Source organism: Kocuria sp. TGY1127_2 (assembly GCF_013394385.1).
Lineage (GTDB): Bacteria > Actinomycetota > Actinomycetes > Actinomycetales > Micrococcaceae > Rothia.
This window is the reverse complement of record NZ_AP022834.1, coordinates 2,537,546-2,652,888: the sequence shown is the minus strand read 5'-3', so window position 1 is coordinate 2,652,888 and position 115,343 is coordinate 2,537,546. Positions and strand designations below refer to the sequence as shown.

At 61.3% G+C, this 115,343-nt stretch carries 103 protein-coding genes, 1 pseudogene and 1 riboswitch (2 of these 105 running past the window's edge); of the genes and pseudogenes, 69 read left to right on the top strand and 35 right to left on the bottom strand.

The features are described from left to right. The 4 genes from sake_RS11830 to sake_RS11815 form a co-directional block, all read left to right on the top strand. Positions 1 to 365, top strand: the 3' portion of a protein-coding gene (locus sake_RS11830) for a GNAT family N-acetyltransferase (RefSeq protein WP_243155689.1). 136 nt of this gene lie to the left of the window's left edge; only the last 365 of its 501 coding nucleotides appear in the window; its start codon lies beyond the left edge, outside the window; it ends in the stop codon at positions 363 to 365. 90 nt (positions 366 to 455) lie between these two features. Next, positions 456 to 968 carry a hypothetical protein gene (locus sake_RS11825; RefSeq protein WP_178946118.1) on the top strand — a complete coding sequence of 171 codons (513 nt, stop codon included), beginning with the start codon at positions 456 to 458 and terminating at the stop codon, positions 966 to 968. 122 nt (positions 969 to 1,090) lie between these two features. Beyond that, positions 1,091 to 1,660 carry a helix-turn-helix domain-containing protein gene (locus sake_RS11820; protein WP_178946117.1) on the top strand — a complete coding sequence of 190 codons (570 nt, stop codon included), beginning with the start codon at positions 1,091 to 1,093 and terminating at the stop codon, positions 1,658 to 1,660. 65 nt (positions 1,661 to 1,725) lie between these two features. Beyond that, the gene (locus tag sake_RS11815) at positions 1,726 to 2,901 is read left to right on the top strand and encodes an MFS transporter (protein WP_207718908.1); all 1,176 of its coding nucleotides are present in this window, start codon (positions 1,726 to 1,728) and stop codon (positions 2,899 to 2,901) included. 38 nt (positions 2,902 to 2,939) lie between these two features. Here the strand turns inward: sake_RS11815 and sake_RS11810 are convergent, their stop codons facing one another. The 3 genes and pseudogenes from sake_RS11810 to sake_RS11800 all read right to left on the bottom strand — a co-directional run bounded on the left by sake_RS11810 (position 2,940) and on the right by sake_RS11800 (position 5,095). Further along, positions 2,940 to 3,506, bottom strand: a complete 567-nt coding sequence (locus sake_RS11810; RefSeq protein ID WP_178946115.1) for a GNAT family N-acetyltransferase — start codon at positions 3,504 to 3,506, stop codon at positions 2,940 to 2,942. 248 nt (positions 3,507 to 3,754) lie between these two features. Next, positions 3,755 to 4,063: pseudogene (locus tag sake_RS11805) on the bottom strand (GNAT family acetyltransferase); the annotation flags it as partial. A 45-nt stretch (positions 4,064 to 4,108) separates the two neighbouring features. Further along, entirely contained in the window at positions 4,109 to 5,095 is a 987-nt protein-coding gene (locus sake_RS11800) for a zinc-binding dehydrogenase (protein ID WP_178946114.1), read from the bottom strand. A gap of 164 nt (positions 5,096 to 5,259) precedes the next feature. Here sake_RS11800 and sake_RS11795 point away from each other — a divergent pair, with 164 nt between their 5' ends. The 3 genes from sake_RS11795 to sake_RS11785 all read left to right on the top strand — a co-directional run bounded on the left by sake_RS11795 (position 5,260) and on the right by sake_RS11785 (position 7,526). Further along, on the top strand, positions 5,260 to 6,141 hold the full coding sequence (locus sake_RS11795) for a helix-turn-helix domain-containing protein (RefSeq protein WP_178946113.1): 882 nt from the start codon (positions 5,260 to 5,262) through the stop codon (positions 6,139 to 6,141). Between the two features lie 95 nt (positions 6,142 to 6,236). After that, positions 6,237 to 6,665, top strand: a complete 429-nt coding sequence (locus sake_RS11790; RefSeq protein ID WP_178946112.1) for a cupin domain-containing protein — start codon at positions 6,237 to 6,239, stop codon at positions 6,663 to 6,665. Positions 6,666 to 6,668: 3 nt separating this feature from the next. Beyond that, positions 6,669 to 7,526 carry an aldo/keto reductase gene (locus sake_RS11785; RefSeq protein WP_178946111.1) on the top strand — a complete coding sequence of 286 codons (858 nt, stop codon included), beginning with the start codon at positions 6,669 to 6,671 and terminating at the stop codon, positions 7,524 to 7,526. A gap of 56 nt (positions 7,527 to 7,582) precedes the next feature. On the opposite strand, the gene sake_RS11780 is transcribed toward sake_RS11785, so the two are convergent. Next, positions 7,583 to 8,407: a class I SAM-dependent methyltransferase gene (locus sake_RS11780; RefSeq protein ID WP_129360339.1), complete on the bottom strand. Its 825-nt coding sequence runs from the start codon at positions 8,405 to 8,407 to the stop codon at positions 7,583 to 7,585. A gap of 336 nt (positions 8,408 to 8,743) precedes the next feature. Here sake_RS11780 and sake_RS11775 point away from each other — a divergent pair, with 336 nt between their 5' ends. After that, a complete protein-coding gene (locus sake_RS11775) occupies positions 8,744 to 9,394 on the top strand; it encodes a hypothetical protein (RefSeq protein ID WP_178946110.1) in 651 nt (216 codons plus the stop codon). A gap of 114 nt (positions 9,395 to 9,508) precedes the next feature. Here sake_RS11775 and sake_RS11770 read toward each other — a convergent pair whose 3' ends face one another. Further along, the gene (locus tag sake_RS11770; protein WP_129360341.1) at positions 9,509 to 10,315 is read right to left on the bottom strand and encodes an exodeoxyribonuclease III; all 807 of its coding nucleotides are present in this window, start codon (positions 10,313 to 10,315) and stop codon (positions 9,509 to 9,511) included. Positions 10,316 to 10,698: 383 nt separating this feature from the next. Here sake_RS11770 and sake_RS11765 point away from each other — a divergent pair, with 383 nt between their 5' ends. From sake_RS11765 to sake_RS11745, 5 genes are all read left to right on the top strand, one after another. Further along, entirely contained in the window at positions 10,699 to 11,712 is a 1,014-nt protein-coding gene (locus sake_RS11765) for an SDR family oxidoreductase (RefSeq protein ID WP_197964434.1), read from the top strand. Positions 11,713 to 11,834: 122 nt separating this feature from the next. Beyond that, positions 11,835 to 13,346, top strand: coding sequence for a CoA-acylating methylmalonate-semialdehyde dehydrogenase (locus sake_RS11760; RefSeq protein ID WP_129360342.1), 1,512 nt, complete (start codon positions 11,835 to 11,837; stop codon positions 13,344 to 13,346). Positions 13,347 to 13,391: 45 nt separating this feature from the next. Then, on the top strand, positions 13,392 to 14,474 hold the full coding sequence (locus tag sake_RS11755; RefSeq protein WP_178946109.1) for an enoyl-CoA hydratase/isomerase family protein: 1,083 nt from the start codon (positions 13,392 to 13,394) through the stop codon (positions 14,472 to 14,474). Between the two features lie 11 nt (positions 14,475 to 14,485). After that, complete coding sequence (gene mmsB, locus sake_RS11750; protein WP_129360344.1) at positions 14,486 to 15,382, top strand: 3-hydroxyisobutyrate dehydrogenase; 897 nt, start codon at positions 14,486 to 14,488, stop codon at positions 15,380 to 15,382. Further along, positions 15,379 to 16,194 (top strand): enoyl-CoA hydratase, encoded by an 816-nt coding sequence (locus tag sake_RS11745; RefSeq protein WP_178946108.1) that lies wholly within the window; start codon positions 15,379 to 15,381, stop codon positions 16,192 to 16,194. Before mmsB ends, sake_RS11745 begins: the two co-directional genes overlap by 4 nt. A 141-nt stretch (positions 16,195 to 16,335) precedes the next feature. On the opposite strand, the gene sake_RS11740 is transcribed toward sake_RS11745, so the two are convergent. The 5 genes from sake_RS11740 to nadE all read right to left on the bottom strand — a co-directional run bounded on the left by sake_RS11740 (position 16,336) and on the right by nadE (position 22,668). Further along, positions 16,336 to 17,370 carry a Gfo/Idh/MocA family protein gene (locus tag sake_RS11740; protein WP_178946107.1) on the bottom strand — a complete coding sequence of 345 codons (1,035 nt, stop codon included), beginning with the start codon at positions 17,368 to 17,370 and terminating at the stop codon, positions 16,336 to 16,338. Between the two features lie 95 nt (positions 17,371 to 17,465). Beyond that, positions 17,466 to 18,947, bottom strand: a complete 1,482-nt coding sequence (locus tag sake_RS11735; protein WP_178946106.1) for a PepSY domain-containing protein — start codon at positions 18,945 to 18,947, stop codon at positions 17,466 to 17,468. A 74-nt stretch (positions 18,948 to 19,021) separates the two neighbouring features. Further along, positions 19,022 to 19,723 carry a hypothetical protein gene (locus tag sake_RS11730; RefSeq protein ID WP_178946105.1) on the bottom strand — a complete coding sequence of 234 codons (702 nt, stop codon included), beginning with the start codon at positions 19,721 to 19,723 and terminating at the stop codon, positions 19,022 to 19,024. Between the two features lie 101 nt (positions 19,724 to 19,824). Continuing rightward, positions 19,825 to 21,600 (bottom strand): AMP-binding protein, encoded by a 1,776-nt coding sequence (locus sake_RS11725; RefSeq protein WP_178946104.1) that lies wholly within the window; start codon positions 21,598 to 21,600, stop codon positions 19,825 to 19,827. Positions 21,601 to 21,846: 246 nt separating this feature from the next. Further along, a complete protein-coding gene (nadE, locus tag sake_RS11720) occupies positions 21,847 to 22,668 on the bottom strand; it encodes an ammonia-dependent NAD(+) synthetase (protein ID WP_178946103.1) in 822 nt (273 codons plus the stop codon). 151 nt (positions 22,669 to 22,819) lie between these two features. On the opposite strand from nadE, the gene sake_RS11715 reads away from it, so the two are divergent. From sake_RS11715 to sake_RS11695, 5 genes are all read left to right on the top strand, one after another. After that, a complete protein-coding gene (locus sake_RS11715; protein ID WP_178946102.1) occupies positions 22,820 to 24,025 on the top strand; it encodes an acyl-CoA dehydrogenase family protein in 1,206 nt (401 codons plus the stop codon). 60 nt (positions 24,026 to 24,085) lie between these two features. Next, on the top strand, positions 24,086 to 24,850 hold the full coding sequence (locus sake_RS11710) for an SDR family NAD(P)-dependent oxidoreductase (RefSeq protein WP_178946101.1): 765 nt from the start codon (positions 24,086 to 24,088) through the stop codon (positions 24,848 to 24,850). Positions 24,851 to 24,892: 42 nt separating this feature from the next. Beyond that, on the top strand, positions 24,893 to 26,047 hold the full coding sequence (locus sake_RS11705) for an acetyl-CoA C-acetyltransferase (protein WP_129360353.1): 1,155 nt from the start codon (positions 24,893 to 24,895) through the stop codon (positions 26,045 to 26,047). A 10-nt stretch (positions 26,048 to 26,057) separates the two neighbouring features. Continuing rightward, complete coding sequence (locus sake_RS11700) at positions 26,058 to 27,632, top strand: fatty acyl-CoA synthetase (RefSeq protein WP_178946100.1); 1,575 nt, start codon at positions 26,058 to 26,060, stop codon at positions 27,630 to 27,632. A 155-nt stretch (positions 27,633 to 27,787) separates the two neighbouring features. Continuing rightward, positions 27,788 to 28,987: an acyl-CoA dehydrogenase family protein gene (locus sake_RS11695; protein ID WP_238147685.1), complete on the top strand. Its 1,200-nt coding sequence runs from the start codon at positions 27,788 to 27,790 to the stop codon at positions 28,985 to 28,987. A gap of 72 nt (positions 28,988 to 29,059) precedes the next feature. Here the strand turns inward: sake_RS11695 and sake_RS11690 are convergent, their stop codons facing one another. After that, positions 29,060 to 30,622 carry an FMN-binding glutamate synthase family protein gene (locus sake_RS11690; protein ID WP_178946099.1) on the bottom strand — a complete coding sequence of 521 codons (1,563 nt, stop codon included), beginning with the start codon at positions 30,620 to 30,622 and terminating at the stop codon, positions 29,060 to 29,062. 80 nt (positions 30,623 to 30,702) lie between these two features. Here sake_RS11690 and sake_RS11685 point away from each other — a divergent pair, with 80 nt between their 5' ends. The 13 genes from sake_RS11685 to purU all read left to right on the top strand — a co-directional run bounded on the left by sake_RS11685 (position 30,703) and on the right by purU (position 44,514). Next, positions 30,703 to 32,250 (top strand): anthranilate synthase component I family protein, encoded by a 1,548-nt coding sequence (locus sake_RS11685; protein ID WP_178946098.1) that lies wholly within the window; start codon positions 30,703 to 30,705, stop codon positions 32,248 to 32,250. Positions 32,251 to 32,295: 45 nt separating this feature from the next. After that, positions 32,296 to 32,880, top strand: a complete 585-nt coding sequence (gene pyrE, locus sake_RS11680; RefSeq protein WP_129360357.1) for an orotate phosphoribosyltransferase — start codon at positions 32,296 to 32,298, stop codon at positions 32,878 to 32,880. A gap of 83 nt (positions 32,881 to 32,963) precedes the next feature. Beyond that, positions 32,964 to 33,599 (top strand): TrmH family RNA methyltransferase, encoded by a 636-nt coding sequence (locus sake_RS11675; RefSeq protein ID WP_129360540.1) that lies wholly within the window; start codon positions 32,964 to 32,966, stop codon positions 33,597 to 33,599. Between the two features lie 241 nt (positions 33,600 to 33,840). After that, positions 33,841 to 34,818 (top strand): hypothetical protein, encoded by a 978-nt coding sequence (locus tag sake_RS11670; RefSeq protein WP_178946097.1) that lies wholly within the window; start codon positions 33,841 to 33,843, stop codon positions 34,816 to 34,818. A 92-nt stretch (positions 34,819 to 34,910) separates the two neighbouring features. After that, on the top strand, positions 34,911 to 35,936 hold the full coding sequence (locus tag sake_RS11665; protein ID WP_178946096.1) for a hypothetical protein: 1,026 nt from the start codon (positions 34,911 to 34,913) through the stop codon (positions 35,934 to 35,936). Positions 35,937 to 36,199: 263 nt separating this feature from the next. Next, positions 36,200 to 37,225 (top strand): class II fructose-bisphosphate aldolase, encoded by a 1,026-nt coding sequence (gene fbaA, locus sake_RS11660; RefSeq protein ID WP_129360360.1) that lies wholly within the window; start codon positions 36,200 to 36,202, stop codon positions 37,223 to 37,225. 182 nt (positions 37,226 to 37,407) lie between these two features. Continuing rightward, the gene (locus tag sake_RS11655; protein ID WP_178946337.1) at positions 37,408 to 37,824 is read left to right on the top strand and encodes a DUF3151 domain-containing protein; all 417 of its coding nucleotides are present in this window, start codon (positions 37,408 to 37,410) and stop codon (positions 37,822 to 37,824) included. A 126-nt stretch (positions 37,825 to 37,950) separates the two neighbouring features. After that, entirely contained in the window at positions 37,951 to 39,045 is a 1,095-nt protein-coding gene (gene ald, locus sake_RS11650; protein ID WP_129360361.1) for an alanine dehydrogenase, read from the top strand. A 90-nt stretch (positions 39,046 to 39,135) separates the two neighbouring features. Then, a complete protein-coding gene (locus sake_RS11645; RefSeq protein ID WP_178946095.1) occupies positions 39,136 to 39,693 on the top strand; it encodes a DUF4870 domain-containing protein in 558 nt (185 codons plus the stop codon). Between the two features lie 245 nt (positions 39,694 to 39,938). Continuing rightward, positions 39,939 to 41,228 carry an adenylosuccinate synthase gene (locus sake_RS11640; RefSeq protein ID WP_178946094.1) on the top strand — a complete coding sequence of 430 codons (1,290 nt, stop codon included), beginning with the start codon at positions 39,939 to 39,941 and terminating at the stop codon, positions 41,226 to 41,228. A gap of 45 nt (positions 41,229 to 41,273) precedes the next feature. After that, positions 41,274 to 42,254, top strand: coding sequence for a magnesium and cobalt transport protein CorA (locus sake_RS11635; RefSeq protein ID WP_129360364.1), 981 nt, complete (start codon positions 41,274 to 41,276; stop codon positions 42,252 to 42,254). 113 nt (positions 42,255 to 42,367) lie between these two features. Further along, the gene (locus sake_RS11630; protein WP_256394838.1) at positions 42,368 to 43,555 is read left to right on the top strand and encodes an acetyl-CoA C-acetyltransferase; all 1,188 of its coding nucleotides are present in this window, start codon (positions 42,368 to 42,370) and stop codon (positions 43,553 to 43,555) included. Between the two features lie 86 nt (positions 43,556 to 43,641). Next, the gene (gene purU / locus sake_RS11625) at positions 43,642 to 44,514 is read left to right on the top strand and encodes a formyltetrahydrofolate deformylase (protein WP_178946092.1); all 873 of its coding nucleotides are present in this window, start codon (positions 43,642 to 43,644) and stop codon (positions 44,512 to 44,514) included. A 34-nt stretch (positions 44,515 to 44,548) separates the two neighbouring features. On the opposite strand, the gene sake_RS11620 is transcribed toward purU, so the two are convergent. Together sake_RS11620 and sake_RS11615 are read right to left on the bottom strand one after the other, a co-directional pair. Further along, a complete protein-coding gene (locus sake_RS11620) occupies positions 44,549 to 45,061 on the bottom strand; it encodes a PTS glucose transporter subunit IIA (protein ID WP_178946091.1) in 513 nt (170 codons plus the stop codon). A 44-nt stretch (positions 45,062 to 45,105) separates the two neighbouring features. After that, a complete protein-coding gene (locus sake_RS11615) occupies positions 45,106 to 46,299 on the bottom strand; it encodes a cobalamin-independent methionine synthase II family protein (protein ID WP_178946090.1) in 1,194 nt (397 codons plus the stop codon). A gap of 4 nt (positions 46,300 to 46,303) precedes the next feature. After that, a riboswitch (SAM riboswitch) is annotated at positions 46,304 to 46,399 on the bottom strand. 306 nt (positions 46,400 to 46,705) lie between these two features. Here sake_RS11615 and sake_RS11610 point away from each other — a divergent pair. The 8 genes from sake_RS11610 (at position 46,706) to sake_RS11575 (ending at position 57,982) form a co-directional block, all read left to right on the top strand. Then, the gene (locus sake_RS11610) at positions 46,706 to 48,283 is read left to right on the top strand and encodes an amino acid permease (RefSeq protein ID WP_178946089.1); all 1,578 of its coding nucleotides are present in this window, start codon (positions 46,706 to 46,708) and stop codon (positions 48,281 to 48,283) included. 138 nt (positions 48,284 to 48,421) lie between these two features. Beyond that, positions 48,422 to 49,438, top strand: coding sequence for a nucleoside hydrolase (locus sake_RS11605; RefSeq protein WP_178946088.1), 1,017 nt, complete (start codon positions 48,422 to 48,424; stop codon positions 49,436 to 49,438). A gap of 116 nt (positions 49,439 to 49,554) precedes the next feature. Beyond that, positions 49,555 to 50,349 (top strand): ECF transporter S component, encoded by a 795-nt coding sequence (locus sake_RS11600; protein ID WP_129360371.1) that lies wholly within the window; start codon positions 49,555 to 49,557, stop codon positions 50,347 to 50,349. Next, a complete protein-coding gene (locus sake_RS11595; protein WP_129360372.1) occupies positions 50,346 to 51,086 on the top strand; it encodes an energy-coupling factor transporter transmembrane protein EcfT in 741 nt (246 codons plus the stop codon). The genes sake_RS11600 and sake_RS11595 overlap by 4 nt, the downstream gene beginning before the upstream one ends. Further along, on the top strand, positions 51,074 to 52,447 hold the full coding sequence (locus sake_RS11590; RefSeq protein WP_178946087.1) for an ATP-binding cassette domain-containing protein: 1,374 nt from the start codon (positions 51,074 to 51,076) through the stop codon (positions 52,445 to 52,447). The genes sake_RS11595 and sake_RS11590 overlap by 13 nt, the downstream gene beginning before the upstream one ends. Positions 52,448 to 52,566: 119 nt before the next feature. Further along, complete coding sequence (ilvD, locus tag sake_RS11585; protein WP_129360374.1) at positions 52,567 to 54,408, top strand: dihydroxy-acid dehydratase; 1,842 nt, start codon at positions 52,567 to 52,569, stop codon at positions 54,406 to 54,408. Positions 54,409 to 54,602: 194 nt separating this feature from the next. Beyond that, positions 54,603 to 56,171 (top strand): amino acid permease, encoded by a 1,569-nt coding sequence (locus sake_RS11580; protein WP_178946086.1) that lies wholly within the window; start codon positions 54,603 to 54,605, stop codon positions 56,169 to 56,171. A 284-nt stretch (positions 56,172 to 56,455) separates the two neighbouring features. Further along, a complete protein-coding gene (locus sake_RS11575) occupies positions 56,456 to 57,982 on the top strand; it encodes an amino acid permease (RefSeq protein ID WP_238147698.1) in 1,527 nt (508 codons plus the stop codon). 161 nt (positions 57,983 to 58,143) lie between these two features. Here the strand turns inward: sake_RS11575 and sake_RS11570 are convergent, their stop codons facing one another. Continuing rightward, entirely contained in the window at positions 58,144 to 58,575 is a 432-nt protein-coding gene (locus tag sake_RS11570; protein ID WP_129360377.1) for an Lrp/AsnC family transcriptional regulator, read from the bottom strand. 133 nt (positions 58,576 to 58,708) lie between these two features. On the opposite strand from sake_RS11570, the gene sake_RS11565 reads away from it, so the two are divergent. From sake_RS11565 to sake_RS11540, 6 genes are all read left to right on the top strand, one after another. After that, positions 58,709 to 59,737, top strand: a complete 1,029-nt coding sequence (locus sake_RS11565; RefSeq protein WP_197964433.1) for an ornithine cyclodeaminase — start codon at positions 58,709 to 58,711, stop codon at positions 59,735 to 59,737. 160 nt (positions 59,738 to 59,897) lie between these two features. Beyond that, positions 59,898 to 61,418 carry an amino acid permease gene (locus sake_RS11560; RefSeq protein ID WP_129360379.1) on the top strand — a complete coding sequence of 507 codons (1,521 nt, stop codon included), beginning with the start codon at positions 59,898 to 59,900 and terminating at the stop codon, positions 61,416 to 61,418. 110 nt (positions 61,419 to 61,528) lie between these two features. Next, complete coding sequence (locus sake_RS11555; RefSeq protein WP_129360380.1) at positions 61,529 to 62,224, top strand: GNAT family N-acetyltransferase; 696 nt, start codon at positions 61,529 to 61,531, stop codon at positions 62,222 to 62,224. 261 nt (positions 62,225 to 62,485) lie between these two features. Continuing rightward, on the top strand, positions 62,486 to 63,526 hold the full coding sequence (locus sake_RS11550) for a CAP domain-containing protein (protein ID WP_165001006.1): 1,041 nt from the start codon (positions 62,486 to 62,488) through the stop codon (positions 63,524 to 63,526). Positions 63,527 to 63,553: 27 nt separating this feature from the next. Further along, a complete protein-coding gene (locus sake_RS11545; RefSeq protein WP_197964432.1) occupies positions 63,554 to 64,771 on the top strand; it encodes an MFS transporter in 1,218 nt (405 codons plus the stop codon). A 54-nt stretch (positions 64,772 to 64,825) separates the two neighbouring features. Continuing rightward, positions 64,826 to 65,530: a hypothetical protein gene (locus sake_RS11540; RefSeq protein WP_129360382.1), complete on the top strand. Its 705-nt coding sequence runs from the start codon at positions 64,826 to 64,828 to the stop codon at positions 65,528 to 65,530. 92 nt (positions 65,531 to 65,622) lie between these two features. On the opposite strand, the gene sake_RS11535 is transcribed toward sake_RS11540, so the two are convergent. Continuing rightward, positions 65,623 to 66,141, bottom strand: a complete 519-nt coding sequence (locus sake_RS11535) for a CoA-binding protein (RefSeq protein WP_178946084.1) — start codon at positions 66,139 to 66,141, stop codon at positions 65,623 to 65,625. 3 nt (positions 66,142 to 66,144) lie between these two features. Continuing rightward, on the bottom strand, positions 66,145 to 67,479 hold the full coding sequence (locus tag sake_RS11530; protein WP_178946083.1) for an O-acetylhomoserine aminocarboxypropyltransferase/cysteine synthase family protein: 1,335 nt from the start codon (positions 67,477 to 67,479) through the stop codon (positions 66,145 to 66,147). Between the two features lie 290 nt (positions 67,480 to 67,769). On the opposite strand from sake_RS11530, the gene sake_RS11525 reads away from it, so the two are divergent. The 4 genes from sake_RS11525 (at position 67,770) to sake_RS11510 (ending at position 71,611) form a co-directional block, all read left to right on the top strand. Next, positions 67,770 to 68,411, top strand: a complete 642-nt coding sequence (locus sake_RS11525) for an ABC transporter permease (protein ID WP_129360385.1) — start codon at positions 67,770 to 67,772, stop codon at positions 68,409 to 68,411. A gap of 73 nt (positions 68,412 to 68,484) precedes the next feature. Beyond that, on the top strand, positions 68,485 to 69,864 hold the full coding sequence (locus tag sake_RS11520) for an ABC transporter ATP-binding protein (RefSeq protein WP_178946335.1): 1,380 nt from the start codon (positions 68,485 to 68,487) through the stop codon (positions 69,862 to 69,864). After that, positions 69,861 to 70,622, top strand: a complete 762-nt coding sequence (locus tag sake_RS11515; protein WP_129360386.1) for an ABC transporter permease — start codon at positions 69,861 to 69,863, stop codon at positions 70,620 to 70,622. Before sake_RS11520 ends, sake_RS11515 begins: the two co-directional genes overlap by 4 nt. A gap of 2 nt (positions 70,623 to 70,624) precedes the next feature. After that, on the top strand, positions 70,625 to 71,611 hold the full coding sequence (locus sake_RS11510; RefSeq protein ID WP_129360387.1) for a glycine betaine ABC transporter substrate-binding protein: 987 nt from the start codon (positions 70,625 to 70,627) through the stop codon (positions 71,609 to 71,611). 92 nt (positions 71,612 to 71,703) lie between these two features. On the opposite strand, the gene sake_RS11505 is transcribed toward sake_RS11510, so the two are convergent. The 3 genes from sake_RS11505 to sake_RS11495 form a co-directional block, all read right to left on the bottom strand. Then, on the bottom strand, positions 71,704 to 72,681 hold the full coding sequence (locus tag sake_RS11505) for a glycosyltransferase family 2 protein (protein WP_129360388.1): 978 nt from the start codon (positions 72,679 to 72,681) through the stop codon (positions 71,704 to 71,706). Positions 72,682 to 72,768: 87 nt separating this feature from the next. Then, complete coding sequence (locus tag sake_RS11500; RefSeq protein ID WP_178946082.1) at positions 72,769 to 73,371, bottom strand: recombinase RecJ; 603 nt, start codon at positions 73,369 to 73,371, stop codon at positions 72,769 to 72,771. A 25-nt stretch (positions 73,372 to 73,396) separates the two neighbouring features. Continuing rightward, the gene (locus tag sake_RS11495; RefSeq protein WP_129360390.1) at positions 73,397 to 74,122 is read right to left on the bottom strand and encodes a FadR/GntR family transcriptional regulator; all 726 of its coding nucleotides are present in this window, start codon (positions 74,120 to 74,122) and stop codon (positions 73,397 to 73,399) included. A gap of 170 nt (positions 74,123 to 74,292) precedes the next feature. Here sake_RS11495 and sake_RS11490 point away from each other — a divergent pair, with 170 nt between their 5' ends. From sake_RS11490 to sake_RS11460, 7 genes are all read left to right on the top strand, one after another. Then, on the top strand, positions 74,293 to 75,891 hold the full coding sequence (locus sake_RS11490; RefSeq protein ID WP_178946081.1) for an ABC transporter substrate-binding protein: 1,599 nt from the start codon (positions 74,293 to 74,295) through the stop codon (positions 75,889 to 75,891). Between the two features lie 42 nt (positions 75,892 to 75,933). Continuing rightward, positions 75,934 to 76,887, top strand: coding sequence for an ABC transporter permease (locus sake_RS11485; RefSeq protein WP_129360392.1), 954 nt, complete (start codon positions 75,934 to 75,936; stop codon positions 76,885 to 76,887). Between the two features lie 2 nt (positions 76,888 to 76,889). Next, complete coding sequence (locus sake_RS11480; RefSeq protein WP_129360393.1) at positions 76,890 to 78,953, top strand: dipeptide/oligopeptide/nickel ABC transporter permease/ATP-binding protein; 2,064 nt, start codon at positions 76,890 to 76,892, stop codon at positions 78,951 to 78,953. Then, the gene (locus tag sake_RS11475) at positions 78,950 to 79,771 is read left to right on the top strand and encodes an ATP-binding cassette domain-containing protein (protein ID WP_178946080.1); all 822 of its coding nucleotides are present in this window, start codon (positions 78,950 to 78,952) and stop codon (positions 79,769 to 79,771) included. Before sake_RS11480 ends, sake_RS11475 begins: the two co-directional genes overlap by 4 nt. Positions 79,772 to 79,839: 68 nt before the next feature. Then, positions 79,840 to 80,766 carry a dihydrodipicolinate synthase family protein gene (locus sake_RS11470; protein WP_178946079.1) on the top strand — a complete coding sequence of 309 codons (927 nt, stop codon included), beginning with the start codon at positions 79,840 to 79,842 and terminating at the stop codon, positions 80,764 to 80,766. Then, on the top strand, positions 80,763 to 81,752 hold the full coding sequence (locus sake_RS11465; protein ID WP_178946078.1) for an ROK family protein: 990 nt from the start codon (positions 80,763 to 80,765) through the stop codon (positions 81,750 to 81,752). Before sake_RS11470 ends, sake_RS11465 begins: the two co-directional genes overlap by 4 nt. Positions 81,753 to 81,783: 31 nt before the next feature. Next, on the top strand, positions 81,784 to 82,467 hold the full coding sequence (locus sake_RS11460) for an N-acetylmannosamine-6-phosphate 2-epimerase (protein ID WP_129360397.1): 684 nt from the start codon (positions 81,784 to 81,786) through the stop codon (positions 82,465 to 82,467). Here sake_RS11460 and nagB read toward each other — a convergent pair. Further along, the gene (gene nagB, locus sake_RS11455) at positions 82,436 to 83,272 is read right to left on the bottom strand and encodes a glucosamine-6-phosphate deaminase (protein WP_178946077.1); all 837 of its coding nucleotides are present in this window, start codon (positions 83,270 to 83,272) and stop codon (positions 82,436 to 82,438) included. The two genes, sake_RS11460 and nagB, sit on opposite strands and share 32 nt — an antisense overlap. Positions 83,273 to 83,383: 111 nt before the next feature. Between nagB and sake_RS11450 the strand changes: the two genes are divergently transcribed. Next, a complete protein-coding gene (locus tag sake_RS11450; RefSeq protein ID WP_129360399.1) occupies positions 83,384 to 84,112 on the top strand; it encodes a GntR family transcriptional regulator in 729 nt (242 codons plus the stop codon). A gap of 5 nt (positions 84,113 to 84,117) precedes the next feature. Next, positions 84,118 to 85,338: an N-acetylglucosamine-6-phosphate deacetylase gene (locus tag sake_RS11445; RefSeq protein WP_129360400.1), complete on the top strand. Its 1,221-nt coding sequence runs from the start codon at positions 84,118 to 84,120 to the stop codon at positions 85,336 to 85,338. On the opposite strand, the gene sake_RS11440 is transcribed toward sake_RS11445, so the two are convergent. The 4 genes from sake_RS11440 to sake_RS11425 form a co-directional block, all read right to left on the bottom strand. Continuing rightward, positions 85,301 to 86,032 (bottom strand): hypothetical protein, encoded by a 732-nt coding sequence (locus sake_RS11440; RefSeq protein ID WP_129360401.1) that lies wholly within the window; start codon positions 86,030 to 86,032, stop codon positions 85,301 to 85,303. The two genes, sake_RS11445 and sake_RS11440, sit on opposite strands and share 38 nt — an antisense overlap. Beyond that, the gene (locus sake_RS11435) at positions 86,025 to 89,816 is read right to left on the bottom strand and encodes a TM0106 family RecB-like putative nuclease (protein WP_178946076.1); all 3,792 of its coding nucleotides are present in this window, start codon (positions 89,814 to 89,816) and stop codon (positions 86,025 to 86,027) included. Before sake_RS11435 ends, sake_RS11440 begins: the two co-directional genes overlap by 8 nt. A gap of 71 nt (positions 89,817 to 89,887) precedes the next feature. Further along, the gene (locus tag sake_RS11430; protein WP_197964431.1) at positions 89,888 to 90,634 is read right to left on the bottom strand and encodes a GntR family transcriptional regulator; all 747 of its coding nucleotides are present in this window, start codon (positions 90,632 to 90,634) and stop codon (positions 89,888 to 89,890) included. A gap of 17 nt (positions 90,635 to 90,651) precedes the next feature. Continuing rightward, positions 90,652 to 90,882 carry a glucose PTS transporter subunit EIIB gene (locus sake_RS11425; protein ID WP_129360404.1) on the bottom strand — a complete coding sequence of 77 codons (231 nt, stop codon included), beginning with the start codon at positions 90,880 to 90,882 and terminating at the stop codon, positions 90,652 to 90,654. A 147-nt stretch (positions 90,883 to 91,029) separates the two neighbouring features. On the opposite strand from sake_RS11425, the gene sake_RS11420 reads away from it, so the two are divergent. Further along, entirely contained in the window at positions 91,030 to 92,361 is a 1,332-nt protein-coding gene (locus sake_RS11420) for a PTS transporter subunit EIIC (RefSeq protein ID WP_129360405.1), read from the top strand. Here sake_RS11420 and nrdF read toward each other — a convergent pair. Genes nrdF through nrdI form a run of 3 tightly spaced genes read right to left on the bottom strand, consistent with a single transcriptional unit; the run spans position 92,358 to position 96,063 of the window. After that, positions 92,358 to 93,383, bottom strand: a complete 1,026-nt coding sequence (gene nrdF / locus sake_RS11415) for a class 1b ribonucleoside-diphosphate reductase subunit beta (RefSeq protein WP_178946075.1) — start codon at positions 93,381 to 93,383, stop codon at positions 92,358 to 92,360. The genes sake_RS11420 and nrdF overlap by 4 nt on opposite strands. A 32-nt stretch (positions 93,384 to 93,415) precedes the next feature. Continuing rightward, a complete protein-coding gene (gene nrdE / locus sake_RS11410) occupies positions 93,416 to 95,575 on the bottom strand; it encodes a class 1b ribonucleoside-diphosphate reductase subunit alpha (RefSeq protein WP_178946074.1) in 2,160 nt (719 codons plus the stop codon). Then, positions 95,572 to 96,063, bottom strand: coding sequence for a class Ib ribonucleoside-diphosphate reductase assembly flavoprotein NrdI (nrdI, locus tag sake_RS11405; protein WP_129360407.1), 492 nt, complete (start codon positions 96,061 to 96,063; stop codon positions 95,572 to 95,574). Before nrdI ends, nrdE begins: the two co-directional genes overlap by 4 nt. A gap of 153 nt (positions 96,064 to 96,216) precedes the next feature. Between nrdI and sake_RS11400 the strand changes: the two genes are divergently transcribed. From sake_RS11400 to sake_RS11385, 4 genes are all read left to right on the top strand, one after another. Beyond that, positions 96,217 to 97,158 carry a MurR/RpiR family transcriptional regulator gene (locus tag sake_RS11400; RefSeq protein WP_178946073.1) on the top strand — a complete coding sequence of 314 codons (942 nt, stop codon included), beginning with the start codon at positions 96,217 to 96,219 and terminating at the stop codon, positions 97,156 to 97,158. Then, complete coding sequence (murQ, locus tag sake_RS11395; RefSeq protein ID WP_178946072.1) at positions 97,155 to 98,066, top strand: N-acetylmuramic acid 6-phosphate etherase; 912 nt, start codon at positions 97,155 to 97,157, stop codon at positions 98,064 to 98,066. The genes sake_RS11400 and murQ overlap by 4 nt, the downstream gene beginning before the upstream one ends. A 71-nt stretch (positions 98,067 to 98,137) precedes the next feature. After that, complete coding sequence (locus sake_RS11390; RefSeq protein WP_129360410.1) at positions 98,138 to 99,631, top strand: PTS transporter subunit EIIC; 1,494 nt, start codon at positions 98,138 to 98,140, stop codon at positions 99,629 to 99,631. A gap of 224 nt (positions 99,632 to 99,855) precedes the next feature. Further along, positions 99,856 to 101,328: an amidohydrolase gene (locus tag sake_RS11385; protein ID WP_178946071.1), complete on the top strand. Its 1,473-nt coding sequence runs from the start codon at positions 99,856 to 99,858 to the stop codon at positions 101,326 to 101,328. A gap of 15 nt (positions 101,329 to 101,343) precedes the next feature. Here the strand turns inward: sake_RS11385 and sake_RS11380 are convergent, their stop codons facing one another. Together sake_RS11380 and sake_RS11375 are read right to left on the bottom strand one after the other, a co-directional pair. Continuing rightward, positions 101,344 to 102,000, bottom strand: a complete 657-nt coding sequence (locus sake_RS11380) for a flavin reductase family protein (RefSeq protein WP_178946070.1) — start codon at positions 101,998 to 102,000, stop codon at positions 101,344 to 101,346. Continuing rightward, on the bottom strand, positions 101,997 to 103,424 hold the full coding sequence (locus sake_RS11375; RefSeq protein WP_129360413.1) for a cytosine permease: 1,428 nt from the start codon (positions 103,422 to 103,424) through the stop codon (positions 101,997 to 101,999). The genes sake_RS11380 and sake_RS11375 overlap by 4 nt, the downstream gene beginning before the upstream one ends. A 129-nt stretch (positions 103,425 to 103,553) precedes the next feature. Here sake_RS11375 and sake_RS11370 point away from each other — a divergent pair, with 129 nt between their 5' ends. The 4 genes from sake_RS11370 to sake_RS11355 all read left to right on the top strand — a co-directional run bounded on the left by sake_RS11370 (position 103,554) and on the right by sake_RS11355 (position 107,311). Further along, complete coding sequence (locus sake_RS11370) at positions 103,554 to 104,210, top strand: GntR family transcriptional regulator (protein WP_178946069.1); 657 nt, start codon at positions 103,554 to 103,556, stop codon at positions 104,208 to 104,210. A 165-nt stretch (positions 104,211 to 104,375) separates the two neighbouring features. Further along, positions 104,376 to 105,392, top strand: a complete 1,017-nt coding sequence (locus tag sake_RS11365) for a peptidoglycan bridge formation glycyltransferase FemA/FemB family protein (protein WP_178946068.1) — start codon at positions 104,376 to 104,378, stop codon at positions 105,390 to 105,392. 85 nt (positions 105,393 to 105,477) lie between these two features. Further along, positions 105,478 to 106,011, top strand: coding sequence for an O-acetyl-ADP-ribose deacetylase (locus sake_RS11360; RefSeq protein WP_178946067.1), 534 nt, complete (start codon positions 105,478 to 105,480; stop codon positions 106,009 to 106,011). 70 nt (positions 106,012 to 106,081) lie between these two features. Further along, positions 106,082 to 107,311: a M20 family metallopeptidase gene (locus sake_RS11355; RefSeq protein ID WP_129360416.1), complete on the top strand. Its 1,230-nt coding sequence runs from the start codon at positions 106,082 to 106,084 to the stop codon at positions 107,309 to 107,311. 81 nt (positions 107,312 to 107,392) lie between these two features. Here the strand turns inward: sake_RS11355 and sake_RS11350 are convergent, their stop codons facing one another. From sake_RS11350 to eat, 5 genes are read right to left on the bottom strand one after another with little or no spacing between them, the layout of a single operon-like run. Next, complete coding sequence (locus sake_RS11350) at positions 107,393 to 108,172, bottom strand: 3-oxoacyl-ACP reductase (protein WP_129360417.1); 780 nt, start codon at positions 108,170 to 108,172, stop codon at positions 107,393 to 107,395. Positions 108,173 to 108,201: 29 nt separating this feature from the next. Further along, positions 108,202 to 109,560: an aldehyde dehydrogenase gene (locus sake_RS11345; RefSeq protein WP_178946066.1), complete on the bottom strand. Its 1,359-nt coding sequence runs from the start codon at positions 109,558 to 109,560 to the stop codon at positions 108,202 to 108,204. Beyond that, entirely contained in the window at positions 109,557 to 110,327 is a 771-nt protein-coding gene (locus sake_RS11340) for a gamma-glutamyl-gamma-aminobutyrate hydrolase family protein (RefSeq protein ID WP_129360419.1), read from the bottom strand. The genes sake_RS11345 and sake_RS11340 overlap by 4 nt, the downstream gene beginning before the upstream one ends. Next, on the bottom strand, positions 110,314 to 111,687 hold the full coding sequence (locus sake_RS11335; protein WP_207718907.1) for a glutamine synthetase family protein: 1,374 nt from the start codon (positions 111,685 to 111,687) through the stop codon (positions 110,314 to 110,316). The genes sake_RS11340 and sake_RS11335 overlap by 14 nt, the downstream gene beginning before the upstream one ends. A 47-nt stretch (positions 111,688 to 111,734) precedes the next feature. Further along, entirely contained in the window at positions 111,735 to 113,156 is a 1,422-nt protein-coding gene (gene eat / locus sake_RS11330) for an ethanolamine permease (protein WP_178946065.1), read from the bottom strand. Positions 113,157 to 113,412: 256 nt separating this feature from the next. Here eat and sake_RS11325 point away from each other — a divergent pair, with 256 nt between their 5' ends. Next, positions 113,413 to 114,102 (top strand): FadR/GntR family transcriptional regulator, encoded by a 690-nt coding sequence (locus sake_RS11325; RefSeq protein ID WP_129360421.1) that lies wholly within the window; start codon positions 113,413 to 113,415, stop codon positions 114,100 to 114,102. A gap of 102 nt (positions 114,103 to 114,204) precedes the next feature. Here sake_RS11325 and ppa read toward each other — a convergent pair whose 3' ends face one another. After that, entirely contained in the window at positions 114,205 to 114,678 is a 474-nt protein-coding gene (gene ppa / locus sake_RS11320) for an inorganic diphosphatase (protein ID WP_129360422.1), read from the bottom strand. A gap of 212 nt (positions 114,679 to 114,890) precedes the next feature. On the opposite strand from ppa, the gene dacB reads away from it, so the two are divergent. Continuing rightward, positions 114,891 to 115,343 carry the start of a D-alanyl-D-alanine carboxypeptidase/D-alanyl-D-alanine-endopeptidase gene (gene dacB, locus sake_RS11315; RefSeq protein ID WP_178946063.1) on the top strand. The gene runs 993 nt beyond the window's last position, so 453 of the gene's 1,446 nt are visible here — the first part of the coding sequence; the start codon lies at positions 114,891 to 114,893; its stop codon lies beyond the right edge, outside the window.

Genomic DNA, 115,343 nt, shown 5'->3' with positions numbered 1-115,343 from the left:
CAGAGGAGGCTGTGCGCAAGAACCGTCAACGCATGAATCGCACCGGCCTGGATGGCGGGGAAGGTTCGCTCGGTCTCGTGCTCGAATACCAGGGGGAGCCTTTCGGGTCGATATCACTGTGGTTGACCGACCGCCGATACCGTGCCGCCGAGATCGGGTGGGTCATCGACCCGGACTACAGCGGAAAAGGACTGGCAACCGAAGCCGTCACAGAGATGCTGGATGCAGCTTTTGGGCACTACATACTCCATCGGCTCGAAGCGCGGGTCGATCCCAGAAATACAGCCTCAGTCAGACTGGCTCGGCGTGTAGGAATGGTCCACGAGGACCATCTGCGGGAAGACTTTTGGATCAAGGACGAATAGACCGACACTCTCGTCTTCGGCCTCCTTGCAACCGATTCTCGACCTTCAGCCGGAGGGGCGGGTTCGGCGGCCGTGTCGTAGGCGATGGCCGTGGGTCTGCCTCGCGAGGTGCCGGTACAGCGGCTTGATGAAGACCATAGAAGCACCCCCGCGATCGGGACACTCGGGTGGGGCGTTCTCGTCTGCGCAATGGGCACCGGTATGCTCGTCGCAGGAGCCGTGCTCTACCGGGCGAAGATTTCCCGACCGCTTGTTATCGGGCTCCTCGGGGCGGCCAGTAATGCAGCCACCCCTTTCGCTTTGATTCTGGATCTGTATTTGCTGGCCCTGACACCTTTGTTCGCCATAGGTGGGATCGGTGTTGGAGTCTTCACCCTCTGTTGGATGTCGGCGCTGCAAACGAAAATCCCACCTGAGCAACTGGGCAGGATTTCGACTTTCGACGCGCTCGGATCCTACGGCGCCATCCCGATCGGAACCGCAGCGGCAGGCCTGCTCGCAGGCCAGGACACAGTCCTTACTCTCAGCATGGCAGTGACCCTGGTGTTGGCCAGCGCCCTCACACCACTGCTCCTCAGTAACGTCCGGCAACTTTGCACATAAAACCGCAGTAGCCAACCGGTTGATAATAGAACACGATGCGACCCAGCTCGCGAAACAACCATGAGAACGGAATTGTGCACAATACTTGTTGCGCAATAACTCTTGTGGAGTATGCTTGTGCCATGTCGCAGTCGCCGAATCTTCAACGCACCAGTCAGATGCGCGTGCTGGCCCATCCCACCCGCCTTCGACTCTTGGCCCTATTGCGGGAGCTGGGACCGCAAACAGCGGCCCATCTTGCCAAACACGTCGACGAAGCCCCGGGCACGCTAAGTTATCACCTCGCCAAACTGGCCGAGGAAGGCTTCATCGAACCTGCACCCGAAGCAGGTACGGATGCCCGCCAAAGGTGGTGGAGAGCCTGCAACGAAAAGACGAGCTGGACCAACGCTGAATTCTCGAGCGACCCCGAAAAGCTCTCAGCGCAAAAGGACATGTATAGGTTTGTTTTCCAGTACTACAGCCAGCAATTCGATACATATCTCGATCAGACCGTCACCCTCACCGACGATTGGGTCAACTCCGGGTTCGCTACCGACCGTCATTTCCGGCTGACGTCGCAGCAACTCCACCAGCTCAATACAGAAATCCAGGCCTTGGAACAACGATGGCTTGAAATCAGTGCCCTGAACAAGGGAACGGACAACGCAGCAGCAGTCTTCTTCCTCGCGCAGGGCTATCGGCAGCCGTGAGACCCCAAGGTCCTCCACCGTTGACTCCGGATCAACCGAATGGCTCTGGGCCTTTCAATATCGCCATGTGGTTGACCGGGTTCGGTCTGGGGCTGGTTGGGGATCAAGTTTTCTACCTGGCTTTGGCCTGGACTGCGGCACAAATGGCCGCCCCGGCGATGGCTGGGTTGATCGTCGGAATTGGAGCAGCCCCTCGGGCAGCGTTCCTTCTATTCGGTGGAGCGGTATCTGATCGTTTCGGACCTCGACCAGTGGCACTGGTTTCAGATGCGGCTCGCTTGTTGACCATGCTCGCCTTCGGGACCCTCGCTATCACCTCAGCAGGATCCATACCGGCGCTGATCATCCTCGCACTAGTTTTCGGTCTTATCGATGCATTCTTTCTTCCCGCTGTCGGAGCGCTTCCGACCCGGATCGTGACCCAAGAACAGCTCGGAGACGTGCAAACCATCCGTTCGGCAGTTCAACGAATTTCCACCGTGGTAGGACCGCCCTTGGGTGGCTACCTCCTGAGCACCTTCGGCTTCGCCACCGCAATATTGGCCAACGTCATATTAGTCAGCGGGTCGTGCACAGCTTTATATTTCACCCGAGAACTTCCACAAGAGAAACTTGATGATAAAGATTCTGCTGAAGTCGGCCTCGTCCAAGAGGCTTGGCAAGGTATCCGATACGCCCTGCGCGACCCTGGCCTGAGGGCCATGCTTATCCTGATCACCATCGCGGAATCCGCCTATACCGGACCATTCACCACCGGACTGACGCTGTTAGCACGTGAATCTCACTGGCAAGCCAGCGAAGCCGGGATGGTCCTAGCGTTCTTCGGCGGCGGCGCCTGCATTTCAGCGCTTGGTCTGACCCTCTTTAAAGCAGGTTCAAACGCTGGGGCCTTAGCGTTGGCCGCAATCGTGGCCATGGGTCCAGCCGTCGCAGCAATAGCGCTTTCGACCAGCCATGCGCAGGCTGCCCTGTGTGCATCTATCGCTGGAATATTTGCCGGGATCAGTGCGACTCTGCTAGTCGCACTGTTCCTGACGCGGACCGACCCTTCCCACGCCGGACGAGTTATGGCTGCCTTGAACCTGGCCACCCTGGGCGCTGCTCCTGCTTCGTATTTCTTCTCCGGGCTGATCGCCAGCTCCTTCTCACCGGCAGCAGTGTTCATAGCAGCCGGGGCACTGCTCTGTTTCAGCGGTGTCCTTGGGCTGATCTCGCCAACTTTACGGAACCAGCGCTTCTAACCCCATGGCTCCATGGCCAGGCCCGCAAACTCATCCCCCTAATTCGGGGCGATCACGGCCATGTAATGGACATCGACCCACGCATCATCAAACCGAAGCGCATCCCGACCGGTCCCCTCATAAATAGACCCGGCCTTCCCGTAAACCCGACGTGCGCGCGGATTGAAGTCGTACACTTCCAGGCTGATGCGGTGTAGACCCAATGTCGTGAGACCGTGGCGAACCATCAAGCGTGTGGCTTCGGTGCCAAGCCCCCGTCCGCATCCAGAAGCACCGATCAATGTTCTGAAATTGCATGAGTGGTTCTGCTGGTCCCACTCATTGAGAACAATCTCCCCGACCATGGCTCCGGTCGAATGATCGACAACAGCCAGCACCAGCCGGTCATCGGCAACCGCCCAGGCCTGATAGATCTCACGCAAACGTTGAATCGGTATACCCGTAGGTGGTTCATGGCTTGAGTGCACCGACCCGGTCAGTTGTGCGCTCTCCTGATCCGAGTGGAGGATCACATCCATAGTTTCTGCGTCTTCACCTCGAATAGGACGCAGGGTCACCAAATCACCGTGCAGAGTGGGTTTGTCGGGGAAAGTGGACTTAGTCATGCACACAGTATGGACTGAGTGCGCGTATTCAGGTCCCTGGCCCGTGATCAGAAACCCAAAAACCGGGTCGCCCGCACGAGAACCTGGGCAGCGATCTCCGGGATACTCATCAACCCGAGACCGGGCAATTCCAGCAATTCATATTCATACCTGCCGGACCCACAGGCGGCGGCTAAAGCTCGTGCTTCGGACAGAAGAGCGTCAACCGAATCAATTGCAACCCGTGCACATTCCTACGCATCAGACGCTCAGTCGCTGATCAGTCGTTTGCCCAGGTCCACGGTGTCATCTACCCGGTACCCGAGGTGTTCGTAGAAACCGACGACTTCGGGGTTCGAAGCTCGTGTCTGCAAGTTCACCTTAGGGCAACCAAGCTCCAGCAGAGCCGCCTCGACATGTGCCATAAGTGCACGGCCTATGCCTCGCCCGCGAGCCTCGGGAGCGGAGGCAAGATAGTTCACCCAACCGCGATGGCCGTCGTAACCGGCCATGACGGTGCCGATCACTCGACTGTTGTCCCCGACAGCGACAACGAACAGTTCAGGCTGAACGGTGGCTTTCCGCGCAACCGGCCAGGGCGATCCCGCCCAGAACGTGGACTCTTAGGCAAAGGACAAGACGACCTTCCCGATCGCCTTGCCGGAGCGCAGCCGCTCGGTGGCCTGTTGGATGTCCGCGATGTCGAAGGCGGAGTCGATGACGGGGCGGATCTCGCCGCGTCCGACGGCCGGCAGCACCTTTGCGCGCAGACCCTCCAGAATCGGAACAGTTTCCCAGTCCCGGGAGAACCCGAAAGAGACGCCGCTGACGGTCAGGTGCCGGTAGGACAAGGAGTCGATATTAATCGTGGAGGCAGGACCGGCCAGCCGTCCGATGTTCACCACGTGACCGTCTATGGCCGTGGCGGGCAGGCATTGGGCGAACGTGTCGCCGGCCACGTGGTCGAGGACCACCTCAGCGCCCTTGTCACCGGTGGCGGTGAGCACAGCCTGGGTGAGGTCTTCCTCCCCGGTGACGATCACGGTGTCCGCGCCGAGGGCTGCGAGTAGCTCCCGTTTATCGGCACTGCGGGTGGTCGCGATGACCTGTGACGCACCGAGCGCCTTGGCGATCTGCACCCCGATCATGCCGATCCCGGTCGACGCCCCCGTGCTCAAGACGCTCTGTCCTGGCTCGAAGCCTGCGACGGTGAGCGCCCCATACTCGGTCAGTAGAGCAGTCGGAAGTGTGCACGCCACGTCCGGGTCGAGAGTTTCGGGCCGTGACAGCACGAACCGGTGGTCGGCCACGATGTATTCGGCAAACGCTGACGGGAAGGTGCCCATCACCGGGTCGCCGACCTGCCAACTGCCGCCGTCTTCCCCGACGGCGGCGATCTCTCCGGCATACTCGAATCCCGCAATGGACTCTTCTCCGCTGCCTCCATTGCAGGGATCGGCCTCGTCCAACATGGGCAGATCGGCACTGTTCGTTGCCGAAGCATAGTTGCGGATGAGGACCTGACCCCGTCGCGGCTGCGGGACGGGCACGTCGTCGACCGTCCACTGCGGACCGCGACCGCTGATCAGTGCTCGCATCATGTCAGTCATCCCTGCGTTTCTCCTTCGATGTCGGCATGGCCGTGAACCTGATCCCGAATCACGGCCGTTGCGCCCAGCATCCCGCCGATCACCCCGCTTCGACAACGGAAGAAATCATCCAGGGATGTTTTCCTCCCTCCCACCTCAGGCAGGGACGGTGGAAGGATGTGGGCATGGCTGGTGATACGAAGATGAACGAGCTCGGCACGTTCCTCAAGACGAGACGCGGTGAGCTCACGCCCCGCGACGCCGGGCTCCCGGAGGGCTCCGGTACTCGGCGTGTGGTCGGCCTACGTCGTGAGGAAGTGGCGCAGCTAGCTTCGATCAGCCCCGACTATTACACGCGCATCGAGCAGGGCCGCATCAAGGTCTCCGCTCCCGTGCTGAACACCCTCGCTGAGGTTCTGCAGATGGACGACGACCAGCGGCGGTACCTGGTCAGTCTCGCGGGGAAGCCCTCCAACCGGGCTCCGCGCAGGACCGTGCAGAAGGTCCAACCACAGCTACGGCGTCTGCTCGGTGATCTGATGGCGACGCCGGCGATCGTGATGGGTAGACGCATGGACATTCTCGCGTGGAACGACCTGGCGGCCGCGATGATGGTCGACTTCGGGAAGATCCCGCAGAAGCACCGCAACTACGTACGCATCTTGTTCACAGACCCGGTGATGCGTGCTCTCTACGCCGATTGGGAAAGCGTCGCCCAGACGGCGGTCGCGCAGCTGCGCATGGAGGCCGCGAAATACCCCGACGACCCGCGATTGAGCTCACTGGTCGGAGAGCTCTCCGTGCAGGATTCCCAGTTCAGTCAGTGGTGGGCCGGTCGCACGGTCAAGAGCCTCACCATCGGCACCAAGACGCTCAACCATGCGACGGTCGGCGAACTGGTGCTCGACTGGGACACCCTCGTCGAAGCGCACGACGCCGAGCAGCAGCTCGTCGTCTGGACGGCCCCGCCGGAGAGCGCCACTCACGAGGCCCTGCGCTTCTTGGCCTCCGGGGCCGCCGGCGAGACGACGGAGCAAGAGGAAGGCCGCACCACCGGATCGGGCTGAAGCTCACACGGTTTCGACCTGCGGTCCGACGAGGTCACGGAAGGCGACAGAATCTGGCCCCTCCGCATCATCAACCACGAAACGAAGGAATCAGCATGAACAACAACGAATTCGACCAGATCTTCCCGCTCGGTGAGAAGAACGATGCCCTCGCGCAGTACTTCATCGGGCAGAGTTACCTCGCCCCGCTGACCGGCGGGAGCGTTCCCGTCAACAACGTCTCTTTCGAGCCGGGCTGCCGTAATAACTGGCACATCCACCATGGCACCGCAGGCGGGGGTGACCAGATCCTGCTCTGCACCGCCGGCAGCGGCTGGTACCAGGCCGAGGGTGAGGATCCTGTCAGCTTGGAGCCGGGAAAGGCAATTCGTGTCCCGGCCGGTACGAAGCACTGGCACGGGGCGAAGGCCGACTCGTGGTTTTCCCACGTCGCTTTCATCACCCCGGGCGAGAATGTCAGTAATGAATGGCTCGAACCGGTCAACGACCAGATGTACGACGAACTGCCGAAGACAAGGAAGTAAAGCATGAGCATCCTGAATGAAACCTATACTCTGTCCAACGGCGTCGAGATCCCGAAGCTGGGTCTGGGCACATGGTTCATCAACGACGATCAGGCGGCACAGGCCGTGCGCGATGCCGTCGGGATCGGGTACCGCAACATCGACACCGCCCAGGCTTACGGCAATGAACAAGGGGTCGGCGACGGCGTACGCAACTGCGGAGTGAGCCGAGAGGACCTGTTTGTGTCCACAAAGCTGGCCGCGGAGATCAAGGATTACGACGAGGCGGTCGCCGCGATCGACGAGTCGCTGGGGAAGCTCGACATCGGGTACATCGATCTCATGCTGATCCACGCTCCGCAGCCGTGGGACGACTTCCGAGGTGGTGACTACGCAGAGGGCAACCGACAGGCATGGAGAGCCCTGGAGGAGGCACACCAGGCGGGCAAGATCCGCTCCATCGGGGTGTCAAACTTCCTGCAGGAAGACCTCGACAACATCCTCGACAACGGCACGGTTGCACCGCACGTGAACCAGATCCTCGTCCACACCGGTAACACCCCCTCCGAGCTCATCGCCTACTGCGAAAGCAAGGCCATCTTCGTTGAAGCGTACTCACCCATCGCGCACGGCGAGATTCTGAAGAACAAGGAAGTCGCCGCGATCGCGGAGAAATACGGGGTGTCGGTTCCTCAGCTGTGCATCCGCTACACGCTTCAGCTCGGCACCGTATCGTTGCCCAAGACCGCGAACCCCGACCATATGCGCTCCAACGCGCAGGTCGACTTCGCAATCAGCGAGGAGGACATGGACGCGTTGCGCACCTTGGACGAGAAGGACTACGGGGAGAACGCCGTGTTCCCCGTCTACAGCGGCAAGTGACAGAACAACGAACCATGGCCGAAAGAATTAACTAGGGTCCAAGTGGGCCCTGGAGATCACTCGACCGTGGCGAGAACTTCGCCGTGGACCATGCAGAACCAAGCATCCGGGTGGTTGCCCCAGCTCTCCCAATCCTGGGCAATACCTTCGATGTCCTGAGGGGTCAATCCTTTTTCGGCTGCATGGGCGGCAAACCGTGAGTTGCGAACACGGTCTGCTTGGCTGGTGCCCCACCATGCTGCGGATTCCGCAGTTCCGTACGTCCACGTCGACGAGGTCACCGCAACCGGCGCCAGCCCGGCAGCATTCGCCCACGCACGGAGATTCCGCCCAGCGTCCGGCTCCGCGCTGCGCGAGCGGGCATCCGCGGTGTAGACGGACAGCCAGCGGTCCATTCCCGGGAATCTGGGATGCCAGGTCATGGCGTGGTAGTCAGCGTCCCGGACTGCAATGAGCCCTCCTGGTTTGCAGTAACGAGCCATGCCGCGTAAAGCTTCCACCGGGTCTGAAAGATGCTGGAGCACTTGATGAGCGTGCACGATGTCGAAGCTCGCCGGCTCCACGTCGAGCGCGTAGAGATCTCCCTCCACGAAACGGACGTTTTCCTGACCAGCCGAATTCGCGTTGCTCTTTGCCAGCGCGATGGCGTCTGGAGAAAAGTCCACGCCGACCACTGCTCCTGAGGCTCCCGCGCGTTTAGCGAGTCCCAGCGTGATCGTACCGGGCCCGCACCCGATGTCCAGGATCTTGTCTCCCTCGGCTACTCGACCCAGAAAGTATGCACAGCTGTTTTCTGCCGTGCGCGTCGAATGGGAATTCATCACGCTTCGATGGTGTCCGTGGCTGTAGCGCGATATGGGGCTCTCCGAGGCTTCAGACATACCAGCACCCTACCGCCGAGAACCCAATAAACCAGGGTGTCCCGACTGATTCGAAAGGAGCGATGCGAGTCAAGGCAAGTTCGTAACCGTTGCCCCTCAGGGGTAACGCTAGTTCTTCCGGTGAGGGTGTGGGACCAAACTTGTGCGCTGAAACCTCAAGGGAAATTCTATTGACAGATAGCCCTTCTAACCATTATTGACCGCCTGAGATTGTAAAAACTGTCGAGTAAGCGCGAGGTCTTCATAATTCGCAAAATTCGATGAAAATATTGCGAGACAATTGTTCTTCTGTTTGTTTATACTCAAGTGTTAGCCAAGACACATAAGGAGAGTCCAATGAAAGCTCGTGTTCTGACGTTGACTGCAGCAGTCTTCGCTCTGGCTCTGGCCGGATGCGGCCAGGACGATAATGGTAGTTCCGATGCATCGGGTTCGGCCTCGGCTTCCTCGTCAAGTTCGGGAGGCAGCTCAAGTTCGGCCTCGTCGTCGGGCGGCTCGGGCGAGGCGTCATCTAGTGAAGGCGCTAACGGCGCCGCGGGTGCCAACGGCGGCGACAGTGCGAACGGGAACTCCGGCGCTAATGGCGATGGAGCCAACGGCAGTCAGGGTGCCAATGGCGCGGAAGGTGCCGATGGAACCAACGGCGGTCAGAATGGTGAGGGCGCCAACGGTGCCAGTGGTAGTGAAGGCACCGACGGAGCCAATGGCGGCCAGGGTGCCGCCGGTTCCACGGGAGAAGCCGGTGACGGCGCGGCTGCCGGTGGCGACCAGGCCGGAGCGAGCGGTGCAGGCGATGCCGCCGCGGCTGCTCAGCTGGAGGGCTACTGGAACACAGGCGGGCAGTGCACCATCGATTGGACATCTTCCGAACCTTACGACGTCTCGACCGACCAGCTGGTGAAGTCCTACTGTGCCTCCAACGGGCTCGGTGAACTCGCCGACGGTTACGACCCGATGGCCGGTATTCAGTACCCCGTTGGGCAGTAAGTTGGGGCGCTGAGGATAAGAAACTCGCGCAGGACCCCTTCGCCGCACGCGGTGAAGGGGTCCTTTGCGTTAACCGTGGAACGCGGCCAGCCCCCGGCCGGTCTCACGGTTGATTCACTTCACGTCCACGATCACGGGCAGGTGGTCGGAGGCGCCTTTGCCTTTGCGCTCCTCACGGTCGTAGCTTGCGCCCGTCACGCGGTTAGCCAGGGCGGGGGAGTAGAGCTGGAAGTCGATGCGCATGCCCTCGTTCTTCGGAAAACGCAACGAGGTGTAGTCCCAATAGGTGTAGTCTTTCTCCCCCTGCGTATAAGGGCGGGCGACGTCAACCAGCCCGGCGTCGTCCAGAAAAGAGTGGAATGCCGACCTTTCGGGCTCGGTCACGTGCGTCATCCCGTTCTTGCGGAAGAACTCGATATCCCAGACGTCGTCGTCCTGGGGTGCGACGTTCCAATCTCCCACCAGGGCCAGCTGAGCCTCCGGATCATCCGTGAGCCACTTCTGGGTGTCCTCGCGGAGGACCCTAAGCCAATCCAGCTTGTAAGCCATGTGCGGGTCGTCAATTCCGCGGCCGTTGGGGACGTAGAGGCTCCAGACGCGAACGCCACCACAGGTGGCCCCGATCGCTCGAGCCTCCTGGATCTCTTCCTTGCCAGGTTTGCCGAATACCGGTTGACCGGGGAAGGTGCGTTCGACGTCGTCGAGGCCCACGCGGGAGGCGATCGCGACACCGTTCCACTGGTTCAGGCCGAAGTGGGCGACGTCGTAACCCAGGCGCTCGAATACGCTGAAAGGAAAGTTCTCGTCCTTGGCCTTCGTCTCTTGAATTGCCAGGACATCGGCGTCGGAGCGGTCCAACCATGCCTCGACTCGGTCGGCGCGGGCACGGATGGAGTTCACATTCCAGGTCGCAATTCTCATGCTCACCAGGCTACCGGGTTGGCGTCGGAAGCTTGGAGAGCCCCGCGTTAGGCGGTGGTTACCCCCTGACGCGGGGAAACGCCTCTCAATCAGGTACCCCTCCCAGCCGCACCCGGCAAGGGGCGCGGCGTTGACGGTAATCCCTGCCCAACGGCGCTCCGAGTCCGCACGACGTCGACGGCACCCCGCGAGGTGGCGCACCTGCGCCCCGGAGGCCCCACTCTGCCCCAGGCGAGCGCAAATCCGCCACCTCGGCCCTCGGCCACGGAAGGGCGCCGGCATGAACCGAAAACATCCGAGGAAACTCGTCGTGAAAGCCTGACGAAAACCATAGAAGCACCCCGCGGCGGGGTTTGGGGCGCGGGCTGAGCCAAGCTAGCGTGATGACGAGCACAATTTTTGGCCGGAAGGATTCGATATCCGGCTCTTCGACCCTTGTGGAAGGCAATACGATGTCCGAACAGCCCAGTAGCACCAATCCCTCCCCTGGAGCGCCGCAATCTCCTTTTCGCCCAGACGTCCTGTCCGGACAGAGCATTCTCGTCACGGGCGGCGGAAGCGGTCTGGGCAAAGGCGTGGCCCGCCACTTCGCCGAACATGGCGCCACGGTCCACATCTGGGGTCGTCGGGAGAACGTCCTCCGCGAGACCGCGCACGAGATCGAGGAGTCCGCCCGGGCTGCGGGGGGTGCGGCGCATTACCAAGTCGTCGATGTGCGTGATTCGGAAGCCGTCGACGCCGCCGTCGGCTATATCTGGGAGCAGCACGGTCCGCTGACCGGTGCCATGAACAATGCCGCAGGCAACTTCATTGCGCAGACCAAGGACCTGAGCCCCCGCGGTTTTCAAGCCATCACCGACACGGTCATGAAGGGCTCATACAACGTGACTCACTCCGTCGGACGCCGGTGGATCGAGCAGGACCTTCCCGGCAATATCCTGTCCACTTTGGTCAGCTGGGTCTATACGGGGTCCGCATACGTGGTGCCCTCGGCCATGGCGAAGTCAGCCGTCCACGCGATGACCATGTCCCTGGCCGTCGAGTGGGCCAAGTACGGTATCCGACTCAACGCCATTGCGCCCGGCCCCATCCCAACAGAATTCACCTCGGTCGTTCTGAGCTCCAACAAGGACGGGCAAGGTGCGATGACCGATCTGGAGTCCGTGCCCGCCCGTCGAGCCGGCACGGTCGAAGAAATGGGTAACCTCGGCATCTTCCTGTTGTCAGGCGCATGCGACTACATCACCGGCCAAACCATCACGATGGACGGGGGTCAGATGCTCGCCGGACCGTCGACCTTCTCCGCGCTCACGGAGCTCGACGACTCCGATTGGGCCGAGATTGCCGAGAAGGGCAAGAAAGCTGCGGCCGAGTCGAAGAAGCATCGAAATGCTTAGCAACGCCGATGTTACGAGCTGCGCCGCAGACCCGTTGGCAATAGCTGAGCCGGGTCGATAGCCTGTGACTCAGAACACAAACCGAACGCGGGGTCAGTCCCTGCGGGAAGGAGCCCTCGGTAATGGCGCAGGAGCGGGTCAAGGAACTAACGCACTACATCGGCGGTCAAGACGTTTCGGGAAAGTCCGGACGGTTCGGGGACGTCTTCGACCCCAGCACGGGGCAAGTCACGGCCAAGGTTCCGCTGGCATCGACGGATGAGGTCGACGCCGCCGTCCGGAACGCCAAGGAAGCACAACGGGGCTGGGCGGCAACCAACCCGCAGCGTCGGGCTCGCGTCCTGGGGAAGTTCGTCAACCTCGCGAACGAACATGCCGACGAGATCGCTGAGGCGCTCTCGCGAGAGCACGGCAAGACCGTTCCGGATTCCCACGGAGACTTGCAGCGCGGACTCGACGTCGTCGAATTCGCGATGGGCGCGCCGCACTTGCTCAAGGGCGAATTCAGCGATTCGGTGGGAACCGGAATCGACGTGTACTCGATGCGGCAGCCGCTCGGCGTCGTCGCCGGGATCACCCCCTTCAACTTCCCCGCGATGATCCCCTTGTGGAAATGTGGCCCGGCGATCGCGGCCGGAAACGCTTTCATCCTCAAACCGTCCGAACGCGACCCATCCGTTCCCCTGATTCTCGCGCGGTTGTGGAAGGAAGCAGGCCTCCCGGACGGAATCTTCAACGTCGTCAACGGCGACAAGGAATCAGTGGACGCCTTGCTCGACCACCCGGATATCAAAGCGGTCGGGTTCGTGGGCTCGACTCCCATCGCTCAAAGCATCTATGAACACGCCGCCCGAGCAGGAAAGCGCGCCCAGTGCTTCGGAGGCGCCAAGAACCACATGATTATCATGCCGGACGCGGACCTGGACCAGGTCGCCGACGCCTTGATCGGTGCCGCTTTCGGTTCGGCCGGTGAGCGGTGCATGGCGGTTTCCGTTGCCGTCCCCGTGGGGGAGGAAACCGCAGATGCACTGATCGAGAAGCTCAAGGAACGTGCGGCCGACCTCAGGGTCGGCCCCTCCCTCGAGGAATCATCGGACTTCGGGCCCCTGGTCTCCGCTGCAGCGAAGGAGCGAGTCGAGAACGCGATCGCTGAGGGCGTCGAACAAGGCGCCAACTTGATCCTCGACGGACGCAATGCACACGTTCAAGGGCATGACGGCGGATTCTTCGTCGGCCCCACAATCTTCGACCGCGTAACTGCGGATATGAACATCTATCGGGAAGAGGTCTTCGGGCCGGTCCTTTCGGTTCTTCGGGCCGCGGATTTCGAGGAAGCCTTGGAGCTTCCGACCAAGCACGAATACGGCAACGGAGTAGCGATCTTCACTCGCGACGGCGATACGGCCCGCGAATTCTCCCGTCGGGTCGAGGTCGGGATGATCGGCGTCAATGTCCCGATTCCCGTTCCGATCGCGTACTACACCTTCGGTGGGTGGAAAGCCTCCGGTTTCGGTGATCTGAATCAGCACGGCCCCGATGCTTTCCGCTTCTACACCAAGACCAAGACGGTCACCCAGCGCTGGCCCTCCGGCATCAAGGAAGGCGCCAGCTTTGTCATGCCGACCGGCAACTGACCGACGTCGCACATCCCGTTGACACCCATAACAGGAGGAACATCCATGGCGGATAAGCAGCAGGAGCCCAGCGTTCTGACCGAGGTCCGGGGGCACCTCGGGGTCATCACCCTCAACCGCCCGCGCGCGGTCAATGCATTGAACGTTGAGATGATCCAGCTGATCAACAAAGCGTTGGACGACTTCGAATACGACGCCAACGTCAAGTCGGTCGCCGTCGTCGGGTCAGGTGAACGAGGCCTCTGCTCGGGCGGGGACGTCGTCGCTCTGTACAAGGCCGCCACGGGCGGAGACCGGAGCCAGGGAACCGACTTCTTCCGCCACGAGTACGACTTCGATTACCGTATTTCGCGTTATCCCAAGCCGTATGTCGCCATCATGAACGGTCTGGTTCTGGGAGGCGGCATCGGGCTGTCCGTGCCGGGCTCGCACCGGGTCGTCACCGAGTCCACGCGGACAGGTATGCCGGAGACTGGAATCGGTTTCTCCCCTGACGTCGGAGGTCTCAACTACCTCTCCAAGGCGCCAGGACAGGCTGGTCGACACATGGCATTGACCGGGTTGCATGTCGACGGAGGGGACGCCATCCACGCGGGACTCGCCGATTTCTACGTTCCGGATGCGGCGGTCGAAGACTTGCTCCGGAGCCTCGAGAGTGTAGAGAATCCTGGCGCCGTCGCCACCACGATCCAGGACTTCGTGGTCGAACCTCCCCGTTCCGAACTCGAGGAAGCCGCCTCGTGGATCGACGAGGACTACGCGGCGGACTGCGTCGAGGAAATCCTTCAGAACCTCGAGGCGCGTGTCGAGAAGGAACCGGACAACGAGCTGGCAAACAAGGCACTCAAGGCTCTGCGCCGCAACAGCCCTACGGGCATGAAAACCGCCCTCGAAGGATTGCACCGGGCGAAGGACCAGAGCCTTGCGGAAACCTTGGTTCAAGACTTCCGCACCAGCGGAAACGCGCTGTTGGCCCACGATATGGCCGAGGGCATCCGCGCGCAGGTGATCGACAAAGATCGCAACCCCCAGTGGCAACCGCAGACACTCGAAGAAGTGAGCCGGGAAATAGTTCTCGGATTCTTCGACCCGGTCCCCGGGTACGAAGATCTGCAATTGCCCGAGTAAGGAGAATTGGCATGAAGATTGCATTCCTGGGCCTAGGCAACATGGGCGGCCATATGGCGCGGAACCTCAAGGAGGCTGACCACGACGTCGTGGCCTTCGACCTCGCCGAGCCCGCACGCCAGGCCTCCGAGAAAGACGGACTCAACATCGCTTCTTCCGGCGAGGAGGCCGTGGCGGACGCAGAGGTCGTCATCACGATGTTTCCGGCCGGCAAGCACGTTATTGCCGCTTATCAAGGACAGAATAACGACGGTCTCCTGGCCGCGGCCCCACAGAACACCCTCTTCATCGACTGCTCGACCATCAGCGTGGACGAAGCACGCGAAGCGGCGGAATTGGTCCACCAAGCCGGACATCGAGCCGTGGATGCGCCCGTTTCCGGTGGAACCGCCGGAGCCGAGGCAGGCACCTTGACCTTCATGGTCGGCGGTCCGCAGGAAAATTTCGACGCCGCCCACCCGCTGTTCGACGCGATGGGACGGAAAGTCGTGCACTGTGGGAACAACGGGGCAGGCCAGGCCGCGAAGTGCTGCAATAATATGTTGCTCGCGATCACGACCATCGGCGCGTGCGAAGCCTTTACCCTGGGCGAGAAGTTGGGCCTGACAGACCAGGCGCTCTTCGACGTCATGTCCACCTCAGCCGCCCAGTGCTGGTCGGTCACGACCAACTGTCCGGTCCCCGGACCCGTCCCGGAGAACCCGGCCAGCAACGGCTACAAACCCGGATTCGCGACCGCTCTGATGGCCAAGGACCTCGGGCTCGCCCTCGCGGCCCTGGAATCCACGCAGACCGACGCATCCTTCGGCAGGGCAGCGCACAAAGCCTATTCTGAGTTCCTGGACAGCGGCCACGGAGATCTCGACTTTTCCGCGATCATCCAAACGATGAGGGAGAATCAAGCATGAGCGAAAAGACTACGACGGCAGACGAAAAGGGATCGTCGCAAGAGACGGCCGTCATCCGGACTGAGACCCGAGGCGGTGTCGGCATCATCCGGCTCAACCGTCCCAAGGCTCTCAACGCATTGAACTACGAGACCATGGTAGCCGTCGTCGACGCCGCACAGGCCTGGGAGCGCGACGAGGATATTTCCGTGATCGTTCTGACCGGATCGGAAAAGGCCTTTGCCGCGGGTGCTGACATCAAGGAAATGTCATCCAAAAGCTACATGGAGATGTACGCGAGCGACTGGTTTGCCCAGTGGCAACGGCTTACGCAGGTTCGATTGCCTATCGTTGCTGCGGTCAATGGATATGCGCTGGGCGGCGGCTGCGAGCTGGCGATGATGTGCGACATCATCATTGCCGGTGAGGGCGCCAAATTCGGCCAGCCGGAAATCAACCTCGGGGTGATTCCCGGAATGGGCGGTTCCCAACGATTGACCCACGCCGTCGGCAAGGCCAAAGCCATGGACATGATTCTGACGGCCCGGAACATGGGCGCGGAAGAGGCCGAACGCGCGGGATTGGTTTCCCGCGTCGTCGCGGACGACCACGTCGTGGACACGGCACTCCAGATCGCGGACACGATTGCGAAGAAGTCCCGACCCGTCGCGATGATCGCCAAGGAGTCGGTCGGAATGGCCTTCGAAACCCCCTTGGCCCAGGGGCTGACCTTCGAACGTCGAGTATTCCACTCGCTCTTCGCGACCGAGGACCAGAAGGAAGGCATGTCTGCTTTCTCGGAGCGCCGCGACGCCGAATTCGAGAACAGGTAGCCGCACAAAAACGGCGCGGGGCCGCTGGACTCAACCGTCGACTATTCGACCGAATGAGCCGCGCTCCCGCGCCGCTTCCGTGTGACCAGGCAACTGGCGGGCACGCAGACATGTGCCGTCCCCGCCCGGTGGGCTGGGTAGTCAGGCCTCGTCGTGGTCAGGGTAGACGACGCCGATTTGCCCGCGGATCTCGTCGATCATTTCCATCTGTGCGATGGTGTCCTCCCACGGCATGATGGGCGACTCGAGAGAGCCTTCCTGGATGCGCCGTGTGGCCTCGCGCATCTCGTAGCAATACCCTCTTCCGACGAGAGGCCAGGACTCCTCGCGGATTTGCCCCTGGGAATTCGTGACGGTGAAGGACCTCGCCTGATGCATGGGCGAACCGATGGTAATGAAGCCCTCGTGGCCTGAAATAATTGCTTGTCGAGGCCCCTGGGAGACCAAGGATATGGTCATCTGGGCCGCAGCCTTCTCGAATGTGCCCGTGATCTGGGTCAGGGCATCAACATTTCCGCGTTTGATGGTCTGTGCGGTGAATCCGGTTGGTTTTCCGAGGGCCAGCCACGGCCAGTGCAAAACATAACAGCCCATGTCGAGGAGTCCGCCTCCGCCGGCGTCCTCACGCCACAAGCGGTGCGTGATTTCGGTGGGGCCGCGAAAGCCCAGGTCGGCCTGCACCCATCTGGCCACGCCGATTTCGCCGGACTCGAGGATCTCTGCCACACGTGCCCTGAGCGGATGGAAACGGGTCCACAGCCCCTCCATGACGAATAAACCCTTCTCCCCGGCCAGGCCCAGGACCTCTCGGGCCTGGCGGGCATTCATGGTGAAGGACTTCTCGCACACGATGTTCTTGCCCGCTTCGAGCGCCGCCAGCATATTCTCGTAGTGCTGTCCGTGCGGCGTCCCAATGTAGAGAACCTCCACCTCGGGGTCGGCCAGCAATTTTTCGTATCCGGTGTGCTCGGCGTCGTCCCCGTAGGCCCTGTCGACACCGAATTCCTGGGCGAAGTCATCCGCGCTCGCCTGAGTTCGGGAAGAAACTCCGACGAGGCGGGCATCGGCGAGGGCCCCGATGTCGGGGGTGACTTTCCGGGCAATCGAGCCCGTTGCAACGATCCCCCATCCGAGGGTCCGGCCGGTCGATTCCAAGGGGTTCTGTGTCTCTGCCATGCATCTATACTAGGCAGGCGGCGATGACCGCCCGCGGATGACCCGAAGCAGACCCTCGCGAGTCAGCCTCGGGCCATCTTTCAGGGACGCCCTTGTCAGGCGGTGTCTCTGGTGCGCGAGCTTCTCCACGCCAAGGCGCCGTCAACGAGGACGAAGGCCACGAGCGGAAGCCCCAGAAGGGGAAGGAACCAGCCGATCACCAAGGCGGGGATGCCCACGGCGGGCCATGCCCACCAAGGGGCGCTCCGCAATCCCGATTTCGGAGCCTTCATTCGGGACAACGTCGGACGGCGTTTGAACCACATCCAATAACCGGTCACCACCATCGCGGCGATCCCGATTGCGACGACGAAGAGCACCAGCTGATTGAGCAATCCGAACCAGAGTCCCATGTGAATGTCGATTCCCCACCGGGCCAGCTTCGCCGGCAGCGAGTAGTCGTTCTTGAACGACACCGAATCCACCCGTTCGTACGTCATCGGGTCGATCGTCACGCTGTCCACGTGAGTGGGGTAGTGGCGGTCGACCTCCTGTACCGTCCACGCTTTGTCCATAGACGCTGCCGGTACGATCTCGACCTGGTCCGATCCGATGCCCAGACGCCGCGATGCGCGCATGATCGCATCGTAGCCGGAATCCAGGGGCATCGACATGGAGGACGAATCATCGGAGGCGGCCGCATGTTCTGCGTGACCAGCATGTTCGTCGGCAGGTGTTTCCGCCCCTGTCAATGACGTGCTCGCTTCGGGGGTGGACCAGTCAAGTGCGGCACGAAGTCGAGTGACGTTCTCGCCCCCATAAGTGGACCACGTGATTCCGGTGGCCGAGAGGAACAGCATCGCGACCAGAAGGCCCAAACCCGCCGAATAATGCCACCCCAGCAGACGCTTCCGCCCCTTGACTCCGGGCGTCGGCAACATGGCTTCTCGAATAGCTCGACGTCGGGAAAGCCCTGCACGCAACCGTCCGGTCAGCTGAGGCACCCACAGGATCAGGCCTCCGAGGGCAATAACCCACATCCATGATGCCGCGAACTCGGCGTACAGGCGTCCGGGTTCCCCCAGATGGAGGTTGCGGTGGAGCTGATCGATCCATGTGCGGAGCGGCAGCGAGCTGGAGGAACCGTAAACGGTCAGGTCCCCACGAATTTCCCCGTCGGCAGGGCTGACGAACACGGCCCTGTGGTCAGAAGGGGAAGAACCTTCCGGTGGCGCGAACATGACCCGGGTCGTCATCCCCGGTTGCGGTGCAGGCCGCACAGACGTCAGCGGAGGCGCCTCATGTTCTGTGCTCTCTCGATCAACATGTTCTATGGCCCGTTGCACCTGGTCATCGAGAGACAGGTTCTGGGCCTCGGTGCCCGAGTACAGCTCGTGGGAGTAGACGGCTTTCTCGAGTTGTGGAGCCATAGCGTACAACGCTCCGGAGAGCGCCGCGACCAGAATGAACGGTCCGACGATCAGGCCGGTGAAGAAGTGCAGCCTCAGAACCATGGCCCGGAACCAGCCGCTGCGGCCTCGAGGGGGAGGTGTGGTGTTAGGGCCCGTTTCAGGGCGCGATATATCGATGGTTGTCATTTTCTGTTCCTCGCATCGGTGCGCGCTTCAGTGCGCGCAGAATTGCGCCGGCCCAGGATGGACCGACGTCTGTTTCAGCTGAATGCGAGGTGGAGAGGCGGGCCTCGGACCGGATCCAAGGCTCGTGGTTTCCTCTGGGGAAGTGCCTCGGATGCGTCCGGGAAACCGGTAGGGGCAGGCTTGCGGCAAAGGGGAGCAACCCCCATCAGCCGAGCGACCCATGGCAGGATCAGGACCGCGAGGACCCACAGAGTGGCATCGACCGCACCCACGACGGCGGCTGCGAGCACTGTTCCGATCACGTGGGCCAGGAGCATCGGCATGGAACCGTTCCCCATGGTCATGGAGTCTGTGCCTCCGGAAAGCGCATGTCCCGAATGCATCATCCCGACGTGTGCTACCCCGGCCGCCTGGTGCATGTCCGTGCCACCGACGTGCGCCGAGCTGGTCCCGACGGGTGCTCCGCCGAGGATCGAAGTATGGTCTCCGGTGGAGATCGAGCCGATCATGAGAAGCCCGTGAACCGCGAGCTGGCCCAGCCCGAGGAGGGGCAAGCAGGCCACGAAACCCAGCGTGAAGCGTGTGAGGGCGAAAACCGCGCCGATCAAGGGGAGGGAGAGCGCGAGCGCGAGCCCCGAGCGGGGGATATGGCCACCGCCCAGCACGTGGGAGACCGAACCAAGCCAGAGACTGACCCCGACGATGAGCAGAGTGCGCGCGAGACGCCACCCAGTGGATCGACAATCCACGAGTCTCACGGTCTTTGTTGCGGTCACGTCACCAGGTTATACGTCCCCGACGCCCGCGAGGTGGCACTTGTGGGCGATGACAAGGCGACTTTCGATGCCACTGTGCCGCCTCGCGGTAGAGGGGAGGGTCAGGAGTTCTTCAGGCCAGGGAAGTCGCTCTCGCTGAATTCGTGGCCGTAACCCTGCGTCGTCGTGCGTTGACCGCGCGATGAATCGGTCAACTCGCCCTCCGGGCCGTGGAACGCGCGCTCGCGGGCACGGAGCTCGACGCGTCGAATCTTTCCGGAGACCGTCTTGGGGAGGTCGAAGAATTCCAAGCGTCGGATGCGCGCGTACGGAGCCAAATTGGCGCGACAATGCGCCAGGATCGATTCGGCCAATTCCGGGGTTGGTTCGTGTCCTGAATTCAGGACGACGTACGCCTTCGGCACGGCCAGACGCAAAGGATCGGGCGAAGGGACCACGGCGGCCTCGGCAACGGCACGATGTTCGATCACCACAGACTCCAACTCGAATGGCGAAAGCTTGTAGTCGCTTGCCTTGAAGACATCGTCGGCCCGCCCGACGTACGTGAAGTTGCCGCCCTCGTCCCTGCTCATGATGTCGCCCGTGTGGTACACGCCGTTCCGAAAGACCTCGTCGTTCTTGGCGGGATCGCCCTTGTACCGCACCATGAGTCCGACGGGGCGCGGCTCCGTGACGATGCAGACCTCGCCCTCACCGGTTCCTTCGACGACTTCATCCGAGACCGGGTCCACCAGAACGATGTCGAATCCCGGAAGGGGGCGTCCCACGGTACCGACCACGAGCTCCTGCCCCGGCGTGTTCGCGATCTGAACTGTCGTCTCGGTCTGACCGAATCCGTCTCGGATATCGACCCCCCACGCCTCGCGGACGCGGTTGATGACCTTGGGGTTGAGGGGCTCGCCGGCGGCCACGACCTTGCGCGGTGGCGTCTTCAAGGTCGAAAGGTCCGCCTGGATGAACATCCGCCAGACGGTTGGCGGAGCACAGAAACTCGTAATGCCCTCCGCATCCATGGTCTGCATGAGAGCTGCGGCATCGAAGCGCGAATAGTTGTAGATGAATACCGTGGCCTCGGCGATCCAGGGGGTGAAGATGTTGGACCAAGCGTGTTTGGCCCAGCCTGGGGATGCAACGTTGAGGTGGACGTCGCCGGGCTCGAGCCCAATCCAGTACATCGTGGACAAGTGCCCCACGGGATAGGACGCGTGGGTGTGCTCGACCAATTTGGCGCGCGACGTGGTTCCTGACGTGAAGTAGAGAAGCAGGGTCTCATCGGCTGGGGTCGGGGCGTCCGGTGTGAACTCGGTCGTCGCCTCGTGGCTCTCCTCATAGGCGTAATGGCCTCGCCCGGGTATCGCATTCTCGGTCTTGCCGCCTGTCTCGATCACCGAGAATTCCCCCGGAACCTCGGCGAATTTGGCCACGTTCCCTGAATTCGTGAGGATCCAGGACACGGATCCGCGAGCGACCCTTTCCTCGAGATCCTTGGGGCCGAGCATCGTCGTCGTCGGGAGGAGTACTACGCCCATTTTGATGCCCGCGAGCATGCTTTCCCACAGCTCGACCTGGTTGTCGAGCATGAGGATCATACGGTCGCCCCGTCGCACGCCGATCTCGCTCATCCAGTTGGCCACCTGGCTCGACCGGTCGGACATCTCCCGATACGTCAGTCGTTGGGACGAGCCATCCTGCTCGACGACGACGAGCGCGTTCTGGTCCGCGCGTTCCGGAGTCGCTGCAACCGCGTCGAACCAGTCCAGGGCAAAGTTGAAGTGCTCGAACCGAGGCCACTGGAATTCTTTTCGAGCTTCGCGATAATCCTCGCGCAATTCGACAAGGCGGTCTCTGGCCTGGCGGAACTGATCGGTGACGGTCATATGGCCTCCCTCTGATTCGGCTATTGCCTCACGCCACTGTGAGGCAACTCACGTTGTTACACAGTAGCCCAGGGGTGGGCTCGGCAAAAGCTCGAACAGCTTTAAGTCGCGCTGCCACTTTTTATTCGGATGTGCAGGACCTGCTGACCACCGACCACACCGTGAATGCAGCCCTCGCGGTCGGGCCGCAGCTGGAGACATTCCGTCCGGCAGGGTGGTGCCTCCTGTGACCGGATGTCCAGCGTCCTATTTCCACCAGGGGTCGAGGATCGTGACCGGCGTCGTGCGCTTGTGCCGCGTGCGGAGGAAACGGGATTCCAGGGCTTCGGCCTGATCGTCGTGGATCTCTTGTCCCTCCAGGAAGTCGTCGATGACGTCGTACGTGACTCCGAGTTCTTCCTCATCGTGGCGTCCGGGAGTCGAATCCAGAAGATCGGCCGTAGGCGCCTTGGCCCAGAGTCGCTCGTCGGCGCCGAGGTATTGCAGCATTTGGCGATTCTGGCGTTTGTTGAGGCCATAGAGCGGGAGGATGTCGGCGCCGCCATCGCCGAATTTGGTGAAGAATCCGGTGATCGACTCGGCCGCATGGTCGGTTCCGACGACGAGCAGATTCCGCTCGCCGGCCAGGGCGTATTGGGCGATCATGCGCATTCGTGCCTTGACGTTACCCTTGTTGAAATCGGAAATTTCACGGCCGGTGGTCCGGAGGAACTCTTCCTCGATTCCGCTCGTTCCCGGTTCGACGTCGAAGGCCCAGTTGGTTCGGGGTCGGATGAATTTCAGGGCGAGCTGGGCATCTTCTTCGTCGGCCTGGGTGCGGTACGGCAATCTGACCGCGACGAAGTCGGCCTCGATTCCTTCCTCGGACAGCTTGTCCACGGCAAGCTGACAGAGTCTGCCAGCCAACGACGAGTCGACGCCCCCGCTGATGCCCAGGACGAAGCCGTTCGTGTGGGATTCCTTGAGATAGTCGCACAGGAAATCGACGCGAAGTCTGACCTCCTCGGCGGGTTCGATCCGGGGCTTGACGCCCATTTCTTCGATGATCTGAGCCTGTAATTCGCGCATGCGCCCATGATAGACGCCCGACATTTCAGCAATATTGCGGATGGTTCCTCATTGGCTGGGACATTCAAGTCCAGGTCCGGTATGGTCACGAATAACTGTGATTCACGCCATATTTTGCGGGTCTCATGGTCTCCCACGAGGAAGGGCAAACATGTCAGATCTACCTGGAACCGCTTCCGCGGATGGGCGCTTTACCGAGCTCCCCCATCCCGACGGCGACCTTCTGGACGTGCGTACGTTGCTCAATGAAGAGGAACGTGCGTCATACGACAACATTCGAAAGTACTTGCAGGAAACGATCCGTCCCCAGAGCATCGACTACTGGAACCGCGAAGAATTCGCCTTCGATCTGCTCCCTGGGCTCGCCGAGCTGGGGCTCGGAGAGCTCGAGCTATCGGATACCACTTGGCTGTACAGGGGCCTCGTTTATGCCGAGATGGCCCGCGCCGATGTGTCGCTCTCGGCTCTCGTCGGTATTCACAATGAATTGATCGTCGGAATGATCAACCAATTGGGGTCCGACGAACAACGCGAGAAGTGGTTGCCGAAATTGCGTCGCTTCGAAGCCATCGGTGCATTCGCGCTGACCGAACCCGAACATGGCTCGGACATCGCTGGCGGAATACAGACTACGGCCACACGTGTCGGCGACGAATGGGTCATTCGCGGCAGCAAGCGCTGGATCGGGGCGGGAACGATCGCCGACTTCGCACTGGTCTGGGCTCGTGACACGGCCGACCATCAGTTCAAGGCTTTCTTGGTCGAGGCGGAACGGCCGGGATACACCGCCAAAAAAATCGCGAACAAGATCGGCCTGCGCATCATGCAGAACGCCGATATCGAGCTGGACGACGTCCACGTACCCGCCGAGAATCACCTGCCCCTTACCGTGGATTTCGCGAGCGTCAACGAGATGCTCAGGAACTCCCGGGTATGGGTCGGATGGCAAAGCTACGGATTGCAGATGGCTGCCTTCGATGTCGCCCGCTCCTACGCGCTGAACCGTGAGCAATTCGGGCGACCGCTCGCCAAATTCCAGCTCATTCAGCAGTCGCTCTCCGAGATTGCCGGCAACGCCCACGCGACTCTCGGGCTCATGATTCAAGTGGCTCGTGAACAACAGGCAGGCGCTCTGCAGATGATGCACGCAGCCTTGGGCAAATCCACGGGCACGCGTCTGACCCGAGAATCGGTGGCCAAAACCCGCGCGCTTCTGGGAGGCAACGGCGTAACCAGCGATTTCGAGGCCGGCAAGATCTTCTGCGACGCCGAAATTCTTTACACGTACGAAGGAACATACGAGATCAACTCGCTCATTGTGGGTCGCGCGATCACGGGCGTCTCCGCATTCGTGTAAGCGAGTCCCCAGGACCGGCGGCCGGGATCCGCGGCCGCATCCATCATTCAAGGAGGACAAATGGACGTCAATGGAATTTCTGCGATCGTCACGGGCGGTGCGTCCGGATTGGGCCACGAAACCGCGCGGGCCCTGGTCGACAAGGGCGCACATGTCTACGTTTTCGATCTGGGGCAATCCATAGAGAAAGCCGAAAGGCTCGATGGCCTTACCTACGTCGAGGTCGATGTGACGGACCCGGATTCGGTGAGAACCGGCGTCGAACAGGCCGTGAACGGTGGCACCGGGCCGCTTCGCGTTGCCGTCAACTGTGCAGGGATCGGAAATGCGGGTCGCGTACTCGGTAAGAACGGGGTTCACGACTTCAAGGCATACACGGCCGTGATCACGGTCAATCTTATCGGCACCTTCCAGGTCTTGGCGCTCGCGGCCGAGGCCATCGCGAAAACCGAGCCCGTGGACGAGGACGGCCAGCGCGGCGTCATCATCAACACCGCGTCGGTGGCCGCTTACGAGGGACAGATCGGCCAAGCGGCCTACGCCTCCTCCAAGGGCGGCGTCGTCGGACTGACTCTCCCCGCAGCAAGAGACCTGGCCAGCAAGGGTATCCGTGTGAACACGATTGCCCCCGGAATCGTCGATACGCCCATGATGGCCGGAATCGACCCGAATTTCCGGACATCCCTGGAGAAGTCGGTGCCGTTCCCACACCGCTTGGCGAAGCCAGTCGAGTACGCCGAACTGGCCTTGGACATCATCGGTCACGACTACCTCAACGGCCAGGTGACCCGCATGGACGGCGCAATCCGCATGGCACCCAAGTAAATCCCGGACCCCGATATCGAAACTCCATCACAAGGAGCACATATGCCTGAGGCTTACATCGTCGACGCCATCCGTACGCCCGTTGGGCGCCGAAAAGGCGGACTCGCCTCGACCCACCCAGTGGATCTCGCGGCCGTTCCCATCCGAGCGGCCTTGGAACGCACGGGGGTCGACTCGGAAGAGTTCGATGAAATCATTCTCGGCTGCATCGACCAGGTCGGCCCTCAGGCGTTCGACATCGCCCGCACTTCGTGGCTCGCTGCCGGTGGGTCTGAGGCCGTCCCGGGTACGACGATCGACCGTCAATGCGGTTCAGGCCAACAAGCCGTTCACTACGCCGCTCAGGCAGTGATGTCCGGTACGAGTGACCTGGTTCTTGCCGGCGGGATCCAATCGATGAGTTCGATCCCCCTCGGATGGGCGAATACCGCAACAAACCAACTCGGGTTTCCGAATCCTTTTGCGGGTTCCGAGGAGTGGGGCAAGCGTTACGGAGACCAGGAGATCTCCCAGTTCCGCGGCGTCGAGCTCATGGCCGAGAGGTGGGGGTTCACCCGGGACGATGTGGAAACCTTTGCCGCCGAATCCCACCGACGCGCCATTGCGGCATGGGAAGCCGGGGTCTTCGACGAGGAGATCGTCCCGGTAAGCGATGTCGTCCGCGACGAAGGTCCTCGCGAGCCGAATCGAGCCAAGATGTCCGAGCTTGACCCCATCGTTCCGGGAGGCATCCACACGGCAGCCTCCGCTTCGCAGGTCTCCGACGGGGCTGCCGCTGTGGTCATCGCTTCGGCCAATGCGGTCGAGAAATTCGGGCTGAACCCACGAGCGAGGATCCATCACCTGTCGGCCCGTGGCGATGATCCCGTACAAATGCTGACCGCGCCGATTCGCGCGACGAGACGCGCACTCGAACGGTCAGGGATGACCCTCGAGGACATGGACGCGATCGAGATCAACGAGGCTTTCGCCGGGGTGGTTCTGGCCTGGGCACGAGAGCTTGAACCGGATATGGCCAAGGTCAATCGGCGGGGAGGAGCCATTGCTTTGGGCCACCCCATTGGCGCCACGGGAGCCCGCCTCATGACGACGCTGCTTCACACGTTGGAGCAGACCGGCGGACGATTCGGTCTCCAGACCATGTGCGAAGGCGGAGGGCAGGCCAACGTGACCATCATCGAGCGATGGGGTGAATGAGATGAAGGCAATGCCGGAAGTCAGTACGTTTGAGCAGGTCCGTGCCGCGCGAGAAGAGAGCATCGACGCCGCTCTCGCCCGAAGCGCCGCCCGGTCGGACCTGCACATCGCCCTGAAATTCGAAGGCCGCGAATGGTCCTACCGGGACTTCGACGCCGCGGTCACGGCCGCCGCCCGGATACTGCGGTCCCAAGGATTCGACGAAGGGGCACGGATCGCGTTCTACGGCAAGAACTCCGACGCGTTCCTGATCGGCTTCTTCGCCACGTTGCGGGCAGGATACGTCCACGTGCCCGTGAACTTCGCCCTCACGGGCAACGAGCTCGCACATATCCTGAAGGACAGCGGAGCCTCCGCGGTATTCACGGATCCCGGGCTACGGGAGACAGCGGAGAGAGTTCTGGGCGACGTCCCAGCTGAGTCCGTCCAACCGCTCTTCGGGGAGCCCGGTGCGTTGCTGGAACGAGTCATGGAAGACTTCCCGGACGAATTCGGCACAAACGGCGCGCGGCCCGAACCTCTCGGCACGCCTGTCCAATCCGGTGGCGACGTCGCCCAATTGCTGTACACCTCCGGAACCACATCCAAACCCAAGGGTGCCGTTCACAGCCACAATAGTCTGAGGGCCCAATACGAGTCCTGCATCACGGTCCTTTCCCTCGGCCCCGAGGACGCGCCCCTCATCGCGATGCCTCTCTACCACTCTGCCGCGCTCCACGTTTTCGCGGTTCCGTACCTGCTGATGGGTGCGACCGTGCGCCTTCTGGAGAAACCGGATATTCCGGAGATCCTCGAGCGCGTCGAGAAAGAGAAAATCGGTTCACTCTTCTTGGCACCCACGGTGTGGGTCCCGCTCGCAAACCACCCTGATGTGGACCGGCGCGACTTGTCGAGCTTGCGCAAAGCGCAGTACGGAGCATCGATCATGCCGGTCGCGGTGTTGGAGAAATTGCGCTCGCGGTACCCGGGGATCGGGTTCTACAACTGTTTCGGACAATCCGAATTGGGGCCACTGACCTGCGTCCTCAAACCCGAAGAACACGACCAGCGCCCGGCGTCGTGTGGAAAGCCCGTCCACAACGTCAGGGTGCGGATCATGACCGCCGACGGTCTGCGTGCCCGAGTCGGCGAACCCGGCGAAATCCAGTATCGGGGGCCCCAGGTCTGCATGGGTTACTGGAACATGCCCGAGGCCACGGACGAAGCCTTCGAGGGCGGTTGGTTCCACTCGGGTGACCAAGTGGTCATGGACGACGCCGGGTACATCGAGGTCGTGGACCGAATCAAGGACGTCATTAATACCGGTGGGATATTGGTTGCGTCCCGAGAAATCGAGGACGTGATCTACCGGTATGAAGGCGTCGCCGAGGTGGCGGTTGTGGGAGTCCCCGACGAGCGTTGGATCGAAGCCGTCACTGCTTTCATCGTCCCGCGGGAAGGGGCGTCGTTGGACCAAGCCGAGGTGATCGCTCACGCCAAGGAGCATCTCGCGCCGTTCAAAGTACCCAAACGCATCGAAGTCGTCGCGGAACTGCCCCGTAACCAATCGGGAAAGATCCTCAAGAGAGACCTGCGTTCCGTCTAGTGGCGCAGGGGTTCGGAGTCCGGTGTGCCGCTGGCGAGCCGGTAGACTGTGAGCCGAGTTACTGACCTGACGCCCGTGGCCCTTCACCGACGAAGAGGACCGGTCGGCGTCGAGCCACACGGGACAGAGAATCCAACAACCCTGAAGGAGGGACCGTGAACGCGGTAAACCCTGAGATTTCCTACGATCTGACCGAGCCCGTCGACACGGATTATCTGGATGTGTTTTCCGATGCGACCGACGAAGACCGCAAAGCATGGAATGTGGCCCGGCAGTACGGGCGGGAAATTCTTCCGCTGGTCAATGGATACTGGGACCGTGCGGAATACCCTCTGGACCTGGTACGTCGAATCGGGGAGCTCGACCTCATGACCGATGGTCTGGATGTACCCGGCCACCGGAAGCTCTCACCGTTGGCGGCCGGTCTGGTGACGATGGAACTGTCCCGATGGGATGGTTCCATGGCCACGGCCGTTGCTGTCCAAGGCGGGTTGGCTCTGCGCTCCATTGCCTTGTTCGGCTCCGAGGACCAGAAGAAGAAATACCTTGACCCGCTGGCGGACGCGAGTTTGCTGGGATCTTTCGCCCTGACCGAACCAGACCACGGATCGGACTCCGTGTCCTTGGAAACCCGGGCAGTCAAGGACGGCGACGAATACGTCATCACCGGTGAGAAGAAATGGATCGGCAACGGTGCCTCGGGTGGCATCACAGTGGTTTGGGCGCGCGACGAGGAGAACAACGTACGCGGTTTCATCGTGGACCAGGAATCCGAGGGCTACGACGCCGAGGTGATCGAAGGCAAAGGCACCCTGCGAGCCATCTACCAGGCCCGCATCAGCCTCAACGACGTGAGAGTTCCGGCAGAGAATCTCCTTCCGGGGGTCAAGAACTTCAAGGACGTTTCCGTGGTCCTCGTGCAGACCCGTGTCGGGGTTGCCTGGTCCGCATTGGGCCACGCGATCAGCGCATACGAGACCGCCCTGCACTACAGCCAGCAGCGCATCCAGTTCGGAAAGCCGCTCGCGAAGTTCCAGATGATTCAGGAACGCTTGGTCGAAATGCTCTCCGAGATCACGGACATGCAGCTCATGGCGGCGCGGATCGCCAAGCTCCAGGAAGCAGGGACCCTGAGGGACCAACAAGCAAGCTTGTTCAAAGTCCACAACACCACGAAAGCGCGGAAGGTTCTCGCTACCGCACGCGACATGCTGGGCGGCAACGGCGTGCTCCTGGAAAACCACGTGATCCGCCACATGTTCGACATCGAGGGTGTTCACACATACGAGGGAACCGAGAACATCCAGCGACTCATTGTCGGTCGCGACATCACGGGGCAATCCGCCTTCGCATAAAGGACACCGCGAGAAGGGCCCGGTCCAGTCTGAAACCGGGCCCTTCTCGCCGACTCGGGGCAGTCGGGAGGGTCAGTTCGCTCGAGTGTGGTGGTGCCTCGCGACCATGAAGCTATCCGGGTCTGCGCGGTTCCATTTTTCCATCCAGTCTTCGGGGGCGGTTCCGTCGAGGAGAGAATTCGTCTCCAGCCAGGTGTACATCCGTTTGTAGGACGAGGAACTCGTGGAGTCGATGCGGTGCATGATGTGTTCAGGTCCGAGATCGCGGAATGTGTGAAGTCCCATCGAGGCGATGATTCGCATCGCTGAATTCATGGTGCCGATATGGAAATTCTTGACGCGTTCGCCTTTGTCGCCGACGTCGATTCCCCGCGCCAGCCGAGGATCCTGTGTCGCGACCCCGGAGGGGCACCTGTTGGTGTTGCACTTCTGCGCCTGAATGCACCCGGTGGCCATCATCATGCCTCGGGCGCTGTTGGTGAAGTCCGCGCCCAAGGCCATGCGCCGGACGATATCGGCACCACCGACGACCTTCCCGGAAGCTCCCAATGCGACCTTCTCTCGCAGCCCAACACCGACGAGGGCGTTGTTGACGCTGATCAGGCCTTCGGTCAGCGGCATTCCGACGGCGTCCTCGAACTCGACGGGGGCCGCACCCGTACCGCCTTCCGAACCGTCGACCGTGATCCAGTCGGGGGTTATCCGTGTTTCCAACATCGCCTTGCACAAAGCAAGGATCTCGATCCGTGATCCCGCGCAGAATTTAATGCCCACGGGCTTGCCGTTCGCCGCCTTGCGTACGCGAGCGACGAACTCCAAAAGTTCTCGGGGAGTATCGAATTCGGGGTGAGCGGCAGGGCTGACGCACGTTTGTCCCTCGGGCACTCCACGTGCGTCCGCGATCTCACGGGTGACCTTGTCGCCAGGAAGGACACCGCCCAGGCCGGGCTTCGCCCCCTGACTGAGTTTGATCAGGATCCCCTTAATCTCTGGCTTGGCGGCCTTGTGGGCGAAGACTTCGTCGTCGAACCGGCCGTCCTTGGTGCGGCAGCCGAAATATCCGGAACCGAATTCCCAAATGATGTCACCACCGTATTTGAGATGGTATTCGGTGAGCCCGCCTTCCCCTGTTTCTTGGGAAAACCCGCCGAGGGACGCCCCCTTGTTCATGGCCATGACCGCATTCGCGGACAATGCGCCGAAGCTCATGGAAGAAATATTGAACAGAGAAATATCGTAAGGCTGGGTGCAGTCCGGTCCACCGAGACGCTGGCGTGGTTCTTCCTTCATGGGATCGACTGGGGCCATGGTGTGGAGGATGAAATCGTGGCCCGGCCGCAGCACCTTGCGCTCGGTGCCGAAGGCTTGTTCGCCTCCCAACCCCTTGGAGCGCTCGTAGATCATGGTCCGGGTGTCACGGTCGAAGGGACGCCCGTCGTAGTTGTTCTCGATGAAATACTGCTGAATCTCCGGGCGGATGAATTCCATGAAATAGCGGGCGTGCCCCAGGACGGGGAAATTTCGCAGGATGGTGTGCTTTTTCTGGAGCACATCGTGCGCGGCGACTCCGAGCAACCCGGCGGCCCCTGAGAGCCCTACGGACGCGGCAATGCGTTTAGCTGAAAAGGCCATCATCACTCCCTTTGCAATGCAATGTGTGCGACCTCCAGCCTAGACCCGAAAAGGGGAGAAGTCGGCGTGGAAGAATGTAACTTATGCTCTCGCACAGGTTTCCTTGCGGTGTGGATGCCCACGGTCGGACCCTCTGGGCATCGCAGTCCGCGTTCACTGAGGTGGATGTCAGCCTCGCAGACCTCTTTCATCGGCTTCTTGACTGCCTTGACCATGAGAACGGTGCCGAAATGCGCTATGCGGCATGGCTCGATTCGGCCTCTGCACGGAAGCCTGGAGGGGCGCCATCCCGCTGGAGCGTCTTGGTATTCCCGAGCGAGGTTCTCCGATACGAGCAGGCGGGCTCGCCAGACCCCCGGGTGCACCATCTGGGCCCCGATGCCCATACCGAAGAGCCCGTGAGCGGGACGATTCTCGATGTCCTGGAAGAGCGGCTCAAATGCTCGACCCCGTCCGGTGCATCCGGATCGGCTCCGCCCCGGAACGCAGACTCGCGCATCCCGGCTTTTGCCCGATCCTTGGTCGGTGCGTGGTTCGGTTACTTCGGGTACGAGGTGAAAGCCGACCTCGATTCCCCGAACGAGTACTCGGCAGAGACCCCCGACGCAGTGTGGATGAAGGCCACCCGACTTGTCCTCGTTGATCATGACGCTGAAGAGGTTTGGGTCCTTGGCGACTCGGTGTGGCTGGACCTCGTTTCGAGGGCTGAGGAATCGCTGCCGTCGATAACGGCGACACAGGATTCGGCGATCCCGAAACCTGGGTTTGCCTGCCCGGAGCGCGAGGAATACATCTGCGCCGTCCGGGAAGCCCTGGGCGAGATCCGCGATGGGAATTCCTATGAAGTGTGTCTGACCGCGGAAGCCGGGGGAATCGTCGAAGCGCCGTTTGGGCTCGATGAAGCGCTTGCCTTGTACCGGCAGCAGCGTCAGGCGAACCCGGCCCCATATGCCGCATTTCTGTGGTGCGACGACATCGCGGTGCTGTCCTCGAGTCCTGAGCGGTTCCTGTCCGTCGCCAGCGACGGCTGGTGCGAAACCAAACCGATCAAAGGCACGACACCGCGTTGCGACGATGCCGAAAAGGACTCCCGCGCCGCGAGAGCTCTGGCAGTGGATCCGAAGACTCGCGCCGAGAACCTCATGATCGTGGATCTCCTGCGCAATGATTTCTCGCGCGTCTGTGATCCGGCGACGATCCAGGTTCCGGTTTTAATGGGTGTCGAAAGCTACGCGACCGTACACCAGCTCGTGTCGACGATTCGAGGGCGACTGTTACCTGGGCGTTCCGCGCTCGACCTGGTGCGTTCCTGCTTCCCAGGAGGCTCCATGACGGGCGCACCGAAGCCGCGCACCATGAAGATCATCGAGCGCTTGGAGGGGCGTGCCCGTGGGGTGTATTCCGGGGCCTTGGGATATCTTTCCCCAACCGGGGAAGCTGACCTGTCCATCGTGATCCGTACGCTCGTGCTCAGCGCGGAGACGCAATCGAGGACGCGAATCAGCGTGAGTGCCGGTGGGGCCATCGTTGCCGATTCCGATCCGGAAGCGGAGTACGAGGAGATGCTGGCCAAACTCAGAGCTCCGTTTCGGGAGGCGAGCTCGCTCCCAAAGAGCGTATCCACAGCGTGATGCTCGATCGCCTCGAATCGCCGGCCCACCACGTAGAATGACGTCATGACTTCCGATCTTTCCACCGCTCTGTCCATCGAGGCCGCCCGCGAGAGGCTCCGTGATCTCATCATCGAGCTCGCCGTGGTGCGCGGCAAGGTAACGTTGGCTTCCGGCCTTGAGGCCGATTACTACGTCGACTTGCGTCGAGTGACCCTGCACCATGAGGCGTCGCGCTTGGTGGGGCAGGTCATGTTGGATCTTCTGGATCGAAATAACATCGATTTCGACGCAGCGGGCGGTCTGACCATGGGTGCGGATCCCGTGGGACACGCGATTATGCGAACCGCGGGGGACCAGGACCGGGCCATCGATACCTTCGTGGTTCGCAAGGCCCAGAAGTCCTACGGTATGGGCCGTCAGGTCGAGGGCCCTGAGGTCAAGGGGAAGAACGTCGTCGTCCTCGAAGACACTTCGACCACGGGTGGCTCGGCACTGACCGCCGTCGAGGCATTGCGGGAAGCCGGGGCCAACGTCGTGGCAGTGGCCATCATCGTGGACCGCGCGACCGGCGCCAAAGAACGCATCGAGGAGAGCGCATCCGTCCCGTGCCTCTACGCCTTCTCCAAGTCGGAACTCGGCCTGGACTAGGGGTGGGATCGGAACACGACGCCGCTTCGCGGCCCGAAGAATGTGTAGCCTCGGAAGCAGCGGGCACCGAGGTCCCCACGCCGGTGACGGACGGTGCGGCGGCCGAGCATGTTGTCGGAGTCGGCCCGTGGCAAGGGGAATTGCCGGAGGGGGATCACTGGGATCCCGAACTTCTCCGCGAGGGCGACCGCCGGAACGTCACCGACGAATACCGTTATTGGACCATGGACGCGATTATCGCGGACCTGGACTCCAAACGGCATTCTTTCCACGTGGCCATCGAAAATTGGCAACACGATCTCAATATCGGTTCCGTGGTTCGAACAGCAAACGCTTTTCTTGCCCGGGAAGTCCACATCATCGGACGAAAACGGTGGAATCGACGCGGCGCAATGGTCACGGATCGATATCAGCATGTTCGGCACCATGTCACCGTGGAATCGTTCATTGAATGGGCCCAATCCGAGGGGCTGACCGTCATCGGTATCGACAATTTCCCGGATTCTCGGAAGTTAGAAACCTATGACCTTCCGCGAGATTGCGTCCTGGTTTTCGGGCAGGAAGGCCCGGGGATCAGCCAGGAGATGAAAGACGCAGCGGTGGATACTTTGTCGATCGAGCAGTTCGGTTCGACGAGATCCATCAATGCGTCGGCGGCCGCGGCCGTTGCAATGCATTCGTGGATTCGCCGTCACGTATTTGACCAACGCGTGATCTGATAACCAAGAAATCTGTCATTCCAATTCTTCTGAACTGTTTTCGGCCGATTCCCAAGGGTTATTGAAATGTTATGTAGTTTCTTGTGGATTGAGATCAAACGGTAACCCAAATCTCTTTTTCTCTTCATATGCTCAATGTGTGAGCAACGGATTCCCCGAAATCTTCTCAAAGATTCGACGGAACAGGGGCTCAGGTCAGGAATCTTTCCTGGCACGGTTGACCTGAAGGAGCGGAAGAGTCATGAATTTCTCGCACCAGAAGCAAATGTCTCCTCTCATCGCGGCTGCGGCAGCGGCTGCCCTGGGTTTCGGAACTCTCGTCGGGGCTTCCTCGCCCGCTCAAGCGGCCTGGCCGCCGGACGAAACGCCGTGCGATTCGGGTCCCACAACGGGTGATCCGTCGCTGTCCGAGGACAGCCCATGGAAACAGGCCCATGGAACGGCCCCGATACCCTTTAGTGGACTTCCGGCTGCAGGAGGACCTACCGGGGCGGTAACCCAGACGGAGCCGGGCGGTGTCCGGCTCGAACTCGAGGCTTCGCTACCCGCTGCCGTGGGTCTGGGTCCTGCGCCCGATGGCGCCTACAAGGTGACGATCGGCAATGGGGTCTGCGGAACGGAACTCACCGCCCAATCGAGCGGCGGCATCCTGGACATCAGCCAAGGTGAGCAGCTGATCGAATCGGCTCACGGTCAGCTCATGGTCCAGGTCAAGGGGCCCCTCAATCCCGACCCGGGGACCAACGAGCAGCATCGTTTTCTGGACTCCCATGATCAACCGGCCGATCAACCGCATTTGGCCGAGGGCGGCGTTGTCTATGACTCGAACCACCTCGTGGTTCCGGCGGATACCGCAGGAGACAGCGTGCGCAATAAATCCACCGGGTTGCCGGTCCACGACGCCGGAACGGATGACATTCCGGTGACCGCAGAAACACCCATTCCCCATCCGAACATGGCCAACATTCGGGTCAACGCTACGTACCGGGATGCCGAAACGGGTGAGGCCGTCGTGGTCCCGGACGTCGCATATCTGGGCAGGAACATCCATGGTGAGTTGAGCATCCAACAAGGTCAGCTCAAGGATCTCCCCTCAGGGCGTTACCGCTTTTCCTTCACCGACGAAGCCGGCAACTATCACCAGGTCTACGTGATGCTTGCTGACGCGAATCACCAGGAACGCCCTGGCGAATCACCGCTCTACGACGATCCCTCCTGAGGTCGCGTTGTTGAATTCTGGGGCCTGACCTCATCACGTCAGGTCACAGGACGAACGGGCAGTAATCCCGACACATCGAAGGATGAGAAAACATGCAGAATCACATGAATCCTCTGACCGACTTGGTCCAGATGACCTCCTCGACCGCGGCAGTCATGGCCTTGGGTGCCGGCACCGCTCTGGGCGTGGGTGCGGCGGTTCCGGCACTCGCTGAGTCTCCCGACGCCTCTCAGCAGGCGCCGTCGGCCGGGCCGGCGTCCGGATCTGCTGCGGGAACCGAATCTGCAGGCACGGCAGAGCAACCACCCACAGACAACGACGGCCCGTGGAAAGACGAACACGGTACGGCCCCGACCGGGTACACCTTGCGGGCGGGCACCGGCTCGACCATGACACTCGCCCAGCAGCAAGGTCTGGGGTCGACAGACTTCAAACTTTTCAAATACCCCAGGGAAGGCCAAAAACCCGAATCGGCACCTGACGGTCTGTATCGGGCCAAGATCGGCGACGGTGTGCACGGTGAAGAATTGGTGGTCGACTCGAAGGGAGGCATGGTCGACTTGAGTGGGAGCACGATGCTCGACAACACCAAGGGTCAGCAAATGATTCAGTTCGAAGGCCCCCTCAACCCGGACGGTCTGGAAGGTGGTCAGCCACCCTTCCTGGGAGATCACGGTCAACCGAACGATATACCGCAGCTGGCCTACGGAGACGTGTACGGCGCTGAGGCCACCCTTGCGATCCTTCGAGACCAGCAGTCCCTGGCCAATGCCGGTCCTGCTCATCTGCATACACAACCCATCGGGCTGGACTCCGTGACGTTCCTGCCCGAGAGCACCTACGCCCTTCCGGATGGTGACCAGCCTAAGGTTGACGTGACCTATCGTGACGGAGCAACCGGAAAGCCGGTCACCGTGCCTACCGAAGCCCATTTCCAGAAGGATGACAAAGGGCAGGTTCAGTTGAAGGGCGGAATTCTCGCGGACCTCCCTTCGGGGCGATACACGTTCTCCTTCACAGATCGCGACGGAACTCCCATCCAGTTCTTTGCGATGTTCGGCGATCCGGATCGTCCGGTCAACGGCGCGGACGAAGCGCTCTATGCCGATCCGTTCTGACACCGTGTCCCGCGACGTGCCCCGTGACCCGGTGGTTGCGGGGCACCGCCATGAGCATGCCCCCTCTCCCGGACGGACGAGGGCCGCAGTAAGGGTGGGTTTCTGTGGCTTAACTTGGGAAATTGTGGGGAATTCTCCCTTCTGCTTCAGATGTGTCTTGTTAGACTAAAAGCAGGTTTGTGGAGGGCCTGGGTGACCGGGTTCCTTCAGCTATCAGGGGTCGACACGGCGTCGGCCCGATCTTCCGTTACAAAGGAGTCAGCATGCCCATCGCAACCCCGGACGCTTATGCGGAAATGCTTGATAAGGCCAAGGCCAAAGGCTTTGCCTACCCCGCCATCAACGTGACCTCTTCTCAGACGCTCAACGCCGCGATCCGCGGCTTCGCAGAGGCCGGGTCGGACGGAATCATCCAGGTTTCCACCGGTGGCGCTGCGTACTGGTCAGGCTCCAGCAAGAAGGACATGGTGGCCGGTTCGCTCGCATTCGCTGCGTTTGCTCGCGAGGTTGCCAAGCAGTACGACGTCAACATCGCGCTGCACACCGATCACTGCCCCAAGGACAAGCTGGACGGCTTCGTTCTGCCATTGCTCAAGGAATCCGAGGACGCGGTCGCACGTGGCGAGGACCCGATCTTCAACTCGCACATGTGGGACGGCTCGGCCATCGAGCTCGAGGAGAACCTGCGCATCGGCGCGGACCTCATCAAGCGTACCGGCAAGGCGCACATCGTACTCGAGGTCGAGATCGGTGCCGTTGGTGGCGAAGAAGACGGTGTGGTCGGTGAAATAAACGACACCCTGTACACCAGTACGGAAGACGCCCTCAAGACCATCGAAGCGCTCGGGGAAAACGGGGAAAAGGGCCGTTACATCACGGCTCTGACCTTCGGCAACGTTCACGGCGTGTACAAGCCGGGCAATGTGAAACTGCGTCCCGAGCTGCTCCAGCAGATCCAGCAGGAAGTAGGCGAGAAGCTCGGTAAGGAGCGCCCCTTCGACCTGGTCTTCCACGGTGGTTCCGGCTCGAGCGAACAGGAAATCGCCGACGCGGTTTCCTACGGTGTCATCAAGATGAACGTGGACACCGACACCCAGTACGCGTTCACCCGACCCGTTGCTGGACACATGCTGTCCAACTACGAGGGCGTTCTGAAGATCGACGGCGAAGTCGGCAACAAGAAGCTCTACGATCCCCGCACCTGGGGAGCCAAGGCCGAAGACGGCATGTCCGCCCGCGTGGTGGAAGCATGCGAGCACCTCGGCTCGGCGGGCACCGCGATCAAGTAGACGCCCCAGCGGCCGCAGGTCGCTGCCGCGTCGACAAGCCAAAAGCGCATCGGTTTCACAGCGATTCCGGTGCGCTTTCGGCTTTCTGTCTCGCGCACGACGTCCGCACTGTGCGGTCGGCTTCCCGCATGCTGATCCCGGTACAGTGGGAGGAGCTGCGAATGACCACGAAAGGATCCGCTATGTCCCTAGCCGGCAAGAATCTTTTGGACGGGCCCGAGCCCACCTACCTCGACGACGAACCCGAGCTGCGTGCGCGCATCGATGCCGGTGACGAGGGAGAAGACCTCGCCCGTGCATTCCCCAAGTCATCATTGGCATGGGCAGTCCTCGCGCAGGATGCTCTCGACTCCGGATACGTGGTTGAGGGTTATGCCTATGCCCGAGTCGGGTACCACCGGGGCTTGGATGCATTGCGCGGCCACGGGTGGAAAGGACACGGTCCGATCCCGTTCTCGCACGAGCCGAATCGTGGGTTCCTGAAGTCCCTATATCTGTTGGGCCGTGCAGCGTCGGCAATCGGGGAGGACGACGAGGCCGAGCGCATCGCCCAATTCCTCGACGACTCCGACCCGGAAGCCGCAGCCCAGCTCGCCTAGCGGGGACGGATCCCCGGAACTCTGGGCCACACATGGGTGATAGTCGCGGTGGGAAGCGTCATAATTGATCGAGGGCGATGACAAAGAGGTCATCGATCCCTGTGATCGAAAGGAACGACGAAAAAAATGCGTATTGGCGTGCCTACTGAGATTAAGCCGAGCGAGCGCCGAATCGGGATGACCCCCGATGGCGTACATGCTGTCGTCGACGCCGGACACGAGGTATTCGTCCAAGACGGTGCCGGAACCGGTGCTGGCTTCGGCAACGCGGAATACCTCGCGGCGGGAGCGCAGCTCGGCACTCAGGAAGAGGTCTGGGAAAAGGCCGAACTCTTGGTCAAGGTCAAAGAGCCCATCGAATCGGAGTACAGCTTTCTTCGCGAGGACTTGACCGTTTTCACCTACCTCCACCTCGCCGCAGACCGAGCACTGACCGAGTCACTCCTCAAGAACAGGACCCGTGCCATCGCGTACGAGACCGTGCGCGAGGGCCGATCTCTTCCTCTGCTGACCCCGATGTCCGAGATCGCCGGTCGACTAGCTGCTCAAGCGGCTGCCCAGTATTCCCTGCACACCGAGGGAGGGGCCGGTATTCTCCTGGGAGGAACCCCGGGCGTGACCCCGGCTCGCGTCGTGATCCTGGGCGGCGGCATGGTCGGAACCCAAGCCGCGTTGTTGGCCGTCGGTCTGAGGGCCGAGGTCACCATCCTCGATGCCTATCTGCCGCGCGTCCGCGAGCTCACGGACTACTTCGGCAATTCTGCCCGCGTGATTGCGAGCAACCCGCGCAACATCGAACGCGAACTGGAACAGGCCGACGTCGTCATCGGCTCGGTTCTTGTCCCGGGTGCTGCTGCCCCGAAGCTGGTCCGCCGGGAGCATCTCAAACTTCTCAAGCCGGGATCATTGCTCATCGACGTGGCGATCGACCAGGGCGGTTGCTTCGAGACGTCGCATCCGACCACCTACGATGATCCGGTTTTCGAGGTTGATGGTATTCGGCACTATTGCGTCGCCAACATGCCGGGCGCCGTTCCGCGGACGGCCACCGCCTCGTTGACCAACGCGACCCTGCCGTTCATTCTGCAGTTGGCTCAAGGGATCGACGACGCCCTCGAGCGGTCCGCGGCTTTGGCCGCCGGTCTCAATACGGACGCGGGAGAGATCGTCTTCCGGGGCGTGGCCGATGCCTTCCCGGATCTGCCGGCCCGCCGGGGGTAGGCCTCGGCCGCAATAATGGCGTCGACGTCACGAAAAATGGCCCATACAGTAGGTGTGTAGTTACATCGCCCGAAAAGCAACGGAGACACCATGACGAATCAGCCTCCCCACGCGCCTGAGCCACCGGACGGGGGCTCGTGGAACGGGTCGGCCTCATCGGCCGGACAGCCGGGACAGCCAGGCCCGACCGGAAACCCCGGGCAGCCAGGCTTTCAGGGCAGTCCGGGTGGCCCCGGTCCTGGGCCGCAGGACCGATCCTTCGATGCCTACGGGAATCGCATTCCATCCGACGCTCGGACGATGGCAGTGCTCTCGCACTTGTCCACACTCGTCATCCTCCTGATTTCCGCCGGTTGGTTGAGCATTCTCGGACCGTTGGTCTTCTGGTTCATCTACAAGGACAAGCCCGGCTACCAATTTGTGCGCGTCTCGTCTGCAGAAGCGTTCAATTTCAATGCCTTGGTGTGGATCGTCAACATTGCCGCGTGGATCCTCGTCATCGTGACCTTCGGGGTCGGCATTGTCATCGCCCTTCCCGTATGGGTCGTCGTCAACGTCGTCGCGTTCGTCTGCCACATCATTGGGGCGGTCAAAGCGAATAAGGGCGAGATCTATCGCTATCCCATGAAGATCTCGATCCTCAGCTAAGAGGGGTCCGTTCGTCACGGATCCAACTTGGCCATGTCGGCGCCGCCTGGTATTCCGCAGTTCTCGGTCGCGGGCCGAGAAGGTACCGGGCGGCGCCTTCATCTCGAAAAATACTGTCCGAGCGAGTATGCGACCGACTGCAGCAGGTATCCTGGACTGTGGCTTTGCGAGGCGCTCATGTCCCGCGTGCCTTTCGCCGCCGTGAAACCCGGTTGGTGACCTGTCAACAGGAGTGGATTTTCCAAATGCCAGCAATCGTAATCGTCGGCGCCCAGTGGGGCGATGAGGGCAAAGGCAAAGCTACCGACCTCCTCGGCGGCCGCGTCGACTACGTCGTCAAGCCGAATGGCGGAAACAACGCTGGCCACACCGTCGTCGTCGGCGGGGAGAAGTTCGAACTCAAATTGCTGCCCGCTGGAATCCTGAGTCCTAACGCGACGCCGGTGATCGGAAATGGCGTGGTCGTCAATCCCGAGGCTCTCTTCGAGGAAATCGACGGCCTTCAAGCTCGCGGGGCGGATACGTCCAAATTGCGGATTTCCGCGAATGCTCACCTCGTGGCGCCGTTCCATCAGACCATGGACAAGGTGACCGAACGTTTCTTGGGCAAGCGCGCGATCGGAACGACGGGACGCGGCATCGGCCCCGCCTACATGGACAAGATCGGTCGCTTGGGCATCCGCGTTCAAGACATCATGGATGAGTCGATCCTTCGGCAGAAGGTCGAGGGGTCCCTCCGCCAGAAGAATGAGCTTCTGGTCAAGGTCTACAACCGGCACCATGTGGAAGTCGATGAGATCGTCGATTACTTCATGTCATTCGCTCAGCGGCTCGAACCGATGATCGTGGATTCCACGCTGGTTCTGAACAACGCGCTCGACGAGGGCAAAACCTTACTCATGGAGGGCGGCCAGGCTACCTTCCTGGATGTCGACCACGGGACATACCCCTTCGTGACCTCGTCGAATCCCACAGCCGGCGGTGCATCGGTGGGCTCCGGTGTGGGCCCGACCCGAATCTCACGAGTGATCGGCATTCAGAAGGCCTATACGACCCGTGTGGGTGCCGGGCCATTCCCGACCGAGCTCTTTGACGAGTGGGGCGAATTCCTTCAAAAGACCGGTGGCGAGTTCGGTGTGAATACCGGCCGTCCTCGCCGGTGCGGCTGGTACGACGCGGTTCTGGCCCGGCAAGCGGTCCGTATCAACGGGCTCACCGACCTCTTCCTCACCAAGATGGACGTTCTGACCGGACTCGAGCAAATTCCCGTCTGCGTGGCCTACGACGTCGATGGGGTGCGGCACGACGAGATTCCGATGACGCAAACCGAATTCCACCATGCCAAACCGATCTACGAGTACTTCGACGGATGGACCGAGGACATCTCTCAAGCACAGTCTCTGGACGACCTTCCGGAGAACGCACGGAAGTACGTCGAAAAACTCGAAGAACTCTCGGGATGCCGTATCTCTGCGATCGGCGTCGGGCCGGGGCGTGAGAACACGATCGTCGTTCGTGATCTCATCGATGAGTGAAGCACCGTCAAGAACGAGCAGTGACCACGGATAGACGGGCTCAGCATGGCGTATCTTCTTCACACTCTCATTGATTCGAGCGAACAAACTCATCCGCAGGATTCGGCGGAGGACGCCATCGCAGCGTTGTCCACCTCTCCTGGCTCGAGCGCATGTTTGGTGGTCGAGGATCCTTCGGACGAGGAGCTGAAACGTCTGGCGGAGTCCCTCGATCTTCACCCCCTCGCGGTCGAGGATGCCTCGCACGGACATCAACGGCCGAAACTGGAGCGATACGGTGAGGCGCTCTTCCTGGCGGTTCATCCGATCTCGTATACGGACAGGACCGAGAAGCTGTCGATCGGTGAAATTCACGCTTTCATCGGGCCCAATTACTTTCTGGTGACCATACCGGAAGGTGGGGCCTCCCAGCTGGTCCTGAACCAGATGCGTCGAGCGTTCAAACGCCAGCACCTGGAGCCGCACAATCCGCAGACTTTGCTGTATTTCCTGCTCGACGGCGTTGTCGACGAGTACGAACCGATCCTGATGGACCTCGAAGAAGACCTGGACGAGATCGAGGAGGATCTTTTCACGGGAAGCAATTCCTCCCAGCGCATTTACGAACTTTTCAAAGAAGTCGTGAAATTCCAGCGGGGCACGCGCCCGCTGAGTTACTTGCTGGATCTGTTGATGCGCGGTGCCGAGAAGTATGAGACCCCGAAGCAGCTCCATCCGCATTTCCGCGACGTCAAGGACCACGTGCTGCGAGCACTGGAACACCTGGACAGCCTCCGCTCCGCCTTGCAGAACGCGCTCACCGTGGACTCCACGCTGGTGGGCCAACGGCAGAACGACGCCATGAAGAGGCTCTCGAGCTGGGCCGCGATTCTGGCGGTCCCCACCGTCATCGCGGGGATTTACGGCATGAACTTTGAGGTCATGCCGGAACTGAAATGGACCGTGGGCTACCCCTTGGTCCTGGGACTGATGGCCCTGATTTGCGGGACCCTATATCTGGTCTTCAAGAAGAAGAACTGGATGTAGCCGGACTTCGAGACAGTGTCTCGGACTTGTGCTTCATGAATATCCGCCGGGCTCGCGCCCTGTCGTACCATGAGGTGGTGCAACGCGCCCGTGCCGATCGAAGGAGTTCTTCCGTGTCCCATCTCAATGACGTCGTGATTGTGGGCGGCGCTCGCACTCCGCAGGGAAAAATTATGGGACAACTCGCGGGGCTCACGGCCGTGGACCTTGGGGCTCACGCGATCGCCGCGTCCCTCGAACGTTCCGGGGTGTCCGCGGAGCAGGTGGACCAGGTTTTCATGGGGCACGTGGTCCAGGCCGGTTGCGGACAGAACCCGGCGAAATCCTCGGCGCTGGAAGCGGGAATTTCACGGAATGTTCCAGCCATGACCCTCAACAAGGTCTGCCTTTCGGGTCTCGCTGCCGTGACCGAGGCCGCTCGGCTGATTCGTTTGGGGGAGGCCGACGTCGTGGTGGCCGGAGGCCAAGAATCCATGTCCTCAGCGCCGCACGTGGCCCCCGGGGTACGGGCAGGGAAATCGTACGGGGACCTTCGGCTTGTCGACGCCGTGGCGCGTGACGGGCTCACGGACGCACAGGACGGTCGCTCGATGGGTGCGATGACCGAAGAGGACAACGTGCCTCGCGGCATCGGACGTGAGGAGCAGGATGAGATCGCGGCCGCTTCGCATCGCCGAGCGGGTGAGGCCGCGGCATCGGGGATTCTGGGCGAAGAGATCGCACCGCTGAGAATTCCCCAGCGCAAGGGCGAACCCGTGACGGTGGATTCGGACCAGGGCATCCGCCCCGACTCCACGACCGAAACTTTGGGCAAGCTGCGCCCTGCTTTTGCCCACAACGGCACGATTACTGCCGGAAACTCCTCGCCGCTGTCCGACGGTGCCGCGGCGCTGATCGTGACATCCAAGACGTTCGCAGAGGATCACGGACTCGAATGGCTTGCCGAGGTCGGGGCAGCCGGCCAAACGGCGGGCCCTGATGGCGCCCTGCATTCTCAACCGTCCCAGGCGACCCAGGCCGCCTTGGACAAGGGCGGTTGGACGGCTCAGGATCTCGATTTCTGGGAGATCAACGAGGCCTTTGCCGCGGTCGCTCTGCAGTCCGGTCGCGACCTGAACATCGACCAGGAGAAGATCAATATTCACGGGGGCGCGATTGCGCTGGGTCACCCGATCGGTGCTTCCGGCGCGCGGCTGGCCTTGCACGCGGCCTACGAGCTGAAGCGCCGGAATGGCGGCAAGGCCGCCGTCTCGCTGTGCGGCGGCGGTGGGCAGGGCGAGGCCCTGTTGCTGTTCCGGTAGAAACCACGTGAATGCGCCCGGACCAGCACTCGGTGCCGGTCCGGGCCATGTGCGTTTCCTCGATCCTTAAGAAGCACGGAGATTTTATGACACATCGTATTGACCGTCTGGCGGACCAGGGCTGCCTCGTCGTCAAGGGACCCGACCGTCCGGGGATCGTCGGAGCCGTGGCTACCGCGATAGCACGCAACGGCGGGAACATTCTGCAGAGCGACCAGTTCACGAGTATTGACCAGGCTCCGATCTTCTACCAGCGGACGGTCTTTCACAAAGAGAACTTTTCCGAGTCGATCCCGGAGATAGAGTCCGACCTGCAGGAAACTCTGCTTTCCGTGGGGCTCGAATGGCAACTGATTGACCGCTCCAAGCCCAAACGGATGATCGTTCTAGCACCGAAATCGGACCATTGCCTGCTCGACCTCCTGTGGCGTCAGCAGCGCGGTGAACTTCCGGTCGAGATCCCCATGGTCATATCGAATCATCCAGACCTGCGCGAGGAGGTCGAATACTTCGGCATTCCGTTCCATCACGTTCCCTCCCAGGGCTCGGACAAGTCGGTCGCCGAGGCACAGATCATGGAGCTCGTGAGTGGGAAAGCCGACTTCATGGTCCTGGCCAGGTACATGCAGATTCTGTCCGAGGACTTCCTGCGGCGGATCGATGTGCCGATTATCAACATCCATCACTCGTTCCTGCCCGCTTTCGTCGGCACCGGTCCTTACCGCATGGCCTGGGAACGCGGGGTCAAACTCATCGGGGCCACGGCACACTACGTCACTCCGGAGCTCGACGCTGGGCCCATCATCGAACAGGACGTCACGCGGGTGGACCACACGTTTTCGCCTGCGGATCTGCAGAAACACGGAGCGTACGTGGAAAGAGCGACTTTGTCCCGAGCCGTCCAAGCCCATGCGGAAGACCGCGTCTTCTGGCACGGGAACCACGCGATCGTGTTCTAGGGAGGACCTCCCCAAGGAATCGGGGCGTTAGCAATCAGTCGCGGAGCACAGCGGACGCCGCCACATCGCCCAGCGCCGCCTGACCGCCCTGTACTGAAAGCGCTTCCAGCCGGTCGGCGGAATTGGTGATGACCACGATGCTCGTCGGGTCCTTGCCCGCGGCTCGGACCGCCTCAATGTCCATCGTGCCCAGTCGTTGGCCCGCCGCGACCCGGTCGTGCTTGGCCGAATGCAGCTCGAAGGGCGCGCCCTTGAGCTCGACGGTATCGATCCCCAAATGCAGCAGAACCTCGAGGCCGTCGTCGGTCCGGATGCCGAGCGCATGCTTGCTGCTCGTCGTCACGGTCACTTCTCCGGCGACGGGCGCGACGATTTCTCCCGATGTGGGGTTCTGAATGCCGAAGCCTTCACCCATCATCTTTCCGGCGAAAACAGGATCGTCGACGTGCTCGATCCGAATGATTTCTCCGGCGACGGGCGCGAGAATCTGCGAGGGATGCTCGCTTGTGGGGGCGGCATCTTGGGGTTGGGGCTGATCAGCGGACATGAGCTCATTCCTTAAGGGAGATTGCGAAGGTTCTTCAGTCCACCCTAAAACAGTCGCTCGCTCGCGATGCGCGCACCCTCCGCCAGGGACTTGAGCTTGGCTTCCGCGATTTGCGGATGAAGACGTCCACCGAGGCCGCAATCGGTGCCCGCAATGACGTTCTCCTTGCCGACGACCGAAGCGTATTGCTCGATGCGCTGGGCCACGAGTTCGGGATGTTCGACGACGTTGGTCGAGTGGGAAACCACCCCGGGGATGACCAATTTGCCCTCGGGCAAACTCACATCCTCCCAGGCTTTCCACTCGTGGGCGTGGCGGACGTTCGCGGCTTCGAAAACGTAGGCGCCGGCGTTAATAGTGAAGAGCGAGTCGATGAGGTGCTGGATCTCGATGTCGGTCGTGTGGGGCCCGTGCCACGAGCCCCAACACAGGTGGAATCGGATTTGTTCTTCAGGTATTCCCCGCAGGGCATAGTTCGCGGCCTCAATGGCGAGCTGATTGAACCGGAGATACTCCTCGATCGTCGGTTCCGGAACCAACTGGTCCCATGCTTCGGCGATCGAGGGATCGTCGAGCTGGACGATGAATCCCGCGTCCGTGATGGCCTTGTATTCCTCATGGAGAACATCCGCCCAGGCGTAGATGAACTCTTCGTCGGTCGCGTAGTGATGATTTCCGATGCGTGAGGCCGAGCCGGGGGAGAGCGAGGCGATGAACGCCTCGGATGCGCCCTGTTGAGTCACGGCATTTCGCAGGTTGTTGATGTCCGCGGCGACGGCGTCCTGGCCTTTGTAGGTCAGCGGCCCGGTCGCGATCGGGAACTCGGCATCAGGGTCGTTGCCCAGGTCCAATGACTCATAGAAGTCTGCGAACCGGTTCCAATCCCGGCGGACGGCAAAGCTGTTGTAGCGTCCGTTTCCCGGGGTCTTGAGGATTTCCCGGAACGAGGTGTCACCGACAGTTTCGAGGCCACCGGTCCGGGCGAAGGAGTAGTGCCACCACGCGCCGTAGTCCACGTCACTGGCCATCGCGTGACCGTATTCGCCGTCGTTGACGACGTCGATTCCCCACTCGACTTGTTTCCCCACGATCTCGTGGACCGAATCGGTCAGTACGCGCTGGAAATCGGGTTCGGAAATCTCACCCTTGCCGCGTTGTGCGTTGGCTTGGATGAGCTCGTCCGTGCGGGGCAGCGAACCCACGTGGGTCGTGCGGATGCGGTCGGAACTGTTCAGCATGTTTCCTCCATCGGTCTTGGCGTTAGCACCGACGAGGGTCGGGCCTCGTGGGTTGCTGCGGCGTCGTCGAGCCAAGTCTCTCGGCCGCTCGGGATGGTCCTATTCCTTGGCCCACTTTTCCCGGAATGAGCCCGGGATTCCAACGCAGACGAGCCAGTCACGGCTTGTGACACGGTATTTCGTGTGTGGTGCCTGTTACGTGATTGTGACACTTGGGGTTATCGTGTCGAATGCGTCTTTTGTCGATGCAGATCACTACAGCCTGTAGTCGTGACCACAACAGGGTGGTCGTGACTGGCGAGTGACCAGTTGATGCAACACCGACGCCGCGCGCTTTTCCTCTGGCTTGCCCGCCTCGCACAGGCGAACCGTCGGCCCCGCGGTGTCACGAAATCTAGAGGAACCTATGACTCAAACGCCTCAACAGCAGGCAACGAAATATCCGGAAGAAATGGCCTATGAGCAGGAACAGGCCGGACTTCAACAAGGCTTGGGGCCTCGACAGCTCCAAATGATCGCCATCGGAGGAGCGATCGGCACCGGTCTGTTCCTCGGTGCCGGAGGACGCTTGGCCAGCGCCGGCCCGTCCTTGTTCTTGGACTACGCGCTCTGTGGACTCATCGCGTACCTGATCCTGCGTCAGCTGGGCGAGTTGGTGGTTCACCGGCCTTCGTCAGGCTCTTTCGTTTCTTATACGCGCGAGTTCTACGGTGAGAAGGCCGCCTACGTCTCCGGGTGGATGTACTGGCTCAATTGGGCAACCACGGCCATCGTGGACTCCACGGCCATTGCGATTTACGTGCACTGGTTCGGTCAGTACAGCTCGTTCATCGACGCAATACCCCAGTGGTTCGTCGCGCTCTTTGTGATCGTGGTCGTGGTGATCATGAACCTGATCTCGGTCAAAGTCTTCGGCGAGATGGAATTCTGGTTCTCGTTGATCAAGGTCGTCGCCCTTGTCATCTTCCTGGTTTTGGCGATTGTTTTCGTCATTTTCGGCACACCGACAGGCAGTCCCCGTGGACTCGGGCTGATCTCGGAGAACGGCGGGCTCTTCCCCAATGGGTTCCTCCCGGCGATGGTCATCATGCAGGGCGTCGTTTTCGCATATGCATCGATCGAGTTGGTCGGCACCACCTCCGGAGAGACCCGCAACGCCGCCAAGGTGATCCCGAAAGCCATCAACACGGTGATTCTTCGTATCGCGATCTTCTACGTCGGTGCGATTTTCTTGTTGTGCCTGCTTTTGCCCTACACGGCGTTCAGCGAAGACGAATCCCCCTTTGTCACGTTCTTCTCATCGATCAACGTGGGGGCCGCGGGACCGATTATGGAGTTGGTGGTGATCACCGCGGCGCTGTCATCGCTCAACGCCGGGTTGTACTCCACGGGGCGCATTCTGCACTCGATGTCGATGGCCGGTTCGGCACCGCAATTCGCCCAGCGTCTGACAAAGTCGGGCGTTCCTTACGGCGGGATTCTGCTGACCGCGGCCGTGGCTCTGTTGGGCGTGATCCTGAACTACTTCGTTCCGGACGCGGCTTTCGAAATCGTGCTGAATATTGCGTCTCTCGGAATCATCGCCGGTTGGGTGGCGATCACGATGGCGCACATGAAGTTCGTCTCGCTCGTCAAGAAAGGACGTTACGAGAGGCCCAGTTACAGGGCGCCCTTTGCCCCGGTGACGAACTGGGTCACCCTGGTATTCCTCGGGTGCGTCGTGGTGCTGATCGGATTCGACTATCCCGTGGGTACTTACACGTTGAGTTCGATGATCATCATCGTTCCCGCGCTAATCGTCGGATGGTTCGCGGTTCGCAAGCGCGTCCGCGAGTTGGCGGCCGAACGGGAAGGCGTGACCGGTCTTTACCCGATCGTGGCGGATCGTCCGGCCGCACAGCGTACGCATACGCGTGGGCGTCACGGGCACGGAAACACCACGATCATCCATCAACCCGATGAGGAAGAAAAAGACGAGGACTGACGCCCTATGCGGAGCGGTCAGGACACTGGGGGAGACCCGACGCTGGTCTCAGCAGGAGTAACCTCCTACTGAGACCAGCGTCGGGTCCGTCCGCGTCTGCATCTGCCGATCGGCATGGCTCGGACCTATGCTGGGTCCATGCCCCGCATTCTTTTGGACAACGACACAGGCATCGACGATGCGATAGCCCTGGTGTACCTGGCCGCCCAGCCCGAAGTGAGTTTCGAGGCGATCTCCTGCACTCCCGGGAACGTTTCGGCCGACGACGTCGCGAGGAACAACTTGGGTCTCCTGCGGTTGTGCGGGCGTGAGGAGGTGCCCGTCTTTCTGGGGGCGACTCAGCCTCTCGAGGCGGAGCTGACGACCACTCCCGAAACGCACGGGCCGCAAGGGATCGGCCACGCGCAGGTTCATTCCTCCGGGAGCATTTCTGATGGTTACGCCCCCGAAGTTTGGGCAGAATTGGCGCGAGCGAATCCGGGGGAACTGGATGCGATATGCACCGCGCCCCTGACGAATTTCGCTCTCGCGCTGCGCATCGAGCCGCGGCTTCCCGAGTTGCTCCGTTCGCTCACGATCATGGGCGGGGCATTTTTCCATCCCGGGAATACGACCCCGTTGACCGAATGGAACATTCACTCGGATCCGCACGCCGCGCACGAGGTCTTCGCGGCCTATGAGGCGTACGGGGGTCTGCCCGAAGAAAAACTTCCGTTGGTGTGCGGGTTGGAGACGACCGAACGGTATGAACTGATGCCGGAGGAAGCCGCAACCTGGGCAATCGACGCAGGCAATCCCCAAGCCCTCGATCCTCATGGGCGAGGGACCGAACTCCTCAAAGTCCTGGACGACGCCCTTCGGTTCTACTTCGAGTTCCACGAAGAATACGGTTACGGCTACATGGCCCACGTTCATGACTTCTTCGCCTCCGCGGCCGCGATCGGGGACGCGACCTACGAGGCCGTGACGACCAACATCGACGTCGTGACGAGCGATGGCCCGGCCTACGGAGCGACGGTCGCCGACTTGCGAAATCTCTTGGGACGCAGGCCCTCAGCTCGGCTCGTGACATCGAACGATCCGGACCAAGGATTCTCGCGCCTGCGTTCGTCGATCGTGGATCTCGCTCGGCGAGTCGACAGGATCAGCTCCTAGCCCGCGGGTCCGTGTTTCGGCCTGAAGGTGACGGGAGGACCGACTCGGACTAATCTGGTAGCTCATTGGGGCCGAGGTGACATAGGCCGTTTCCATCTGACCTTCGGACGACACCTATGCCTTCATCACCTCGCATCACCGACTGCCCCTCCTTGATCAAAGCAGATTCTTCCGCGCGTTCCTCGTGGCAACGTTTCTGCATCATCGTGGGAGCGTTGCTCATCGCGGCGATCTACCTCGGAACAGTGCTGACTCAACCTGCCGATGCCGCGATCGGTACAACCAATGTGCCGGCCGCGGTTCTGTTCGTGGGATACCTCGTCGCTGCGCTCTTCCTGCTCGCCGGAACCCTCCCTGGGCTGTCCGTCGGAACCATCGTTCTGATTCCCGTCGGATTGGTGCTCAACATTCTCTTGGGTCAGTTCGTCGGAAGCTCGTTGGTTCCTCTGTACCTCGACTCGATGGGTACGATTCTCATCGCTTTCCTCGCGGGTCGCAGCGCGGGAGTCGCGACGGGAATTCTCGGAAACCTCGTGTGGTCCCTGTTCAACCCGACCCTCTTGCCTTTTGCCGCGGTCGCGGCGGTTGTCGGATTCTGCGCCGGGACGGCAGGGCGTTGGGGAGCCGTGCGAAGGATCTGGTCCGCCCCGATCTTCGGATTCGTCGCCGGCTTGATCAGCGCGACGATCTCGGCGCCCATAGCCGCATTCGTCTACGGGGGAACATCCGGCGCGGCCACCGGGGCCATCGTGACGGCCTTCCGAGCCTACGGAGACTCGATCCTTCAGGCGACGACCAAGCAAGCGCTCGTGACCGACCCTGGCGACAAGGCGATTTCCTTCTTGGTCGTGGCACTTTTGATCTGTGCGCTGCCCCAGCGCACCGTCCGGAGGATTTCTGAGACGCGTTGACACAGCTGCATCCCTTCACGGTTCTTACCGTAGGTCTGGCCGTCGTCCTGGTCTCGACGGGCATCGGTGGTCTCTGGCCCGCTGGGCTCGTGGCTTTCTTATGCCTTGCATTGGCTTTGTTCCATCACCGTGGCCGCGCGTGGCTCGGCGGCGCGGTGGGAATCATGGTCCCTCTGGCAGTATCGCAGCTCATGGTGCACGCATTGTTCGACACCACCGGACTCACCGTTCTCTGGAACTGGGGATGGGTGCGTCTAACCGCTGAAGGCATCCGGACCGCGGGCGACTATGCGTTGAGACTCGTTCCGATTGTCGGTGTGGGTGTGCTGTGCCTCGTCGTCGTGGACCGAATGCGCCTCGTGGCCGCGATCGACGAGTCGAGAGTTCCGCGCACTATCGGATACGTGGTGATAGCGACCCTGAATATGGGTCCCCACCTGGCCGGACGCTCGCGGCTTATCGGACAGGCGCAGGCTGTACGGGGTCTCGACCTGGGCCGATTTCCGCTCTCGTGGGTGCGGAGAGTCAGGCATCAGACTGTTCCGCTCGTATCCTCCGCCGTGTACGAAGCAACGGAGCGTTCCGTGCACCTCCAGGCTCGCGGATTCCCCGGTCACGGCCCCGCCCGCGTCCCGAGGTATCGGGAGGTCCCTGACTCCCGAGGCCAAGCTGTACTTCGTCGGACAGTATTAGCAGCCTCGATCGTGGCAACGGCGGTGATCGTGTGGCCCTTCTGAACCTCGGGATCGAATCCTTCCACCACGATGAGCGCGTGGACCTTCAGAACCCCCTGCTGTGCGATGTCCACGTCGAGCTCAACCCTGGCGAGGTTCTCGCCGTAACTGGCGGGTCCGGCGTCGGGAAGTCCACATTGGGGCAGATCATGGCCGGAATCTTCCCCAGCAACGGAGGGCAGATGCGAGGATTCATCGAATTCGGGGATCAGCGTGTGGACTACCGCCCGGAAGACCGTCCTCAGACCGATCTGTCCGAATGGTCCCGGTGTGCGGCCTACCTGCCTCAGGACGCCCGGTCCTATCTCTCGGCCGCAAGAGCGACGGTCGAGGAGGAGATCGCCTTCGGCCTGGAATATCGCGGAATGACGAGGGATGAGCAGAGGTACGAGGTGGCACGGGTCGTCGGGACCTTGGGTTTGAGTGGGATTCTCGACCGGGACCCGATGGAGCTCTCGGGAGGGCAAGAGCGATTGGTGGCCTTGGCCTGCGTTCTGGTGCTGCGGCCAGCCATCGTGATCCTCGATGAGCCAGGTGCAGGACTCGACCCGGAAACCACGATGTCAGTGAGGGAGAGCATCGACGCATTGGCGGCTGACGGCATGGGCATCGTGCTCCTAGCCGGATATGACGAACCGTTCCTCGACAGGGCTACCCACAGACTGGATCTGGGGGAGAGCCCGACGGGATTCGTACCCCGTCCTCGTGCTTGCTCTGTATCACCGGCCGAGGGGCCAGAAACCGGGAGTCCAGGCCTCGAACTGCGAGGGGTGGATGCGTACCGACCCGGCAGCGACGTGCCCGTGGTCCAGAACCTCAGCCTCAGCGTGGCCCTGGGGGAGTGTGTCGCAGTCACCGGACCGAATGGTGCCGGCAAAACCACGATGCTGCGGGCGATCATGGGACTTGAACGCTCAACGGGGCGGATCGAGGCCCGAGGGCAACCGGTTCCGAACAAGCCCGCGGAAGCGGCGCGCGATATCTCCATCATGCTGCAGAACCCGACGGATCAGTTGAGCGAACGTACGGTCTATGCCCAAGTGCTCGCCGGGGCCCAGAGCCATCTGGCTGCGGACCAAGCTGTCGTCGACTGTGGTCTGGGTTTCCAATGCGACGAGCACCCCCTGGAGCTGTGCGCCTCCCAACGGCGCCTGCTTTCCTTGGCCGCCGTCATTGCACGTCAAACGCCTGTTCTCCTCCTGGACGAACCCACGGTGTCTCTCGATGCGGTCGGACGCTCCATCCTCGAGCGGCACATTCGCCGGCGCGTTTCTTGGGGCGCCGCGGTTCTTGTGGTGACACACGATGAAGCTTTCGCCGATACGGTTGCCCAGCGGGTGATCCGTCTGGAATCCGCCCGGTGACGCCCGTCGTCACAGTACCGAGCCCTGTATTCCAGCATTCAAGACAGCCCATCTCAACAATTGGCGTGAGTATAACCGGGAGTAGTCTGGACGGAGCATCAGACGTTCAAGGAGGATATATGCCTGACCTGCGTTCCAGAACATCCACGCACGGGCGGAACATGGCTGGGGCCCGCGCGCTGTGGCGTGCGACGGGAATGAAGAAGGAAGATTTCGGCAAGCCGATCGTCGCGATCGCCAACTCCTTCACGCAGTTCGTTCCGGGACACGTCCATCTGAAAAATATGGGTTCTCTCGTGGCGGGCGCAGTGGAAGAGGCCGGCGGCGTCGCCAAGGAATTCAACACGATCGCCGTCGACGACGGCATCGCGATGGGGCACGACGGCATGCTCTACTCCTTGCCATCCCGCGACATCATCGCCGATTCGGTCGAATACATGGTCAACGCCCACCGGGCCGACGCTCTCGTGTGCATTTCCAACTGTGACAAGATCACTCCCGGGATGCTCATGGCCGCCATGCGCCTGAATATCCCCGTGGTATTCGTCTCCGGCGGACCCATGGAGTCCGGCAACGCGGTCGAGGGCGTCATCGAGCACCGCATCGACCTGGTCGACGCCATGGCATACGCGGTGGACGAATCTGTGACCGACGATCAGCTCGGCATGATCGAGGAAAACGCCTGCCCGACGTGCGGCTCTTGCTCCGGCATGTTCACGGCCAACTCGATGAACTGCCTGACGGAGGCCTTGGGGCTCTCATTGCCCGGCAACGGGACCACGTTGGCGACCCAGATTGCCCGCAAGGACCTGTTCCTCAATGCCGGTCGCACCGTCGTCGAACTGGCCAAGAAATACTACGAGGAGGACGACGAATCCGTCCTTCCCCGCAATATCGCGTCCAAGAACGCCTTCGCGAATGCGATGGCCCTCGACATCGCCATGGGCGGTTCTACCAACACGGTTCTGCACATCCTTGCCGCTGCGCAGGAGGCCGAGGTGGACTTCAAGCTCAAGGACATCGACGAGCTCTCTCGGCACGTCCCGTGCTTGGCCAAGGTTGCCCCCAACTCGACGAAATTCCATATCGAGCACGTCCACAAGGCCGGCGGTATCCCCGCAATCCTGGGTGAGTTGGATCGGGCGGGGCTGTTCCGGCACGATGGCGTGCGCACCGTGCACGCCGAGTCGGTGGACGATTGGCTCAACGAGTGGGACATACGCCGCGATTCGGCCTCGGAACGCGCCCGTGAACTGTTCCTCGCCGCGCCGGGGGGAGTGCGCACGACGCAGGCATTCTCGACGGCCAACAAATTCGAGGAACTGGATACGGATCCGGAATTCGGTTGTATCCACTCGGTCGAGCACGCCTACACCAAGGACGGGGGTCTGGCTATCCTCTTCGGCAATATCGCCGAGGACGGAGCGGTCATCAAGACCGCGGGAATCGACGAGAGCCTGTTCCACTTCCGGGGCAAGGCCTTTGTCGTCGAGTCCCAGGACGAAGCCGTGTTCGAGATCCTATCCAAGCACGTCGAACCCGGCGACATCGTGGTGATCCAATACGAAGGGCCCAAGGGCGGCCCCGGGATGCAGGAAATGCTGTACCCAACCTCTTACCTCAAGGGTCTTGGCCTCGGCAAGGAATGCGCCCTCATCACGGACGGTCGTTTCTCCGGCGGCACTTCGGGTATCTCGATCGGTCATATCTCGCCCGAGGCCGCAGCCGGAGGAGCCGTGGGCCTGATCGAACACGGCGACGAGATTGAGATCGACGTCGCCAACCGTCTCCTGCAGGTGCACGTCTCCGACGAGGAGCTGGCCAGGCGTCGAGAGGCCCGTGGTCCTCTGCCCTGGAAGCCGACCAAACCCCGTGAGCGTCAGGTCTCCACGGCTCTGCGCGCGTACGCTTCTATGGTGACCAGCGCGGACAAGGGTGCTGTTCGCGTCGTTCCGGAGTAAGCTTCCGCGAGGCAGGTCCCGCAAGGGACCGCACCTCCCTTGTCGTGCATCTTCTGTTGTCCACGGGGCGTGTTGCCCCGTGGACAACTTTCGTTGTGGCCGGGGTTACAGATGCGTCGACGTTTCGGTAAGATACCGTGCAGACTCTACGGACCAAGGGGAGGTTCGTGACCGACGTAGTGGGAGGAACCCCCATGGCATCACCTGGTTCAGACTCGTCGGCGGCGAGTCGTTCACCCGAGGCCGCACAGAATCAATTCGAGGCGGAACAAGAAGGCTTCAAAAAGGGTTTGAGCCCTCGTCAGCTACAAATGATCGCGATCGGTGGCTCGATCGGAACGGGACTGTTCCTGGGGACGGGTGGGCGGCTCCAAAGCGCCGGACCAACCCTGTTCATCCTGTACGCCGTGGCCGGATTCTTCGGCTATCTCATCCTCCGGCAACTGGGCGAGCTCGTGGTGCATCGCCCTTCCTCCGGGTCGTTCGTGTCCTATTGCCGCGAGTTCTTCGGGGAGAAGTCCGCATACTTCACCGGATGGATGTATTGGCTCAGTTGGGCCACGACCACGATCGTGGACGCGACGGCCATGGCGATCTACGTGAAATGGTTTGGGCAGTACATCTCCTTCATCAATGCGGTCCCCCAGTGGGCTCTGGCATTCCTGGTGATCGCCGCGGTGACGGTCATGAACCTCATCTCCGTCAAGGTCTTCGGCGAGATGGAGTTCTGGTTCGCGATCATCAAGGTCAGCGCGCTCGTGATCTTCATGATCGTCGGCATCCTGTTCGTGATCTTCGGATCCCCGTCGGGGGATCCCACCGGATTCACGCTGATTTCGGAATCCGGCGGAATGCTGCCCAATGGTTTGCTGCCCGCGCTCGTCGTCTCGCAGGGTGTCGTCTTTGCGTACTCCGGTATTGAGCTTGTGGGCACAGCATCGGGCGAGACCCAGGAGCCCGACCGGGTCATTCCGCGCGCGATCAACTCCGTGATCCTCCGCATCGCCGTTTTCTACGTCGGCTCGGTCCTGCTTCTCTGCCTCCTGCTGCCGTATACGCAGTACAGCGACGACGAATCGCCGTTCGTGACATTCTTCGCCTCGATCGGGGTGGATGCTGCGGGGCCCATCATGCAACTTGTGGTGATCACCGCGGCCCTGTCCTCGCTCAATGCCGGGCTGTACTCGACGGGCCGAATCGTCCACTCGATGGCGATGGCCGGTTCGGCCCCACGCTTTGCCCAGAAGCTCACCAAGGGCGGTGTCCCGTTCGTGGGTATTCTGTTGACCACGGGTGTCGGCATGCTGGGCGTGATCCTGAACTACCTCGTCCCTGAGGCGGCATTCGAGATCGTGTTGAACATGTCAGCGGTCGGAATCATCGTTGGTTGGGCCGCGATTACTTTGCCGCATCAGAAATTCGTGGCCCTGGCCAAAAAGGGCCTCTACCAGCGACCGAAATATCGGGCCCCGCTGGCCCCTTTCACCAACTGGATCACGATGCTGTTTCTGGCGGCCGTGATGGTGCTAATCGCTTTCGACTACCCGGTGGGTACCTACACCCTTGCGTCCATGGTGGTTATCATTCCGCTGCTGATCATCGGATGGTTCCTGGTCCGTCGTCGGGTCATGGAAGTCGCCGCACAGCGCGAGGGGTACACCGGTCAGTTCCCGGTGGTTGCTCAGTGGCCGACGACCGAGGACAAGGACGCTCCGTTCGACCACGGCAAGTCCAACACGACCATCCATCTCGACGACGAATAACGGGTTTTCCCTGACAACCGAGGACCTGAGGGGTCGGTGGATGCAGCACTGCGGGCGCATTTCCGGGTAAGCTACGGCCTTGAGCCGATCGAGTGAGGTAGGGCACATGGTGTCGCTATGGGGCCTCCCGGTCGGTGATGTTTCGAGTCGAGCGTCCCTCCTTGACTCCCCTCGCTAGGGGAGCGATGGAGTGGATGCTCCCTGAACCAAAGGGTTAGTCAATGTCATCGACATTTTCTTCGGGGGGCCCGTCGGGCAAGGCCCACGGAAAATCCAATCAATTCATGGCCGCGGAGGATGCCGGCCTGCGGAAAGGACTAGGGGCGCGCCAGCTCCAGATGATTGCGATCGGCGGTGCCATCGGCACCGGCCTGTTTCTCGGCGCCGGTGGCCGTCTCGCCTCCGCGGGTCCTTCCCTCTTCATCATTTACGGTGTCTGCGGTTTCTTCGGGTACCTGATGTTGCGTTCACTGGGCGAGCTGGTCTGTCACCGGCCGTCGTCCGGGTCATTCGTCTCCTATACGCGCGAGTTCTACGGGGAAAAGGCCGCGTACGTCTCCGGCTGGCTGTACTGGCTCAACTGGGCCATGACCGCCATCGCGGATGCGACGGCCATCGCGATCTACGTCCGATGGTTCGGTCGGTACAGCGAGGCCATTGCGAGCATTCCCCAATGGGTTTCCGCTCTTGCCGTTGTCGCGATCGTTGTGGGAGCCAACCTGATCTCCGTCAAGGTCTTCGGGGAAATGGAATTCTGGTTCTCGCTCATCAAGGTCGGCACGCTCGTCCTGTTCCTGGTGCTCGGCATCATCTTCGTGGTCTTCGGGTCGCCGACTGGACAGCCTACGGGTATTTCTCTCATCACGGATCATGGGGGTCTGTTCCCCTCCGGTGGCATGGCCGCGCTTGTGGTGATTCAGGGCGTGGTGTTCGCCTACGCGGGTATTGAGCTCGTGGGAACCACGTCCGGCGAAACCAAGGATCCGGAGAAGGTTATTCCCAGGGCCATCAACACGGTCATTCTCCGCATTGCGGTCTTCTACGTCGGCTCCGTTCTGCTCCTGTGCATGCTGATGCCGTACACCGCGTACAGCGAGGGCGAATCACCCTTCGTTACTTTCTTCTCCTCGATCGGCGTCGATGCCGCCGGGCCCATCGTGCAGCTCGTCGTCATTACGGCGGCTCTGTCCTCGCTCAATGCTGGCTTGTACTCGACGGGTCGGATCCTGCACTCCATGGCGATGGCCGGTTCGGGACCTCGATTCGCCGCCAAGTTGAACGCATCGGGTGTTCCCTTCGGAGGAATCCTCCTGACCGCGGTTGTTTCACTGCTGGGTGTCGTGCTGAACTACCTCGTGCCGTCGCAGGCCTTCGAAATCGTGCTCAATATTTCCGCTATCGGGACGATGGCCTCATGGGCGGCTATCACTCTGTCGCACCAGAAGTTCGTCCGCCTGTCGAAGCAGGGGCTCTACACCAGGCCCCGGTACAGGGCGCCGTTCGCACCGGTGACCAACTGGTTGACGGTCGCATTCCTGGTTTCGGTCGTCATTCTCATGGCCCTGGACTACCCCGTGGGGACGCTGACCCTGGGGTCCATGCTGATCGTAGTCCCTCTCCTCATCGTAGGGTGGTTCGCCGTCCGGAAACGCGTCATGGAGCTGGCGGCCCAAAGAGAAGGTGTCACCGGCGCCTATCCCATAGTTGCGGCACGGCAGGCGGTTGACGCGCAGCAACGGCACGAGGCCCAGAAGGCCAGAACCGTGATCGCTCCGGACATCTACGCCGGAAACGCTGACAACAAGGAGTAGACCGAACGTCCGCTCTTGTCTCAGTGATGATATGTGGACGACGGCGATCCGGAGTGGGCCCGCTCATCCGACCATCGGGTGAGCGGGCGCATCCGCGAGGTGCAACAAAGGTGCCGGTTGCGCCGAAGCCTCGGAGGGATGCTCGTATCGATGAGGACGGGCTACCTGACCACCGAGCTCAACAGCAGACTCGTCTCGCTGTTTACGACTCCGGATATGCCGCGGATGCTCTTGAGGACGGCGTCGAAATCCTGAAGATCCACGCACTGCAATTCGGCCACGAGATCCCACCCTCCGTTGGTCGTGTGGAGCGCCAGAATCTCGGGGAGCCCACGCAACTCGTCGATCACGTGATCCGTGGTTCTGCCTTCGACTTCGATCAGAGATATGGCGCGGACCTGCGAAGCCTCTGCATAGTCTCGGACACGCACGCTGAACCCCACGATGATTCCCCGGGCGGTCAGCGAATCAATGCGTTTGGTGACCGTCGCCCGGGAGACGTCGAGTTCCTGAGCCAGCGCTGCAATGGAGGCACGGCCGTCCTTGCGCAAGGCCGCGATGAGTCGTCGATCCAGATCTGAAGTCTTCGCCATATCCATAATGCTAATCCGTATCGAACAATCTGAATACCTGAGGGGCATTCTGGATGAATTGAGACCATTTCGGTTCAATAGTGTGAATACTAGGCTCATGGTGAATCCAGAACTCGTCAGGAGGAGGAAAAACATGACGCAATTCGTCGATGTTCAGAACATGGCGCGGTGGATCCAGCGCGACGGTGTGGAGGCCATCATCGAGAAAATGATCGGCTACCTTGAGCATGATTTTGGTCGCTGGGCCAAATTCGACAAGACCCCTCGGATCGCGAGCCACACCCCTTTCGGCGTGATCGAGCTCATGCCCACCTCCGATGGCGAGTTGTACTCCTTCAAGTACGTCAACGGCCACCCTTCTAATCCCGCTCGCGGTTTCCAAACCGTCACGGCCTTCGGCGTGCTGGCCGACGTCGACAACGGCTACCCGACGTTTTTGGCCGAAATGACCCTGTTGACGGCGTTGCGGACCGCGGCGACGTCGGCCATGACCGCCCGAAAGCTGGCTCGTCCCGACTCCAAGAGAATGGCTCTGGTGGGGGCGGGCTCGCAGTCGGAGTTCCAGTCACTCGGGTTCCGCGCGGCGTTGGGCATTGAGGACCTCACGGTCTACGACGTCGACCCCAAAGCGGTCGAGAAGCTGCGGCGCAACCTCGAGCCGCTGGGCTTCCGCATTACGGCGGCCGACTCCGTAGATGAAGCGGTGGCCGACGCCGACATTGTCACGACCTGCACCGCGGACAAGGCGCAGAACACCATCCTGGCCACCCGGCATGTCCGCCCCGGAATGCACCTGAATGCTGTGGGCGGCGACTGCCCCGGCAAGACCGAGCTGGAGGCGGCCATCCTCGACCGGGGCAAGGTGTTCGTGGAGTTCACTCCGCAGACTCGAGTCGAGGGAGAAATCCAGCAGATGGACCCCGATTTCCCCGTGACCGAGTTCTGGCAGGTCCTCAACGGTGAGGCGGAAGGTCGGACATCGGAAGAAGACATCACGATCTTCGACTCGGTCGGATTTGCGATCAACGATTTCTCGGCGCTCCGCTGCGTCCGGGACGCTACGGCCGATTCGCCGTTGCAAACCTATATTGACATGGTCGCGGATCCCGATGACCCCAAGGACCTCTTTTCGCTCGTCAATGCGCTAAAGCCCGTGGGATAAGGGCCCACCCTTCTCGGTCCTCGAAAGACCGTGTCGCGCGCAGTGTGGTGTGCGGCACGGTCCTTCATATTTGTGGGTAACATATTCGACACATCGAGCCGATAATGTATCGGACTAACTCGCACACTTACGAGGTTTCCTAAGAGAAGGTAACTAACCCATGTCATCCAAAGCATCCCGCGCGGAGGTCGAGCCTCAGAGCCACGGCACCGGGCAAACATTCAATGATGAGCAGGCGGGGTTTCACAAGGGACTGGGCCCCCGTCAGCTTCAGATGATCGCTATCGGCGGAGCCATCGGTACCGGTCTCTTCCTGGGGGCCGGAGGACGCCTCCACAGCGCGGGCCCCTCACTGTTCATTGTCTACGCAATTTGCGGATTCATGGGCTACCTGATTCTGCGCAGCCTCGGTGAACTCGTGGTCCATCGGCCCTCTTCAGGATCCTTCGTCTCCTACTCGCGCGAATTCTTCGGCGAGAAGGCCGCGTACTTCTCCGGCTGGATGTATTGGCTCTTCTGGGCGACCACGGCGGTGGTGGACGCGACCGCGATCGCTATTTACGTGCGCTGGTTCGGGCAATACTTCGACTTTTTCGGGGCGATTCCTCAGTGGGTCATCGCTTTCCTCGTGGTGGTGATCGTGGTCGCAATGAACCTGATCTCCGTGAAGGTCTTTGGCGAGATGGAATTCTGGTTCTCCCTGATCAAAGTCGTCGCCCTGCTGATCTTCCTGGTGGTGGGCATCATCTTCGTGATCGTGGGTACGCCGAACGGTAACCCCACGGGCTTCCAGCTCATGTCCGATAACGACGGAATCTTTCCGAACGGATTGATGCCGGCGTTGATCATCACCCAGGGTGTCGTCTTCGCCTACGCAGGCATCGAGCTCGTGGGCACGACATCCGGCGAGACCAAGAACGCGGAAAAGATTATCCCCAAGGCCATCAACACCGTGATTTTGCGTATCGCAGTCTTCTACGTCGGTTCCGTTCTCCTGCTCTGCCTGTTGCTGCCGTACACAGCTTTCAGCGAGACAGAGAGCCCCTTCGTCACGTTCTTCTCCTCGATCGGGGTTGACGCTGCCGGGCCGATCATGCAGCTCGTGGTGATCACGGCCGCACTCTCGTCCCTCAACGCCGGCCTGTACTCGACTGGTCGCATCATGCATTCGATGGCGATGGCCGGTTCTGCGCCCAAATTCGCGCAGAATCTGACGCGTTCAGGCGTTCCCTACGGCGGCATTTTCCTGACCGCAATCGTTGCTTTGCTCGGTGTGGTGCTCAACTACTTCGTCCCGGAAAGCGCCTTCGAGATCGTGCTGAATTTCGCCTCGATCGGCATCATGAGCGCTTGGTTGACCATTACCATCTGCCACATGAAGTTCGTCTCCCTGACCAAAAAGGGACTGTACCGGCGACCGGATTATCGCGCCCCCCTGAGCCCGTACAGCAACTGGCTGGTCCTGTTGTTCATGGCCGGAGTCGTGGTTCTGATCGCTATGGACTATCCGGTGGGCACGTACACGCTCGGATCCATGGTGATCGTTATTCCGGCCCTCATCATCGGGTGGTTCGCGGTTCGCGGGCGGGTTCTCGAAATTGCGGCCGAGCGCGAAGGAGTCACGGGTCTGCATCCCGTCGTGGCCCAGCGCCCCGCGGCGAAAGGGCGGAACAAGTCCTAGTCCGTAGCTGGCCGCAGCGCAATGGCCCCGTGGCGTGTTCACGGGGCCTTCGCTGTTCGAGCACCGGTCTCGTGGGGCCTGGGGTTCTAGGCGCGGGCTAAGATTGCATCATGCGTAATGTCAGCCTCCGGTCCTCCCGTCTTGCCCTCGATGCGCCGTGTGCCAACGACGTCGCCGCCATGGTCGACGCATGCCGGGATCCGGAGATTCCTCGGTGGACCGGATCGGTTCCCGATTCCTATGAAGAAGACGACGCCCTCGAATACATCGAGGGCGTCGTCGCTCCCGGGTGGAAATCAGGAAGCGTATTGACTTGGGCTTTCCATATCAGGGATGAGGTCGATGGGCCGGACACGGGGACGCTGGTCCAGGTTCCGCGCGACGCCGCCGATCAGGTTCCGGGAGAGGGTGAGAACGTCGGACTCTTCGCGGGACTGGTGTCACTGTCCATGACAAGTTCCCGGACGGCCAGTATGGGAGTGTGGGCGGCGCGGGATGCCAGGGGAGGAGGCTTTACCGCGGAGGCGTGTGAGCTGGTTCTGGATTTCGCTTTCGGCTCGCCGGCTCCCCAGGATCCGAAAGATCTGCCCTCCGGTTTGGGCTTGAGCCGGGTCGAATGGCGAGCCATGGTCGGAAACATTCCTTCGGCCCGGCTGGCCCAGCGGCTCGGATTCTCTTACGAGGGCCTGTCGCGCCGGGCCCTGACCACCGTCAACGGAAGATTGCTCGATGTGTGGATCGCCGGATTGCTCACGGAAGACCCCCGAGGTCCGGTGCGCTGGCCCGAACATATTTTCGAAAAGTAACTAAAGCATTTCGAACACAGCCTGAGTATTTTCGCTTCCGGATCGCATTGGTGAACATAATTGTGCAGGTAGGACACCGGTATTTCATGCACTGACCTTAATGTGTAGTCACGCTTTGATTTCGAAACTAGATTTCTTGTATCAAAACGTGACTATTTCTATATAAAATCAGTGTGCCTCGGTGTCGACGAATGACTCCTGGGCACTTTATTTCATCGTCACTCGTCAGTACTGCGAATGGAGCCCTCCATGGGTCTATCTATGCCTACTCAGTCTCTTTTTGGCCAGTCCGCCGGCCGCAAATACACGCCGCGACATGCGGGGCGGCGTCAGTCCTTGGTGCAGAGCGTTGCCCACGGCAGGGCGGCTCGCGTAGCCGTTGCGGCATCCGCGTTGGCCGCCACGGCACTGACCGGGTCACAGGTTCAGGCTCCAGCAGCGAGCCAGGCGGCGCAACAGGATATCGTGCAGGTCAGCCAGGGCCAGCGAATGGCCGATACCCAGCGCCTTCTGGACGGAATCAATGCTTACCGCAGGGCCCATGGCCTGAACCCGGTCAAATTCTCCGCCCGCCTGACGCAGATCGAACAGCAGCATTCGGACGACCAGATCACCGCCGAGTCTTTCTACCACACGAATAATTTCCTGACCGACTCACGGGCTGGGCGATACTCGCATGCCAATGAGGTCATCGCTCTGACCTACCAGCGAGACGTTATGCAATTGCTCGCGTGGTGGAAAACGTCGCCTGCGCACAGTGCGGCCCTGCTCAACCCAGGAGCTCAGGTGGTCGGTATCGCACTGACCTATGCGGACGGCAGCCTCTCCCGCACGGGTCAACCGTGGAGTCTTCTCGGCACGGTTAACCTCTACGGATACGCCAACGGCGGGGCTCCCGAGGATGCTTTGACCACGGTCAGTGGCGCCGGTTATCAACCCCAGACGTCCGGCGCATACAGCACCTACGGTGCCGTCGGCTCGGCCTACTACGGCAATGGGGGACCGGCGGCTTTCGGCAAACCGACCATGAACGAAAGCGATGCGACCGGTGGCCGGTACCAAATCTTCCAGGACGGCCGCGGCCGCCGTCACAAGTTCTTGTGGACCCCGCAAACCGGTGCGCACTACGTCAAAGAGTACGGGGCGATAGGTGCCTCGTGGTCACGGCACGACTACGAAAGGGGATTCGGATTCCCCACGAGCAATGAGTATCACTATGGGAACGAGATGAGACAGAACTTCTCGAATGGATATGTCCTGGGCTGGAACATCGCCGACGGGGTCGTGCGCGTCTACCGCTGAGGGGCATCCACAACATAGAGTTGGTTGGTGACCTCGACGAAACCTGGACCCCAGCTGACCCGTGCCGTTTTGTTCCTGATGTGCCTGGCCACCGGCCTGTGCGCTGGGGGCAACTACTTCAACCAGCCTCTGCTCGAAGAGATCTCGCAGGCGTTGGGCGTCAGCAGTTCTACCGCGGCGACGTCGGTGACGGTGGCCCAGGTTTCCTACGCCGTCGGACTGGTCTTCCTGACCCCTCTCGGTGACCTTTTCGAGCGTCGGAAGCTGACGGTCGGCCTCATTGGGCTGACGGCGGTCGGGCAACTGGTCGCGGGTTTTGCGCCCGCTTTCGGCGTCTTCATGATCGGTATCGCGGTTGCCGGTCTGTTCTCTGTCGCGGCCCAGATACTGGTTCCGTATGCTGCGATCCTGGCCGAACCGGGCAAAGGCGGCAAGGCCGTTGGCACCGTGATGTCCGGGCTACTCGCCGGGGTTCTGATAGCCCGTGCAGTTGCGGGGATCCTGTCCGATATCGGCGGGTGGACCTTGATTTATCACGTGGCCGCTGTCCTCATGATTCTCGTGGGTATCGGCCTGTGGAGAGTCCTCCCACCGTCGTATCCCGAGAATCCGCCGAGCTACCTCGGACTGTTCACGTCGATGGCAAGGCTCATCCGGCGCCATCCCCGGTTGCGAACCCGGTCCCTCATCTCCGGGATTTCCTTTGCCTCGATGAGCGCTGTCTTCGCGACGACGACGCTCCTCCTGGCTGACGACCCCTTCCGGCTGAGCCCCACGGCCATCGGTCTGGTGGGCCTCACGGGCTTGGCGGGTGCGCTCATGGCCAGTGTCGCCGGAGGCATGGTGGACCGGGGCCTCGGCCGCCGAGCGACCGTCCTGGGGTTGATTGCACTGGCCCTCGGCTGGGGAGCCTTCATTCTGGGCGGACACAGTGTGTTGTGGTTCTGCGTCGGTATGGTCCTCACGGATGTCGGCGTGCAGTTGGTGCACATCATCTCCATGAACACCGTCTATACCCTTGATGCGTCCGCGCGTGCCCGGCTGAACTCGGTGTACATGACCATGTATTTCGTCGGGGCCGCGGTGGGGTCTGCGGTCGGTGTCTGGGCCTGGAATACGGGTCACTGGGCCGGGGTCTGCATTGCGGGGCTCGTGATGACTGCCTTGTGTGTGCTCGTCTGGTTGCGTGACGTGCAACTGGAGAACCGCCAAGCCGGTTCTGAACCCGAGGGCCTTGAAAAGTGATGCTACTTATATAGCCTTGTGACCTATATCTAAAAATTTAGTTTAAGGTCCATCATGAAAAAATTGAACCACTTGTGTGGGTTCGCGGGTTTCGGGGCAATCGGTGTCTTGGTCCTCGTGGGCTGCGGAATGGGCGGGTCGAGCAGTTCCGACGAATCGAGTCAGAAGACATCTATCTGTATGGAAGATGCGTCGGACAAGACGTCACTGGATTCGGCTCCCAAGACCGACTGGAAAAACAGCTTGAACGGTCTCAAGGTCCCCTCTTCCAAAGAATTCGGACCGGAGAAAGTCGGCGACGACAAAGTCCCTTCCTGTTTTCAGCACTCTCCCGAAGGCGCCCTCTTTGCAGCGACGAATTACAGTCTTCCGGTCATCGCCCAGGACTATGGGGTGATGTCCAAGATCATCCGTGAGCAGGCGCTGGACAACGACGCGCGGAACCAGGTGGCCAAGAAATTCGAGGATCAGAATTCCTCGGCCTCGGCATCCAGCGAGGCTGGGGACTTTCAGGTCGCCGGCTTCAGGATAGAAAACTATGCCGAAGACAAGGCCACCGTGAAAATCCTCGTTTCCATCTATGGCGGTGCCGGATACGGAGAACTGACATTTACGGTCCAGTGGGACAATGACGACTGGCGTTTCGACGCGGATGCGGATACGGAGGATATTTCCTTCAGGCAGGTTCAGGGCCCCGACGGATACACCGAATGGGGTCCGGATGAACAGGGAGGATCCTCGGGCCCTCAGGGCTCCTGATCTGGTGCGATGCTGATCCCAACGGATCGTCCGGAAAAGGCCGACATTCGCCGAGGCCTACAACCTCGGTCCATGTCGGCCCATGTGTGCGGTTACGCCGTCCGCTGGCGCTTCGAGGAGATGACCCCCGTATTGAATCCAGCCAAATGAAGACCACCGTGGAATCGTGCGTGCTCAATCTTGATGCACCGATCCATCACGACATTGAGCCCGGCCTTTTCGGCGATGGCTGCGGCTTCTTCGTTCCACGAGCCGAGCTGCAGCCACAAGGTCTTGGCCCCCACTCTGACGGCTTCTTCGGCTACTCCCGGGAGGTCGTCGTGTCGGCGGAAGACATCGACGACGTCCGGCACCTCGGGGAGATCTTCGAGCGATGCGTAGACTTCCTGACCGAGAACCTTCTTCCCCTTCTCTGCGAGGATCGGGTTGATGAAATAAACACGGTAAGGAGAGCTGGACAGCAGATAAGTCGAGACGAAATACGAGGCTCGCGCCGGCTTGTCTGACATCCCCACGATCGCGACGGACTTCGTGTTGTGAAGAATGTTGAGCCGTTCGGGGGCGCTAGGGCCGAGCCAGGTGCGTTCGGTTGCGACGGGCTGGTTGGTCATTGTTCAGAGACCTTTCTGTGCGGCGGACTCTCGGGTCAGACCTGTTGCTGAGGTCAGTGCTTGATCCAGGTCCCACAGAATGTCTTCCGGATCTTCCAGGCCGACCGAGATTCGGATCAGGTCTTCGGCCACTCCTCCGGCAAGAAGCTGCTCGGCGGAGAGCTGCTGGTGTGTCGTGGTCGCTGGATGAAGCACGAGGGTTCGGGCGTCGCCGATGTTGGCCAGGTGGCTCGCGAGCTGGAGGTTCTCGATGAAACGACCGCCAACTTCGCGGCCCGACAGGCCGTTGGCCTCCGCCACTCCGAAGCTGAATACGGAGCCAACGCCAAGAGGCAGGTACTTCCGTCCGCGCTCGTAATGCTGATGTTCGGGCAGGCCCGCGTAGTTGACGTAGGCAATGCGCGGGTCGGCGTCGAGCCACTCGACGACCTGTTGGGCATTGGCCAGGTGCGCGTCCATGCGCTGGGGGAGCGTCTCGATGCCTTGGATGAGCTGGAATGCCGACTGCGGGGCCAGTGAAGGTCCGATGTCGCGCAACTGTTCCGAACGAAGCTTGGTGAGGAACCCGTATTCGCCGAAGTTCCCCCACCACGAAATGTCGTTGTAGGACGGGATGGGCTCGGTCATCGAGGGAAAGTTTCCGTTGCCCCAGTCGAATCGCCCGGACTCGACCACCACGCCGCCCAGGGTTGTGCCGTGGCCCCCAATGAATTTGGTGGCCGAATGGATCACGATGTCGGCGCCGTGTTCGATCGGGCGGACAAGGTAAGGAGTTGAAATTGTCGCGTCGACCACGAGCGGGATCCCGGCCTCATGGGCCACCTGGGCAAGTCCTTCGAGATCCGCGACCTGACATGCGGGATTGGAGACCGCCTCGGTGTAGATGGCCTTGGTGTTTTCCTGGAGCGCATCCTTGAAGGCTTGCGGGTCCATCGAATCGATGAATGTGGTCTCGACGCCGAATCGTCGCAGGGTCACATCCAGCTGGGTCACCGTGCCGCCATAGAGCTGCGCCGAGGAGACGATGTGGTCCCCGGCCCGGGTCAGGGCCGCGAAGGTGATGAACTCGGCCGCCATGCCCGAGGCCGTCGCGACGGCGCCGATGCCTCCTTCGAGAGACGCGACCCGTTCTTCGAAGGCCGCAACCGTGGGATTGCCGAGCCGAGAATAGATGTTGCCGTATTTCTGCAGAGCGAAGAGATTCGCGGCGTCGTCCGAATCCTTGAAAACGAAGGACGTGGATTGGTAGATCGGAACTGCTCGTGCACCGTGCTCGGCGTCGGGGGTTCCCCCGGCATGGAGTGCGCGGGTTCGGAATCCGAAAGTGTGTTCGGCCATGCTGATCCTCTTCGACGGTCGATGCTCGCAGTGAAGCGCTTGGGTCTCATCGTCCGCGCCAGGGTGGCCTGCCTGCAACTGTTTCGATTGTTTCAGGACTTATTCCGTATGTGACGGCGCGCCATGACGAGCGCGGAATACCGGGAGATTGAACGCCAGAATGCTGGCTTTCCGGCCTGACCAGGCCAATTGCAGTTTCCGCAAATAGTTGGATTTCATCAGCACCCTGATTACTCTTGGACAAAGCGTCGGTACTCACTGACTGCGTCAGTCATCACACTAGGAACACCATGAGCGATTTTCTTCGCCAACGGTGGGGGCAGATTCTGTTCTCGAGTTGGCAACACATGAGCCTCGTGGTGCAGTGCCTTGTGCTCGCAACGGTCATCGCGATCGTTCTGGCCGCGCTGTGCTATCGAAGCCGAGCGCTGACCTCCGTGGCGAACAACGTCTCTGCGGTCGGCCTCACCATCCCCTCCTTCGCCTTGATCGGCCTCCTCATAGTCCCATTGGGTTTCGGTGTGGTTCCGGCCGTCGTCGTGGTCACGTTCTTCGCGGTCCTGCCGATCCTGCGCAATGCCGTCGTCGGTCTCGCAGGCGTCGACCAATCGACCATCGAGGCCGCACGCGGTATCGGTATGAGTCGAGTGAAAACGTTCTTCCGCGTCGAGCTTCCACTGGCTTGGCCCGTGATTCTGGCAGGGATGCGGGTCTCCGCGCAGATGACCATGGGCATTGCCGCCGTCGCGGCCTATGCGCTCGGGCCCGGCCTGGGCGGTTACATATTTTCGGGCTTGTCTCGCCTCGGGGGAGCAAACTCCCTCGAATCCGTCGTGACCGGCGTCGTCGCCGTGATCATCCTCGCCCTCATTCTCGACGTGGTGCTCATCCTCGTCGGCCGCCTGACCACTTCAAGGGGTATCCGTGTCTGAGAACACCCATAGCAACGCCACTTCCGCCCACGCCGCTGCCCAGAGCACAGGAGCCGCACAGGCGACGTCGCCCGTGAGCGACGCGCAGACGGACACGTCTTCCGCCGGGAGCGGCCGCCACAAAGGCGCGTCGATCCTGATCGAAAACGTCACCAAACGATATGGCAGCGGCAAGAAGCCTGCCGTGGATCAGCTGACGCTGGAGATCCCCGCAGGGCAGATCATCATGTTCGTCGGACCCTCTGGCTGCGGCAAGACCACGACCCTAAAAATGATCAACCGTCTGATCGAACCCTCCGAGGGCCGGCTGATTCTCGGCGGGGAAGACGTCACCAAAATCAACGGCGACAAGCTGCGCCGCAAGATCGGATACGTGATCCAGGCCGGCGGGCTCCTGCCGCATATGACCGTGGCCAACAACATCGGCCTCGTTCCCAAGATGCTCGGTTGGGATAAGAAGCGCATCGCCGATCGCGTCGACGAGCTGCTGGACCTGGTGTCCTTGGACGCCGATACTTACCGCGATCGTTACCCGAGGGAACTCTCCGGCGGACAGCAGCAGCGTATCGGTGTGGCTCGTGCGCTGGCCGCCGATCCGCCCGTTCTGCTGATGGACGAACCTTTCGGCGCCGTTGACCCGATCACGCGTCAGCGGCTCCAGGACGAGCTCATCAACATTCAGCACGAACTGCACAAGACAATTGTTTGCGTCACCCACGACTTCGACGAAGCCGTCAAGTTGGGCGATTGGATCGCAGTCTTCGACGAAGGCGCGCGGATCGTTCAGTACGACACCCCGGAGCGTATCCTCGCTCATCCCGCGAGCGAGTTCGTGGAGGACTTCATCGGCTCTGGGGCTGGACTCAAGCAGTTGGGACTCGCCCGCGTGGGCGACGTCGACCTGATCCCCGGCGTGATCGGGCACCCTGGACAGGACGCACGGGAGCTCGAGGGGCATGTCGATAAAGCAGGGTTCAACACCGCCGTGGTCCTGGACGAGCGTGAACGCCCGTTGCAGTGGTTGTCGAAGGAACAGCTCTCTCGGATAACCAAGGTGCCCACCCAGCAGGACCCGGACCTTCCCATTGTCAGCACGCGATCAACCCTCAACGACGCCCTTGACACGATGCTCGTGGCGAGTACCGGCGAGGCGCTCGTCCAAGGCGGACGCGGTCGGTACAAGGGAATCATCACCGTTGAGACGGTCATGAAGGCCATTACGGAACTGAGAAGTTACAACCCCGGCGACTACACACCGGTCGGCAACAACACCGGGGAGATCCCGGTGGCCGAGGTCAGGGACTCGGTTGAGTCTTCGAAAGCTTCCCAGGACGGCGCAGAGCAGAACGCGGGTTCGGATGCCGGTGGGGGTTCGACCGCAGCGGGTTCCTCTGCCAGCGGAAGGCGCGGCCCCGGGCAAGAACCGTGGAATGAAAGCGGTGAGCGTTCATGAGCCAGACCGTGGAGACGGCCGGACTCGATACGAGCCGCCGCCAGTGGGCTGGCCTCGTCATCCAGCCGGTCGTCATCATCCTCGCATTGGGCGCCATCATCTGGTGGCTCAACCAGGCCGACCTGACCGATCCCGAACAAGTGACCCTTGACCCCAAGAATCTGCTGAACCTGACGTGGCAGCACCTCCAACTGACCGTCGTCGCCGCCGTCGTGGTCCTGATCCTGGCCATCCCGATCGGTGTGCTCCTGACCCGCAAGCCCTTGCGGTGGCTAGGGACGCCTTTCATGGCTCTGGCAAACCTGGGCCAGGCGGCCCCGCCCGTCGGCCTGATCGTGTTGTTCGCGTTCTGGCTGGGTTTCGGTTTTCAGGCCTCCGCCCTCGCACTGATCCTGTACGCGTTCCTGCCCGTTCTCAAGAACACCATGGTGGGGCTCGATGCCGTGGACCCGCGCCTCGTGGAATCCGCGCGAGGTATGGGCATGAGCAACATGGGCGTCCTGCTGAAGGTCGAACTCCCCCTCGCGATCCCGGTGATGCTGGCCGGCATCCGCACCGCACTCGTGCTGCTCGTGGGCACGGCAACACTCGCGACATTCGTCGACGGCGGTGGCTTGGGGCTTCTGATCACAACCGGCGTCAACCTGTCCTTGAACAGGGTGCTCATTACCGGATCGTTGCTGGTGGCCCTCCTCGCGCTGAGCGTGGACTGGATTGCTCGCGTTTTCGAGCAGGTCGCTCGACCGAAGGGACTCTAGACATGTTTGGAAAGAAGAAGACCAGGCTCGCCGCGTTGGGCGTGATCGGGATGTTGGCCTTGAGCGGTTGCGGCCTGCAGCCGGCGACATCGACTCTCCCCGATTTGAAACCCGGAAGCATCAAACCGATCGATGGTGCGGGCGACCAAAAGGTCACGGTCACGTCCAAGAACTTCACCGAACAGCTGGTCCTCGGCAAGATTGCGGTTCTGACCGCGGACGCGGCGGGGTTCGACGTCTCGGACATGACCAACGTGCCGGGCTCTCAGCCTTCACGCAATCTCATGGTCAGCGGACAAGCACAACTCGGGTGGGAGTACACGGGTACCGCATGGCTCACCTACATGGGGGAGACCGAAGCGATCCCCGATGCACAGCAGCAGTGGGAAGCCGTCAAGAAAGCAGATGAGAAGAACAATCTCACCTGGGGCAAGCCTGCGCCGCTGAACAATACGTATGCGTTCGCAGTCCGCCAGGAATTCGAGGATAAGTACGGCGTCAAGAGCCTGGACGACATAGCCAAGGTACCCGTGAATGAACGTACGTTCTGCGTCGAGTCCGAGTTCAATTCGCGCAGTGACGGATTCAACCCGATGTTGGAAAAGTACGGTCTTCAGCGGGGTGCGCCGGATGGTGTCCCGGAGAGCAACGTTTCGGTCATGGACACCGGTACGGTGTACGCGGCCACAGCCAAGGGCGATTGCAATTTCGGAGAGGTCTTCACGACCGACGGGCGCATTCCGGCCCTCAACCTCACGGTTCTCCAGGATGACCGTGAGTTCTTCCCGAAGTACAACGGCTCGCCCGTCTTCAACTCGGATCTGGTGAAGAAGTACCCGGAACTGCAGGAGCGCTTCGAACAGGTTTCCAAGCTGTTGGATGACAAGACAATGCAGAACCTGAACTACAAGGTCGATGTCGAGGGGCAGGACCCTGGTGACGTCGCTCTGGACTGGATGGTCGATAAAGGTCTGGTCGGGAAGAAATAGCTCGTTTTGTCGAAATACCTGAAACGCCCCGGTTCGGTGCTCGATCCGGGGCGTTTTTTGCGCCCGGCCCGTTCTCTGGCGCGGTGGGGTGTTTAGAGTCCGTATTGCCTCTTGACGAATTCTTTGTAGAGGACTCCGTAGAGGGGTGGCGAGCCTTTGAGAAGGGCCCCGGCGAGGGCATATACCGGGCGGGTCATGAGGCACCGCAAAAGCAGGGTGCAGTTCATGGCGTTCTGGCAGGCGGCGACATGGGATTCGAGGGCTGGTGGATTCAGCCTCAGCGCGGCCTGTGCAGAATTCAGGAACGTCAGAATCCACGCCGCGGCCAGCGCGTTCTTCTCCCGGTAGGAGCCACGGTGCGCCTGGGTCCGTTCCTTGAGAAATTCCATGAACCGGTAACTCTCCGAGATCGGCGGGACCGAACCCCACGTGATGGACTTCGGGTTGACCGAGTACAAGTGGAGAGAATCTTGGATGTAGACGACTTCTCTGGCGCGTTGGTACGCGGCGATTGAGAATCCAGAGTCCTCGACTCTATTGAGAAGCGGAAATTCCAGATCCTCCAGGGAAGAAACACGGAAGATCTTGTCCCATGCATAGGGCGTGAGCTGATCCCGCATGAGGTTGATCATGGCTTGGCGTCCCGTGAAGATTCCGGTGGTCCCTCGTACGCGATATCGGTGCGTCCCGTCGGGATACAGGACGTCATGGCAACAGACCACGACGTCAGTCGAGGCGGTTGTCTGCGCGTGCATTTTCTCGAGAAATTCCGGATGGTAGACGTCATCGGAGTCCAGGAAGGCAACCCATTCTCCCCGCGCTTCCCGCATTCCGCGATTCCTGGACCCTGCCAAGCCAAGGTTGTGGTCGTTGACGACGTACCGGACGCGAGGATCATCGATGCTCGCCAGGTGCTGGCGGATCACACGGTCGGCGTCGTCTGGGGACGCGTCGTTGATCACGACGAGTTCGAAGTCCGGATCGGTTTGAGCGGTTACGCTTCTGATCGATCGAATGACGCTCGATGCGGTGTTGTAGACCGGCAGAATGACGCTGGTTCTGGGGGCCATGGACTCACCTGTGTGCGAGGGTGACGTATATAACAGCGAAAGTATACCTCGGAAGTGTACCCGTGGGTACGCGTCAGTGTGTCGGGGCTATTGCGCTGTATCGGCCGCGGTGCCTTCCAATCGCCTCAGAATCTCGGCCAAAGCGAAATAGCCCTCGGTCTGCTCGTGCCACCCCGTTCGGATGAGGGCTTTGCTGACTGCTTGAGGGGAAATGCCGAGCGCATCGGCGATGGCACGGTGCTGTCCGCGGACCCCTGGGACAAGGAGGTCCACAACGCGCCACTCGGCTTGGGTCCTCGTGCCGACGAGTCGGGAAAGCAAACGTGCGACGCCGGTCGCAGCATCGGCAAGCCGCGGATCGGGGGCCTCGACCGCGATATTTCGAAATGCCGCATTGGCTTGGGTTGGTCCTGCAGCGCACCGATCACAAGCCGCACGCGCGTAGGCCAACGTGGTTCCGGCATCCTGGTCGGAGGCGTTCCCCGCGGTGCCGAGCCCCACCATGACTCCGGGCTGCCGCAGGGTCGCAAGGGCGGCATCGAGCGCGGCTTCCGGAGCGGAGAATACGGCGCTGAGCTTTCCCGCGGACGAGACGGTGAATTCTTGGATGTACCGGTCGGCAGAGGGGAGTGAGTTCAATCGGTTGGCGAGGACGCTGGAGTCAGGTGAATCGATGATGAGGGCGTACATGTACGGCCATTATGCCCGGACAGGATCAGGAGATGGTTTTTTGCAGTGATCCGCGCAGGGCGTCGAAGTGGGAGTTCAGCAGAAGCGCGGCTCGTTCCTTTTCCCCGTTCCTCACGGCTTCGAGAATGTCTCGATGGGCTTGGGCGTTCTTTTTGGCAACAGGAATAGATTGGCCAACCTGCTCCCTGATCTGTCCATATACGGACCAGAAGACTTCCAGAAGGCTGGCCAGAAGCCCATTGTTCAAGGGGGCGAAGAGCAGACGGTGGAATTCGTGGTCGTGTTCCGCGTTGAGTGCACCGTCTTCGGCTGACTCTTCCATGCCTTGAATGCATTTTTCGAGGGCAGCATGGTCCTCCGCGGTCATCGCGTCCATGGCGGAGCTGACCAGCGCCGATTCGAGGGCCTGACGGACCTCGACGACCTCCATGGCCTCGTTCCCATGGCCCTGGAGGGACATGCGGGCATGGAATTCCAAGCCCATGGCCAAAGCCTCGAGGTTCTTGTGGGCCACGAACATTCCGTATCCGTGCCGTACCTCCACCACGCCCATCGACTGCAGTACTTTGAGCGATTCGCGGACCGTATTGCGTCCGACGCCGAGCTCTTCGACGAGTTCGTATTCCGTGGGCATGGGGTCGCCCGGCGTGAGGCCGCGGTCCAGGATGATCGTCATGATCTCTTGCTGGAGGGCACGCATACGATCGGCAGCGCCGACCCGGCGTTTCGAGGTGTAATCCTTCGGTTCCATGCGTTCTCCTCGTCGATGGTCGAACTTTGTGGATCTTATCGTGGTCCCGTCATCGCTCGATGGGTGGCCGTCCGCCACAACAAACGTGATGTTGACAACAGGATTCTATGTGGCTAAATTTACACACCAAGCATAGGACATCCTACATCCCATCTCCTCTGGAGGCCCAGATGATCCCAGAGTCTTCGACGAAGAAGTCCCAGACCGCGCGCCGCATCTCACGGCGCGGATTTCTCACGGCTGCCGGTGGGTTGAGCGCGGCTCTCGCTTTTTCGGCGAGCCTCTCCGCATGTTCGGCGGATACCGCTCCGGCCAAGAAGCGCATCGAGGCGGGCATCTCGTATTCCCTCTCCACCGGATTCGACCCGATGATCACCACGAGTGCAGCGGCCATGGCCGCAAACCTGCATATCTTCGAGGGTCTCGTTGATCTCCACCCAGCGACCCGAAAGCCGTACCTTGCTCTGGCTTCTGAGATGCCCCGGGAAATCGACGAGCGTACCTACGAGGTGCCGTTGCGCCAAGGTGCCCATTTCCACGACGGTTCCCCCGTCACCGTTGACGACGTCGTGTACTCCTTCACGAGGGTCCTCGACCCGGAGAATGCATCGACGTTGCTCCAACTCGTCGATTTCATCGACGGCGTCGAACCCCACGGGGACAAAGCAGTCCGGTTCCACCTGAAGAACCCCTTCCCGCTGTTTGCCGAGCGCATCTCGTGCATCAAAATCGTGCCGAAGGCCGTGATCGAGAAAGATCCGAAGGGATTCGACGCCCAACCGGTGGGCTCGGGACCGTACAAATTCGTCCGGGCTCTCAAGGACAACCGTATAGAATTCAGCGGATTCGCCGACTACAACGGTCAGTACAAGGCCACCGTGGACGAAATGATTTGGTACCTGCTCTCCGACTCCGCGGCTCGTGTGACCGCGCAGGACTCGGACCGGGTACAGGCCATCGAGGATGTCCCGTACCTCGACGCCGAATGGCTCCAGAAGAGATCGAGCCTCGAACAGGTGCCCTCGTTCGGCCTCTTGTTCATGATGTTCAATCTCCAGAAGCCGCCGTTCGACGACGTCCGTGTACGCCAAGCCCTGCATTACGGCCTGGACACCGAGCTGGTCATCGAGCGGGGGTTACTGGGGCACGCGAGCGCCGCGACTTCATTCGTTCACAAAGAGCATCCGGACTACGTCAAAGCCTCTACGGTCTACGACTACGACCTCGACAAGGCGTCTCAGCTCCTGCACCAGGCAGGCGTGGACAAGCTCGATTTCACGGTTCATACCACCGATACCTCGTGGGTCAAGGACGTCATGCCCGTGATCCTCGAATCCTGGAACAAGATCCCCGGTGTCTCGGTGAACATGCAGGCCATGCAGTCGGGGGCCCTGTACGCGCAGTACGTGGACACAGGCAATTATCAACTGTGCGTGGCCCCCGGTGACCCATCGGTCTACGGCAACGACATGGACCTGTTGCTCTCCTGGTGGTTCCGGGGCAAGACCTGGGCAGACAAGCGATTCCACTGGGCCGGCACGCCGGAACACGACCAAACCCTGGACCTCATGGACCGTGCGGTGCAGACCAGCGATCGGGATGAAGCCCTGCGACTGTGGGGTCAAGCCATCGACATCATGGCCGAGCAAGTCCCGCTCTATCCCATTTTCCACCGCAATTTGCCGACGGCCTGGCACGGAACCGACCTCAAGGGCTTCAAACCGCTGCCGACCACGGGCCTCTCTTTCCTCGGTGTAGAGCGGAACTGACCCAGCCAACTTCTCCCGCATACGATCCAAGGAGGATTTCTCGTGGGGAACATACTCAGACTTTTCGGGCGACGAATCATCGCCCTCCCCTTCATGATCCTGGGCATTACGCTGCTCGTGTTCATCGTGCTGCACTTCTCGCCCGGTGACCAGGCAACGGCCGCCCTCGGAGAAAACGCCAGCGCGGATGCCAAGGATGCGTACCGGGAAGAACACGGGCTCAACCAGCCGATGATCGTCCAGTACCTGACCTTCCTCGGTCGGTTGTGCACCCTGAACTTCGGTGTCACGACTCCGCCTGAGTCACCGATCTCGACCATGATTGCGGGGGCCTTCCCGGTCACGCTTCAACTGACCCTCTGGGGCGTCGTCATCGCTGCGGTGGTCTCCCTGGTCCTGGGCATCATCGCTGCTCTGTGCCGGGACCGGTGGCCGGACCAACTGATCCGCGTATTCTCGATCGCCGCGGTCGCCACGCCGTCCTTCTGGCTCGGAATCCTGCTCATCCAGTGGTTCGCCGTCGGGTGGCGCATTCTTCCCTCCGGTGGATACACCTCCTTCTTCGACAGTCCGAGCAAGTACTTCACCTCGATGCTGATGCCTTCCGTGGCTCTGGCCATTCCGGTGTGCGCGTCCCTCATCCGGGTGGTTCGCACCTCGATGGTTGAGGAACTGGACAAGGACTACGTGCGGACGGCCATCGGCAACGGCGTCCCGCGCGGCGAAGTCCTCCGGACGAATGTTCTGCGCAATGCCCTGGTGACTCCAGTAACGGTGCTCGGCCTGCGCATCGGTTACCTCTTAGGCGGTGCCGTGGTGATCGAGATGATCTTCTCGATGCCGGGCATGGGCCAGCTGATTCTCAACGGAATCACCAACCAGGACATCAACCTGGTTCAAGGCGTCGTCGTCACCATTGCCGTCACCTTCGTGCTGGTCAACATCGTCGTCGACCTGCTCTATCTGCTCATCAACCCTCGCATTAGGACGGTGTGACCATGAGATTCAAGCTCGCCGACCGACTCTCCCAGCCCGGGATTCGATTCCGCAGGATGCCATGGGGATCCAAGGTCGCCACAGTATTCCTGATCCTGATAGCGCTCGCCGCGATTTTCGCCCCACTCATCGCACCACACGACCCTTTGCAGACCGGAGCGGGAGTGCCTCAGGGCCCCAGTTGGGACCACCTGTTCGGCACGGACCGACTCAATCGGGATATCTTCTCGCGTCTGCTCTACGGTGCCCGCAGCTCACTCGTCATCGGATTGGGCTCGGTTGCCTTGGCTCTGATCCTTGGCGGGATCCTCGGGGCCATCGCCGCGACGGGACGTCGCTGGGTCAACGAGGGGATCATGCGAATCATGGACGTCATCATGGCGTTCCCCGGTATTGCGCTCGCCGCCGTTCTCCTGTCCACAATGGGCAATTCGATTCCCGTGATCATCCTGTCGATCGCGATCATCTATACACCTCAGCTGGCCAGGGTGGTACGCGCCAATATCCTGACCCAGTGGAATGAGGACTACGTCCGCGCGGAGCGCATCATCGGTGCGAAGCGCGCATTCATTCTGGCCAAGCACGTGCTTCGCAACAGCGCGGCTCCCGTTCTAGTCTTTGCGACGGTCATGGTCGCGGATGCCATCATCTTCGAGGCCTCGCTGTCATTCTTGGGAGCGGGCATCCAAGACCCGGACCCGAGCTGGGGAAATGTCATTTCCTACGGACGAAATGTGGTTCTTGCGGGTGCCTGGTGGGCCACTACCTTCGCTGGTATCACGATTTTGCTGACGGTCCTCGCCCTGAACGTTCTGTCCGAGGGAATGACCGATGCGATGGCCAATCCGCGATTGCGAGCCCAAGCGGCATCCTCGGAAGCGACCTCACCTCGCAGCGAAACCGTCCAACCCAGGACCGAAGCCATATTTGCGGCGGAGTCCTCACGGGCCGTCCCGACGTCGAACATTCAGACGGTCAGCCCCCGTGGCAAGTCTTTGCTGGACGAGCAGCTTGCGGCTCTGGCGGCGGCGGAATCACGGCGGGGCGATCGGTTGGCTCCCGATCCCCATGCGAAGCCGTTGTTGGAGGTCAAGGACCTCTCGATTTCCTTCCCTGACAGATACGGGGACACCAAGGTCGTTCGCGATCTCAGCTTCTCGGTCGCCCCGGGCGAAACCATGGGGTTGGTCGGAGAATCCGGGTCGGGTAAATCGATTACGTCTTTGGCCATCATGGGGCTTCAAGCGACCAACGCGGTCGTCACCGGATCGATCCTCTTCGGTGGGAAAGAGCTGGTACCTTCCAAACCGGGTCAGCAAGCCCTGGACCGCACCTTTGCCGGACTTCGTGGAGAACAGATCGCCATGATTTACCAGGACGCCTTATCCTCCCTGAACCCTTCGATGCTCATCAAGGATCAGATGGAACAACTGACCAAGCGCGGCGGGCGCATGAAGCCGAACGAGCTCTTGCGGCTCGTGCAGCTGGACCCGGATCGGACCCTCAAGAGCTATCCTCACGAGTTGTCCGGTGGACAGCGGCAGCGCGTGCTCATTGCGATGGCATTGTCCCGTTCACCCAAACTCGTCGTCGCGGACGAGCCGACGACGGCCCTTGACGTCACAGTGCAGCGCCAGGTGGTCGACTTGCTGCTCGACCTGCAGAAGCAGCTCGGCTTCGCGATGATTTTCGTCAGCCATGATCTCGCTCTGGTCGGGTCCTTGGCCCACCGGGTGACGGTCATGTACGCGGGACAGGTCGTCGAAACCGGCAGTACGACGGAGGTCCTGTCCGATCCCCGACACGAATACACACAGGGTCTGCTCGGCTCAGTTCTGTCCATCGAGTCGTCGGCCGAACGCCTTTACCAAATCCCGGGGACAGTTCCCAGCCCGCGTGAATTCGCACCCGGCGACCGATTCGCTCCCAGATCGCAAAGGCCCGACGCCAATCCGCTGGCGCCCCTGCATATGGAGCAGATCGGCGGATCGGACCATTATTGGGCGACCAACGCTCCGACGAACGGATCCGCTACCGTCAAAATCATTCAAGGAGCTGACTCATGAGTGCCACGGCATCCCGGACGGACGAAGCTGTTCTGTCCCTCAAGGACCTGAAGGTTCATTTCACGACGCGCACCGGGTCCCTGTTCAAACGCAACGTCGTCAAAGCCGTCGACGGAATCTCCCTGGACGTCCTGAGCGGTCGTACCGTAGGCGTTGTCGGGGAATCCGGATCGGGCAAGACGACCCTCGCCAACGTCATCGTGGGCCTCCAAGAGCCCACGGACGGTGAGCTGCTGTACCGCGGAAAACCCGTGGGCACGGGGGCCGCGGACCGCAAGAGATTCGGCAAAGCCGTCACCATGATTTTCCAGAACGCCTCGACCGCGTTGAATCCCCGAATGACCACGCACGACATCGTCAAGGACCCCATGGACGTGCACGGGATGGGGGCCGCATCCGGCCGCTCGGACCGTGTGTACGAGCTGCTCGATCTGGTCGGGCTTCCGACCTCGGCGGCCGAAGCCGTACCCGCTCAGCTCTCGGGTGGTCAGCGGCAGCGCGTGGCCATCGCCCGAGCGCTCGCCCTCGACCCGGAGGTCATCGTGGCCGACGAGCCAACGAGCGCCCTGGACGTCTCCGTCCGTGCTCAGGTGCTCAACCTGCTCATCGATCTGAAGAGGGAACTCAATCTGGGAATGGTGTTCATCTCTCACGATATTCAGACCGTCCGCCATATTTCCGACGATCTCTTGGTCATGACCAAGGGCCAGGCCGTCGAACAAGGAGAGGCGGACGAAGTCCTGAGAAACCCATCGCACGACTACACTCGGTCACTGCTCCACGCCGCGCCGAGCCTTCTCAACCTTCGAGCCCCATAACAGCCCCGGCCACCGGGGCCGGTCTTGAACCCGGATCATCAGCAACACAACCATCAGGAGTAAATTTCGTGTCTGTAACCCCCGCATTCCACGGCGTCATCCCGCCCGTGATCACCCCTCGCACCAGCGATGGCGAGATCGACCGCCAGGGCCTGGAAAGGGTCGTTCGCCATCTGATCGACGGGGGAGTCCACGGGTTGTTCATGCTCGGTTCCTCGGCCGAGACCCCCTACATGAGCGACGACGAGCGACGCATCGTCGTCGAGCTGACCGCCGAATTCGCGAATGGTTCCGTACCGGTCATCGTCGGCGCCAACGACCAGACCCCCGTTCGCGTGGCCGACGAAGCACGCCGTATGAGCGATTTCGGTGCGGACGCCGTCGTCGTTTCGAGTCCCTATTACATCATCACCGACCCGCGCGAGATCCTCGATCACTTCCGCATTGTGCGAGAAGCCGTGGATGTCCCGGTTTTCGCGTACAACGTTCCGGTCCGCACACACATCCCCTTGGGTACGGACGTCCTGGCACAGTTGGCCGAAGAAGGCACGATCATCGGGGTCAAGGATTCGGCGAACGATGACATTGCGTTCCGCCAATTGCGTCTCGCTACCCGCCATATCGAAGGTTTCTCGCTCTTTACCGGGCACGAGATCGTATGCGACGGAGCAATGCTCTCAGGTGCCGACGGGTTGGTGCCGGGACTGGGCAATGTCGATCCGGCGGGGTACGTTCGGTTGTACGAGGCAGCCGTCGCCGGAGACTGGGACGCAGCTCGTCGCGAGCAGGATCGCCTGGCCGACCTCTTCACGATAGTGACCTGCGCGGACGCCACGCGGGTCTCCGGGGGCGCCGCCGGCGTGGGTGCATTCAAAACCGCCCTCGTGGAACTCGGCGTGTTCTCGTCGAATACAATGTCCAAGCCCATGGCGGCGCTCAACAATCAGGAAGCCGCCTCGATTCGAGAAATTTTGGAAAGGACCGGTCTTCTATGACCCATGCCGCGGTTGCCCTGGACCTGGGTGGAACGAAGACGGCGGGAGCTCTCATTACAGCGACCGGGGAGATCCTGGGGCAAACTGCTGAGCCGACCCCCGCGCAAGAAGGACCCCCAGCCGTTCTGGCCGCGGCGGCGTCGGTCTCCAAGACGTTGCTGCGGAAAGCCGATGAGCTCGGCCTCGAGGTGCGGCCGATCCTGGGCATCGGTTCGGCGGGAGTGATCGACCCCCATACCGGCCAAGTCGTTTCTGCGACACCGAATATTCGCGGGTGGACGGGGACCTCATTGTCCAAGGAACTGAGCGCGCTCCTCGCTGACGTGCCGGGACGACCGATCCAGGTTGTTCGGCCCGTGAACGATGTTCACGCGCATGCTTTGGGTGAGGCCCTGTACCGGCGCAACAACGGGATGTCGGCGCGAGGAACGATGTTTCTCGTCGCATTCGGCACGGGAGTCGGCGGAGCCATGCTGATCGATGGGAAGCCGCAAGTGGGCAGGCATTTCGTCGCGGGCCACGTGGGAATGATCCCGATGCCGCACCATCCTGACGCGGAGATCTTCGCCGCGGGTTCCAAAATCCCGGAACACATGATCCTCGAGGATGCGTGTGGCGGGGTCTCCTTCGCGGACGCCTATCGCAGCGTCGGCGGGGATCGTGACGTCCGCACAGCCCGGGATGTCTTCGCGAACGCGGCGGACGACGCGGCAGCTCAGAAGGTCATCCGCGTTTCGGCGGAAATCGCAGGGGCCTTCCTGGGCGGCATCGTGAACATGATCGATCCGGACGAACTCGTGCTCTCCGGCGGCATTGCCGACTCGGGGCCCCTGTGGTGGGACCCGATGATCAAGACCTTTGAAGCCGTAAGGTTGCCCGGAATCGAGACCGTTCCGGCAGCGGCGTCCTCGGGCGGGTTGGCGGCGTTGCTGGGTGCAGCATCGTTGGCCTGGTCGGACGAGAACCCGGCCTCCCCGAATACCTGAACAACGCCTCAGCGGCGGAAAGGAATCCTCCATGCTTCTCACGAATGAGCAGCTCCAGAATCTCCGCGGGCGTCTGATCGTCTCGGCGCAGGCCTACCCTGGGGAAGCTATGCGGGATCCGCGGACCATGGCGCAGGTCGCTCAATCGGCCGTCGTCGGAGGAGCGGCGGCCATCAGGGTCCAGGGAATCGCGGATATCCAGCACACCCGATCCGCGGTAGAGGTGCCGGTGATCGGATTGTTCAAGGACGGGCACGAAGGCGTCTTCATCACCCCGACCCTTCACCACGCTCTGGCGGTCGCCCAAGCGGGTGCGCATATCGTCGCCATCGACGGAACACGCAGGAACCGGCCTGACGGGCGGAGTCTGCACGAGACGATTGCCGCCTTGCACGAGCAGTCGGCGGCCAAAGTCATGGCCGATTGCGGCTCCCTCGATGACGCCCTCGCCGCGGTCGATGCAGGGGCCGACATCGTGGGGACAACCCTGGCCGGTTATACCGGGGAACGAGCCAAAACTGACGGACCGGACCTGGAGCTCATTTCCTCGATCGCAGAAGCACAGACTGGGAAGATGCTCATTGCCGAAGGCCGCATCCATTCCCCGGCCCAGGCGGCCGCGGCCCTCGGCGCAGGGGCGGATTCCGTGGTCGTGGGCACCGCGATCACCCACCCGGCCAGCATTACGTCGTGGTTCGTCGATGCGCTGAGGTGACGGTGCGCTCATCACGACCTTGAGGCTCGACCTGCCAATCGGGCCGGTGGTCCCGGACGAAGTCGTAGTACTCGCGATTTTTCAAGCCGGAGGCGGCGGCTTCGTCCACGACGACGACCGCCCTGCGGTGCAATTGAAGCGCCGAGGCGGGGCAGAACGCTCCCATAGGGCCCTCAGCCATTGCGGCGACCGCATCGGCCTTGCCCTCGCCCGTCGCGACGAGCAGGGCAACGCGGGAATCCAGGATGGTACCGATCCCCTGGGTGATGCAATGAGTGGGCACCTGAGAGAGATCATTGTCGAAGAACCGTGCGTTGTCTTTGCGCGTCTTGGGAGTCAGCGTCTTGACCCGCGTCCGTCCCGACAAGGAAGAGCTTGGCTCATTGAATCCGATGTGTCCGTTGGCTCCAATGCCGAGGATCTGGATGTCCACTCCGCCGGCTTCACGAATCTGGGCCTCGTAGTCCTCGCAAGCCGCCAGGATGTCGTGCGCGTGTCCGCTGGGGACATGCACGAGGTTCGGGTCGAGCTCGAGTCGCTCGGTCACGTCCCTCCGCACGACCTCGGCATAGCTTTGCGGGTGCCCTTCGTCCAACCCCACATACTCATCGAGGGCGAAAGCGCTGACCTGCGACATGTCGAGACCGGTCCGGACCTTCCGTTCCAAAGCCTGATAAGTAGGCACCGGACTCGAGCCGGTTGCGACGCCCAGAACGGCGTCCGGCTTATTCTCGATGAGTGCGGCAATGCGTCGGGCGGCGTACTCGCCCACGGCTTCCGGGTTCGGGGTAACGATGATCTCCATGACTTCAGCCTACTCCCCTGAGCACCTATTGGTACGTACCAATTATCAAATGTCACGAAAAAGTGTATGTTTGGTTCGTACCAATATATTTTCGGTGGGTGATATTCGGCGATGACTCCTCATGATGTCCGGGCAAAGCCCAAGTACGTCTCGTTGGCTGCGGACTTGGAAACCGAGGTCATTTCTGCGCTGGAGCCTCATCAGGCTCTTCCTACCGAGAGGGACTTGCAGGAACGCTATGATGTGAGCCGGGCGACCGTGCGCCGGGCCATAGGTCATCTCGTCGCTTCCGGTGCCGTCTATGCGGTTCGTGGGTCGGGAACCTATGTTGCGGACCCCAGTCTGATTCGCAAGGACCTGCGGCTGACTTCTTTCTCGCAGGATATGGCGGAACGAGGTCATCGGCCGACCAGCGAGCCTTTGGGCAACGATGTCGTCCGAGCCGACGCCGACCTCGCCGTGAAACTCAGGATTTCGGAGGGCGAGGACGTTGGGCGCGTGTACCGTTTGCGCCTCGCCGATGGTGCGCCCATGGCCATTGAGCTATCTTTCATTCCGTTGGCCGTGCTGGGGGGCCATTTGCCCGATCCCAACGGCTCGCTCGACCGGCAATTGGCGCGAGAGGGTCACCGGGCGGAATCTGCACGGCAAGCGATTCGGGCGGTTAACCTCAGCCTGGAGGAAGCGAATCTTCTGTCCCAGCCTGTCGGCGCGGCGGCATTGCGTGTGGAGCGTATCGCCTTCGACGCGGCGGGAACCCCCGTCGAAACCACGGAGACCACCTATCGCGCGGACCGGTACGGCTTCGACCTCACTGTTGTCCGCACACCGAAGGATTGAGTTTGATGACTCTGCTGATCCATTCCGCGCACCCGACCCAAGTTTTGCGGGATCTCCCGGTCCTATCTCATCTGCCCCGAGCGGCCCTGCGTGGTGACTCCGGAACGGTCTGGATCGTGGTCGACGAGGACGGTCAACCCGTCCGTGGCGGTCTCGGCGATTCTTTTCGCGGTCTGCCCGAGATCGATGCGGTTGCTACCCGTGTGGATGCGACGGGCTTGTACCTCACGGCACCCTTTACCGATATTCATTCGCACGGGGCTGGAGGGTACGCGTACGAGGAGGTCGAGAGTCTCCCGGCATCGTTGAAGGTGCATCGGGAGCACGGTACGGGAAGGGCCGTGGCATCCCTGGTTGCCAATCCGCTGAAAGAACTCGAGGCATCGTGTCGGAGAATCGCCACGGTAATCGAGTCGGGTGATGGCGTTCCGGAGGGTGTGAGGCTGGAAGGGATTCACGCCGAGGGCCCATGGCTATCCCCGACGCACAAAGGTGCTCACCGTGAGGATTTCCTTCATGGCGCGTCCCTCGACGAAGCGAAGCGGCTGGTCGAGGCGGCCGGGGGATACCTCCGTCAGGTGACGCTGGCCCCCGAATACGACGAGGATCTGGCCGTTACTCGGTACCTTGTGGATCAAGGAGTGCGAGTGGCGGTGGGGCACACGAATGCTGACTATGCGACAGCCCGTCGAGCATTCGACGCCGGGGCGTCGATTCTGACGCACGCGTTCAACGCCATGAACGGCATCCATCACCGGCGCCCGGGTCCAGTGATGGCTGCCATGGAATCGCCACACGTTTACGCAGAAGTGATTGCCGACGGTGTTCACGTGGCCCCCGAGGTGATCGCCATGCTGTTCCGGTCTCTGCCCGAAAGGGTCTTGCTCATTACGGATGCCATGTCCGCGACAGGCCAGTCCGACGGGGAGTATCGGTTGGGCTCATTGGATGTGCATGTTGAGGCCGGGATCGCCCGCCTGGCAACTCAAGACGGTAGCCAAGGGGCGATCGCTGGCTCGACCCTGACCATGGACCAGGCCGTGCGCACGGTTGTTTCCGCTGGGGTCAGTATCAACGAAGCACTAATCGCGGCCTCGACCCGGCCGGCTAGAGCTCTGGGATTGCCGCCGTGGGGTCAGGGCCTTTCGGTTCAGCTTCTGGATTCGAAACTGAACCCAGTTCCGGGGGTTATTCCCAGAACATCGATTCGACGTCCACGCCCCTGATCATGAGCTCTTCCTGGAGAGCATCTCGGCATTCTATGGGCAGGGCCAGGGAGCCGACCGAGTCATCCGGCCCGATGTACGGCGTGACCTGGTCGAAACCAATCCGGAAGCGGGCAAGGGAACGGCAGAGTTCCATGATGTCGGAGAGGTCGTCTTCGGCCGCGAACACCCAGAAGGAATCTGCTTCGGTGAGTTGGAACAGGCCCACCGGATAACCGCGGCCGTCTACGGAACGACGTCGAACCCAACCGCCAGGTCCTCCCGGGCCCAGCGGGGGGCATACGGGATCGAAGTACCACGACTGGGCACGGGACAACCATTCGGGCACGTGAGGTGCGTACACAACGGCCTCCTCGCCCTCGGGCCATTCGGTCTGTTGGAAAATCGCCGATTCGATGGCATTCCAGAAGACCCGCTCGTCGCCTTCAATGCCGACGCTGTTCATGTCTTCGGGCTCGGGATCCGGGTCGAAGTCGAGGGGATCTTCCTCTCCCGTGTCCCAGTAGGTGGTGCGTGTCGCCAGATCCGCCGTGAGAAGGAACGTCTCAACCTGTTTCAGGTACTCGGGATCCCCCAAGACGACCGTTTGCTCGTCGAAATGGAAGATGTAGGGAGTCCGGGCTTTAAAACTCGGGTTGATGTTTATCATCCCTTCCTCCTGGTTGTGTCCGTGGGGTTCTAGATTATTATTCATGGATCATCCCTTCTTTGTCCCGCGTGCTCCCTGAGAGCGGAAGTTCGTTCCATCGTGCGGCGTCCCGACGAAGGGCCGTGAAACCGCCGAGAATCGACAGCGATTCCGGGTTGGTCGGCCAATAATCTGTGAGGCTGGGGGAGCTGACGATCACCGCCGCCCATTGTCCACGGGAAACGGCTACGTTGAGTCGGTTGGGTGACAAGAGAAAATCCATCCCCCGAGGCACTTCGTCTGCAGAAGAAGCCGCCATTGAAATAATGACTATCGGCGCTTCCTGGCCTTGAAACCGATCGACGGTGCCCACCCGGACCCCCGTTTCATCCGGATGCGAAAGCCCCGCTTTTTCCAGGGCGTCACGAATGACTTCCACTTGGGCGTTGTAGGCAGCCACGACGAGGACATCCTCAGGTTCCAACGGCCTGAGCGCTTGGTCCGGCGCATCACTCCAGCTCCTTCCGATGAATTGTCTCGCGAGCTCCACGACCTGGTGAGCTTCCTCCGGAGAGGACGTCGCATTCCCTACGTGTGGAACGTCGAGACGATACACGCCTGGGCGGGTATCTGTCAGCACCCGCCGAGCCGCAGCATGTGCGGACCGAAGCTTGCCTTGGTATGACAGCTTGGAGACCGGTCCGCACAGTTGTGGATGCATTCGCCATGACGAGTCGAGAAAGTACCCGAATTCGGGTGGCAGGGTGCGCTCGCCCGCGGAGAGCCAACCCAAAGCTGATTCGTCGACAGGATACGGATGACTTCCCTGGGTGACTTGAGGCAATTGCTGAGGATCGCCCAGCAGAAGCATGTTGCGCGCGGCCCGAGAGACGGCCAGCATATTGGCCAGGGAGTACTGCCCGGCCTCGTCGATGACGAGAAGGTCCAGGCTCCCCGGGGCAAAACGGTCTTGGTTCGCGAAGTCCCAGGCCGTGCCGCCGTACACTCGCCCCTCGCCTGGCCCCGAGTCGGGAGGCATTGCTTCCGCCAAGAATGAGGAAATCTCCTTGGGCGAGATTTCCTGCCAAGGAACTTGAGGAGAAATCGCATCTCCTTGTGGGCGTGCTTTCTTGGCTTTGGCGATGGCCGCCGCGGGGACGCCTCCGTTGGTGATGCAGCCACGCAGTAGATTTTCGATGACGGCGTGCGATTGGGCGACTACCCCGATGGTCCACCCCTCGGTCACCAGACGTCCGATCACATGAGATCCCACGTACGATTTCCCGGTTCCGGGCGGGCCCTGAACAGCAATGTAGGAGTCGTCCAGCCGCGAGACCGCCGCGTGGATCGCATCTGCCATGGGGATCTTCCCGTCTCCCCAGCCCGGGTCGTTTGCTCGTGGAAGGGCTGCCCCGCCGACGAGCCGTGGCCGCCTGCGGGCCAGGATGTCCAATCCCGCTGCCCGAGGTAACTGGGGGAGGGCCGCGTCGACTTCCTCCGCGAGAGCCGCGAGCGAATCTTCCTGGGCCGCAGTGCGAATGGGCGCCGAGGGGGTCGACGCCATTGGAATCTGGTCGAAGGGCTCCGTGCCTTGAGGACGGGATTCGATCATCCGGATGCGGACCAGTCCAGGGGACGAAGCGGGCTCCAGGGATTCTACGGTCAGCCGAGCATCGCTGGCGCGCGAAACGACCGGTTGTTGCCCTCCGGACCGAGCCTCGATACGTTGCTGGGCTTCGAGCGCCTTGTTTTCCAAGTACGGTGGTAGCGGAGCTTCGTACATAGCGAAGAGCCCTGAGTCTCCGGGCTTCAGTCCGGAACCCTCCGCGAGGCGGGCCGTTCCGGCGAGGACGCGCTTTTCGACCTTCGACCGAGGTGAAGCCTTGTGCCAATCCTCTTCCACACTCATCCGCTCGAAGACCACGACGTCTCGCTGCGATTCCCAGTCCGAAACGGGAGCCGTGAGTCGGTCGAAGTGAGCCCACCAGAATTGTTTCCGTTCGCGTCGGTGATAACCGGTAGCGCTGGAGACCATAGCGACCGCCCGGACCGTGTCCCTCAGCTCTCCCGGGGAGAGCGCGGTGGACTCGGGCGTGGCTGTCTCCACGAAGTGGTTCAGCGACAATTCGACGGGTGTCTCGCGCGCGGACTCGATCGTTTCCGATTCGACCTGAGTCCCGGGCAATTGGGGCGGCCGGCTCACTTCTTCGGTCGCGGAACGAGAGACGAGAGAGAGCAACCAGTTGCGGAGCTTGAGAGTCGACAGGCAATCGTATCGGTTGTAGTCGCTGATCGAACTCAGAACGGAATTCGCATGCTCGTTCTCACCCGTATCGCGAGCCAAGCAATAATCGGCGTAGGCCACGACCGAGGCCGCGGCGTTGGTGACATCCCCCATGCGGAGCTGATCGCCCATGTAGAGCGGTTCCAATTTCTTGATCGAATACGAGCCCTGCGAAATGCGCAAACTCGCGCGGACGGACTCGTAGAGATCCACAAGGACCTCTTCGCGAAGGAGGTCGTCGACTTCTTCCTCCCCGACGCCGTGCCGGGCCGCGAGGTCTCGCAGTGCACGTTTCTCGTAATTGGCATAGTGGTAGATCTTCATACCGGGATAACGCTGCCGACGTTCACTGACGTACTGCAGAAAATCGAGAAGAGCCTGCTTCTCTTCTTCCCGGGAGTGCGCCCAGAACGGCACGAACGCGGGTTCTTCAGCAGAGTCGAGCGGTGTCTCGATAAGGCCGAAAAGATACTCGATGCCCCATGAAGAATCATCAGGATCCTGCCACATGGGGTCGCCCTCGAAATCGAAGAATATGTCCCCGGGGTTGGCGGCCGGGATCCTTGTCAGGGGCGCGGAATCAGTGACCAGATAGGAAACACTCTGCTGGACTCCTTCCGCATCCGTATAAGTCACGGTCTTGTCCGGGACGGACAGTCCACATTGCATCGCCGCTTGATCCCGAGCGGAGCGAACAGGAGCGGGAAGGTCTCGGCCGCCCAGACCCGCCAAGTCCATCATGGTGCGTACGTCATAGCGTTGGCGTAGTTTTTTGCGCTGGGTCATGGACATCCCCGCAACCTTCAGGACGTCCTGGTGTTTCTCGATTTCGGCAAGGCAGTGGGGACACGCGCCGCAACGGGGCAGGGCCTCGTCCCACCAGTCGAGCGGAGCGGCTGATGGATTCATGCGATCCTGAGTCAGTGACTCGAAGCGGTCCCTGCGCTCTTGGTAAACCGCCATGAACTCCCCGACACTAAATGACGCCCGTTCCCGATTGCCGAGTATCAACGTGACCGTATCCGAGACCGGGATCCCCGCTTGCGCCAGTTGGTCCGCATAGGCGGCAAGCTGCAGTAATGCGGTGACCTTGGCGTGACGAGCCAGTTTGGTGTCGAAGACGGCGTATCTGCCGTCGGCCTCACGGACGAGAAAATCCGAACGACCGTGGAATCGGCCGTCGAAGAAAGATGCCTGAAAAACGACGTCAGCGCCCACGCGCAGAGCTGCAATGGATTCTTGGTGCTTTCGAAGAAGGGCCCCGCGGTCCAGGGTTCCGGCCGGCTCGACCTCATAGACCCCGCGGCCGGTGCTCCGATCGAAACGCCCGCATTGAGCGATCATGTCTTGCAGCACAGCGGCCTCGTGCTGATCTCCCAATCTGGAGGTGCGCTCGAGCATCGCGTCCTCTGGGGCACGGAAGCGGGGCAGGCGGCCTAGCTTTTCCTCCAAGATGTGTACTGTTGCCCACGGACATTCCGCGGCACGGACCAAATCCGAAGCAGAGTAGACCAAGGAACGATGAGAGCTCCCGGGGGTTTGGCCCGGGGCATCGACGAAGAACACAGCCACCTCCTGGTTCCGCCTCCGGCGTCGCGCGGGGCGTTGAATACAGGGTACGGGCAGTGACTGACAAGTTAAGCGGAGGCGGCCTCAGGCTGATCGGAAAGCCCGGTTCGATCCAGCTCCAGACTCATCGAAATCTGATACCGATCCGAACGGTACGTCGAAATCGAGTATTCGAGCGGAAGGGGCCCGTGTTCTCCGCGGGCAAAGGTATATCGGTGGAAAAGCAGGACGGGTGCTGCCGCCTCCACGTCCAGAATTCGAGCCAGATCAGGATCTACCGCAGCGGCTTCCACGGTCTGCTCGGCGGTGCTGACCGCGAACTCCGTCCCGGACAAGTGCGAATACAGAGATTGGCTCAGATCTTTGGCGAGCAGAAGATCGGTCAGTTCCGGTCGCATCCACGATTCGTCCACGCTGACCGGGGCATGATTCGCGAGCCGGAGCCGTTTGACGCACAGGGTTTCCTCGCCGTCGTCCAGCCCGAAGAACTCCGCTGCCCTCGGCGTGGCCTGCCTGCGTTCGGCCAAGAGGATCCTCGTCGATGGTTCCAGTCCTGCGCGTTTCATGTCTTCCGTGAAGGAAGCCAAGTGCAGATTGGAACGAACGCGCCCATGGGAGACATAAGTCCCTTTGCCGTGGATGCGCACCAGCACGCCTTCGGCCACGAGGTCCGCGACGGCACGTCGGATCGTGATGCGGGAAACGCCGAATTGTTTTTCCAGCTGCCTTTCACCAGGTAAGGCATCACCCGGGGACAACTCGTGCCGCGCCAGGTCGCGCAGTTCCGACCTGACCTGTTCATGCTTGTGAACCACCTCTGCGATCGCTTCCGCTACAGCAGATCCTGGATGTCTTCGGCCAGGTTCTCCGCCTCGGGACCGACGACGACCTGAACCATGCCACCCGAGACGACCACACCGTGGGCGCCCATGGCCTTGAGCGCAGCCTGGTTGACGACGGATGAGTCCTCGACCTCGGTGCGCAACCGTGTGATGCAGCCCTCGATGTCCTCGATATTGTCTGCGCCCCCGAGAGCTTCCAGAAGCTTTTCCGGATCAAACATTGAATTCCTCCTTGCCCTTGACAAGCAATTCCTTGTGCCTCACAGTGATCAGAACCACTGGTTATAAACAGTTGACTTGAGCGTACCGACTGCGCTCCATCGACACAACCGCACGCTACTCTCGCCGACGCGAGAATCGAGGTCCCCATGTCTTCGTCAGACGTCCCCATGACGGCCGCCGGGTCTTCCCCCAAAAAAGGCGACGGCAAATCCATGAAAGTCCTTCAGCGCTTCGGGAGGAGCCTGATGCTTCCGATCGCGGCTCTGCCCGCAGCCGCGATCCTTCAACGACTGGGGCAAGACGACCTCCTCGGCCGTTTCTCCTCGATCTCCACCGCAGCCCAGGTGATCGGCGCCGCCGGTACGGCTCTCTTCGACGGGCTGCCGCTGCTCTTCGCGGTCGGCATTTCCTTCGGCTTCGCCAAAAAGGGCGATGGCTCGACGGCGCTCGCGGCCGTCGTCGGCTACCTCGTGATGACCAACGTGTTCAAGGTGATGTCGCCGGTCGTCCTCAGCAGCGACGCAACCTCGGCCGCAGGGGAGGACCCTGCGATCGACTACGGCGTCCTGGGCGGGATCGTGATCGGATTGACGTCCGCCATGTTGTGGCAACGTTTTCACCGGACGAAACTGCCCGATTGGCTCGGCTTCTTCGGCGGAAGGCGTCTCGTCCCGATCCTGACGTCCCTGGCGGCCCTGGTGCTCGGCGTGGTCCTGGCCTTGATCTATCCGCTCTTCGACAAGGGGCTGTCCGCAATCGGCACCGCGGTCGGAGGGAACCCTGTGGCAGGTGCCGGTCTATACGGTGTACTGAACCGGCTCCTGATTCCTTTCGGCCTCCACCACATTCTCAATTCCATTGTCTGGTTCATCCTCGGAGACTACAACGGCGCTCACGGCGATCTGACGCGGTTCTTCGCGGGCGATCCCAGCGCGGGAGTGTTCATGACGGGCTTCTTCCCGATCATGATGTTCGGTCTTCCCGCGGCTGCGCTGGCCATATGGCATGAAGCCAAACCAGGGCAGAAGAAGATCGTCGGCGGCATCATGCTGTCCACCGGTCTGACGTCGTTCCTGACCGGTATCACTGAGCCCCTCGAGTTTTCCTTCATGTTCATCGCATGGCCGCTGTATTTGATCCACGCGGTGCTCATGGGGACCTCGATGGCGCTGACTAACGCCCTGGGGATTCACTCCGGATTCGGTTTCTCTGCCGGAACCATCGACTACGTGCTCAACTTCGGCATATCTCAGAATTCGATCTGGCTGATACCCATAGGGGTGGGCTACGGACTGATCTACTACTTCCTCTTCCGATTCGTGATCCGTAAATGGAACCTGAGAACCCCGGGGCGCGAGGAAGACCCCGACGAAGGTGCGGCGGTCGCGGACGGAGACCTCGAGGAGGCCTCGTCATCGGCTACTGAGCGCGTCGACTCCGCCGATGGCGAGAACCCCCGTCGAGAGACTGAGGGCTAGAAGTCCCAGTCGGAATCGTCCGTCTCCACGGCCTTGCCCATCACGTAGGAGGAGCCCGAACCACTGAAGAAATCGTGGTTCTCATCGGCGCCTGGAGCGAGGGCCGCCAGGATTTCCGGATTCACGGCGGTCTCCTCCGCGGAGAAGTACGCGGGATAGCCCAAGTTCATCAGTGCCTTGTTGGCGTTGTATCGGACGAAAACGGCGACGTCGTCCATGAGCCCCAGCGGTTCGTACAGTTCTCCCGAATAGTGCAGCTCCAGCTCGTACAGCTCTTCCAACAAGTTGACGGTGAAGTCCTTGACCTCTTCCTGGCGCGCGACCGAGCAAGCTCGGAGGCCCCGCTGGAATTTGTAACCCGAGTAGTAACCGTGGACGGCTTTGTCCCGAAGGATCAGCCGGATCATGTCCGCGGTATTGGTCAGGGTCGCGTGCACCGAGAAGTGAAGCGGCAGGTAGAACCCCGCGTAGAGCAAGAGCGAAGACAACAGGGTCGAGGCGACTTTCCGCCGCAACGGGTCATCGCCGTAATAGTGCATCAAGACCTTCTTGGCACGTTCCTGCAGGAGGTCGTTGGAGACCGCCCACCGATACGACTGCTCGATATCGCGAGAGCTGGAAAGCGTGGAGAAAACGCTCGAATAGGATCTGGCGTGCACGGACTGCATGAAGGCGATATTCGTGTAGACGGCTTCCTCGTGCTCGGTGCGAGCGTCCTGGATCTGGCTGATCTCCCCGACCGTCGCCTGAACCGTGTCGAGCAAGGTCAACCCGGTGAACACTCGCATGGTCAATGTTCGTTCCTCATCGGTCAGTCGCTGCCAAGCCGGAAGGTCGTTGGACAGGGGTACCTTCTCGGGAAGCCAGAAATTCGAGGTCAATCGGTTCCAGACTTCGAGGTCTTTCTCGTCCTGTACCTGATTCCAATTGACGGGGCGCAGGCGCAGAGCCGGGTCGTGGCGAAAGGACGGCGGGGTCACGGAAATATCGGTGATCGGAAGGTTCGGGGTCGCGTTGGACATAGTGGTTTCCTTGGAGCTTGGATCGGATGGGGTCAAAGGGCGCAGGAGACGCAGTTCTGAACCTCCGTGCCCTCCAGCGCGGCCTGGCGAAGTCGGATGTAGTAGAGCGTCTTGATTCCCGCTTTCCAGGCATAGATCTGGGCACGGTTGATATCTCGCGTCGTCGTGTCGTCCTTGAAGAAGAGCGTCAGCGAAAGACCTTGATCCACGTGTTTGGTCGCAGCGGCATAGGTGTCGATGATCTTCTCGTACCCCACCTCGTAGGCGTCCTCAAAGAGTTCGATATTCTCCTGGCTCATATGCGGGGCCGGATAGTACACACGCCCTAGCTTCCCTTCCTTTCTGATCTCAATCCGCGAGGTGACCGGGTGCAATGAAGCGGTCGAATGATTGATGTAACTGATCGATCCCGTCGGAGGAATCGCCTGAAGGTAAGCGTTGTACATGCCGTCCCTCATCACAGCCGCCCTCAAGACGATCCAGTCCTCGCGGCTGGGCAGGTGCACACCCGCCTCGGCGAACAGCGAGCGGACACGATCGGTGGCGGGGGTGCCATCCGTCGAGACGTAGCGTTCGAAGCGGACCCCGTTCGCATAGTCCGAACTGGCGAATCCCTCGAAAGTCTCGCCGCGTTCGACCGCGAGCAGATGAGAGGCCCGGATCGCGTGGAATGTCACGAGCCGAAAATATGCGTCCGTGAAATCGATAGCCTCGGTGCTCCCGTAGCGGATGTTCTGGGATGCCAAGTAGCCGTGCAAGTTCATTTGCCCGAGCCCGATCGCGTGGGTGGCCCTGTTTCCGCGGGCCACGGAGGGCACGGCGTCGACGTCGCACTGGTCGGAGACGCTGGTCAGCGCTCGGACCGCGGTCTCGACGGTGCGGCCGAAATGAGGGGAGGTCATGGCCGCGGCGATGTTGAGCGAGCCCAGATTGCATGAAATGTCCCGACCAACGGACTCGTAGCTGAGATCGGAGCCCATCGTCGAGGGGGTGCTGGTCTGAAGGATCTCGCTGCAGAGATTGGACATCCCAATGCGTCCGGGATGCGCATGATCCCGGTTGACGGTGTCGTCGAAGAGTACGTAGGGATAACCCGACTCGAATTGAAGCTCCGCGATCGTCGTGAAGAAGTCGCGAGCCCGGATCGAGTCCTTGTGGATCCGCGGGTTTGCGGCCAGTTCGTCGTAGAGCGCGGTAATCGACAAATCCGACATCGGTTTTCCGTATTCCCGTTCTATGTCATACGGGCTGAAGAGGAGCATGTCCCGGTCTTCCTTGGCGAGCCGGAACGTGACGTCGGGGATGACGACGCCGAGAGAGAGGGTCTTGATGCGCACTTTCTCGTCAGCATTTTCCCGTTTGGTGTCGAGGAACCGCAGAATGTCGGGGTGGTGCGCATGCAGATATACGGCCCCTGCCCCCTGCCTGGCGCCGAGCTGGTTCGCGTAGGAGAAGGAATCCTCCAGAATTTTCATGACCGGAACCACTCCAGAGGCTTGGTTCTGGGTCTTCTTGATGGGGGCACCGGTCTGACGAAGATTCGTGAGCATCAACGCGACGCCGCCGCCACGTTTCGACAGCTGGAGGGCGGAATTCACCGACCGGCCGATCGACTCCATATTGTCTTCCACGCGCAGCAGGAAGCAGGAGACGAGCTCGCCCCTTTGTTTCTTCCCCGCATTCAGAAAAGTGGGGGTCGCAGGCTGATAGCGACCTGACATCATCTCGTCGACGAGATGCACCGCCAACTTTTCGTCGCCCCGCGCGAGATACAGGGCCGTGGCGACCACCCGCTCCGAGAAGTCCTCGAGATACTCCCGTCCGTCGAAGGTCTTCATGGCGTACGAGGTGTAGAACTTGAATGCGCCGAGGAAGGACCCGAAACGGTGTCCTGCCTCCGCAGCTCGTTGGTGAACCGTGGAAAGAAACTCGGAGTCGTAGGCCTGAAGAAAATCCGTTTCGTAGTAGTCGTTGTCCACAAGCCATTCGAGACGTTGGGTCACGCTGTCGAATCGTCGTGTACGAGGCTTGACCCATTGCTGTACATAAGCGCCGATTGCTTGCTTGTCGCGATCGAACTGGATCTGTCCGGACTCGTCGAACAGGTTCAGTTGAGCGTTGAGGGCGTGATAGTCCTTGCGCGTGCCGATGCCTTCTTTGTCACCGGGTGATGTCGTGGTGGGTGATGTCATGCGGATTCCTTGTCGTGTTCCAAAGCGTGCCAAAACTCGTCGAGCCCGTGATTGATGGTCTCGACGTCGCGGGAGTGACCCAAGAGCTCGAATCTGTAGAGCTCCGGAACCCCGCACTTCTTCGAAATCACGGGACCTGCGATGCAGAAGTGCTCACCGAAATTGGTATTTCCTGACGCGATGACCCCTCGAATCAAGCTCCTGTTCTGCGGGTCATTCAGAAAGGTGATGACTTGTCGGGGGACGGCCTGTTTTGCCTCTCCTCCGCCATAACTCGGCACGATCAGAACGTAGGGCCGACTGACGCGGATCATCCCGTCGAGGCGTGGACGCAGGGGAATTCTGACGGCGTCGAATCGGAGACGGTCCACGAGGCGGCGGGTGTTCTCCGAAGCGCTCGAAAAATAGACGAGGCTCGGGGACTCGTGCGGGGCAAGCGTGCGGAATCGGATAGGCGGCCGGGAGCGGGTGGCCGAGTGCTCTTCCATGTCTTCCTTTCTGCAAGATCCGTGCCGAGCACAATATGTTGTGCTGATGGCAACGTTAAGGTGGCACATATAGGAATATCATTAAGGCGAACTTAAAACTACGCCTGGCCGTAGTTGTTGACATGAGTCACAATGGGAGGAAAACTTCAAAGGGTGAAGAAAAATGTGAAGAAAAACTCCGAAAGAGCGTCGCCGCCTGACGTCCTCGGCTCGCTGCGAGCGCTCGCGGACACATTGAGTCCCGGCCCGGCCAAGGTCGCGAGGTTCATCCTGGACGATCCCGTCCGCACGGTCCCGATGACGCTCGGGGAGCTCGCCCGGAGCAGCCGAACCAGCGATGCTTCGGTCATCCGCTTGGCCCGATCCATCGGGTGTGCCGGCTACAGGGAAATGCGCACCCTCCTCGCCACGTCCGTCGGGCGGGCTCAGGGAGCCGCCGCAGACCAGTGGTCGTATCCGGTGGGGATTTCGGCCGAGGACGCCCCGGGCGACGTCGTGACGAAGCTGGCTGCCGGGGAGCGGGAGGCCATTTCGCAGACCGAGCGGGCGCTCGATGCCGAGGCGGTACGGACCGTGGCGGACGCCGTGGCGAACGCTCGGCGAGTCCTCGTCGTCGGTATCGGTGCATCCGGGCTGGTCGCTCAAGATCTTGCCGCCAAGCTCGGCCGAATAGGTCTGTCGGTTCATGCCGCGACCGAGGCGCACGATGCGCTGACCTTTGCCGTGCTGCTGACTTCTGAGGACGTTTTCATCGGGGTATCCGCATCGGGCCGAACCCGCGACGTCGTCGATCCGCTCGGGCTGGCGGCTCAAGCCGGTGCCCGAACAGTCGGCATTACGACACAACCGCGTGCACCTCTGGGGAGCGCCGACCACGTCTTGGTCAGCGTTGCTTCCCGCGAATCCGGGATTCGCCTCGGGGCAATGACTTCTCGCTCGGGACAGCTTTTCGTGGTTGATGCGCTGTTCACCATGGTTTTCCAGGTCCGTGAAGAGGAAGCGCGGAGGGCCATCGCGCGCTCCCACGAGGCCCTGGCCTTCAAACGTTCACCCCGCCCGAACGGCACGACACCCCAGGAGAACCGGAACTCATGACACCTGACATTCCCACCACAGAAGCGATCGACGAACAGTTCTCGGAGATCGACCGGATGCCCACCGAAGCCTTGGCAAGGCTCATGAATCGGGCCGATTCGACGGTTCCGCTTGCCGTGGGGCAACGCAGCGCGGATATTGCCCGACTCGTGGACGCGGCAGTTCCTGGTCTTCGCTCGGGGGGTCGGTTGGTATACGCCGGCGCGGGAACCGCGGGACGGCTCGGTGTCCTCGACGCTTCCGAGTGTCCGCCGACGTTCAATACCGCACCCGGAGAAGTCGTCGGCCTCATCGCCGGCGGAGAGCGGGCTATCGTTTCCGCGGTGGAGGGAGCCGAGGACGACTCGGCCGCGGGCGGGCAGGCCATCGTCGCGTTGGACATCGGTCCCTCGGACACCGTCGTTGGGATATCGGCATCCGGGACGACGCCCTATGCAGTCGGTGCTGTTGAGGAGGCCGCAAAGCGAGGCGCGACGACGGGCGGCGTCGTGTGCAATCGGGGGTCCCGGCTCGCGGCGGTTGCCGCGCATGCCATCGAGGTGATTGTGGGGCCGGAACTCGTAGCGGGCTCGACCAGGTTGAAGGCCGGGACGGCCCAGAAACTCGTGCTCAACATGATCTCGACGATGAGCATGGTCCGACTGGGCAAGACGTACGGGAATCTCATGGTGGACGTTCAGTCGACCAATACCAAATTGAAGGAGAGAGTCCGTCGGATCGTTCAGACGGTGACCGACGCCGAGGACTCCGAGGTCGAAACGGCTGTCGAGGCGGCGGATGGAAGCGCCAAAGTAGCCATTCTCATGATCCTTGCCGGTGTCGACGCCCCACGTGCACGCGAGGAATTGGATCGTGATGCGGGCGTCCTCCGAGCAGCTCTGGGACGGCTGGTCCGGTCTCACAGCTGATGGGGGAGACCTGCACGGCAGGAGGACTTGCCCGCACGACGTCATGAAGGCAACGTACAAAGGAGTCGACAATGCCTGACCAAGAGAAAATATCGCAGGAAGTGATCGCCGGTCTCGGTGGCGCTTCCAATATCGGCGGGGTAGAAAACTGCATTACTCGTTTGAGAATCCCCGTTAACAACGAGTCCGCCGTCGACGTCGAGGCATTGCGCGGTGTCGAGGGAGTATTGGGTGTCGTGCCCGGATCGACTATGCAGGTCGTGCTCGGCCCTGGGGTCGTGGACACGGTCGCCCGGGATATCGACAAGCGCCTGCAGAAAGAGAAAGTAACTCAGGGCTCGCGCGGCGGCGGATCCGTGGCGGCGTCGGAGAGCGCGGAGAATCCGGACGTCACCGAGCCGACGTCCCCGAACGATCTCCAGGCTCTCGGCGCGCAGATGAAACGCTCGCAGTCCGAGCGTGGGAAATCCCCGATCCGCGGATTCCTGGGTCGGATCGCCAATATTTTCCTTCCACTGATTCCCGCCCTGATCGCGTGCGGCATCGTGGCCGGTATCAGTGGCGTTCTGCAAAACTTCGTCGCGAATGGGGCGTGGCCGTGGGCCGCTGGGGCCGTGCCCGTCCTGACAGCGATATCGAGCGGGTTCATGACCTTGATTGCCGTGTTCGTGGGCATGAACGCGGCCAAGGAGTTCGGCGGCACTCCGGTGCTCGGCGGGGCAGTCGCAGCGATCATTCCGTTTGCGGGGGTCTCCGAAATCTCCGTCTTCGGCACATCCCTCGAACCGGGCCAGGGCGGCGTGATCGGTGCCCTGTTCGCGGCAATCCTCGCCGCGTACATCGAGCGTTGGACACGCAAGTGGGCCCCGGAATCACTGGCCATGTTAATCGTTCCGACGGTCACGGTTCTAATCGCGGGGGCGCTGACGCTCTTCCCGCTCATGACCCTGGCAGGCTGGATCTCGACCGGCATCGGAACCGGTGCGACGTGGCTTTTGGGGGTCGGTGGAGGAGTCGCCGGATTCGTTCTGGCCGGACTCTTCCTGCCCTTAGTGATGCTGGGTCTGCACCAGGCTCTGATACCGATTCACACAACTCTCATCTCCCAGGCCGGGTACACGATCCTCCTGCCGATTCTCGCGATGGCGGGTGGCGGACAAGTCGGGGCGACCGCGGCGATTTACTTGCGTATCCGCAATCGTGCCTTGAGAAATACCATCAAGTCCGCCCTCCCGGCGGGCATCCTCGGGGTGGGCGAGCCGCTGATTTACGGCGTTACCCTGCCGATGGGCCGCCCCTTCATCACCGCGTGTCTTGGTGGCGCCTTTGGAGGCGGGTTCGTGGGGCTGTTCAATCAGCTCGGCTATGCCACCGGATCCACCGCCATCGGACCGAGCGGGTGGGCGCTCTTTCCCTTGGCAGCGGGCAACCACGGTATCGGTGCCGCGCTCGCGATCTATGCTGTGGGGCTGCTGATTTCCTACGTAGCAGGTTTCATCCTGACGTATTTCTTCGGGGTGCCCAAGGACCTGGTCGCACGCATGGCGGACGAAGACAAGGGGTAGTTGCCCGGCCTCAGCCGGTCCAGTCTGAGCCAATGTGCGGCCTGGACCGAGGCACGCACCGCACATTGCGCGCTGGGAGGTCGCATGACGTCTGAAGGCATCCCCTGCCTTTGCGTTCGGGGAGTCAGTCGTGGCCGAGGGTCACCTGGCAGCGGGGGCGTCACATTCCCGCGTTCTCGGAAACGTACACATGAGTGAGCGTTTGCCTGAGGTAGAAGGGAGACATGAGTTCGTTTCTCCTCCGCAATGTGCGGGAGGCCTTCACCCGTGAGGTCCTCGATGCCCGCATCACCGACGGGCGAATCGATCTGGCATCCCGGATCTCGCCCGACATCGGCGACGAAGTCGTCGACGCCGAAGGCCGCTGGCTCGTCCCGGGGTTGTGGGATGCACACGTTCATTTTGACCAGTGGGCACAGGCTCGTTCCCGGCTCGATCTCGCGGGGACGAAGTCACCGGAGGCTGTCACGCGTTTGGTGGGCGACGCCTTGGCCCATGACAGTGGGCACGGCGTGTTCTTCGGTTTCGGGTACCGAGCCTCGGAATGGTCCCGCCAGGCAACCGTGGCGGAGCTCGACGCGGTCACCGGTTCGCGTCCCGTAGCTCTGGTGAGCGGAGACATGCACAACGGCTGGCTCAACTCGGCGGCTATGACTCTTGTGGGGGCACCGCCGAGGGACACGCCCTTCGATGAGGACGATTGGTTTCCTCTCTTCGGAAGATTGGAGCCTTGGGCCCCGGACCCCGAATCCGCGGTGCGCGATGCGATGAAGGCAGCCGCGGCCAAAGGCGTCGTCGGTATCGTGGACCTCGAATTCGCAGCGAACCATGATGTGTGGGTTCGCCGGTCCCAGAACGCGGATACGAAACTGCGCGTGCGCACCGGTGTCTACCCGGACCTCGTCCACACCGTCCTGGAGCGGGGTCTGGCCAGCGGAGATGTCCTCGACGAGCGCGGAATGGTTCGGATGGGGCCTCTCAAAATCATCTCGGACGGTTCCCTCGGTACCCGCACGGCCCATTGTTGCGAGCCGTACCTCGGAGCGGACGAGATGACTCATCCGCGAGGGGTACAGAATGTGGATCCGCAGGAATTGGTGAGGCTGCTCGGTATTGCTCGATCCGGAGGACTCGACGTAGCTCTTCACGCACTCGGCGATGCGGCGGTCTCCCACGCATTGGATGCTTTTCAGATCACGGGGAGCAGGGGTTCGATCGAACACGCGCAGGTAGTGCGGTGGGAGGATATCGACCGGATGTCGGGGCTGGGAATCACTGCCAGCGTCCAGCCAGCCCACCTCCTCGACGACCGCGATGTGATGGATCGGCTGTGGGCCGATCGGGCCGATCGCAGTTTTGCGTTTCGTGCGATGCTCGACCGAGGGGTCCGTCTTGCGTTGGGCTCGGATGCGCCCGTCGCCGCTTTGGACCCCTGGCTTGCCATGGCCGCAGCAGTGTACCGGTCCGGAGACGGCCGTCCTCCGTGGAATCAGCAGGAAGCACTTTCGCCGCGTGAAGCCCTCGCGGCCTCGACCGATGGTGTCGACCGCCTCCGTTCGGGCGACCGGGGCGATGTCCTGTTGCTCGATTCGGATCCGTTTGGCGGGGCGACATCCGAAGAGGCCGCCCGTAACCTGTCCGGTATGCGCGTTGCCGCGACGTTCGTCGACGGCCGGCTCACCCATTGGGATTTCTAGCCGGTCGCCGTCGAATCACCGCGGGTTGCCGCCGAGCCCTGCCTGGGCATTCGCGTCGGCACCGGGCACTCGCATTTCGAAGGTCTCGGTGACCACGGTGTAGTCGAAGTATCCCATGCGCGCGATCGGGCGAGCGGCCGTGATGTCGACCCGCCCGTCGTCGGTCAGATACTGCTCATCAAGGTGGATCCGTTCGACCGTCGCGTAGACCACATCGATGCTCCCGACATTAGACCGACCAGGCAGCCGGTGGGTCGTCAGGTACTTGCACTCGTAGTGGAATGGACTCTCGGCAACCATGGGCGTTGAGGAAAGGTCGGCCGTGACCTTGGTGACGTCGAGACGGTCGAATTCGTTCTCGTGCGCGTCCAGAGCCATCGCGCTCGTGTTGACTGCGTCCCTCAGATCCCACGTGGCCATGTTCCATACGAACCAGCCGGTTTTCTCCGCGTTGATCACGGTGTCCTTGCGCCGCCCGTCCGGGTACTGGTTGGCCGCGAACATGACCATCGGCGGATCGAAGGTCAGGTTCTGCCATTGGCTGTAGGGCGCAATGTTCTCGACGCCGTTTTCGCTGATGCTCGAAAGCCAACCGATCGGGCGGGGAACCGTGAGCGCTTTGAAGGGGGAATGGGCGAGCGGGCGTTCTGTCTCGTTGGGATCGTATTTCACTGTGCATACCTTTCATAGTGAGGAGAAGAGACGTCTTCTGAGGGTACGGGCTCACGACCTACGCCTTTGATCCTGGCGATCAGAAGGTACAGGCCACCTGCGACGACGAGGCCGATCAGCCACGCTATTTCGGCACCGCCGAAAAGATTCGCGACCGGGCCGACGTAGAGGGAACTGTTCATGAAGGGGACCTGGACCAAAACGGCCGCGAAGTACGCGACGAATGCCCCCTTGTTGATGGTTCCATAGGGCCCATTGCGTTGGAACAGAGCGTCGACGTCGTACTTCTTGTGACGGACCAGGTAGTAGTCGACCAGGTTGATGGCGGACCACGGTGTCATGAAGTACAGGAGGAACATGAGGAAGTCGGTGAAGACTGCGACGAAGTTATCCGAGGCCAGTAACGCAATCACGACCGCGAAGAGCGAAATGATTAGTACATAGATTGAGCGGGCGCGAGGTTTGATGACCTCGTGTCGGGCGACCGCGGTCACGATGGTTGCCAGAGACATGAAGCCACCGTAAGAACTCAGCGTATTTCCGGTGAGCTTGCCGACGACGACGGCCAGCAGTACGAGCCAGAAGAATGATCCGGCGAGCCCCGAAAGAAAACCGACCTGGTGCTCGCTGAAGGCATCGCCTCCGATCTGGGCAGCAAAGGCGCCGACCGTCATCGCCAGGGTCGCTCCGACGAAACTCCCGGCAAAGGTCCACCCGATAGTCGATTTCTGCGACGTCGACTCCGGGAGATACCGGCTGTAATCGGCAATGTACGGACCGAAAGTCAGTTGCCACGACGCGGACAACGAGATGCCGAGGATGAACGGTGCCAGCGCGAAGTTCGTATGTGCGGTGATGTCGCTCCTCATGGGACCGCCCAGAATGATGATCAGCAGAAGGATGAACACGATCCCGCTCAAAACCGATGCGGCGTGGGAGAACTTGTGGATCCACTTGTACCCTGCGATGGCGAGGACCGTGGAGAACACGGCGAAGATGATCGCACCGAATCTCACGCTGACGTGAAGAAGCGTTGCCAGAGCCTGCCCTCCGAGCACCAACCCCGTTGCATAGAAACCGATGTAAATGATGAGAGCCAGGACCAACGGCAAGATAGCGCCGTAATAACCGAATTGTGCGCGGCTTTGGATCATTTGCGGAACGCCAAGTTGCGGCCCCTGGGCGGAGTGCAGTGCCGTAATGAAGCCACCTATCAGGTTGCCGATGATGATGGCGGGAATCGACCACAGGGCGGAATTTCCCAACAGGACGAAGAGGCCGCCGGTGACCAAAGCCGTGATCGAGCTGTTGGCCGCGAACCAGAGGAAGAAGAGAGAGACGGGGGAACCGTGCCGCTCCTTGGGAGGGATCCAGTCAATGGATCGCAGCTCCATGGTTTTGGGCCCCGCTGTTGGAGTGGCCATGAGTATCTCCTTGAATCCTTTGGTCAGTGTGACTGCTGACACTCTTATTTGCGATACTCTACCGATATATTGGCTGTATATGCCAGGGTTATGCAAAAATTTCAGTACTGACTCTTAGAGAGGATGACCATGAACCGTCCCACTCGGACACGGTCCCGCACCACCCTCACCGACGTGGCTTACACGAGCATTGAGCACATGATCATCCATGGGGAGATCGAACCGCTCACGTTCGTTTCCGAGGCCGATTTCATGGAATGGACCGGGCTGGGCCGCACACCGGTACGGGAGGCCGTCCATCGACTCGCGCGTGAACGTATGGTTGAGATCCACCCAAGCCGCGGCATTCTGGTGCCCCAGGTCAGCGTCGAAGCGGAGTTGCGTATCCTCGAGATGCGGCGGGTTCTGGATCCTCTGGCGGTTCAATTGGCCTGTGAACGTTCTTCGAACGAGGAACGTGATGACATGGGGCAATTGGCCGAGCGCTTGAAAACGGAGGAATTCACGCTCGACACTTACTCGGAAACCGTCCGGCAGACACATGGTCTGATTCTCAAGGCAAGTCACAACGATTATCTGCAGGATGCGATGGTCCCACTGCAGAACCTTTCGCGTCGTTTCTGGACCGCCCACGTCGTCGACGATTCCGAAGTGCGCACAGGGGCCAAGTTGCACCGCGAGATGCTCACGGCCATCGCAGTACAGGATCTCTCTGGCGGTGAGCAAGCGGCACGGCAACTGAACGAATACCTTGTCCACTTCGCACAGCGAATAGTCTCCGGCTGAAAATAACCAGCACGATGATGAATCCGAACGCCTCCTCGGCTCCGAATACAGGGTAGAGACAATCAGCAGGGCGGCGTTTTCCGGCGTCTGTGCTGATCCATGTTGATCACCCAGAACCGGAGAGGGACGACGCCGATGTCACCGCTTCAATATACAGATTCGCCCATGTCAGTACCGCTCGCTCAGGCGAAAGGGATTGCTGGTCCGCAAACAGTGCTTCAGGGGCGATTGTGGGCACGGACCCAAACTGCCCTGGGCCACAAGACTCATCGGTTGGGCGGCCCAGGATGGTCGGCGCTGGTCATCGAGGAGAACAACGTGCTGGGGTGTATTTGGTATGTCCCGTATGGCCCGGTCGTCGAGGACGTCGAGGCCCTCGAGACCGCGGTCAAGGTCCTTCGGGATGCCGCGAGTCACGAGGGCGTTGGTTGGTTGAGGATCGAACCCGTCGTCGCAGACGGTACCCAGCCCATGAGCGCGCCCCGAGTCCGTTCCGAACTTCTGGAACTCGGTGCCCATGAGGCGCCCAGGGACATTCAGCCGCGTCGTACCCGCTGGATCGATCTCACGACGGATCCGGAAAGGATCCTGGCTGGCATGACGGGAACCAATCGGAACCTGTGGCGTCGGCATCGGGACAAGGGCTTGAGCATTGAGTCGAGCCAGGACCCGGAGGCTGTGGAAGAACTCATCGCACTGAACCACGCAAGTGCTGAGCGCAAAGGGTTCGTTGCGCACGACGCCGACTATCTGCGGGCGGTGGCCCGCTCCCTGATGCCCGCAGATGCGGGAAGGGTCTATATGACATTCCATGAAGGGCGAGTCGTCGCATCTGCGTTTGTCTATGATTCCCCGAGCACGAGGATTTTCGCCCACGCGGGAATGCGCCCCGAATATCGCAGGATGCGCCCGAATCAGCCGATGATTGCCCAGGCCATTCTGGACGCCGCCGAGCGCGGTAGCTCCGTCGCCGATCTGTTCGGTATTGCGCCTACGGATTCGCCGACGCACCCCTGGGCAGGGTTCACGCGGTTCAAGAGGTCGTTCGGTGGTGACGACGTCGAACTCGCGGGCACATGGGATCTGGCCGTCTCGACGGCTCGCTATGCGGCGTACCGCACCGTCCGTGCGGGCCGAGGTCTGGCACGAAATGCCCGAGAGATGATGCTCGCTCGCAACTAGACAATTGCCATCTGCTCGCCCGGGTCCCGAGATCCCATCGAAAACTATCGGTCCGTGTTCCGGTTCCCGGCTTTAGGCTGGGCACATGGATATAGAGATACGTCCGGGAGACATTACCGAGGTCGAGGCCGACGCGATCGTCAACGCCGCCAATTCATCGTTGATGGGAGGTGGCGGCGTGGACGGGGCGATTCACCGTGCGGGCGGGCCTGCGATCCTAGAGGAGTGCAAGAAAGTCCGGGAGACGGACTTCCCTGACGGGCTTCCTGCGGGTCGGGCAGTGGCCACGACCGCTGGTGATTTGCCGGCGCAGTGGGTCATTCACACCGTGGGACCCACCTACGCCAAGACGGAGGAGAAGTACGCGGAAAAGGCTCCGGTTCTCGCATCCTGCTACCGCAGCGCGTTGCAGATCGCCGCGGAAAACGGTGCGGAGTCCGTCGCGTTCCCCACCATTTCCGCTGGCGTCTACGGCTGGCCGATGGATGACGCGACGCGCATCGCCGTGGAGGCGATCCGTGCGATGGAAGACCAAGTCGGAGACACCATTCGCACCGTCGTTCTGGTGCCGTTCGGCCAAGAGGCGGAAGATGGGTACCGAGCGGCTTTGGCCGAGTGAGCCCAACCGCCCGCTCCGGTTGATGCTGGTCGGGGCGTACTCGAGTTGAGAGGGATTGAGAGGGATACCCATGGGAAAGAACGTCAGCGATATTTTCGCCGGGCTGGCCGAGCAGCTGAACTGGCAAGAGGAGCTGTACAAGGACCTCCACCGCAATCCGGAATTGGGTCTGAAAGAACACCGGACGTCGGAGCGGTTGCAAAAAGAGCTGGGCGATTTGGGGCTTGAGCCGAAAGTGATCGGTGGTACCGGAGTAGTTGCGGTGATCGAGAACGGGGATGGGCCGATCATCATGGCGCGTGCCGATATCGATGCACTTCCCGTGAGCGAAAGGACCGGTCTGGATTACGCCTCGAAGAACGATGGGGTGATGCACGCCTGCGGGCACGATATGCACATGGCCACGCTTCTGGGCGCGGTGCGGATCCTGGTTCAGAACAAAGACGCATGGTCGGGCACCTACGTCGCATTGTTCCAACCTTCTGAGGAGAATGCCAAGGGCGCGAGTGCCATGATCGACGACGGGCTTGTGGACAAGGTCCCACACCCCGAGGTCGTCCTGGGGCAGCACGTGATGCCTAAGCCTGCCGGCCACGTCTATACCCACTCGGGTCCCATGCTTTCCATGGCGGACTCCATTCACATCACCGTCCACGGACGCGGTTCGCATGGTTCGATGCCGCATCTGTCGGTAGACCCTGTCGTACTCGCCGCGAGCATCGTGCTGCGCTTGCAGTCGATCGTTTCCCGTGAGGTCGAACCGGGCGAGTTCGCCGTGGTGACTGTGGGCGCCTTCAACTCCGGCAAACAAGCGAACGTGATTCCGGATCGAGCCGAATTGCGCTTGAATATTCGCACCTACGACCACGATGTGCGCAACCGCGTGATCGCATCGATCGAGCGAATTGTCCGCGGCGAGTGCCAGGCCGCCGGCTCGCCCGAGGACCCGGAATTCGAGTACTACGACCAGTTCCCGCTCACGGAGAACGACGCCGACGTGACCGACCGTCTCAGCCGAGCCTTCACATCCGGATTCGACGAGGGCGTTCTCCAGACAGGATCCCCCGCGACGGCTTCCGAGGACTTCAGCGAACTCCCGGACGCTTTCGGGGTGCCGTATTGTTACTGGTTCTTCGGAGGCGCGGATGAGAAGAAATACGCTGACGCGGTGAAGAACGGCAGATTGCAGGAAGACATCCCGGCGAACCATTCGCCTTTCTTCTACCCGGTGATTCACCCGACCATCGAGACCGGAACGCGAGCCCAGGTGCTCGCGGCGCTGGAGTACTTGGTCCCATAGAAACCGAGGCTGCGAGTTGGCAAATCCGCACCACTACGGGTCGAGAGACGCGTTTTTGCCAACTCGTCGGCCGTGCAGGGTCTACTCCGGGGTGACGTACGCTCCGGAGAGTCCGCCGTCGACCAGGAAGGTGTTGGCGGTGATGAACGAGGAATCATCCGAAGCCAGAAATGCCACCGCGGCGGCCATCTCTTCCGGTTCCCCAAAGCGACCCATTGGAACGTGGACGAGGCGCCGCTGTGCTTGTTCGGGGTCCTTGGCAAATAGTTCTTTGAGCAATGGTGTGTTGACCGGACCAGGGCACAGGGCATTGACTCTGATTCCCTCGCGTGCGAATTCGACGCCTAGTTCGCGACTCATGGCAAGAACGCCGCCCTTGGAAGCGGAATATGAGATCTGGGAGGTCGCTGCGCCCATCACAGCAACGAATGAGGCCGTATTGATAATGGACCCGCTGCGTTGGGCCCGCATATGCTCCAGGGCGTACTTGCAGCAGTGGAAAACGCTTGTGAGGTTGACGTCCTGAACCCGTTTCCACGCGTCGATTCCGGTTGTGGTGATCGATGCGTCATCGCTGGGTGAGATTCCGGCGTTGTTGAACGCAACATCCACCGAACCGTACTCATCCTTGGTCCGTTGGAAGAGGGCTCTGACGCTCTCGGCGTCCGTCACGTCGGTCTTCACGAAGAGGCCGTCGACTTCGCTGGCCGCCGCCTGTCCTTGTTCCTCGGATACGTCAGCGATGACCACGCGCGCCCCTTCGGCCGCGAGGCGCCGGGCTGTGGCGAGGCCGATGCCGGAAGCTCCGCCCGTGACGACCGCGCTCTTTCCATCGAGCCGGTGTGCTTTGACGTCAGTCATGGTTTCCTCCTGTAATCGGGGTGAAGTGGTTAGTTGTTGGAAAAATAGACGTTCTTGACCTCGGTGAAGGCCTCGACCGCGTGGGGCCCGAGTTCTCGGCCGAACCCGGACTGCTTGAAGCCTCCGAATGGCGTGGAGTACCGCACGGAACTGTGGGAATTGACCGAGAGGTTGCCTGACTGGACCCCTCGGCTCACGCGCAGCGCCCGACCGAGATCCCGGGTCCAGACGGAACCGGAGAGCCCGTATTCCGTGTTGTTGGCGATGCGGAGAGCCTCGGCCTCGTCCTGGAACCTGAAGACCGAGACGACCGGCCCGAAGATTTCCTCCGTGAAACATTTCTCGGTTTCGGAATCGGCGATCAAAACGGTCGGCGGAACCCAGAAGCCGGGGCCCGCGGGCGCCGAACCCCTAAAAGCGACGTTTCCTTGATCAACGTATTCCAGGACCGAATCACGATGTCCCGCCGAGATCAGAGGGCCCATATCCGAGCTCTCGTCCAGAGGGTCGCCCACGACGAAATTCTTGACCGCAGACTCCAGATGTTCCAGGAACTCGTCGAACACCGAATCCTGCACCAGGATCCTCGATCGTGCGCAGCAATCTTGACCCGCATTGTCGAATGCACCGCCGGGTGCGGCGAGTGCGGCTGCTCGGACGTCCGCGTCGGCGAAGACGATATTCGAGTTCTTGCCGCCCATCTCCAATGTGACCCGCTTGGACCGCGGGGCGCAGCCGGCCATGATTCGTTGACCGACTGCGGTGGAGCCTGTGAAGACGATTTTGCGGACGGCCGGATGCGTCACGAAGCGTTCTCCGACCACGGATCCCTTGCCAGGGAGAACCTGGAGCACCCCATCCGGGATGCCGGAGTCCTGAGCTATTCGTCCTATGCGCAGGGCGGTCAGCGGCGTGAGCTCGGCCGGTTTGAGAACCACGGTGTTGCCCGCGGCCAGGGCCGGACCGATGGCCCATCCCGCGATGGGCATCGGAAAGTTCCACGGAACGATTACTCCCACGACGCCGAGCGGCTCGTGGAACGTGACGTTGATTCCGCCCTCGACGGGGATCTGATCTCCGAGGAGACGCTCAGGTGCGGCCGAGTAGTACTGGATGACATCGCGCACGTTTCCGGCTTCCCACCGGGCGTTGCCGATGACGTGGCCCGCATTCGCGACCTCCATTTGCGCCAGGTCCTCTTGCGCGGCATCCAAAGATTGCGCGAACCGGCGCATGATATTGGCCCTCTCCGCGGGGGCGACATGCTTCCAGGTCTCGAAAGCGACGGCAGCCCGGTCGATCGCCTCATCCGTCCGCGTCCGGTCGAAGAGCTCAACATCCTGGATCCTCATCTCATTCGCGGGATTGATGATTTCGTGAACCGTCATCGCGGGTCCTCCTTCTGCCATGGTCTGGGTGAATCTGATGCCTTTCGTGCGGAACCGTGCTCGCGGCAGGCGTTGACGAAAGCGGAGAAGAGGCGGGCATCGTCCAAACGCTTTTCTTCCGGGTGGTACTGGGTGGCCACGAGCCAGGCATCCCCGGTGCTCTCCAGGACCTGGGGCAGTCCGTCGGCCGAGCGCGCCGTGACCTTCAGGTCCCGACCGACGGCATTGATGCCCTGGTGGTGATACGAGGAGACGACGCACGAACCTCCCAGGATCCCGTATGCGAGGGTGCCGGGATCCACCGTGATTTCCGTGTCTGTGAAGACTGCGGGTGCCGCGCGGTACCGTCCACCGTCCGGAAGCACTTCCGGCAAGTGCTGATGCAGGGTTCCTCCGTGCGCGATGTTCAGGATCTGGGCTCCGCGGCAAATGCACAGGAGGGGAATATCGGCCGCTTCGGCCGCCCCGAGCAACGCGAATTCGTGAGCGTCACGGTCAGGATCCGAGACAGTGGCAGGGTGAGGCTCCTCGCTGTAACTGTTCGGATCGACGTCGGGTCCTCCAATGATCATCAGACCGTCCAGAAGCCTGAGAAATTCGGGGTGTGTCCCTCTCGGCGGAAGAAGAACTGGGCTGCTTCCGGCATCGACCAGAGCGTTCAGATAATTGCCCGGGAGAATGGCGGCCTCACCACTCCAGTCTCCCCACTGAGCGTCCTGATAGTACGTGGTGACCCCAATGACGGGTATGTTGTCAGAGTCGTTCAAAGCCTCTCTCCCTTTCCCAATCGGTCACGGCTCGTCCGAACGCTTCCAGTTCTATGTCGGCAGCGTGGGTGTAGTGATCGACGACCTGGTCACCGAACAGCTCGCGGGCAATCGTGCTCTTGGTGAACGAGTCCCTGGCCTGAGCGAGAGAACCGGGAACTCTGTCGGCCTCGGTCACATAGGCGCTGCCGGTGGTGATCGGCGGAATCGGGAGAGCCTTTTCGATCCCGTGGCAGGTCGCTGCGATGATCGCGGCAACGATCAGGTATGGGTTGACGTCGCCCCCGCCGACCCGGTTCTCGACCCGCAGTGAACAGTCCTCGCCCACGACTCGGAGGGCGCAACTGCGGTTGTCCTTGCCCCACGCGATCGCGGTCGGCGCAAAACTGCCTTCTCGGAAGCGCTTGTAGGAATTGATGTTGGGGGCGAAGAAGAGGGAGAAATCCGATAAGCAAGCGATCTGCCCGGCAATCATGTGTTCGAACACTGGGCTGAACCCGTATTCGCTGTCTCCGGTCGAGACTGGGTTCCCATCCAAGTCAGTGAGGCTGAAGTGAACGTGACAGGAATTGCCTTCGCGCTCGTTGTACTTGGCCATGAACGTGATCGATCTACCGTGCTGTGCAGCGATCTCCTTGGCCCCAGCCTTGTAAATGCTGTGATTGTCGCAGGCTGTGAGGGCGTCCCGGTATCGGAAAGTGATTTCCTGCTGGCCGAAGTTGCATTCTCCCTTGGAGGCTTCGACGGTCATCCCGGCGTGTTCCATGCCGACCCGGATATCCCGGATCACCGGTTCGAGGCGCGACGTGGCCAATAGGGAATAGTCCACATTGTGTTGCGTGGACGGTTCGAGATCCGCGTAGTGGCGCGTATGGGCGTGCTCGTAGTCTGTCTCGAACAGGATGAACTCGAGTTCCGTCGCCGCATTTGCCCGATACCCCAAGGATTCCAGCCGGTCGATCTGCTGCTTCAGCAATTGCCTCGGCGACATCGGGATCGGACGTCCGTCCGTCGAGTGGATATCGCACAGAACCAGCGCCGAACCCGGCAGCCAGGGCAGCCTCCGCAGTGTCGCGAAGTCCGGCTTCATGACCAGATCGCCGTAGCCGTTTTCCCACGACGAGCACGAGTATCCGTCCACGGTGTTGTTGTCCACGTCCACCGCCAGGAGGTAGTTGCACCCTTCGACCCCGTGGTGGGCGACGTCGTCAAGGAAGAATTGGGCGCCGCATCTCTTCCCTTGAAGTCTGCCCATAGCGTCGGTGATGCCGACGACGACAGTGTCGATTTCCCCCTTGCCCACCAGCGCCTCGAGTTCATCGAGGTCGAGCATTCCAGGCAATTTCCCTGAATCCGGCATGAGTGATCCTTTCTCCGGAGCCGATACTGGGTTGGGCTCCTAGGCGTTCATTTGAGGCGTGATTCGGCTTCGGCTATCGAAGCGAATTCTTCTTCCGGTGCACTGGTGACCACTCTGTGACGGCTGTAGAACCAGAAGTAGGCCAGTGAAAGTACAAAGACCCCGAGTGTGTACGACGCGGCGGTGACGTCGACCACGAAAGTGGCGATCACGGCGATGACAGCCAGAACCAAGGAGATCGAGGTCGTCACGATCCCACCCGGGGTGTAATAACCGCGCTTTAAATCTGGTTCCCGTACGCGCAGGATGACGTGGGAGAGATTGAGCAGTACATAGGAAACAGTGGCGCCGAATACGGCGATGTTGATCAGCAGGCCGCCGTCTCGGACGGTGGCGGCAAGAATGAATCCGATGGTCCCGGGGACCACGAGGGCCAGAGCCGGGGTGTTTCGTCCGGTCGTGAGGGACAACCAGCGAGGCAGGTACCCGGCTCGGGACAAAGCGAAGAGCTGCCGCGAGTACGCGAAGATGATGGAGAAGAAGCTCGCGACCAGACCTGCCAACCCGGCGTAATTGACGGCCTGGGCCAACCAGCTGTCCCGCCCATACACGGCACGCAGAGCATCCGGCAATGGACTTTCCGACGTGCTCATGGCAACCGCACCTGCGCCTCCCGGCGCCAAGACCAGGACGGCCAGCCCTGAGCAGAGCAGAATCAGGATGGCCGTTACGATTCCCCTCGGCATATCGCGTTGAGGATTGGCCGTTTCCTCCGCTGCGAGCGGCACCCCCTCGACGGCCAAGAAGAACCAGATCCCGTACACGAGGGCTGCGAGGACTCCGGCGAACCCGAACGGAAGGAATGAGTTGGAGCCCGCCGCCGAGACAGGCTCGAAGTCCACCAGATTCGAGGGATCGAAGTGGGGGAGCATACCGCAGACGAAGGCGATCAGGGCCGCTACGGCAATCGCGGTGATGACGAACATGACCTTGAGAGCCTCGCCGACTCCTACGCAGTGGATTCCGATGAAGACGAGATAGAACACGAGGTACAGGGGCCAGGAATTCGTGATTCCGAAGAGGCCGAGCGACTCAATATATCCGCCGATGAAGGTCGCAATCGCGGCGGGTGCGACGGCGTATTCGATCAGGATGGCCATGCCAGTTGCGAACCCTCCGAGCGGGCCCAGGGCCCGCCGCGCGAATCCGTATCCGGCCCCGGCCGTCGGCAAGGTCGAGGAGAGCTCGGCAAGACCCAGGACCATGCAGGTGTACATAAGGCCCATCAGAACGAATGCGATGAGCAGGCCTCCCCACCCACCTTGGGCGAGGCCCAGATTCCACCCGGAGAAGTCCCCGGAAACGACGTAGGCGACGCCCAGGCCGGCAAGCAGAATCCATCCCGCCGCGCCCCTGTTGAGTTGTCTCTTCCTGAGGTAATCGGACTGGTGCCGTTCGTGATCGGTCATGGAGCCCCTTCCAATCAAAGGTATTATTCACAACCTTTAACGTGGCTCACTATCATGAGGTAAGTCACATAAATCTGTCAAGAGGGCGCATAAAAGTGACACCCATCGCTGACAAAGGGTCTGTCCTAAGACCTTTGGATGCCCCATATTTGCCCAGGTCACTAGAATGAAATGAATTGGGACGCGAGAGAAGGGTGGTCGACAGGTGACGGGTGGAGCGACGGGATGTCAGCGCAATCTCGGGGATCCTCATTCGTTGATTCGTCCCGTCCGCGCAGCAAATACTCTGGAAGCGACCTTCGAGGCCTTGGTACGTCTGGTCAAGGTCGGGGCGATCCCACCGGGTGAAAAACTGCCTTCGGAGCGGGAACTAGCCGAACAGATGCACGTTTCCCGGTCGACTCTTCGAAGCGTCCTCCACGACCTTCAGGGACACGGATACCTGGAAGTCCGAAGGGGCCGCTACGGAGGAACATTCGTGACGACTGCGGTACCGGAGACGGACCTTCCCCTAGAGGTCGACCCCAGCCAAGCCAACGACATTCTGTTGTATCGATCGGTTGTCGAAACAGGGGTCGCCCGGCTGGCGGCGGAGTCCGACCTGACCGCCCGGCAGCGTCGAGACCTTCGGACGGCGTCCCAGGCGGTCATGGAAGCTCCGGCAGAACACTACCGACGGCTGGATTCGAGACTTCACATCGCCATAGCCGAAGCCACGGGATCTCGTCGACTGACTGAGTGCGTCATTGAGTCACGTGCCCTGGTCAACGATCTGCTGAACAGGATTCCTCTGCTGGCTTCCAATCTCAAGCATTCGAATGATCAGCACCGCGAACTCGTCGAAGCGATACTCGAGGGGGAGCCAGAACTTGCCGAGTCCGTCGCTCGGAATCACGTGCAGGGCACGGAGTCGTTGTTGCGCGGATTCCTGCACCTGGACCGGTAGACGAAAAACGGGCGGCGTCGCGAACCAATGGTTCGCGACGCCGCCCGTTGGAAAGCAAAGCGACGAGTCGTTCCGCGCCTGAGCGCCGGAATCGAACTCGGGCTACTTGGACCGCTCGACGGCCTCGGTGATGAGACGCTCGGCTTCTTCCTTGGAGCCCCAGCCTTCGCCCTTGACCCACTTGCCGGGTTCGAGATCCTTGTAGCGCTCGAAGAAGTGCTTGATCTCGTCCTTCTTGTAGTCCTCGACGTCGTCCAGGGTCTGGATATTGTCGAAGCGCTTGTCGGTCGGAACGCAAAGGATCTTGGCGTCTCCGCCGGCTTCGTCCGTCATGTTGAAGACGCCGATTGGGCGAGCCTCGACGATCACGCCGGGAATGATGTCGTAATCCATCACGACCATGGCGTCGAGCGGATCGCCGTCTTCGCCGAGGGTGTTCTCGAAGTATCCGTAGTGGGTGGGGTACTGCATCGACGTGAAGAGGACACGATCCAGGCGGAGGCGGCCGGTCTCGTGGTCGATCTCGTACTTAACGCGGGATCCCTGGGGGATCTCGATCGTGACATCAAGTTCCATGAATGGTTCTCCTAGAGGATGGATAGTTGCGGATTTCGTGATTTCGGTGCCTTGTTCTCGGCTTTTCTACCCCTCAATCTATCGCCCCTTATCGCCTTTTGGGAAAACCAGATCGGCGGATTTGCGCCTAAACTCGTGAAGGAGCACCTGGGCGACGGCGGTCGTCCGGCTTCTGACCGAAGACCGAACCACCAGCGAATCGAGGAGTCCCGATGAGGAAGCGTCAGCCGCAGCGATCCGAACAGCACACGTCACGCGGATGGTGGATCGCATCGGGCATCGTCGCCGTCGGCTGCATCGGGATCGGGGCATGGCTCGTGCCCACGGCCGCGGGACAATGGGACTCCTTGACCGGAGCCGACCAACCCGACGCGCTGGCCTCGGCCTCGTCGGTCGACAATCCCGTCAAGGACCTCCCTGGCGATGCGGACCAGCCAGCTCCCGCCGACCTTGCGGGGCCGCTGGAGGCCGCATCCGGCAAGCTCGACGGCGGCGGCACGATGGCTTCCCAGGTGGTGGACGTGGCCAGTGGAAACGTTCTGTATTCGGATGATGCGACGCGTCCGGTGACTCCGGCGTCGAACCTCAAGCTGCTGACGCAATTCGCGCTGCTTAGCCATGCCGATCCGAATTCGCGTTATGAAACGAACTCCTACCTGTCGGAG

Bases quoted from the DNA above. Each gene is read 5' to 3' on its own strand.
- sake_RS11820 (WP_178946117.1), top strand. From the start codon at position 1,091: ATGTCGCAGTCGCCGAATCTTCAACGCACCAGTCAGATGCGCGTGCTG.
- sake_RS11815 (WP_207718908.1), top strand. From the start codon at position 1,726: ATGTGGTTGACCGGGTTCGGTCTGGGGCTGGTTGGGGATCAAGTTTTC.
- sake_RS11810 (WP_178946115.1), bottom strand. From the start codon at position 3,506: ATGACTAAGTCCACTTTCCCCGACAAACCCACTCTGCACGGTGATTTG.
- sake_RS11800 (WP_178946114.1), bottom strand. From the start codon at position 5,095: ATGACTGACATGATGCGAGCACTGATCAGCGGTCGCGGTCCGCAGTGG.
- sake_RS11795 (WP_178946113.1), top strand. From the start codon at position 5,260: ATGGCTGGTGATACGAAGATGAACGAGCTCGGCACGTTCCTCAAGACG.
- sake_RS11790 (WP_178946112.1), top strand. From the start codon at position 6,237: ATGAACAACAACGAATTCGACCAGATCTTCCCGCTCGGTGAGAAGAAC.
- sake_RS11785 (WP_178946111.1), top strand. From the start codon at position 6,669: ATGAGCATCCTGAATGAAACCTATACTCTGTCCAACGGCGTCGAGATC.
- sake_RS11780 (WP_129360339.1), bottom strand. From the start codon at position 8,407: ATGTCTGAAGCCTCGGAGAGCCCCATATCGCGCTACAGCCACGGACAC.
- sake_RS11775 (WP_178946110.1), top strand. From the start codon at position 8,744: ATGAAAGCTCGTGTTCTGACGTTGACTGCAGCAGTCTTCGCTCTGGCT.
- sake_RS11770 (WP_129360341.1), bottom strand. From the start codon at position 10,315: ATGAGAATTGCGACCTGGAATGTGAACTCCATCCGTGCCCGCGCCGAC.
- sake_RS11765 (WP_197964434.1), top strand. From the start codon at position 10,699: ATGACGAGCACAATTTTTGGCCGGAAGGATTCGATATCCGGCTCTTCG.
- sake_RS11760 (WP_129360342.1), top strand. From the start codon at position 11,835: ATGGCGCAGGAGCGGGTCAAGGAACTAACGCACTACATCGGCGGTCAA.
- sake_RS11755 (WP_178946109.1), top strand. From the start codon at position 13,392: ATGGCGGATAAGCAGCAGGAGCCCAGCGTTCTGACCGAGGTCCGGGGG.
- mmsB (WP_129360344.1), top strand. From the start codon at position 14,486: ATGAAGATTGCATTCCTGGGCCTAGGCAACATGGGCGGCCATATGGCG.
- sake_RS11745 (WP_178946108.1), top strand. From the start codon at position 15,379: ATGAGCGAAAAGACTACGACGGCAGACGAAAAGGGATCGTCGCAAGAG.
- sake_RS11740 (WP_178946107.1), bottom strand. From the start codon at position 17,370: ATGGCAGAGACACAGAACCCCTTGGAATCGACCGGCCGGACCCTCGGA.
- sake_RS11735 (WP_178946106.1), bottom strand. From the start codon at position 18,947: ATGACAACCATCGATATATCGCGCCCTGAAACGGGCCCTAACACCACA.
- sake_RS11725 (WP_178946104.1), bottom strand. From the start codon at position 21,600: ATGACCGTCACCGATCAGTTCCGCCAGGCCAGAGACCGCCTTGTCGAA.
- nadE (WP_178946103.1), bottom strand. From the start codon at position 22,668: ATGCGCGAATTACAGGCTCAGATCATCGAAGAAATGGGCGTCAAGCCC.
- sake_RS11715 (WP_178946102.1), top strand. From the start codon at position 22,820: ATGTCAGATCTACCTGGAACCGCTTCCGCGGATGGGCGCTTTACCGAG.
- sake_RS11710 (WP_178946101.1), top strand. From the start codon at position 24,086: ATGGACGTCAATGGAATTTCTGCGATCGTCACGGGCGGTGCGTCCGGA.
- sake_RS11705 (WP_129360353.1), top strand. From the start codon at position 24,893: ATGCCTGAGGCTTACATCGTCGACGCCATCCGTACGCCCGTTGGGCGC.
- sake_RS11700 (WP_178946100.1), top strand. From the start codon at position 26,058: ATGCCGGAAGTCAGTACGTTTGAGCAGGTCCGTGCCGCGCGAGAAGAG.
- sake_RS11690 (WP_178946099.1), bottom strand. From the start codon at position 30,622: ATGATGGCCTTTTCAGCTAAACGCATTGCCGCGTCCGTAGGGCTCTCA.
- sake_RS11685 (WP_178946098.1), top strand. From the start codon at position 30,703: ATGCTCTCGCACAGGTTTCCTTGCGGTGTGGATGCCCACGGTCGGACC.
- pyrE (WP_129360357.1), top strand. From the start codon at position 32,296: ATGACTTCCGATCTTTCCACCGCTCTGTCCATCGAGGCCGCCCGCGAG.
- sake_RS11670 (WP_178946097.1), top strand. From the start codon at position 33,841: ATGAATTTCTCGCACCAGAAGCAAATGTCTCCTCTCATCGCGGCTGCG.
- sake_RS11665 (WP_178946096.1), top strand. From the start codon at position 34,911: ATGCAGAATCACATGAATCCTCTGACCGACTTGGTCCAGATGACCTCC.
- fbaA (WP_129360360.1), top strand. From the start codon at position 36,200: ATGCCCATCGCAACCCCGGACGCTTATGCGGAAATGCTTGATAAGGCC.
- sake_RS11655 (WP_178946337.1), top strand. From the start codon at position 37,408: ATGTCCCTAGCCGGCAAGAATCTTTTGGACGGGCCCGAGCCCACCTAC.
- ald (WP_129360361.1), top strand. From the start codon at position 37,951: ATGCGTATTGGCGTGCCTACTGAGATTAAGCCGAGCGAGCGCCGAATC.
- sake_RS11645 (WP_178946095.1), top strand. From the start codon at position 39,136: ATGACGAATCAGCCTCCCCACGCGCCTGAGCCACCGGACGGGGGCTCG.
- sake_RS11640 (WP_178946094.1), top strand. From the start codon at position 39,939: ATGCCAGCAATCGTAATCGTCGGCGCCCAGTGGGGCGATGAGGGCAAA.
- sake_RS11635 (WP_129360364.1), top strand. From the start codon at position 41,274: ATGGCGTATCTTCTTCACACTCTCATTGATTCGAGCGAACAAACTCAT.
- purU (WP_178946092.1), top strand. From the start codon at position 43,642: ATGACACATCGTATTGACCGTCTGGCGGACCAGGGCTGCCTCGTCGTC.
- sake_RS11620 (WP_178946091.1), bottom strand. From the start codon at position 45,061: ATGTCCGCTGATCAGCCCCAACCCCAAGATGCCGCCCCCACAAGCGAG.
- sake_RS11615 (WP_178946090.1), bottom strand. From the start codon at position 46,299: ATGCTGAACAGTTCCGACCGCATCCGCACGACCCACGTGGGTTCGCTG.
- sake_RS11610 (WP_178946089.1), top strand. From the start codon at position 46,706: ATGACTCAAACGCCTCAACAGCAGGCAACGAAATATCCGGAAGAAATG.
- sake_RS11605 (WP_178946088.1), top strand. From the start codon at position 48,422: ATGCCCCGCATTCTTTTGGACAACGACACAGGCATCGACGATGCGATA.
- sake_RS11600 (WP_129360371.1), top strand. From the start codon at position 49,555: ATGCCTTCATCACCTCGCATCACCGACTGCCCCTCCTTGATCAAAGCA.
- ilvD (WP_129360374.1), top strand. From the start codon at position 52,567: ATGCCTGACCTGCGTTCCAGAACATCCACGCACGGGCGGAACATGGCT.
- sake_RS11580 (WP_178946086.1), top strand. From the start codon at position 54,603: ATGGCATCACCTGGTTCAGACTCGTCGGCGGCGAGTCGTTCACCCGAG.
- sake_RS11575 (WP_238147698.1), top strand. From the start codon at position 56,456: ATGGCCGCGGAGGATGCCGGCCTGCGGAAAGGACTAGGGGCGCGCCAG.
- sake_RS11570 (WP_129360377.1), bottom strand. From the start codon at position 58,575: ATGGCGAAGACTTCAGATCTGGATCGACGACTCATCGCGGCCTTGCGC.
- sake_RS11565 (WP_197964433.1), top strand. From the start codon at position 58,709: ATGACGCAATTCGTCGATGTTCAGAACATGGCGCGGTGGATCCAGCGC.
- sake_RS11560 (WP_129360379.1), top strand. From the start codon at position 59,898: ATGTCATCCAAAGCATCCCGCGCGGAGGTCGAGCCTCAGAGCCACGGC.
- sake_RS11555 (WP_129360380.1), top strand. From the start codon at position 61,529: ATGCGTAATGTCAGCCTCCGGTCCTCCCGTCTTGCCCTCGATGCGCCG.
- sake_RS11550 (WP_165001006.1), top strand. From the start codon at position 62,486: ATGCCTACTCAGTCTCTTTTTGGCCAGTCCGCCGGCCGCAAATACACG.
- sake_RS11540 (WP_129360382.1), top strand. From the start codon at position 64,826: ATGAAAAAATTGAACCACTTGTGTGGGTTCGCGGGTTTCGGGGCAATC.
- sake_RS11535 (WP_178946084.1), bottom strand. From the start codon at position 66,141: ATGACCAACCAGCCCGTCGCAACCGAACGCACCTGGCTCGGCCCTAGC.
- sake_RS11530 (WP_178946083.1), bottom strand. From the start codon at position 67,479: ATGGCCGAACACACTTTCGGATTCCGAACCCGCGCACTCCATGCCGGG.
- sake_RS11525 (WP_129360385.1), top strand. From the start codon at position 67,770: ATGAGCGATTTTCTTCGCCAACGGTGGGGGCAGATTCTGTTCTCGAGT.
- sake_RS11515 (WP_129360386.1), top strand. From the start codon at position 69,861: ATGAGCCAGACCGTGGAGACGGCCGGACTCGATACGAGCCGCCGCCAG.
- sake_RS11510 (WP_129360387.1), top strand. From the start codon at position 70,625: ATGTTTGGAAAGAAGAAGACCAGGCTCGCCGCGTTGGGCGTGATCGGG.
- sake_RS11505 (WP_129360388.1), bottom strand. From the start codon at position 72,681: ATGGCCCCCAGAACCAGCGTCATTCTGCCGGTCTACAACACCGCATCG.
- sake_RS11500 (WP_178946082.1), bottom strand. From the start codon at position 73,371: ATGTACGCCCTCATCATCGATTCACCTGACTCCAGCGTCCTCGCCAAC.
- sake_RS11495 (WP_129360390.1), bottom strand. From the start codon at position 74,122: ATGGAACCGAAGGATTACACCTCGAAACGCCGGGTCGGCGCTGCCGAT.
- sake_RS11490 (WP_178946081.1), top strand. From the start codon at position 74,293: ATGATCCCAGAGTCTTCGACGAAGAAGTCCCAGACCGCGCGCCGCATC.
- sake_RS11480 (WP_129360393.1), top strand. From the start codon at position 76,890: ATGAGATTCAAGCTCGCCGACCGACTCTCCCAGCCCGGGATTCGATTC.
- sake_RS11475 (WP_178946080.1), top strand. From the start codon at position 78,950: ATGAGTGCCACGGCATCCCGGACGGACGAAGCTGTTCTGTCCCTCAAG.
- sake_RS11465 (WP_178946078.1), top strand. From the start codon at position 80,763: ATGACCCATGCCGCGGTTGCCCTGGACCTGGGTGGAACGAAGACGGCG.
- sake_RS11460 (WP_129360397.1), top strand. From the start codon at position 81,784: ATGCTTCTCACGAATGAGCAGCTCCAGAATCTCCGCGGGCGTCTGATC.
- nagB (WP_178946077.1), bottom strand. From the start codon at position 83,272: ATGGAGATCATCGTTACCCCGAACCCGGAAGCCGTGGGCGAGTACGCC.
- sake_RS11450 (WP_129360399.1), top strand. From the start codon at position 83,384: ATGACTCCTCATGATGTCCGGGCAAAGCCCAAGTACGTCTCGTTGGCT.
- sake_RS11445 (WP_129360400.1), top strand. From the start codon at position 84,118: ATGACTCTGCTGATCCATTCCGCGCACCCGACCCAAGTTTTGCGGGAT.
- sake_RS11440 (WP_129360401.1), bottom strand. From the start codon at position 86,032: ATGAATAATAATCTAGAACCCCACGGACACAACCAGGAGGAAGGGATG.
- sake_RS11425 (WP_129360404.1), bottom strand. From the start codon at position 90,882: ATGTTTGATCCGGAAAAGCTTCTGGAAGCTCTCGGGGGCGCAGACAAT.
- sake_RS11420 (WP_129360405.1), top strand. From the start codon at position 91,030: ATGTCTTCGTCAGACGTCCCCATGACGGCCGCCGGGTCTTCCCCCAAA.
- nrdF (WP_178946075.1), bottom strand. From the start codon at position 93,383: ATGTCCAACGCGACCCCGAACCTTCCGATCACCGATATTTCCGTGACC.
- nrdE (WP_178946074.1), bottom strand. From the start codon at position 95,575: ATGACATCACCCACCACGACATCACCCGGTGACAAAGAAGGCATCGGC.
- nrdI (WP_129360407.1), bottom strand. From the start codon at position 96,063: ATGGAAGAGCACTCGGCCACCCGCTCCCGGCCGCCTATCCGATTCCGC.
- murQ (WP_178946072.1), top strand. From the start codon at position 97,155: ATGACACCTGACATTCCCACCACAGAAGCGATCGACGAACAGTTCTCG.
- sake_RS11390 (WP_129360410.1), top strand. From the start codon at position 98,138: ATGCCTGACCAAGAGAAAATATCGCAGGAAGTGATCGCCGGTCTCGGT.
- sake_RS11385 (WP_178946071.1), top strand. From the start codon at position 99,856: ATGAGTTCGTTTCTCCTCCGCAATGTGCGGGAGGCCTTCACCCGTGAG.
- sake_RS11375 (WP_129360413.1), bottom strand. From the start codon at position 103,424: ATGGCCACTCCAACAGCGGGGCCCAAAACCATGGAGCTGCGATCCATT.
- sake_RS11370 (WP_178946069.1), top strand. From the start codon at position 103,554: ATGAACCGTCCCACTCGGACACGGTCCCGCACCACCCTCACCGACGTG.
- sake_RS11365 (WP_178946068.1), top strand. From the start codon at position 104,376: ATGTCAGTACCGCTCGCTCAGGCGAAAGGGATTGCTGGTCCGCAAACA.
- sake_RS11360 (WP_178946067.1), top strand. From the start codon at position 105,478: ATGGATATAGAGATACGTCCGGGAGACATTACCGAGGTCGAGGCCGAC.
- sake_RS11355 (WP_129360416.1), top strand. From the start codon at position 106,082: ATGGGAAAGAACGTCAGCGATATTTTCGCCGGGCTGGCCGAGCAGCTG.
- sake_RS11350 (WP_129360417.1), bottom strand. From the start codon at position 108,172: ATGACTGACGTCAAAGCACACCGGCTCGATGGAAAGAGCGCGGTCGTC.
- sake_RS11345 (WP_178946066.1), bottom strand. From the start codon at position 109,560: ATGACGGTTCACGAAATCATCAATCCCGCGAATGAGATGAGGATCCAG.
- sake_RS11335 (WP_207718907.1), bottom strand. From the start codon at position 111,687: ATGCCGGATTCAGGGAAATTGCCTGGAATGCTCGACCTCGATGAACTC.
- eat (WP_178946065.1), bottom strand. From the start codon at position 113,156: ATGACCGATCACGAACGGCACCAGTCCGATTACCTCAGGAAGAGACAA.
- ppa (WP_129360422.1), bottom strand. From the start codon at position 114,678: ATGGAACTTGATGTCACGATCGAGATCCCCCAGGGATCCCGCGTTAAG.